Origin of the sequence: Streptomyces luteogriseus, assembly GCF_014205055.1 — a bacterium.
Classification (GTDB): domain Bacteria; phylum Actinomycetota; class Actinomycetes; order Streptomycetales; family Streptomycetaceae; genus Streptomyces; species Streptomyces luteogriseus.
Genome location: NZ_JACHMS010000001.1, coordinates 1,128,349 through 1,243,691, shown reverse-complemented (window position 1 = coordinate 1,243,691; position 115,343 = coordinate 1,128,349). Strand labels below are relative to the sequence as shown.

The window sequence follows — 115,343 nt, the reverse complement described above, 5'->3', positions numbered from 1 at the left end:
GCGAGACCGCGGCATCACCATCTTCGCCGCCGCGGTGAGCTGCGCCTGGGACGGGCACCGGATCAACCTCATCGACACCCCCGGGCACATCGACTTCGCCGACGAGGTGGAGCGTGCGCTGCGGGTGCTCGACGGCGCGGTGGCCGTGTTCGACGCGGTGGCCGGCGTCGAGCCGCAGAGCGAGTCGGTGTGGCGGCAGGCCGACCGGCACGGCGTGCCGAGGATCGCCTTCGTCAACAAGATGGACCGCGCCGGGGCCGATCTCGACGCGGCCGTGGCGTCGATCCGGGAGCGACTGCACCCGGCGCCCCTGGTCGTGCAGGTGCCGATCGGCACGGAGGACACCTTCACCGGCGTCGTCGACCTGGTGCGTATGCGCGCACTGCTGTGGGACGACGGCGGCTCCGTCGAGGAGACGCCGGTGCCGGACGGCCTGCGGAGCGAAGCCGTCGCCCGCCGCCGGGCGCTGGACGAGGCCGTGGCGGAGCTGCACCCGGGCGCACTGGAGGAGTTCTGCGACACGGGCACCCTCTCCGAGGGGACCCTGTCCTCGGCGTTGCGCGAGGTGACCCGGGACGGTGTCGGCGTGGTCGTGCTGTGCGGCTCCGCCTACCGCAACCGCGGTGTCGAGCCGCTGCTCGACGCGGTCGTGGCCTATTTGCCGTCGCCCCTGGACGTGCCGCCGGTCCCCGGCACGCACGAGGGTGAGGAGCAGACACGCCCCGCCGACCCGGAGGCCCCGGCCGCCGCCCTGGCGTTCAAGGTGCACGCCACCCCGACGGGACGGCTGACCTATCTGCGGATCTACTCGGGCACGATCGAGAAGGGAGACACCCTGTGGGACGCGACCGCGCGGCGCACCGAGCGGATCGGGCGGATCCTGCGCGTCCGGGCCGACCGGCACGCCCCGCTGGACCGGGCCGTCGCCGGGGACATCGTCGCCGTGGTCGGGCTGAAGTCCGCCCGCGCCGGCTCGACCCTGTGCGCACCGGGCGCGCCGCTCGTCCTGGAGCCGCCCGGCGTGCCCGAGCCGGTGGTGTCGGTCGCGGTGGAGTCCCGCCGCGCAGGTGACACGGACCGGCTGGCGTCGGGGCTGTCCCGGCTGACCGAGGAGGACCCCTCGCTGGTCGTGCGGACCGACCCGGAGACCGGGCAGACGGTGCTGTCCGGCATGGGCGAACTGCACCTGGAGGTGGCGGTGGAGAAGCTCCGGCGCGAGCTGGCGCTGGAAGTCAACGTCGGCCGTCCCCGGGTCAGTTATCGCGAGACCGTCGGCCGGGGCGTGTCCGGACTGGTGTTCCGGCACGTCAAGCAGGACGGCGGGGCGGGGCAGTTCGCCCATGTCGTCCTCGACGTGGAGCCGCATGAGGAGGGAGGGTTCGAGTTCCGCTCGGCGGTCGTCGGCGGGCGGGTGCCGCAGGAGTACGTCCGGGCGGTCGAGGCGGGGTGCCGGGACGCCCTCGCCGAGGGGCCGCTCGGCGGGCACCCGGTGACGGGCCTGCGCGTCACGCTCACCGACGGGGCGACCCATGTGAAGGACTCCTCGGACACGGCGTTCCGCACGGCCGGCCGCCTCGGTCTCCGTGAGGCCCTGCGCGCCTGCGCGATGGTCCTGCTGGAGCCGGTCGTCGAGGTCACGGTCACCGTGCCCGAGGACGCGGTCGGCGGTGTGCTCGGCGATCTCGCCGCCCGGCGCGGCCGGGTGACCGGCTCGGTCACCCGCGCGGGTGCGGCGATCGTCACCGCGACCGTGCCGCTGGCCGAACTGTTCGGCTACGCGACCCGGTTGCGCAGCCGCACGCAGGGCCGTGGCACCTTCACGGCCCGTCCCACCGGCTACGCGCCGGCGCCGGTCGCGTCGCCGGAGCGGTAGCGCACGGGGCGGGCCCCTCCCTTCCTCACCCGAAGGGAGGGGCCCGCCGGTCCGCCCCGTCCTTCGAGCTACCGGTCCGCCCCGTCCCGCGGGCTACGGGTACGACACCACCGTCGACGGCACGGTCGACGTCCCCGACGTCGGCGACCCCGTGTCGTTGATGACCCGCTCATACTGCCCATTGCCCCCCAGCGAGACCACGAGCAGGTCGTGGAAGCGCACCCCGGGCCGGTTCGGCGCCGCGAAGCCGTGGTGCTGCACGATGCCCGGGTCGACGTTGTAGTAGCAGTAGCTGCCCAGGCCCCAGCCCTCGTGGCTGGTCACCGCGTCCCCGACCCGGTAGGCCGCGTAGCCCTTGACCGAACCGTTCTGGATCGCGGCCTGGTTCGGGGCGTCGTACGCCTTCTCGTTCTGGTAGAAGATCGTGCGGCCGCGCTCGCCGAACCACTGCACGTCGTACTTGTTGAAGTGCTCCACGAACAGCCCGGTCGCCAGCACGTCGTGGCCGTTGACGACGACGCCGTAGTCCGCCCGGTTGGTCTCCCAGCCGACGCCGTCGCCGTGGTCGGCGCGCCAGACCCAGGTGTGGTCGACGATGGTGTGCCGGCTGTTGACGACCATGCTGGTGGTGGCCTTGCCCGGGCCCGCCCCGCCGATGCGGACGAACACGTCCTGGACGGTCGTCGGGTTGGCGGAGTGGTCCCGCCAGGCGCCGCGCGGGCCGATCTCCAGCAGGGTGGCGGAGTTGACCGGCCCGGCGTCGACGAGGAACCCGGCCAGACGTACGCCGTCGACGTCGGCGACCTTCAGCGCGGTGACGCCGTTGTCGGGGATGAGCGTGGCGTAGCCGAGGCCGAGCACCACGGTGCCGGCCCTGTCCACACGCACCGGCTGGTCGAGGTGGTAGATCCCCGGCGTCAGCAGCAGGTGGAGTCCCTCGGCGAGGGCCTGGTTGAGCGTGGCCGCCGAGACGCCGGGCTTGGCGACGTAGAAGCGCGACAGGGGCAGCGAGGTGCCCCTCGGGGTGCCGTTGCCCCAGGTGACGCCTCGGGCGTTGGTCCGCTTCTCCGGCAGGAAGACCCGGTACTCGCTGCCGCTGAGGTACAGGAACGGCTTCTCGCGGGAGACCGGCGTCGTGGCCAGAGTGGTGTACGGCGGGTTCGGGAAGCCCTGCGCGGGGGCGCCCTCGACACCGGAGAACACCATGTTCCACACGCCGTTGAGCCAGCCGCCGATCGCGCTGTCCCGGGTGTACCACTGCTGCTGGGAGTACGGCTGCACCTGGCCGTCGATCCGGCTGTCTGCGATGTAGCCGCCGCTGGACCAGCCGTAGCCGGTCGGGGCGAGGTTGAGGTTGCCGCGGATGTGCATCCGGCGGAACGGGGCCGCCTGCGAGACCGCCCAGCGGTTGGTGCCGTTCACGGGCACGACCGCGAGGTTCTCGGCCGAACGCCAGAAGTTCTGCGTGGCGTTGCCGTTGAACCAGCCCGCGTCGACGGTGATGTCGCCGTTGATGGTGGTGTCGTCGGGGGAGAGGCCGAGACCGGAGATCGAGGTGTAGAAGCCGATCTGCGCGTTGAGGCCGTGATAGGTGCCGGGTTTGAACAGCAGCTGGTAGCGGCCGGTGCCGAACTGGGCCGACTCCTGCTGCCGGAAGATCTCGTCGAGTCTGCCCTGGATGTCCGGCGTCGCCGGGTCGAAGACCAGCACGTTCGGGCCGAGATCGCCACCGCCGGGCAGGGCGCGCGGCTTCCTGCGCACGGGGGTCTTCGGGGTGCCGGGGGCGGCCGAGGCCGTGCCGGGCAGTGCCGCGAGTACGGAGGCGGCCGCGGCGGCGCCGAGGACGGCCCGGCGGCCGGGTGCGGGCAGGCGGGATGACGGGGAGTCAGAGTGCATGGGGCGGCTCTCCTGGTTCAGGAAGTGAACGGAGTGGGGTGCGGGGAGCGCTCTCTCGCCGCTGAATGGTTCATCCGTGGAACAGATGCGTCAAGGGGTCCGGCGCGAGTTCCAAGAGTGTGTCCAAACCCTTGACGGGACTGCCTTACGCGGATTAACTCACGTCCTAAATTAAGCCATGACGGCTCCCCTCGCGTCGAGTGCGGAAGGGGGCCGTACTCCCGGAAGAGAGCCAGGAGCAGCCATGCGCAGCATCCGAGCCGCGGCGGCAGGCGCCGTCACACTGTCACTGGCCCTCGCGGCCACGGCCTGCGGAGGCGGCTCCGCCACCGGCGGCGGATCGAACGATTCGCCGAAGACGCTCACCTACTGGGCGTCCAACCAGGGCGCCGGCATCGAGGTCGACAAGAAGGTCCTCCAGCCCGAACTCGACAAGTTCGAGAAGCAGACCGGCATCAAGGTGAAGCTGGAGGTCGTCCCCTGGTCGGACCTGCTCAACCGCATCCTCACCGCCACCACCTCCGGCCAGGGCCCGGACGTGCTGAACATAGGCAACACCTGGAGCGCCTCGCTCCAGGCCACGGGCGCGCTGCTGCCCTGGGACGCCGAGAACTTCGGCAAGATCGGCGGCCGGGACCGGTTCGTCGACTCGGCACTCGGCTCCACCGGCGCGGAGGGCAAGGACCCGGCGGCGGTGCCGCTGTACTCGATGTCGTACGCGCTCTACTACAACAAGAAGCTGTTCGCCGACGCCGGCATCTCCAAGCCCCCGGCCACCTGGGACGAGCTCGTCGCCGACGGTAAGAAGCTGTCCAAGGACGGCAAGTGGGCCCTGGGCATGGAGGGTTCGAACCCGTCGGAGAACATCCACCACGCCTTCGTCTTCGCCAAGCAGCACGGCGCCGACTTCTTCACCGCCGACGGCAAGGCCGACTTCACCGGGGACGGGACGGTCGCCGCGGTCAAGCAGTACGTCGATCTGATGGCCAAGGACAAGGTCATCGCGCCCGGCAACGCCGAGTACGCTCAGAACCAGTCCGTCAGCGACTTCGCCAAGGGGAAGACGGCGATGCTGCTGTGGCAGTCGGCGTCCGCCAACCTCGAGTCGCAGGGCATGAGCAAGGACGACTACGGCATCGCCCCCGTGCCCGTCCGGTCCGGCACCCCCGGCACCGGCAAGCAGGTCAACTCGATGGTCGCCGGCATCAACCTGGCCGTCTTCAAGAACACCGACAACAGCGACGGCGCCGCCAAGTTCGTGAAGTTCATGACGAGCGACGCCGAGCAGAAGATCCTCAACAAGGCCTACAGCACGATCCCGCCCGTCAAGTCGGCCCAGACGGACGCCGCCTTCGCCACCCCGGCCAACACCGTCCTCAAGGACACCCTCGCGAAGAGCGCCGTGGCACTGCCGCAGGTCGCCGACGAGTCCCAGTTCGAGACGGCCGTCGGCACGGCCGTCAAGAGCCTGTTCGCCGACGCGGCCGCAGGGCGACCGGTCACCACCGGCTCGGTGAAGGCGGCCCTGGAGAAGGCCCAGCAGCAGATGCCGGCGGCCTGACCGACATGACCACCACTGCCCAGGCCGAGAGGCCGGCGGTCCGCAAGAGCACGCCCGGCGCGGCACGCGGCCCCCGCCGCCGCACCGGGCGCGTCCGCCGCGTCGGCCTGCCCTATCTGCTGCTCCTGCCCGCCCTGCTCCTCGAACTCCTCGTCCACCTGGTGCCGATGGTGATCGGCATCGTCATGAGCTTCAAGGAGCTCACGCAGTTCTACATCCGTGACTGGGGCGCCGCCCCCTGGTCCGCCCTCGACAACTACAGGGTGTCGGTGGACTTCGACGCCCCGGTCGGCGAGGCCCTGCTCCACTCGTTCCTCGTCACGATCGCCTTCACCCTGCTGTCGGTGGGCCTGTGCTGGCTGATCGGCACGGCCGCGGCGGTCTTCATGCAGGACACCTTCCGGGGCCGCGGCCTGCTCCGGGCCCTGTTCCTGGTGCCGTACGCGCTCCCGGTCTACGCGGCCGTCATCACCTGGGTCTTCATGTTCCAGCACGACAACGGCCTGGTGAACCACGTCCTGCACGACCAGCTGGGCCTCACCGACAAGCCGTCCTTCTGGCTCATCGGCGACAACAGCTTCATCGCGCTGCTGACGGTGTCGGTGTGGAAGGGCTGGCCGTTCGCCTTCCTCATCGTCATGGCGGGCCTGCAGAACATCCCCGGCGAGTTGTACGAGGCGGCCGCCCTGGACGGCGCCGGCGTCTGGCAGCGGATCCGACGCATCACCCTGCCGTCCCTGCGCCCGGTCAACCAGGTGCTGGTGCTCGTCCTCTTCCTCTGGACGTTCAACGACTTCAACACGCCGTTCGTCCTGTTCGGCAGGACCGCGCCGGAGGCCGCCGACCTCATCTCGGTGCACATCTACCAGGCGTCTTTCGTCACCTGGAACTTCGGCACCGGCTCCGCGATGTCCGTCCTGCTGCTGCTGTTCCTGCTGCTGGTCACGGGCGGCTACCTGGCGCTCACCTCGCGCGGACGGAGAAGGGCCTCATGACCACGTCCCCCATGGCCCCGCCCCGCTCCTTCCTGTGGTCCCGGCGGATCTTCCTGACGCTGCTGACGGGCTTCGTGCTCGTCCCGGTCTACGTCATGGTCTCCAGCTCGCTGAAGCCCCTGGCGGACGTGACGGGCAAGTTCCGCTGGCTGCCGAGCGAGCTGACGATCCGCCCGTACATCGACATCTGGTCGACGGTCCCGCTGGCCCGCTACTTCGTCAACTCCCTCGTGGTGGCCGGAGCGGCGACGGTCTGCTCGGTGGTGATCGCGGTCTTCTCCGCGTACGCGGTGAGCCGCTACGAGTTCCGCGGCAAACGCGTCTTCACCGTCACCGTCCTGTCCACGCAGATGTTCCCGGGCATCCTCTTCCTGCTGCCGCTGTTCCTGATCTACGTCAACATCGGCAACGCGACGGGCATCGCCCTGTTCGGCTCGCGCGGCGGCCTGATCCTCACCTATCTCACCTTCTCCCTGCCGTTCTCGATCTGGATGCTGATCGGATACTTCGACTCGGTGCCGCGCGACCTGGACGAGGCGGCCCTGGTCGACGGCTGCGGTCCGCTCGGCGCGCTGTTCCGGGTCGTCGTCCCGGCGGCCGTGCCCGGCATCGTCGCGGTCGCGGTCTACGCCTTCATGACCGCATGGGGCGAGGTGCTGTTCGCCTCGGTGATGACCAACGACACCACCCGCACCCTCGCCGTCGGCCTCCAGGGCTACTCCACCCTCAACGACGTGTACTGGAACCAGATCATGGCCGCCTCGCTGGTCGTCAGCGTGCCCGTGGTCGCGGGCTTCCTGCTGCTCCAGCGCTATCTGGTGGCCGGCCTGACGGCGGGAGCCGTGAAGTGACCGACTCGCCCGTTCCCGAAGGGACTTCCGTGACCATCGACCTCGCCGCACTCCCGCACGACTTCCTGTGGGGCACGGCCACCTCGGCGTACCAGATCGAGGGAGCCGTGGCGGAGGACGGCCGCTCGCCGTCGATCTGGGACACGTTCTCGCACACCCCCGGGAAGACCGCCGGCGGCGACCACGGCGATGTCGCCTGCGACCACTACCACCGCTGGCGCGAGGACATCGCCCTGATGAGCCGGCTGGGCGTGAACGCCTACCGCCTGTCGGTCGCCTGGCCGCGCGTCGTCCCGGGCGGCGACGGCCCCGTCAACGCCAAGGGCCTCGCCTTCTACGACGAGTTGACCGACGGTCTGCTGGAGGCGGGCATCACCCCGTCCGTCACCCTCTACCACTGGGACCTGCCGCAGGCGCTCCAGGACCGGGGTGGCTGGCCGGAGCGCGACACCGCGTCGGCGTTCGCGGAGTACGCCTCGGTCGTCGCAGGGCGCCTGGGCGACCGCGTCTCCCACTGGGCCACCCTCAACGAGCCCCTGTGCTCGGCGTGGATCGGCCACCTCGAGGGCACGATGGCCCCCGGCCTGACGGACCTCACGGCCGCCGTGCGCGCCTCCTACCACCTGCTGCTCGGTCACGGGCTCGCGGCCCGGGCGATCCGTGCGGCGGCCCCGGGAGCGCAGGTCGGCATCGTCAACAACCTCTCCACCATCCACCCCGCGACCGACCGCCCCGAGGATCTCGCCGCCGCCCGCCGCATGGACGGCCACACCAACCGCTGGTGGCTCGACCCGGTGCACGGCAGAGGCTTCCCGTCGGACATGCGCGAGCTCTACGGCGTCGAACTCCCGGAACACCCCGGCGACTCGGCGGCCATCGCCGCCCCCCTGGACTGGCTGGGCCTGAACTACTACTTCCCGCAGACCGTCGCCGACGATCCCGAAGGCCCCGCGCCGTACGCCCGGGCCGTACGCCGTGACGGCGTCCCGCGCACCGGCATGGACTGGGAGATCGACGCGAGCGGCATCGAGTCACTGCTCCTGCGGCTCACCGACGACTACGGGGCGCGCCGGCTGTACGTCACGGAGAACGGCTCGGCCTACCCTGACGTCGTCCGTCCCGACGGAAGGGTCGACGACCCCGAGCGGCAGGAGTACCTGCTGGGTCACCTCGCCGCCTGCGCCTCCGCGGCCCGCAAGGGCGCTCCGCTGGCGGGCTACTTCGCCTGGTCGCTCCTGGACAACTTCGAGTGGGCGTACGGCTACGAGAAGCGGTTCGGGCTCGTGCACGTCGACTACGCGACGCAGAAGCGCACGATCAAGGGCACGGGGCACCGGTACGCCGATGTCGTCCGGGCCCATCGGAGTCAGGCGCGCAAGGCGGCCTGACCCTGGAACACCGCGGTGGGCGGGGATACGGGAGTCCGCGCCCACCGCGTCCCAGGAACTGTTGATGTCAGGAGCATGACGCCATTCCGGTTGAACCGGAGGACAGCCCTGTCGTCCCTACGGGGCTTCCGTCTCCTTCCGCAGCAGCCGCGTGAGGCGTTCGCCGAGCGCCCGGTTGTCGAGCCCCTCCCACTCGACGCCCAGCGAGGCCGCCAGGTCACGCAGATGGAGGTCGGCCAGGGCCTCGGTGAGTTCGGCGAAGGCCCCCGCGGCCGCGCGCCCGCGCCGCACGCCCGAGGCGACGGCGACGCCCCCGACGAGTGCCGCCGGCCACCACCACAGCGCCAGCACCAGATACCCCACGCCCCAGGCACACAGGCGTGCCGCTGCCGTCAACCGGAGGCGCGCGGCCTGCAGTTCGGCACGCGTGCCGTCGGCGGCCAGGAGCCACAGATGGGGCCAGGCGGCCGCCAGTTCCAGCCGGTGGGCGCGCCAGAGCCGTTGCCCGGGCGCGGCGAGGCGGTCTCCCATCCCGAAGGGGTGGCGGGGCGGTGCCGGGGCGATGCGGCCGCGCTCGGCGTGACGACGCTCGGCGATGTCGGCGAGCCGGGCGGCGTCGTCCGCCCCCTCGATACGGGCTCGGCCCGCCGCCACCAGCGCGGTGCGGAAGACGGCGTCGGCCGCGCACCAGCGGCGCGACCGGCGGTCGGCGAGGTACCGCAGCACGGGACCGTGCGGCTCAGCGCACCACAGAAGCTCCACACCCGAGCCCAGGGACTGGGCGGCCGCGCCGGTCACCGCGGCACCGGCCAGCACGCCCGCGGCCGCCAGCGTGATGGTGCCGGCGCTGCGGGACGCGGGGGAGGCGGCGAGCGAGTCCAGCCAGGTCCCCAGCCGCTCCACGTCCGACCAGTGGTCGTGGCCGAGGACCATGGCCGTGGTGCAGGCGGTGAGGAAGAGCAGCCCCGGCAGGGCCAGCGCGGCCAGCCACCGTTCGGCGATCCGGCCGCCCAGCGCGCTCAGGAAGGCGCTGGTCACCGGAGGGGGACCGTGCGCAGCGGCTGCTCGAAGATCCGGCAGTCGGGGTGCGGGGCATCGTCGCCGGGTGCCTCCACGCGCCCGCAGTGGCCCCGTGGGCAGGCGAGCACGTGCAGCGCCGGATGATTCCGCCCGGCGACCGGGAGTTGCTGGTAGCCGGGCGTGAGCGGCGTCGGCGTGGTGCGGTAGGAGCCCAGGCCGGCACTGTGCCCGGCTGCCAGCAACTCCTCCTCCAACTCGTCGAAGGAGTCGTCGAGTTCCTCGGGAGTCCGCCCGGCACGCAGTTCCGAGGTGATGGACTCGATGAGCCGCAGCCCACGCTCACCGAGACCCAGCGATCCGGACACGTCCGTCAGCCGTCGGCAGAGCTCCCCCAACCGGGCGTGTCCGCCTCGTGGCCCGCTTCGCCCGCCGGTCTCGATCTCCACCGCTCTCCCTCGGACGCCGGATGTCGGTCGGCCGCGATTGTACGTCGGCCTCGTCCGGCTTCCGCCGGTCGTACGCCAAGGCCCCGCGGCCGGTTCGCTGTACGAGCGTGTCGCCTCAACACCGGTTCGTCGTACGACCGGTTCGCTGTACGACGGGGTTCGCTGTACGACTCGGTTCGCCGTACACCGTCCGTCCGGAGGCTCGTTCGCTATCGTGAGCATGGGCCGCGCAGCGCCGAGGGGCCGCGGTCACGGCCGTGTGACACCGGGGGTGGGCGTGTTCAACGCGAGTCGCGCGCGAGCGGCGGACGGACCGGAAGGGGAATCGCACGCCGACCGGCAGCTGCTCCACCATCTCCGGACGGGCGACCGGCAGGCCCTCGACCAGGCGATCGCGCTCTACCGGCAGTTGCTCGCCTCAGCGGCACCGGACCCTCGACGGACCGCCGTCCGGGCCGCCAACCTGATGGTCGCCCTCCAGGCCCGTTACCAACTGCTGCGGCTCCCGCACGACCTGGAGGCACTGGTCGACCTGGGCCGTGAACGAGCGGTGTGCGAACCGGTCCGCTCGCAGGACGTACGGCTCCTGGGCCTCGCCTACCAGCAACGGTTCGCGCTTCACGGGCGGCCCGACGACCTCGACCGAGCGGTGGAGACCTTCGACCGGGCGGCTCGCCTCCCCCAGGACGCCGAGACCGTGGCGCAGTCGCTCGGCGCACTCGGGGAGGTGCTGCACCTGCGGCACAAGATCGCCGCGGACCGCGGCGCCGCCGGTGCGGGGACCCGGGCCACCGGCTCCCGGGACGGGGACATCGCCGCCCCCGTCCCCACGGACCTCGTACGCGCGACGGACGCCCAACGGCGCGCGCTCCACGTGCTGCCGAGCGGATCGGACGACCGTCCCGGCTACCGGAGCAACCTGGCCGCGATGCGGTTCGACGCCTACCGGTGGGACGGGGATGTCAGCGCCCTGCGGGAGGCCCTCGACCTGTGGCGCGCCGCGCTGGCCGACATCCCCCAGGGTGAACCCGACCGCCTGCTCGTCCTGCGGAACCTCGCCCAGGCACTGCGCGAGTGGCACGAGCACGCCCCAGAGGAGACCCACCGGTCGGAGATGCTGCACGTGCACCGCACGGCCCTGGCCGCATGCCCGCACGGCCACCCGGACCGTGCCGAACTGCTCGCCTGCCTCGGCATCGCCCTGCGTCTGGCCGCGGAGGCCACCGACGAGCCGGCGTCGCTCGAGGAGTCCGCGGCGTTGCTGCGCGAGGCCTTGACACTGTCTCGCCTCGGCACCCCGGAACACGCCAGGAGACTGAACAGCCTCGGGAACACCCTGCACAGACGGGCGCAGCGCACCGGTGACGCGGCGCTGCTGGACGAGGCCGTCGCCACCCTGCGCAGGGCCCTCGCGGAGCAGGAACCGGGCACGGACATGCATGCCGGGACCCTGGCCAACCTCGCCGTCGCCCTGCGTGAACGCGCCCTCCAGACCGACGATCTGACCGCTCTGCGGGAAGCCTCCCGACTGGCCAGGGAAGCGCTCCACGCCTCACCGGCACCCCCCTCCTCCCAGGCCGCACGGCTCGGCAATCTGGGGGTGGTCCTGCAGAGCTGGCACGGCGTGACCGGAGACACCACGGCTGCCGACGAGGCGATCGACGTGGCCCGTCGGGCGCTCGACCTGGTGCCCGCGGCGGGGCAGCCGCGCGCCGACCGGCTGAACCACCTCGCCAACGCCCTGCGGGCCCGGTTCGCGTCCACCGCCGACGTCGCAGACCTCGACGAGGCCGTCGAACTCCTGGAGGAAGCAGCCCGGCAGGTGCCCTACGGCGATCCGGCCCTCGCGGTGGTCCTCTCCAACCTCGGCTCCGCCCGGCTCACCAAGCACCACGCCACCGGCGAGCCAGGAGAGTTGGAGCAGGCCCTCAGCGAACTGGGCCGCGCCGTATGGGCCGTCACCGAGCACACCTCGAACCACGCCACGTATACAAAGGCGTACGGCGACGCGCTGCGCGCCCTGCACCACCGGGACGGTGACCCCGGAGTGCTCCGTGCCGCCGAGGACGCCTACCGGCAGGCCGCCGAGACCAGGTCCCTGCCCGCCTACGAGCGGGTTCTCGCGGCCTGGGAATGGGGTGCCGCCGCCGCGGACGGCGACCGATGGGACGAGGCCCTCCCGGGCTACGAACTGGCCCTGGAACTCCTGCCCTTCGCCGCGTCCGGCCGACTGGAGCGCAGCGACCAGGAACGCGGTCTGTCCCGAGTGCGGGGCCTGGCCGCCGAAGCCGCCGCGTGCGCGGTCAACGCCGGGCGACCGGAACGCGCGGTGCTGCTGCTGGAACAGGGCCGGGGCGTCCTGCTGGGCCGGGCCATGGCCACCCGTGACGGGCTCGGACGGCTGCGCGGCGCCCACCCCGCTCTCGCCGAGCGCTTCACCCGCCTGCGACAACGGCTCGACGCGCTCGAGGCCGCCGCCGCGGACACCGCCCAGGGCCTGTTGCCGGCCGGCACCACCGACCTGCGCCACACCCTCGCGGCCGAGCTGGAGCACCTCGTCGCCGAGATCCGCGCGCGGCCGGGCTTCTCCGACTTCCTCGGCGCGCCGCCCATCGAGGCGCTGCTGGCCTGCGCCGATCAGGGCCCGGTGGTGCTCGCCTACTGCAGCGAATTCCGCAATGACGCCCTGGTGCTGCGGGACGGCGACGTCCTCCTCGTCCCGTTGCCGCACGCCACCCCGCAGGCCGTCGCCGAGCAGGCAGACCGCCTCGAGCAGGCGCTCGCCGACGCGGCCGACCCCGCCCGTGACCGGGCGGCCCAGCAGACGGTCAGCGAAGTCCTGGCCTGGACCTGGGACCATGTCACCGGCCCGGTGCTCGGCCGGCTCGGGTTGGACGGGCCCACACCCGACGGCGAGTGGCACCGCTTGTGGTGGTCGCCGGGAGGTGCGCTGGCCTCGCTGCCGCTGCACGCGGCCGGTCACCACGGCACGGCCCCGGGCGCCGTGCCGGACGGCGGATCCGTCCCCGCCCCGGTTACGGCCGGGCCGGGACCACGGACGGTACTGGACCGGGTGGTCTCCTCCTACACGCCGACGGTCGGAGCCCTCCGGTACGCCAGGGCCCGGGCCGCCGCCCCCCGTCCGCACGGCCCGCTGCTCGCCGTGGCGCTCCCCGAGACTCCCGGCGCCCGGCCGCTCGGCGGCGCGCGGCGCGAGGTGGAGGTACTGCGCGGGCTCCTGCCGACCACGGTGCTGTCCGAGGAGCGGGCCACCTTCGCACAGGTGATGGAGGCCCTGCCTCGTCATCCCTGCGTGCACTTCGCCTGCCACGGGGTCAGCGAGCCCGCCGATCCCTCGAACGGCCGGCTCCTGGTGTACGACCACGCGACCCGCCCGCTGACGGTCCGGGAGATCTCCCGCCTGGAACTGCCTGCGGCACGGCTCGCGGTGATGTCCGCGTGCGAGACGGCGCGGGGCGGCGGGGAGCTGGCCGACGAGGCGATCCACATCACCTCCGCCTTCCAGCTCGCGGGATATCCCCACGCCGTCGGAACGCTGTGGCCGGTGCACGACGCGGTGGCCGTCCGCGTCACCCGCCTCCTCTACCGGGAGCTGTGCACCGAAGGAGCCGACGACGGACCGGAACTGGACGACACGAGGACGGCCCACGCACTGCACCAGGCGGTTCTGCGGTGCCGCGTCGCCTACGCGGCCAGTCCCAGCCTGTGGGCGGCACACGTGCACGCGGGCGCCTGACGACACCGGCAGCAACGAGGAGGCGGTCACGATGACCCGATGGTGGCGGCGACGAGCCGAGGGAGAAGGCCAGGGCGCCGGCGCGCAGCCGCCGCGGCCCCGACAGGAGCAAGGGGGCAAGCGGGAACACCGGGAACGCAGGGACGGGCAACCGCCTCAGGGCCCGGACGCGCAGGAGCCCGCAGGGGGATCCGGGAACGCGCGACGGCTGGTCGGGGGACACCTCACCATCACGGAGGTGACGGAGGGCCGGCCGGAACAGGAGATCGCCCGCGTGGAGCTCTCCGCCGAACAGATCCACACCATGCGAGCCCGGTCCGCCATCGACACCCTGGGCCCCGAGCACCCGGACGCCCTCACCGCCATGCGCGAACTCGCCCAGGTCCTGGGATCGATCCCGGGGCGGGGCGAGGAAGCCGTCGAGCTCTACCAACACGTGGTACGCACCCAGTGGACCACGCTCGGCGACCGCCACGAGGACACCCTGCGCACCTCCGTCGAGCTGGCCGGACTCCTCCACACCACCGGACAACTGCGGCTCTCCGAGACAGCGTGGCGTGACACCTTCCGCGCCCAGGCGGAGACGCTCGGCCGTGATCACCCGGACACGTTGCGCAGCGCCACCGGACTCGCCGCGGTCCTGGAGGACCTCGGCCGCGCCGCCGAAGCCGAGCCGCTCATCCGGGACGTCCTGGAGCGCCGTGCCCGGCAGCTCGGCCGCGACCACCCCGACGTCCTGTCCGCCACCAACGCCCACGCCGCCTCGCTGCTCAAGTGCGGCCGCCACGAGGAGGCCGAGCGCGCCTTACGCGCCCTCGTGCCCCGACTGGAGGACCTGTACGGGCGCGATCACGAGAGAACGATCGCCGCCCGGAGCAACCTCGGCGCCGTCCTGGTCCGACTGGACCGCCACGCCGAGGCGGAAGAGCACATCCGTGCCGTCGTACGGTCGATGGAGGCGACGTCGGGGCCGCACCACGAGTCCACCTTCACCGCGCGCAACAACCTCGCCGCCGTCCTGCACGCCCAGCAGCGCTACGAGGAAGCCGTGCCCATCCTGCGGGCGATCCTGGGCGGGCGCAGCGCACTCCACGGTGATGATCACCCGATCACGGTCGAAACCCGGGACAACCTCGCCAACGTGCTGATCGATGTGGGGCACCACACGGAGGCCGCCGAGCTGCTCGACCGATGCGTACGCGACTACCGGCGTACCTACGGCCCCGGGCACCCCCGTCCGCGGGCCGCCGAGGAGAGGCTGGCCTGGCTGCGCTCCCCTTGAGAGTGCCGGCACGGGACGCCGGAAAGGAGCCGGCGGGACGCCGTCGAAGCGGCGGACCAGGTGATCCCCGGCTTCTACGCCTGAGCGGCGGCCACCGTGGCGCCGCCCTGTGCCCCGAAGCCCGGTACGGGCCTTGCGAGGTCCGGGTCGCCGAACTCCGCGCGCAGTGCCTCGAACGCGGTCACCTTGTCCGTGCCGAAGCGGCGGATGTGGGCGGCGTACTCGTCGGGGGAGAGGAACGCCGAGGGCCGGGACTTGGTGTGGAACTTGTCCGCGTACATCACCAGCCGCTCCTCCTCCGTCACCGCCAGGTAGTCGGCGGGAGGCAGGGGCAGTCCCTGGCTCACGATGTCGTGCCGGGTGAGTCCGACGCCGGTGTGGTGGGAGCAGAAGCGGCGGAGAGCCTCGGGGAAGCCCTCCGCTTCGAGGATCTCGTGGCCGAGCAGGCCGTGCCGGACGTAGTTCGGGTGGTCCAGGCGTCCCTCGGCGTCGTAGAGGCGGTAGACGCCGATGTCATGGAGGAGGCAGCCGGCACGCACCAGACCGGCGTCGAGGTGAGCGAGGTGGGGCGCCGAAAGGAGTTGCTCGGCGATTGCCCAGACGACCTCGCAGTGCGTGTGGACGAGGACGAACGCCTCGGCGGTGGGCGCGTACTTCTCGTGCAGTGCCTTGATCTCTGCGGGTCCCGGAATGCTCACCGGGGGAGCGTAACAACCGCTGATCCTGCTCAAGTCGGCAAGTTCCCACCGCGCCTGAAATCACGCGATCGGGTGGGGCTGCGGAGAATGGGCACGGGCCTTCTTCGCGGGCCGTTCGAGCTGGTGACGGGGATTTCTCGTCCATCGACATCACGGCATCGGGAGCACACCATGGGCCTGCACTTCCACCGCAACCCCGACGGCACGACGACCGGGCGCAACGAGGCCAACGGCTTCGCCGTGACGCATGCCGACGAAGAAGAGGTCGAACGGCAGTTGTACGAGGACGCCGGGTGGGAGTACACGCCTCCTCCGCCTCCGGTCCCGTCCGGGTTCCACCGGTTCTCCCTGGTGCACGACGAGTTCCGGGCCTCCGGGTTCGGGGACGAGAGGTATGCGGGGCTGCGGGCGCGTCCGCCGGAGGGGTGTGTGCCGGTCGACTGGGGGTGCTTCGCCCTGGAGTGTGTGCGGCCGGGCAAGACGCTCATGGACGCGGTCGCCGGTACCGTCGCGGAGGTCCGCCAGGAGCACGGGCTGGTGATGAACAGTCTGGGGGTCGAGAAACCCCAGGAATGGTTCGACGCGGACAACAAGGACGGGCACGCGGCGAAGATCGTCGCGCACCTGGTGCTCACGGCCGCTGCCCGCGCCCGGCTGCTCGGGTACGGGCGCAAGGACCTGGTCCGGCTGCTCGACGCCACGGGCATCGAGTAGCCGGAGGGGGAGGCGCGGTGGGTGTGGAGCGCCTCAGGACCGGGCGAGCGGCCCCGGCACGTAGTCCGGATCCACCTGCGCCGCCAAGTCCTCGCCCGTGCGCGCGTCGGCCCAGGCCCGGACGTTGCGCAGATGGAACTCGACCGCGTGGCGGTGGAGGCGGTCCCAGTCGCGGGGACGGGAGTCGACCGCCTCGCGCAGGACGTCGAGGGCGTGGCGGTTGTGCGGCTCCAGCGACGCCAGCTCATCGGGGCCGGAGCCGGCCCGGCCCTGTTCCGCCGCGCGGACCCAGGGGGAGTGGACCAGGTGGGTCAGGAGGTCGTCGCCCACCTGCTCCTTGAGGAAGAGCAGGTCGTCCTCGCAGGTCACCTTGTTGCCGACGACCGCGATGCGGATCCCGAACTGTTCGGCGTGGTCGCGGTACTGGCGATAGACCGAGACACCCTTGCGGGTGGGTTCCGCCACCAGGAACGTGAGGTCGAAGCGGGTGAACAGGCCCGAGGCGAAGGCGTCGGCGCCCGCCGTCATGTCGACCACGACGTACTCGCCGGGGCCGTCCAGCAGGTGGCTCAGATACAGCTCCACCGCCCCCAGCTTGGAGTGGTAGCAGGCCACGCCCAGGTCCGACTCGTCGAACTCACCCGTCACCATGAGGGGCACGCCGCCCGCCCGTCCGACGTGCCGGGCATGCAGTTCGTCGTCGCCGAGCGGGCGCAACAGGCGGGAGCCGCGGCCCGGCGGAGTCGTCTTGATCATCGCCTCGGGGGAGGGGATGCGGCGATTGTCGCCCCGTAGGAACCTCTTGATCTCGGGCACGTGGGTGCCCAGGGGAGGGGCGGACTCCTCCTCGCCGCCGAGCGCCTCGGCCAGGTGCTGGTTGATGTCGCCGTCGATGGCGAGGACCGGTGCGCCGGAGCGCGCCAGGTGGCGGGAGAAGAGCGCGGACAGGGTGGTCTTGCCGCTGCCGCCCTTGCCGACGAACGCGATCCTCACGGCCGCCCCACCGTTTTGAAAATGGATGTCATGTGACTAGGTTTAGGGAGTGCTCCTTGTCGGTGTCAAATCGCCTACTCCGTATGGGATTTGGTGGTGGTCGCGGGGTGGATCACCCGGTTGAGCGGCGTGTTCCGCTTGATGCATATGCTGTGCAAGTGCGTCATCAGAGCATCAAGAGCCGCCTCCATTTCCTCACCGCCCTTGCCCTCGTACCGTGTCTGACCGGCTGCTTCGCCTCCCCCGCCGGGGAGTCGTCGTCGGGCGGCGGGCCGTCGGGGCCGCGGCTGCGCGTCGCCCTCGCCTTCCCGCCCGCCGAGAACTTCTCACCGTACGGAGCCGATGCCACGCTGCTCAGCCGGCTCGGCGTCACCGAAGGGCTGACCGCCCTGGACGCCAACGGCGCCGCGGCCCCCGCGCTCGCCCGCTCCTGGCGCCGGGAGGATGACCGCACCTGGCGCTTCACCCTGCGCGAGGCGACTTTCCAGGACGGCACCGACGTCACCCCCGCCGCCGTGGCCGCCGCGCTCACCCACGCCACGAAGGCCCGGCCCGCACCCACCGCCCTCGCCGGAGTCACCCTCACCGCCGAGCCCGACGGCGAGAACGGCCTCCGCGCCACCACCACCGCGCCCGACCCCGTCCTCCCCATGCGCCTGGCCGGTCCGAGCCTGGCGATCCTCTCCCCGAAGGCGTACGGCAAGAAGGGCGAGGGCCCGGGCGCCCCCACCCCCGTCGGCACCGCCACCGGACCCTTCGAGATCACCAAGGCAGACGGCGGCGGCTCCGCCACGCTCGACCGCTTCGACGACTACTGGGGCGGCCTCGCCCACGCCTCCGGCATCGACGCGCGCTTCGTCAAGGACGGCACCGCACGCGCCAACGCCGTCCGCACCGGCGATGTCGACATAGCCGAGGCGATCCCCGTCGCCCAGGCCGGCACGCTGGACAAGCCCACCCTCCAGGAAGCCGGCACCACCCGGACCACCAGCCTGCAGCTCAACACCCGGTCCGGACCCTTGGGGGACCCGGCGCTGCGCGCCGCCGCCCGCACGGCGATCGACTCCACCGCCCTCGTCAAGGGCGTCTTCGAGGGGTACGCCGACCCGGGCACCGGCGTCTTCGGGCCCGCCGTCACCTGGGTCGAGAGCAAGCGTGTGAAGCCGGCCGGGCGCGCGAAGGCCGCCCGGCCCGACGGTGCGTCGATCACCCTCGCCACCTACGGCAACCGGCCCGAACTCCCCGAGGTCGCCCAGGTCGTGCAACAGCAGCTCCAGAAGGCGGGCTTCACGGTGAAGCTGGAGGTGCGCGAGTACTCACGGCTGGAGCGCGACGCGCTCGCCGGGAAGTTCGACGCGTTCATCGGCGCCCGCAACAGCCTCCTGGACACCGGCGACCCCGTCGGCGTCCTCGGCAGCGACTACACCTGCGACGGCGGCTACAACCTGGCCCGACTGTGCGACAAGAAGGTCGACCGGGCCGTCGCCGAAGCGGTCGGGACCGACGGCACCGGTGAGCGGCAGGATGCCGCCATGGCCGCCGAGGCCGCCATCCTCGGAACGGACGCGGTCGTGCCGCTGGCCCACCAGCGGATCATCGCCGGCGTCTCCACCGACGTCCGGGGCGTTCTGCTCGACCCGTACGAGAGGGCCCTGGTGGGCACCGGAACGCGTCGCTGACAGCCGCTTCAGGCGGGCAGCCTCGTGTCGATCACGCAGCTGATCTCGACGAGCTGTCCGGGGAAGGTCAGTTCGGTGACGCCGAGGGCCGTGCTGACCGGACGGTGGGTGCCGAAGTACGCCCGGTTGCCCTTCGCGACCACCTCGGCGTTCCGCACGAGGTCGACCGCGTACAGCGTCTGGGAGACGATCTGGTTGCGGGTGGCGCCGTAATGGGCCAGGACCTTGTCGAGGTTGACGTAGGTCCGGTCGAGCTGGGCGGCGACGTCGTCCTGGGGGTCGAAGGCGCCCGCCTCGTCGAACGCGAGCTGCCCGGAGACGTGGACCAGGTCACCGGACCTGATCGCCTGGGCGTAGCCGAAGTGGCTCTCGGCCGGAATGCCGTGGTCGTAGACGTCGAGCATGGTCATGGTGCGCGTTCCTTCCGTCGGGCACGGACCGCGGGCAACGGGCCTGTGCTCTCTTGCGGTTACTCGGAAACCGTAGGAGAGTGACCGCCGACCTGGAAGAACGCACTTTTCGGTGACTGGGGAACCAGATGGTGACCAAGCAGTTGAGAGACCTGCCCGAGAACGCGGACCTGCGGCGGGCGGACTCCCTGGCCCGGGAGATCTTCTCCGACGTGGCCAACAAGTGGGCGCTCTTGATCATCGAGGCACTCGGGGAACGCACCCTGCGCTTCAGCGAGTTGCGCGACGAGGTCGAGGGCGTCAGCCACAAGATGCTCACGCAGAACCTGCGGATGCTGGAGCGCAACGGCCTGGTCCACCGGAAGGTGCACCCCACCGTGCCGCCCAAGGTCGAGTACACGCTCACCGAGCCGGGCCGCGCCCTGCGCGCCACCGTCGACGCGATCTGCGGCTGGACCCACCAGTACCTCGGGCACATCGAGGCGGCCCGAGGGCGCTTCGGCACCTGACCGGCGAAGCCGGCCGGACGTCAGCTCGCGACCAGTTCCCGCACCGGACGGGGAGCCGCCTGCTCCGCGACGCGCGAGGTCCGGTACAGCCACAGCACGTCCCGGCCGAACGACCAGACCAGCAGGCCCAGTGCCAGAGCCGCGACCCCGAAGTTGGCCGCGTACGGCAGCAGATCGGCGCCCGCCAGGAGCAGCAGCACACCCTGGAGGGCGGCGACGGTCTTGCGGGCGGTGCTCGCGGGGAGCGCGGCGGTCAGCCAGGGCCACACCTTGGCCGCGGCGACGAAGACGTAGCGCATGCCGCCGATCAGCAGTACCCACGGGCCCAGCTGCATCGACACGTACACGCTCAGCACCAGGATCAGGAACGCGTCGACCTCCATGTCGAAGCGTGCCCCCAGCGGCGTCGCGGTGCCGGTGCGGCGGGCGACCTTGCCGTCGACGCCGTCGAGGATCAGCGCGACCGCCGTCAGCCCGACGAACAGCGACACCGGCGGGGAGCTCTGGAAGGAGTCGGCGACCAGGGCCGTGACCCCGCCGACGAGGGTGGCCCGGCCGAGGGTGACCCGGTTGGCCGCGCCGAACGAGCGCAGCCGCGAGCGGTGCAGGGCCCGGGAGAGCACCGCCCAGGTGGCGATCGCGAACGCGAGGCCGCTCAGCCAGCCCGCCGGCCCCATCCCGATCGCCGTGCCGATCAGGGCCAGCAGCAGGACCTGCACACCCGCCCCCAGGGCGGTCTCCTGCTGTACGAGCCTCGCGTCGTAAGTGTTGTTCAGGGCCACCGAACGTCCTCCGGCCGTGTGACAGAGTCGATCAACGCCGCTACGTTGTGCGCGGCCTGTGCACCCCTCGGTACGCAAGCAGCTTCCCGATCGTTCAGGAGGACTTCGATGAAGCACACCGGACGGGCGTTCTGGATCGACTCGCCTGGGCGAGGCGGCATCCGGGACGTCACCCTGCCGGCACCCGGCGAGGACGAGGTGCTGGTCCGCACGCTGTTCTCCGGCGTGAGCCGCGGCACCGAGACGCTCGTCTTCCGCGGCGGCGTGCCCGTCAGCCAGCACACGGCCATGCGCGCGCCGTTCCAGGAAGGCGACTTCCCCGGCCCCGTGAAGTACGGCTACCTCAACGTCGGCGTGGTGGAGGAGGGGCCCGAGGCGCTGAAGGGCCGCACCGTGTTCTGCCTCTACCCGCACCAGACGCGCTACGTCGTCCCGGCCACCGCGGTCACCCCCGTCCCCGACACCGTGCCCGCCGAACGGGCCGTGCTCGCCGGGACCGTGGAGACCGCCGTCAACGCCCTGTGGGACGCCGCGCCCCTGGTCGGCGACCGGATCGCCGTGGTCGGCGGCGGCATGGTCGGCTGCTCGGTCGCCGCCCTCCTCGCCCGGTTCCCCGGTGTCCGCGTCCAGCTGGTCGACGCCGACCCGTCCCGCGCGAAGATCGCCGAGGCGCTCGGCGTGGGCTTCGCCACCCCCGAGGACGCCGACGGCGACCGCGACCTGGTCGTGCACGCCAGCGCCACGGAACAGGGCCTCGCCCGCTCCCTGGAACTCCTCACCGCCGAGGGAACCGTCCTCGAACTCAGCTGGTACGGCGACCGGCAGGTCAGCCTCCCGCTCGGCGAGGCCTTCCACTCCCGGCGCCTCGTCATCCGCAGCAGCCAGGTCGGCACCGTCTCCCCGGCCCGCCCGAACCGCACCTACGCCGACCGGCTCGCCGTCGCCCTGGACCTGCTCGCCGATCCCGCGCTCGACGCCCTCATCACCGGCGAATCCCCCTTCGAGGACCTGCCGGACGTGCTGCCCCGGCTCGTCTCCGGCGAGGTCCCCGCGCTGTGCCACCGGGTCCGTTACGACGAGAGCGATTGACGCATCGACCGGCGATTCGTTCCATCCGTGACGACTTCGCCACGGCAAGAGCGCCTGACCTGAGAAAAGACGTACGGAAGGCTGAACAGGGGAAGGCAACCAGCCGTACTACCCGGCATCCCCGGCACCCGAGAGCGGGGAGCAGACGCGCCGCACCTGGAGGGTCGTCCGTTGTTCAGCATCACCGTCCGCGATCACATCATGATCGCCCACAGCTTCCGTGGCGACGTCTTCGGACCCGCGCAGCGCTTGCACGGGGCCACGTTCCTCGTGGACGCCACGTTCCGGCGCGAGCAGCTGGACGAGGACAACATCGTCGTCGACATCGGGCTGGCCACCCAGGAACTCGGCGCGGTCGTCAGCGAGCTGAACTACCGCAATCTCGACAACGAGCCCGACTTCGCGGGGGTCAACACCTCCACCGAGTTCCTCGCCAAGGTCATCGCCGACCGGCTTGCCGAGCGCATCCACAAGGGGGCGCTGGGCGAGGGCGCCAAGGGCATCGCGGGTCTCACCGTCACGCTGCACGAGTCGCACATCGCCTGGGCGAGTTACGAGCGTGCGCTGTGACCGACACGACGATCGAACGGCCCGGGCAGCCCGGACCGGCGCCGGCGCGGCTGAATTATGTTCCCGTGCAGCATGCTTCCCTGAAGAACGCCGAGATCATCCCCATGTCCCTGCGCACCGTGCACTTCGTGCTGCCGGGCGGCGTCGACGACCCGACGGCACCGAGCGGCGGCAACGCCTACGACCGGCGCGTATGCCTGGATCTGCCCGGCTTCGGCTGGCAGGCGACCAAGCACGCCGTGGCCGGCGACTGGCCCCGGCCGGGAGCCGACGCCCGCGCGGAACTGGCCGGCGCCCTGGCCGCGTTGCCCGACGGGGCCGTCGTACTCCTCGACGGGCTGGTGGCCTGCGGTGTGCCGGAGATCGTGGTGCCCGAGGCGGAACGGCTGCGCATGGCCGTCCTCGTCCATCTCCCACTCGGCGACGAGACGGGGCTCGACCCGGCGGTGGCAGCCGAGCTGGACGCCAAGGAGCGGGCGGTGCTGCGGGCGGTGCCGGCGGTGATCGCCACCAGCGACTGGGCCGTCCGCCGCCTGGTCGCCCACCACGGCCTTCCCCCCGAGCGCGTCCATGTCGCCGCCCCCGGCGCCGACATCGCGCCGCTCGCGCCCGGCACCGACGGGGTGTCCCGCCTGCTGTGTGTGGCCGCCGTGACCCCTCGCAAGGGCCAGCACCGGCTGGTGGAGGCGCTGGCCGCGGTGAGCGACCTGCCGTGGAGCTGCGTGTGCGTCGGGAGTCTGACCCAGGACCCGGAGTACGTGGCCCATCTGCGGTCACTCATCGAGCAGCACGGTCTTCAGGACCGGCTGGAGCTGGCCGGGCCGAAGTCCGGCCCCGCCCTGGACGCGGCCTACGCCACCGCCGACCTGATGGTCCTCACCTCCTACGCCGAGACGTACGGCATGGCCGTGACCGAGGCCCTGGCCCGGGGCGTCCCGGTGATGGCCACGGACGTCGGCGGACTCCCCGAGGCGGTCGGACGCGCACCCGACGGCGGGGTGCCCGGCATCCTCGTCCCGCCGGAGAACCCCGCCGCCATCGCCGCCGAACTGCGCGGCTGGTTCGGCGAGGCGGACGTACGACGCCGCCTGAAGGCCGCCGCCCGCAGCCGCCGCGCCGCCCTCGGCGGCTGGGCGACGACCGCACAGAGCCTGGCGGCGGTGCTGCGCCGGCTTCCGACCGAACCCCGGAGGGCCGCATGACGAACCCGGCGACGACGACCCAGCAGGGCGGGGCGATTCCGGCACAGCCCGGCCCCAGGGAGGCCACGGGCGTGACGGACGGCGCGATGCCGGGCACGAAGCCCGCGGCGGGTGTTCACGGAGTGGTTTCCGGCGGACAGCCCGGGCGCATCGGCGGCGAGTCCGGGGCGCTGCCGACCGAGAACGCCGCGATCCCCGGTCTCGGCTCCAGCGTGGCGTTCGGTCCGGGGCACGTCCCCGGAGCCGTCATCCCCGGTGCCGGCCCCAGTGGCAAGCCCGGCTCGCGGCCGACCGTCAAGCTGCGTGAGGCCGGCCCGGACGATCCGCCCCGATACGCGCCGGAGTGGCTGGAGCTGCGGGAGCCGGCCGATGCGTCCGCGCGGGCGCACGACCTGCTCGACCCGCTGCGGATCCGGCTCGCCAACCTGCCCGGCAAGTCGGGCGTCGTCATCCACGACCTGGGCTGCGGCACCGGCTCGATGGGCCGCTGGCTCGCGCCCCGCCTGGACGGCGCCCAGCACTGGATCCTGCACGACCGCGACCCCTACCTGCTGCACTTCGCCGCGGTGTCCTCGCCGCGCTCGGCCGCCGACGGCAGCCGGGTCTCGGTGGAGACGCGCCGCGGTGACGTCGCCCGCCTCACCCCGGACGCCTTGCAGGGCGCGTCGCTGGTGACCGCGTCCGCGCTGCTGGACGTCCTCACCCGCGAGGAGATCGACACCTTCGCCGCCGCGTGCGCCGGGGCCGGCTGCCCCGCCCTGCTGACGCTGTCCGTCGCCGGGCGGGTCGAACTGACCCCGTCCCACCCGCTGGACGCGGAACTCGTCCAGGCGTTCAACGACCACCAGCGCCGCGACGGCCTGCTCGGCCCGGACGCGGTCACGGCGGCGGCCGAGGCCTTCTCCGAGCACGGCGCGACCGTACGACTGCACCCGAGCCCCTGGCGGCTGGGCCCCGAGCAGGCCGCGCTCACCGAGCAGTGGCTGCGCGGCTGGGTCGGCGCCGCCGTCGAGGAGCGCCCCGAGCTGCGGGCCGAGGCCGACGTCTACCTGACCAACCGGGTGGCGGCCCTCGCCGCGGGCGAGTTGCGCGTCACCGTCCACCACGTCGACCTCCTGGCCCTGTCCCGCCCGGCGGGCGGAGCGTCATGAGCCCCCAGGCGACGGGTACGCGCCCGCGCACCACGCTCGCGGAGATCCCCCGGGTGCCCGCCGCAGGCGGTGCCCGGGTGCCCGCGGCATCCGGTGCGGCGGTCACGGCCGGGGCCGACGCGGTCGAGCCGCGCCCGGCCGCGGGCGACAGGAGCGAGCCCGCCGCCCCCGGCCCGGCCGGCCCCGGCCGGACCGCCGAAGCCCCGTCACCGGGCACCGGCACGGCCGGCACCGGTCTGGAGGACGCGCGTCTGGAGGGCGTCGCCCCCAACGGCACGGGTCTGGAGGGCCTTTCCCTCACCGGCACGGGTCTGGAGGGGGTCGCCCCGACCGGCACGGGTCTGGAGGGCACCGCCCCCCACGTCACCGATCCCGCCGGCACTCGCCCCGACCGCGCACGCACGCCATCGCCCGGCCCGATCCGTTCGGCCCTGGCCCGCCTCGGCTCCCCGAAGGTCCGTACCCACCTCGGCACCGTCGCCGGAATCGTCATCCTGGGCGTGCTGTTCTGGCGGCTCGGCACCGGCGTCTTCGTGGACGGGCTGCGGCGGATCGACGGGATGTCGCTGCTGCTCGCCCTCGGCATCGGCCTCGTCACCACCGTGTGCAGCGCGTGGCGGTGGGCGATCGTGGCCCGGGGGCTCAGGATCCGGCTGCCGTTCGGGCCCGCCGTCGCGGACTACTACCGCGCGCTGTTCCTGAACGCGGCCCTCCCCGGCGGCGTCCTCGGTGATGTGCACCGGGCCGTGCGGCACGGGCAGAGCGAGGGGGACGTGCGGCGGGGCGTGAAGGCCGTCGTCCTCGAACGGGCCGCCGGGCAGATCGCGTTGTTCGCCGTGGGGGCCGTCGTCCTGCTGACCATGCCGTCCCCGGTGCTGGCCGAGTCCCGGCACGTCGCCCTGCTCGCGGCCCTGGCCGTCCTCGGGGCGCTCGCCGTCGTCCTCGCCCTGCGCATGAACCGCACGGCGCCCTCCCGGCGTGGCCGCAAGCTGCGCGCGCTCCTCGCCGAAACCCGCCACGGGCTGCTGTCGCGAGAGAACGGGCCCGGAGTGGTTGTCTCCTCCGTGGTGGTGCTGGCAGGTTACGTCGCGATGTTCGTACTCGCCGCCCGTGTCGCCGGGACCGCCGCCTCCGTGGCCGTCCTGCTGCCCCTCGCCGTACTCGCCCTGCTGGCGATGGGCCTGCCGCTCAACGTCGGCGGCTGGGGACCGCGGGAGGGCGTCACCGCCTGGGCGTTCGGCGCCGCGGGCCTGGGCGCCGGCCGGGGGCTGGCCGTCGCGGTCGTCTACGGGGTGCTCAGCCTCGTGGCCAGCCTGCCCGGCCTGATCGTGCTCGTCGCCCGCTGGTACGCGGGCCTGCGGGCCGGGACCGGGGCCACCGCTCAGGCCCCGGCACCCGCCCCCGCGCCGCGAGGTGACTACGCGTCGGAGGTCAGCATCGAGAAATACGCCCCGAAGGAATCCGCGAGGCTCGCCAGGAGTTCCTTCCCTTTTTCCGCCGAACCCAGCGAAGGACGGCCGATGACACCGGAATCGGTATAGCCGGACATGCCGAGGGTGAGCAGATGACGCCGGTCGTCAGCGACGAAATCGGAAGTCTCATAACCGGGACGGAGCATTTCGGGATGAGCGTGCAGAAGGATGGAGGTCTCAATTTCCCCCGCATGCATGTCGGTGAGCAGCGAGGTGACCACACCCGCCCGCCCGCGCGCCGCCTCCCAGTCCTCCGCGGCCGGGAAGAGCGCCATCCGCTCACCGCGGGCGGAGGACTCCTGAACCACGTTGCCCAGTACGTAGTTGCCGCCGTGCCCGTTGACCACCACCAGGGCGTCGATGCCGGACCGGCGCAGCGAAGCAGCAATGTCCCGTACCACCGCATGAAGGGTCACCGAGGAGATGCTTACGGTCCCCGGCCAGGCCGCGTGCTCGTGCGAGCACGAGATCGTCACCGGAGGAAGGAGGTGCACCGGGTACGCGCCGGCTATCTCCCGCGCGACGGCACAGGCGACGAGCGTGTCGGTCGCCAGCGGGAGGTACGCGCCGTGCTGCTCGAAGCTCCCCACGGGAAGCACCGCGACCTGCCGTGAGACACCGGCGCCCCGCGTCCGTACGTCTTCCGTGGTGTCCGCCGGCACCAGATCACTCATAACGTCACGGCCTTTCGTCTCTGCTTAGGAACTCGAGAATCATGACAGAAAAAGTTGGCGTACTCGGCAAGAAGTCGACGCAGCGGACCGGCGTGGAACGCGTCGTGAATGCCCCCCTGCCCACCGTGTACGGGAAATTCCAGGCGGTCGGTTACCTGGACCATGACCGCGGTGACGAACAGGTGGCCCTGGTCTACGGGGAGATCGGCACGGACGACGTCCTCATCCGGCTGCACTCGGAGTGCCTGACCGGCGACGCCTTCGGCTCCCAGCACTGTGAGTGCGGTGACCAGCTCGACGCCGCCCTGCGTGCGGTCGTCGCCGAGGGCGCAGGTGTCGTGGTCTATCTCAGAGGGCATGAAGGCCGCGGCATCGGCCTGCTCGCCAAGCTGCGTGCGATGGCCCTGCAGGCGGAGGGCCTGGACACCGTCGAGGCCAACCTCGCCCTCGGTCTGCCGGTCGACGCCCGCGACTACGGCGTGGCGGCCCGGATACTCGACGACCTGGGCGTGCGTTCCGTACGGCTGATGTCCAACAACCCGCGCAAGCGCGAGGCGCTGGTGGACCACGGCATCACCGTCGCCGAGACGGTGCCGCTGCTGATCCCGCCGTGCGAGAACAACATCACCTATCTGCGCACCAAGCGGGAACGCCTCGACCACCACCTGCCCCACCTGGACGCGGTGGTCAGCTCCTCCTGACCGCTCGGCCGGTTCCGGTTCCGGTTCCCGACGTGACCTGGGCGAATCCGTACGCGACCCGAAGGCGGGCCGCGTACGCTTCGTGGACGTCCGCACCTTGAGCGCCGGCCCTCGGCGGTCGGCGCCTCACGCCGGAGGCCCACCAGGTATGACCGAGCTCCATCTGTGGCTGCGCCACGAGGCCCGCACGACCGAGCGACGCACTCCGATCGTTCCCGACGACGCCCGGCGGCTCGTCGGGAACGGAGTGGAACTGACCGTCGAGGAGTCCCCGCAGCGGGTCTTCCCGATCGAGGAGTACCAGGCGGCCGGCTGCCGCGTCGCCCCCGCCGGCTCCTGGGTGACGGCGCCCCGCGACGCCGTCGTGCTCGGCCTGAAGGAACTGCCCGCAGAACCCGCCGAGCTGACGCACCGGCACATCTCCTTCGGCCACGCCTACAAGGGCCAGGCGGGAGCGGCGGAGCTGCTGGGCCGGTTCGCCGCCGGGGGCGGGGCGCTGTTCGACCTGGAGTACCTGGTGGACGACACCGGACGGCGCCTGGCCGCCTTCGGTTTCTGGGCCGGTTACCTGGGCGCGGCCCTTGCCGTGCTCCGGCACCGGGGCCGGCTGCGGGCGCCCCTGACGCCGACCACCAAGGAAGACCTGGACGAGACGCTGAAGCCCGCCTCCGACGACGACGCCGGGTTCACCGGCCTCGTCGTCGGCGCCCTGGGCCGAAGCGGCCGCGGCGCCCGCGCGGCCTTCGCCACCGCCGGTGTCGACCCCACCTGCTGGGACCTCGCCGAGACACGGGACCTGGACCGCCCCGCCCTGCTGCGCCACGACGTGATGGTGAACGCGGTGCTCGCCACCACCCCCGTCCCGCCCTTCCTGCGCGAGCAGGACCTCGACACCCCGGACCGCCGGCTGCGCACCCTGTGCGACGTGACCTGCGACGTCGGTTCCCCGCTCAACGTGCTTCCGGTGTACGACGACACCACCTCGTGGGACGAGCCCGTACGGCGGCTGCGCGAGGAACCCCCGCTCGACCTCATCGCCATCGACAACCTGCCCTCCCTGCTGCCGCTGGAGTCCAGCGCCGACTTCTCGGCCGCCCTCCTGCCCCAGCTGCTCGACTTCGGCGTCTCCGGACCCTGGGGGCGCTGCCTGGACCGGTTCCGTGACGCCTCCCGCGCCCACGGCCTCGACAAGGGGGAGTCCCTTTGAGCACGGAACCGGTGGCGGCGAGCGGCACCGTCCACTGGATCGGCGCCGGCCTGTCCACGGGCAGCGGTCTCGCTGCGCTGTGCGACACGGCCGAGCGGGTCCGGCTCTGGCACCGCACCGAGAGCCGGGCCGCCGACGCCCTCGGCCGGCTGGGCCTCACCGGGCGGGCCGAGCCCCGCGCGTACACGCTGCCCGCGCTCGTCGCCGAACTCGCGCCGGGCGATGTCGTCGTGTCGATGCTGCCCGCCCCCGAGCATGCCCCGCTCCTCGCGGAGTGCGTACAGCGTGGGGCGCACTTCGCGTGCTCCAGCTATGTGTCGGACGCGGTGCTGGAGCAGGTGCCCGCGGCCGGGAAGGCCGGGCTCGTCGTCCTCACCGAGGCCGGGCTCGATCCGGGCATCGACCACCTCTTCGCCCACGCCCTGGTCGCCCGGGCCCGGGAGGCCATCGGCGACGAGACTCCCGCCTCGTACACCCTCACCTCGTACTGCGGCGGAGTCCCCGCCGTCCCGAACGACTTCACGTACCGCTTCAGCTGGGCACCCGCGGGAGTCCTCAACGCCCTGCGCTCCCCGGCCCGTTACATCGAGGACGGTGCGCCGACGGTCGCCGAGCGGCCCTGGGAGGCGACCCGGCGGCACGTCGTCGACGGGGAGACCTTCGAGGTCTACCCCAACCGCGACAGCGTTCCGTTCGTCGAGCAGTACGGGCTGCCGGGCGCCTGGACACCGCGGACGTTCGTGCGCGGCACCCTGCGGCTGGAGGGCTGGCTGCGCGCCTGGGACGGGGTCTTCGAAGAGCTCAGGACCGGCGACGACGACCGTATCGCCGCCCTGGCCCGGGAACTGGCCGCCGCCCACCCGACCACGGACGACGACCACGACCGGGTCGTCCTCGCCGTGTCGCTGGAAGTGCGGGCCGAGTCCGGGCGGACCTGGGCGGGCGGCTACCTGCTGGACCTGGTGGGCGACGCGGAGGAGAGCGCGATGGCCCGCTGCGTCTCGCGGACCCTCGCCCTCGGGGTCCGTCACATCCTGGACGGTTCCCTGCCGCCGGGCCTGAACCGCGCCGCCGGGACGGCCGCCCGGTCCGAGCACTGGCTGCGGGAACTCGCCCGGGACGGAGTGGAGTTCACACTCCGCGTCGACCGGTAGCGGGCGTCAGTCCGACAGGGCCTCGTGGACCATCCGCTTGAGGTCCTTGAAGACCGAGTGGGAGGTTCTGGGCCGTACCTGTGTCATGAACTGCACCGTCAGATCGCGGCCAGGGTCGACCCAGAACGTCGTCGTGGCCACCCCGCTCCAGCCGAAGGCGCCGAGCCCGGACGGCACCAGGGTGCGAGCCGGATCGATCACCACGGAGCAGTTGAAGCCGAAGCCGAGCCCCTCGTTGCCGGGCTCGTCGTGGGCGGGGCGGCTGCCGAAGGCCCGCAGGTCGGCTCCGCCGGGCAGGTGGTTACGGGTCATCAGGTCCACGGTCGCCGGGGCGAGCAGCCGCACGCCGTCGAGTTCGCCCCGGCGGCGCAGCATCTCCATGAAGCGGTGGTAGTCGTGGGCCGAGCACACCATGCCGCCGCTGCCCGACAGGAACCGTGGCCGGCCGCGCAGCGGCAGCCCCGGGATCGGTTCGATGCCGCCGCCCTCCTTCTCCCCGTACATCTCGGAGAGCCGCGGCGCCTGCGCGTCCGTGACGTGGAAGCCCGCGTCCGTCATGCCGAGCGGCCCGAAGATCCGCTCGGCGCAGAACACGTCGAGCGGCTGCCCGGACACGACCTCGATGATCCGGCCCAGGACGTTGGCGGCCACCGAGTAGTTCCACTCGGTGCCCGGTTCGAACTGCAGCGGCAGGCTCGCGTACACCTCGACGGTCTCGGCCAGGTCCGCACCCGGCGGCACCGATGACTCCAGGCCGGCCTCGCGGTACAGGGCGTCGACCGGGTGGGCGTGGTAGAAGCCGAAGGTCAGGCCCGAGGTGTGGGTCATCAGGTGCCGGACACGTATGGGGCCGTCGGCCGGGCGGGTCTCGAGGTCCGCCCCGGAGCCGCCGACGTAGACCCGGGGTTCGGCGAACGCGGGCAGGTGTCCGGCGACCGGGTCGTCCAGGGACAGCAGGCCCTCCTCCACGAGCAGCAGCGCGGCGACCGCGGTGACCGGCTTCGTCATGGAGTAGACCCGCCACAGGGTGTCGGGCTCGACCGGGAGCCCGGCCGCGATGTCGCGCCGGCCGTGTGTCGCGAGGTGGGCGACGCGCCCGGCCCGGGCGACGGAGACCAGGAAGCCGGGCAGACGCCCCTCGTCCACCAGCCGGGCGAAGTGCCGGTCCAGACGGGCCAGCACCTGCGGATCCAGCCCGGCCTCACCCGGATCGACCTCTTGTCGCAGCTGTGCCATGGCTCGTCTCCCGTCGCGCTCGTCGAGGTGAGATCCGGCATACCCCGCCCGGGCCGCCTCAGACCCCATCGGGGTGCAGGAACGGTTCATGATCGCGCAGGAACCGGTGAGAGAGAGCCCTGGGGCCCGGGACGCAGGGCCGATGGCCGATGGTCCGGTGGGAGCCGGTTCCCTAGGCTCGGGTCGTCGCCCAGGCCGGGACGCCAGGAGAAGAGGTCACGATGCCCGTGAACGGTCGCAGTCACATCCGTATCGCCCGTCCGTCGAAGGACCTGGCGGCGGCCGAGCGGTTCTGGGTGACAGGACTCGGGCTCGGAGTGCTGTGGCGGGCCGAGGGCGGGGACGAACCGGGGGAGCACGACCTGCTGATGCTCGGCTGGCCCGACGCCGACTGGCACCTGGAGTTCGTGCACGAGCCCGCCCGGCCGGTCGAGCCCCGCCCCACGAAGGAGGACCTGCTGGTCGTCTACGTCGACGGCCCCGTCCCCGGCGACCTGGTCGCCCGCCTGGAGGAGCACGGCGGCAAGAGGGTCACGTCCCCCAACCCGTACTGGAACGAGTGGGGGGTCACCGTGGAGGACCCGGACGGCTACCGCCTGGTCCTGTGCCGCCGGGCCTGGTCCAACAGCTGACGGCGGCGCACGACGAGCGTCAGGCCGTCACCTTCTCCGGCCGCACGGCCCCGGGCCCGGTGCGTTCGCCCAGCATCTCCGTCGGAACCCGGTGGGTCTCCCGGGCCGACACCGCCGCGATCACCGGCGGCACGCACAACGCCGCCGTGAACAGCGCCACCGCCGACCAGTCGTCACCCCCCGGTCCCGCGATCTGCGCCGCGAACGTCACCGCGAACCCGGCCGCCGCGAAACCGATCTGCGTGCCGATGGCCACGCCGGACAACCGGACCCGGGTCGCGAACATCTCGCCGTAGAACGCGGGCCACACACCGTTCGCCGCGCTGTAGACGACGCCGAAGCAGAAGATGCCCGTCAGGAACGTCAGCGGGTAGGAGCCGGTGGAGACCGCCCACAGGTAGAGGAACATCGTCACCGCGCTGCCGGCCGCGCCGATCAGGAACACCGGGCGGCGCCCGATCCGGTCGGACAGCGTCGCCCACAGCGGGATCGCTGCGAGCGCGACGACATTGGCCAGGGCGCCCACCCACAGCACGGCCGTACGCGACATGCCGACCGCGTCGCTCGTGGCGTACGCCAGCGCCCACACCGTGAAGATCGTGCTGACCGAGGCGATCAGCGCGCCCGCGATCACCCGCAGCACATCCGCCCAGTGCTCGCGGAGCAGGATCACCAGGGGCAGCTTGACCACACCCTCCTCGGCGGCCTGCTGGGCGAAGGCAGGCGTCTCGTCCAGCTTGCGGCGGATGACCCAGCCGACGACGGCGACCCCGACGCTCAGCCAGAACGGCAGTCGCCAGCCCCACGACAGCAACTGGTCCTCGGGCAGCGCGGCGACCGGGATGAAGACCAGCGTGGCCAGCAGCTGACCGCCCTGGGTGCCGCTGAGGGTGAAGCTGGTGAAGAAGCCGCGCCGGTCCGGCGGCGCGTGCTCCAGCGTCATGGAGTTGGCGCTGGCCTGCTCGCCCGCAGCCGAGATGCCCTGCAGCACCCGGCACAGCACCAGCAGGACCGGGGCGAGAGAGCCGACCTGGTCCCGGGTCGGCAGACAGCCGATGAGGAACGTCGACAGGCCCATCAGCATCAGCGTGAAGACCATGATCTTCTTACGGCCGAGCTTGTCCCCGAAGTGCCCGAGCACCAGCGCGCCGACCGGGCGCGCGGCGTACGCGACGCCGAACGTGGCCAGCGACAGCAGGGTCGCGGTCGCCGGGTCGGAATCGTCGAAGAACACCTCGGGGAAGATCAGCGCGGCGGCGCTGCCGTAGATGAAGAAGTCGTAGTACTCCAGGGCGCTGCCGATCCAGGCGGCGGTGGCGGCCTTCCTGGGCTGACCGGGCGGGGCGGCGGATCCTGAGGGCACGGCGGGGACGGACACGGCGGCTCCTTCGGGGGGCTCCACACCAAAGCGGAGCGGGGCGACGGACGAGCAGAGGGGACGTGCCGGATCGCGGCTAATTAACGCACTGGGTAGTTAGTAGGGGATGGCCAGAGATGCTGCGCCCGCGTGCCACCCATGTCAAGAGGTGGTGCGTGGGGGGTTCAGTGCGCCGAGCGCTCCGCCGTCAGGTACGCGATCACCATGTCGCCCAGCATCGCCCGGTAGTGCGCGCGCTGCGCGCCGTCGAGCAGGTCGCGTCCGAACAGCGCGCCGAAGGTGTGCCGGTTGGAGACCCGGAAGAAGCAGAAGGAGGAAATCATCGCGTGCAGGTCGACGGCGTCGACGTCGGCCGTGAACAGGCCGGAGTCCTGGCCCGACGCCAGGATCCGGCGGATCACGTCCAGGGCGGGGGAGCCGATCTTCCCGAGCTTCTCGGAGCCGGCGATGTGCTGCGCCTCGTGGATGTTCTCGATGCTGACCAGCCGGATGAAGTCCGGGTGCTGCTCGTGGTGGTCGAAGGTGAGCTCGGCCAGGCGCCGGATCGCCGCCACCGGGTCCAGGTGGTCGACGTCGAGTTCCTGCTCGGCCTCCCGGATCACGCCGTACGCGCGCTCCAGGACGGCCGTGAACAGCTGTTCCTTGCCGCCGAAGTAGTAGTAGATCATCCGCTTGGTGGTGCGGGTGCGGGCGGCGATCTCGTCCACCCGGGCGCCGTCGTAGCCGGCCCGGGCGAACTCCTGGGTGGCGACGTCGAGGATCTCGGCCTGGGTACGGGCGGCGTCACGGATGCGCTCGCCGGATCGTGCCGGTTCTTCGACGCTGGTCATCAGGTTCCTTCGGGCGGAGGGTCCGGTGCCGGTGATTCTAGAAGCAGGGGCCCGTCCGCCCGTGGGGTCTTCCCGAGCCCGCGCTCGGCTGATATAGCTAACGTACTAGTTCGTACATTAGTGAGCCGCTCGGGAGGCGCGCGTGCCCAAGGAGTCGTATCTCGTCGGACTGATCGGTTCCGGCATCGGTCCGTCACTCAGCCCGGCGCTGCACGAGCGGGAGGCCGGCCGGCAGGGCCTGCGCCTGGTGTACCGGCTGATCGACATCGACACCCTCGGGGTGCCGCCCGAGGCGGTCGGGGACCTGGTGCGGGCCGCCCGCGACCTGGGCTTCGACGGGCTCAACATCACGCACCCCTGCAAGCAACTCGTCATGGAGCACCTGGACGCGCTCGCCCCGCAGGCCGAGGCGCTGGGCGCGGTCAACACCGTCGTCTTCGAGGACGGACGCGCGGTCGGCCACAACACGGACGTCACCGGATTCGTCGCCTCGTTCGCGCGCGGGTTGCCCGACGTGCCGCTGGAGCGGGTCGTGCAGCTGGGCGCCGGCGGCGCGGGGGCCGCCGTCGCCCACGCCGCGCTCACCCTCGGCGCCGGGCGGGTCACCGTCGTCGACGCCCTGCCCGAGCGGGCCGAGGCACTGGCCGGCTCCCTGAACCGGACCTTCGGAGAGGGCCGGGCCACCGCCGCCGCCCCGGACCGGCAGGCCGGGCTGCTCGCCCGGGCCGACGGCATCGTGCACGCCACCCCCACCGGCATGGCCGCCCACCCCGGCCTGCCGCTGCCCGCCGAGCTGCTCCACTCCGGGCTGTGGGTGGCCGAGGTGGTCTACCGCCCGCTGGAGACCGAGCTGCTGCGGACCGCCCGCGCCCTGGGCTGCGCCACTCTCGACGGCGGCGGCATGGCCGCCTTCCAGGCCGCCGACGCGTTCCGCCTGTTCACCGGCCGGGAACCCGACGCGGCGCGGATGCTCGCGGACCTGACCGAACTGGCCGGGGCCGTCGGAGCTCCGAACTAGAGAGAGGTACCGACGTGCGTACGTCCATCGCCACCGTCTCCCTCAGCGGCTCCCTCACCGGGAAACTCGACGCCGCCGCCCGGGCCGGCTTCGACGGGGTGGAGATCTTCGAGAACGACCTGCTGGCCTGCCCCCTCACCCCCGAGGACATCCGTGCCCGGTGCGCCGACCTGGGCCTGCGCATCGACCTCTACCAGCCGATGCGGGACATCGAGGCCGTTCCCGAGGCGGAGTTCGCCCGGAACCTGCGGCGGGCCCGGCACAAGTTCGAGCTGATGCGCCGGCTCGGCGCCGACACGGTTCTCGTCTGCTCCAGCGTCTCCCCGCAGGCGGTGGACGACGACGCCCTCGCCGCCGAGCAGCTGAGCCGGCTCGCCGACCTGGCGGCGGAGTCCGGTGTCCGGGTCGCCTACGAGGCGCTCGCATGGGGCCGGCACGTCAGTACGTACGACCATGCCTGGCGCATCGTCGAGACGGCCGGTCATCCGGCGCTCGGCACCTGTCTGGACAGCTTCCACATCCTCTCGCGCGGCACGGACCCCAAGTGGATCGAGGACATCCCCGGCGAGAAGATCTTCTTCCTCCAGCTCGCCGACGCCCCGCTGCTGGCCATGGACGTCCTGCAGTGGAGCCGCCACTACCGCTGCTTCCCCGGCCAGGGCGGCTTCGACGTCGCCGGACTGGTGCGTCACGTGCTGGCCGCCGGCTACGACGGCCCGCTCTCCCTGGAGGTCTTCAACGACGTCTTCCGGCAGGCCGACGCCGGTCCGACCGCCGTCGACGCCCGGCGCTCCCTGCTCGTCCTCCAGGAGACGGTGGGCAAGGCACCCCTGCCCGACCCCGTCGTCCCCACCGGCGTCGCCTTCGCCGAGCTGGTCACACCCGACACCGAACCCCTCGCCGCGCTGCTCGGCGCCCTGGGCTTCACCCGCACCGCCCGCCATCGCGGCAAGCCCGTCGCCCTGTGGGAGCAGGGCGAGGCCCGGATCCTGGTCAACACCGGGACGGCCGTCCGCCGCGACGGCACCCGGCTCGCCGCGATCGGGCTGGAGTCACCGGATCCGGCCGGAGCCGCCCGGCGGGCCGAGGCCCTGCTCGCGCCCGTGCTGCCGCGCCGCCGCGCACCGCAGGACGTCCCGCTGGACGCGGTCGCCGCCCCCGACGGCACGGAGCTGTTCTTCTGCGCCACCGGCCGCCCGGAACTGCCCGACTGGCGGGCCGACTTCGAGAACACGGGCGTGGCCCCGGCGCAGGCCGGCATCCGGGGCATCGACCACCTCGCCCTCACCCAGCCCTGGCACCACTTCGACGAGGCGGCCCTCTTCCACCGGGGCGTGCTCGGCCTGCACGCCCAGGAGAGCGTGGACGTGGCCGACCCCTACGGTCTGATGCGCAGCCGCGCCGTGACGAACGCCGACGGCAGCGTCCGGATCGCCCTCACCGTCGGCGCCGCGCCCACGGACGACACCGTCCACGCCCAGCACATCGCCCTGGCCGCCGACGACGTGGTCGCCGCGGCCCGCAGGTTCCGCGAGGCGGGCGGCAGCCTGCTGCCGGTGCCCGCGAACTACTTCGACGACCTCGCGGCCCGCTTCGATTTCGCGGACGGCGAGCTGGAGACCTACCGCGACCTCGGCATCCTCTACGACCGCGACGACCACGGTGTCTTCCGCCACTGCTACACCCGCACCGTCGGCCGGGTCTTCTTCGAACTGGTCCAGCGCGACGGCGGCTACCGGGGCTACGGCGCGGCCAACACCCCGGTGCGGCTGGCCGCGCAGCACACGGCACGGGCGCTCACTGGCGGCTGACGGTCCGGGTGATGCCGGTGACGACGGTGGTGGCGAGGATCCAGCCCGTGAGCACCAGGGCGTAGGAGAGCCACTGGTAGCCGTCGGTGGGGGCGAACGCCGCCTCCTGCCCGAAGGAGATCACCGGCAGCAGCAGGTCGAGGGTGTAGAACACCGGGTTGAACTGCGGTGCCTCGTCCGCCTTCAGCGGCGCGGGGTGGTGCAGCGTGTAGGCGAGGGAGCCGATCACCAGCAGTGACGCCAGCCAGCCCGCGGCCCGCAGGGGGCGGAAGCCGTAGCCGACGGTGGCGTCCTGCACATGGCCCCAGAGCCGGCCGTACCAGGGCAGGGTGCCGCGGCGGCGGCGCTGCTTGGCGAGCTGGACGAGGCGGGCCGCGGGGTCGTCGCCGATCCTGCGGTAGGCGGCGGTCAACTGCTCGTAGGCGTGCGGGACATAGCCCTCGCCGTCGCGCTCCAGCATCGCCAGGCGTCGCTCGGCGGGCTCGTGCGGGGTGAGGGAGGTGTAGACGAGGCTGTTGAGCAGGACCTCGCCCGGGACCGTCTCCGGCTCCAGGAAGAGCACGTCCACCTGGGCGCGCCGCAGATTGAGGGTGCCCTCCATGGGAGGGCCCTTGCGCACCCAGAGTTCTCCGATGGTGCAGCTGCTGGCCCGCAGCGCCGCGTCACCCGGGTTCGCCAGCCGCGCGTGCGACAGGTCGAGCCGGCCGGCGATCCGGGCGCCGCGCAGGCCGATCCAGCCCAGCACGTCCGCTTCGCGCAGCAGGGCGTCGCCCTGCACCGTCAGCGTCTCCGCGTCCAGGGCGACCTCGCCCGTACCGGCGTGCAACCGCGCCCCGTTGAGGTCGATCGAGCCGGCGACCGAGGCGCCCGTCAGCCGCACCTCGCCGCGCGTGCGCAGGCCCGGCGCCGACAGGCCGTCCCCGACGGTCACATGGTTGAGCTGGAGTGCCGGCTGACCGGTCGGCGGCTCGTCGATCTCGGCCCCGTCCATGAACAGCGCGCCGGAGATCTGCGCCCCGCCGAGCCGCACGGGCCCGTCGAAGAGACAGTCCGACATGCGCAGGACGCCGTCCACACGCAGGGTGGCCGCGTCCACACCGAGCAGGGCCGAGCCGCGCAGATTCAGCTGGCGCAGCCGCGCCGCGTACAGCACGGGCACGTTCTCGAAGAAGCAGTCGCTGAGGCGCACGGCGTGGTCGATGTCGGCGTACTGGAGGTTCAGCACCCCGGTGATGCGCGCGCCGGCCAGTCGGAGGGCGGCGGTCTCCCCGTCCTCCTGTGGTGCGCTCAGCAGCAGGGCCCGCACCACGGCCGCCCGCACCGTCCGCTCGGGCCCCCAGTGCGCGCCCCGTGCCGGGTCCTCGTCGGCCGGACCCCGGAAGTCCACGTCCTGCCCGCGCGGGAAGGCGCGCCACACCCGCTCCTCGGCGGGTGTCATGTCGTCGATCTCCATCAGCGGGGACTCTGACGCGCCCGGCCGGAGGCTGTCAACTCACCTCCGGCCGGGGCTCGTTACGCCCTGGAGTTCCACTCCGCGATCACGGGCCGGCCGTGCTCGGTCGACAGTCGGCTGACCGTGCCGGTCTCCAGCCGGAACAACTGCCCCCGCGCCGGGGGCAGCCCCAGCCGGCGGGCCGTCAGGACGCGGAGGAAGTGGCCGTGCGCCACCAGCATCACATCGCCCTCGGGCAGCGACTTCTCCGCCCGGGCCAGCACCCGGTCGGCGCGTTCTCCGACCTCCTCGGGGGACTCGCCGGGCTCGCCGTCGGGGCCGGGCGGCCCGCCGTCGGTCCACAGGTCCCAGTCGGGGCGGGTGCGGTGTATCTCCTCGGTGGTGACGCCCTCGTAGGCGCCGTAGCGCCATTCGTGCAGGTCCGCGTCCCGCACTGCCCCCGTCAGGCCCGCGAGTTCGGCGGTGCGCACCGCGCGGCCGAGCGGGCTGGTGAGGACCAGTGCGAAGGAGCGGCCCGCGAGGAGCGGGGCGAGCGAGGCGGCCTGCTCCTCACCGTGCGCGGTGAGGGGCAGGTCGGTGAAGCTGGTGTGCTGTCCGCTCCGGCTCCACTCCGTCTCGCCGTGGCGGACCAGCAGCAGATCACCCACGTCCTACGCCTTCTTCGCGGACTCGACGGCGTGGCCGCCGAACTGGTTGCGCAGCGCCGCGATCATCTTCATCTGCGGCGAGTCGTCCTGCCGGGAGGCGAACCGGGAGTAGAGGGAGGCGGTGATCGCGGGCAGCGGTACGGAGTTGTCGATCGCGGCCTCCACCGTCCAGCGTCCCTCACCGGAGTCCTGGGCGTAGCCCCGGAGCTCCTCCAGGTGCTCGTCCTCGTCCAGGGCGTCCACCGCCAGGTCGAGCAGCCAGGAGCGGATGACGGTGCCGTCCTGCCAGGAGCGGAACACCTCGCGGACGTTGTCCACCGAGTCCACGGCCTCCAGCAGCTCCCAGCCCTCGGCGTAGGCCTGCATCATCGCGTACTCGATGCCGTTGTGGACCATCTTCGCGAAGTGCCCGGCGCCCACCTTGCCCGCGTGGACGAAGCCGTACGGGCCCTCCGGCTTGAGCGCCTCGAAGATCGGCCGCAGCCGGTCGACGTACTCCTTCTCGCCGCCGACCATCAGGGCGTAGCCGTTCTTCAGGCCCCACACGCCGCCGGAGACGCCGGCGTCGACGAAGCCGATGCCGCGCTTGCTCAGCTCCTCGGCGTGCTTCTCGTCGTCCGTCCAGCGCGAGTTGCCGCCGTCGACCACCGTGTCGTACGGCTTGAGGAGGTCCGCCAGACGGTCGATGACGTGCTGGGTGGGGTCGCCGGCCGGGACCATGACCCAGACCGTGCGCGGCGCCTCCAACTGGTTGACGAGGTCGGCCAGGCTGGCGACGTCGGACTTCTCGGGGTCGGTGTCGTAGCCGATGACGGTGTGGCCGGCGTTGCGCAGGCGCTCGCGCATGTTGCCGCCCATCTTGCCGAGACCCACAAGACCGATCTGCATGTCAGTTCACTTCCCGAAGTGTGCGGTAGGCGGCCACCAGCGCGGCCGTGGACGGGTCGAGACCGGGGACGTCCGCGCCCTCGGTCAGGGCGGGCTCGACGCGCTTGGCGAGGACCTTGCCGAGCTCGACGCCCCACTGGTCGAAGGAGTCGATGTTCCAGACGGCGCCCTGCACGAACACCTTGTGCTCGTAGAGGGCGATCAGCTGGCCGAGGACCGACGGGCTCAGTTCGGTGGCCAGGATCGTCGTGGTCGGGTGGTTGCCCCGGAATGTGCGGTGCGGAACCTGCTCTTCGGGCACGCCCTCCGCGCGTACCTCCTCGGCGGTCTTGCCGAAGGCGAGCGCCTGCCCCTGCGCGAACAGGTTGGCCATCAGCAGGTCGTGCTGGGCCTTCAGTTCGCCGCTCAGCTCGGCGACGGGCCGGGCGAAGCCGATCAGGTCGGCCGGGATGAGCTTGGTGCCCTGGTGGATCAACTGGTAGTAGGCGTGCTGCCCGTTGGTGCCGGGCGTGCCCCACACCACCGGCCCGGTCTGCCACTCCACCGGCTTTCCGTCGCGGTCCACCGACTTGCCGTTGGACTCCATGTCGAGCTGCTGGAGGTAGGCGGTGAACTTGGACAGGTAGTGGCTGTAGGGCAGGACGGCGTGCGACTGGGCGTCGTGGAAGTTGCCGTACCAGATGCCCAGCAGGCCCAGCAGCAGGGGGGCGTTGGCCTCGGCCGGGGCGTTGCGGAAGTGCTCGTCGACGATGCGGAAGCCGTCGAGCATCTCCCGGAAGCGGTCCGGGCCGATCGCGATCATCAGGGACAGGCCGATCGCGGAGTCGTACGAGTAGCGGCCGCCGACCCAGTCCCAGAACTCGAACATGTTGTCGACGTCGATACCGAAGCCGGCGACCTTCTCCGCGTTGGTCGACAGCGCGACGAAGTGCTTCGCCACCGCCTTCTCGTCGCCGCCCAGCCCCTTGAGCAGCCAGGAGCGCGCCGAGGTGGCGTTCGTGATCGTCTCGATCGTGGTGAAGGTCTTGGACGCGACGATGAACAGGGTCTCCGCCGGGTCCAGGTCGCGCACCGCCTCGTGCAGGTCGGCGCCGTCCACGTTCGACACGAAACGGAACGTCAGATCCCGGTCGGTGAAGGGCCGCAGTGCCTCGTAGGCCATCGCCGGGCCGAGGTCCGAGCCGCCGATGCCGATGTTGACGACGTTGCGGATGCGCCTGCCGGTGTGGCCGGTCCACTCGCCGGAGCGCACCCGGTCGGCGAATGCGGCCATCTTGTCGAGCACGGCGTGCACACCCGGGACGACGTTCTCGCCGTCGACCTCGATGACGGCGTCCCGCGGGGCGCGCAGCGCGGTGTGCAGCACGGCCCGGTCCTCGGTGGTGTTGATCCTCTCGCCGCGGAACATCGCGTCCCGGAGCCCGAAGACATCGGTGGCCGTGGCCAGCTCCTGGAGCAGGGCCAGCGTCTCGTCGGTGACCAGGTGCTTGGAGTAGTCGATGCGCAGGTCGCCCACGCGCACGACGTAACGTTCGGCGCGTCCCGGGTCCGCCGCGAACAGCTCCCGCAGATCGGGCTGCGGCAGGGCGTCCGTGCGGTGGTCCTCCAGGGCGGTCCACTCGGGACGCCGGTCGAGCCTCGGGGAACCGGAGGGGGAGTCAGACATGAGCGGGGGTCTCCTCGGTTGCCTCGCCGTTCAGGGCGATGGCGTACATCTCGTCCGCGTCGAGGCGCCGCAGCTCCTCGGCGATGAGTTCGGAGGTGGCACGGACCTTCAGGGCGAGGGTGCGCGACGGCTGGCCCGGCAGGCTCAGCGTGGCCAGCGGCCCCTCGGGGCGGTCGATGACGATCTCGCCGTTCTCGGTGCCCAGGCGTACGGCCGTGACGACCGGCCCGGCGGTGACCACCCGGTCGACCCGGACGTGCAGCCGCGCCTCCAGCCAGCGGGCCAGCAGCTCGGCGGCCGGGTTCTCGGCCTCGGCCTCCACCGCCGCCGAGACGATCCGCACCCGGGCCTGGTCCAGCGCCGCGGCCAGCATCGAACGCCAGGGCGTCAGCCGGGTCCAGGCGAGGTCGGTGTCACCGGGCGCGTAGGCACGGACCCGGGCCTGGAGCGTCTCCAGCGGGTTCTCCACGGCGTACAGGTCGGTGATCCGCCGTTGGGCCAGCGCCCCGAGCGGGTCCTTGGAGGGCACCTCGGGGGCGTCCACCGGCCACCACACCACCACCGGCGCGTCCGGCAGCAGCAACGGCAGCACCACCGAGTCGGCGTGGTCGGACACCTCGCCGTAGGTCCTGAGGATCACGGTCTCGCCGGTGCCCGCGTCGGCGCCCACGCGGACCTCGGCGTCCAGCCGGGAGGACTGGCGGTCGCGCGGGGTGCGGGCATGGCGCTTGATGACGACCAGGGTGCGCGAGGGGTGCTCGTGCGAGGCCTCCTCGGCCGCCTTGATCGCGTCGTAGGCGTTCTCCTCGTCCGTGACGATCACCATCGTCAGGACCATGCCCACCGCGGGGGTGCCGATGGCGCGGCGCCCCTGTACCAGCGCCTTGTTGATCTTGCTTGCCGTGGTGTCGGTCAGGTCGATCTTCATGGCCTGCGCCAGCTCCGTCCGTCTCGTGCGAGCATCTCGTCTGCCTCCTCGGGTCCCCAGCTGCCCGAGGCGTACTGCGCGGGCCGGCCGTGCGTGGCCCAGTACTGCTCGATCGGGTCGAGGATCTTCCAGGACTCTTCCACTTCCTGGGGACGGGGGAACAGGTTGGCGTCGCCCAGGAGGACGTCAAGGATCAGCCGTTCGTACGCCTCGGGGCTCGATTCGGTGAACGACTCGCCGTAGGCGAAGTCCATCGTGACGTCCCGGATCTCCATCGACGTGCCCGGCACCTTCGAGCCGAAGCGGACGGTCATGCCCTCGTCCGGCTGGACGCGGATGACGATCGCGTTGGAGCCCAGCTCCTCGGTCGCGGTCGAGTCGAACGGGGAGTGCGGCGCCCGCTGGAACACCACGGCGATCTCCGTCACCCGGCGGCCCAGCCGCTTGCCGGTGCGCAGGTAGAACGGGACGCCCGCCCAGCGGCGGTTGTCCACCTGAAGCCGGACCGCGGCGTACGTGTCGGTCGTGGAGGACTGGTCGATGCCGTCCTCCTCCAGGTACCCGCGCACCTTCGTGCCGCCCTGCCAGGCCGCCGCGTACTGGCCGCGCACGGTGCCCTGCCCCAGGTCCTGCGGCAGCCGCACCGCCTTGAGGACCTTCAGCTTCTCGGTGAGCAGCGAGGAGGCGTCGAAGGCGGCCGGTTCCTCCATCGCGGTGAGCGCCATGAGCTGGAGCAGATGGTTCTGGATGACGTCACGGGCGGCGCCGATGCCGTCGTAGTAGCCGGCCCGGCCGCCGATGCCGATGTCCTCGGCCATGGTGATCTGCACGTGGTCGACGTACGACCGGTTCCAGATCGGCTCGAACATCTGGTTGGCGAAGCGCAGGGCCAGGAGGTTCTGGACGGTCTCCTTGCCGAGGTAGTGGTCGATCCGGAAGACCTGGTCCGGGTCGAACACGTCGTGCACGATCCGGTTGAGCTCCTCGGCCGACCCCAGGTCGTGCCCGAACGGCTTCTCGATGACCGCCCGGCGCCAGGAGCCCTCGGGGGCGTCGGCCAGCTTGTGCTTCTTCAGCTGCTGGACGACCTTCGGGAAGAACTTCGGCGGCACCGACAGGTAGAAGGCGTAGTTGCCGCTGGTGCCCCGGGAGGCGTCCAGCTCCTCCACGGCGGAGCGCAGCTGCTTGAACGCCGTGTCGTCGTCGAAGTCGCCGGGGATGAACCGCATGCCCTCGGCGAGCTGCTGCCAGACCTCCTCCCGGAACGGCGTCCGGGCGTGCTCGCGGACCGCGTCGTGCACCACCTGCGCGAAGTCCTGGTCCTCCCAGTCCCGGCGGGCGAACCCCACCAGGGAGAAGCCCGGCGGCAGCAGCCCGCGGTTGGCCAGGTCGTACACGGCCGGCATCAGCTTCTTGCGGGACAGGTCGCCGGTGACGCCGAAGATGACGAGCCCGGAGGGACCCGCGATCATGGGCAGGCGGCGATCGCGCGGGTCGCGCAGCGGGTTACTGAAGTCGGTGTCGGTGTCGGCGCGGTACGGGGCCGGGGCGGCCTCCGCCGTGCCGCTCACCCCGGTCTGCTCGACCCCGGCCGCCTCCTGTGCGGCCCGGGCCTCCTTCTCCTCCTTGGTGCCCTTGGTCTCCTGTTCGGCCGTCTGGGGGATGCCCTCGCTCATTCCGCGTCAACTCCCTCGCTGTTCAAGGACTTGGTGACCGCGTCCAGCAGGTCCTGCCAGGCCACCGCGAACTTGGCCACGCCCTCGTCCTCCAGTTGCCGCACCACCTCGTCGTATGCAATGCCGAGCCGTTCGACGGCCGCCAGGTCGGCGCGGGCCTGGGCATAACCGCCGGTGACCGTGTCGCCCTGGACGTCACCGTGGTCGGCGACGGCCTTCAGCGTGGCCTCCGGCATGGTGTTGACCGTGCCGGGGGCGACCAGTTCGTCCACGTACAGGGTGTCCTTGTATGCGGGGTCCTTCACACCGGTGGAGGCCCAAAGGGGGCGCTGCCGGTTCGCACGGGCCCCGCCCAGGGCCTGCCAGCGCGCCCCGGAGAAGACGTGCTCGTACGCCTCGTAGGCGAGCCGCGCGTTGGCGAGGGCCGCCCGGCCCTTCAGGGCGAGGGCCTCGTCGGTGCCCAGCAGCGTCAGCCGCTTGTCGATCTCGGAGTCCACACGGGAGACGAAGAACGACGCGACCGAGTGAATGCCCGACAGGTCGAGACCGGCCGCCCGGGCCTTCTCCAGGCCGGCGACATAGGCGTCCATCACCTCGCGGTAGCGCTCCAGGGAGAAGATCAGCGTCACGTTCACGCTGATGCCCGCGCCGATCACCTCGGTGATCGCCGGCAGGCCCGCCTTCGTCGCCGGGATCTTGATCATCACGTTGGGACGGTCCACCAGCCAGGCCAGCTGGCGGGCCTCGGCGACGGTCGCCGTCGTGTCGTAGGCCAGGCGCGGGTCGACCTCGATGGAGACCCGGCCGTCCCGGCCGCCGGTCGCCTCGTACACCGGCCGCAGGACGTCGGCGGCGGCGCGGACGTCGGCGGTCGTCATCATCCGCACGGCCTCGTCCACGGTCACCCCGCGCACCGCCAGGTCGGCGAGCTGCTCCTCGTAGCCCGCGCCCGAGCCGATGGCGGCCTGGAAGATGGACGGGTTGGTGGTGACGCCGACGACGTTCCTCGTGGCGACGAGCTCGGCCAGGTCGCCGGACTCGATCCGCCGGCGCGACAGGTCGTCGAGCCAGATCGACACGCCCTCGTCGGACAGGCGCTTCAGTGCTCCCGCGCTCGCGGTCGCTTCGGTCACAGTGATCATCTTCTTTCGGGCGGTCGGATCAGCCACGGGCGGCGGTGAGGGATTCCCGCGCGGCGGCGACGACGTTCTCGGGGGTGAAGCCGTACTCGGCGAACAGGGTCTCGGCGTCGGCGGAGGCACCGAAGTGCTCCAGGGAGACGATGCGTCCGGCGTCCCCGACGAACCGGTGCCAGGTCAGCCCGATCCCCGCCTCCACGGCGACCCGGGCCTTCACGGACGGCGGCAGCACGCTGTCGCGGTAGGAGCGCGGCTGCTCCTCGAACCACTCCACGGACGGCATCGACACCACGCGGGTGGGCACACCGGCGCCCTGGAGCAGCTCGCGTGCCGCGGCGGCGACGTGCACCTCGGAGCCGGTGGCGATCAGGACCACCTGCGGTGCGCCGCCCTCCGCCTCGAACCTCACGTAGCCGCCGCGCGCCGCGTCCGGGTCCGGCTCGTACGTGGGCACGCCCTGGCGGGTGAGCGCGAGGCCGTGCGGGGCCGGTGCGGTGCCGTGCCGCTTCAGGATCTCGGCCCAGACGACCGCGGTCTCGTTGGCGTCGGCGGGGCGTACGACGTTCAGGCCGGGGATCGCCCGCAGCGCCGCCAGGTGCTCGACCGGCTGGTGTGTCGGGCCGTCCTCGCCGAGGCCGATGGAGTCGTGCGTCCACACGTACGTCACCGGCAGCTGCATCAGGGCCGACATCCGCACCGCGTTGCGCATGTAGTCGGAGAACACCAGGAACGTGCCCCCGTAGACGCGGGTGTTGCCGTGCAGCGCGATGCCGTTCATCTCCGCGGCCATGGAGAACTCGCGGATGCCGAAGTGCACGGTGCGGCCGTACGGGTCGGCCTCCGGCAGCGGGTTGTCCGCCGGGAGGAAGGAGCTGGTCTTGTCGATGGTGGTGTTGTTGGAACCGGCGAGGTCGGCCGAACCGCCCCACAGCTCGGGGACCACCGGGCCGAGCGCCTGGAGGACCTTCCCGGACGCGGCCCGGGTGGCGACCGCCTTGCCCGGCTCGAACACCGGCAGGGCGTCCTCCCAGCCCTCGGGCAGCTCGCCCTTGCTGACCCGGTCGAACGTGGCGGCCCGCTCCGGGTTGTCGGACCGCCAGGCGGCGATCCGCTTGTCCCAGGCGGTGCGCGCCTCGGCGCCCCGGTCCAGGGCCCGGCGGGTGTGGGCCAGCACCTCGTCGGCGACCTCGAAGGTCTGCCCGGGGTCGAAGCCGAGGAGGCGCTTGGTGGCCGCGACCTCGTCCTCGCCGAGCGCCGAGCCGTGGGAGGCCTCGGTGTCGCGCGCGTTCGGGGCGGGCCAGGCGATGATGGTGCGCATGGCGATGAGGGACGGCCGTGCGGTCTCGTCCCGAGCCGCCTCCAGTGCCGTGTACAGCGCCCGCGGATCGATGTCGCCGTCCTCCTGCGGCTCGATCCGCTGCACGTGCCAGCCGTAGGCCTCGTAGCGCTTCAGCACGTCCTCGGAGAAGGCGGTCGCGGTGTCGCCCTCGATGGAGATGTGGTTGTCGTCGTAGAGGAAGACCAGGTTGCCGAGCTTCTGGTGGCCGGCGAGCGAGGACGCCTCGGCGGAGACGCCCTCCTGGAGGTCGCCGTCGGAGACGATCGCCCAGATCGTGTGGTCGAAGGGGGAGTCGCCCTCCCGGGCGTCCGGGTCGAACAGACCGCGCTCGTACCGGGCGGCCATCGCCATGCCGACGGCGTTCGCGACGCCCTGGCCCAGCGGGCCGGTGGTGGTCTCCACACCGGCGGTGTGCCCGTACTCGGGGTGGCCGGGCGTCTTGGAGCCGTGCGTGCGGAACGCCTTGAGGTCGTCCAGCTCCAGCTCGTAGCCCGCGAGGTAGAGCTGCGTGTAGAGGGTCAGCGAGGTGTGGCCGGGGGACAGGACGAAGCGGTCACGACCGGTCCACTCGGGATCGGCCGGGTCGTGCCGCATCACCTTCTGAAAGATCGTGTAGGCGGCCGGAGCCAGGCTCATCGCGGTACCGGGGTGGCCGTTGCCGACCCGCTGGACGGCATCCGCCGCCAGAAGACGGGCGGTGTCGACGGCACGCCGGTCGAGTTCGGTCCATTCGAAGCGGTCCGCTGTCTGCGTGCTCATCTTCAAGAAGTCCTCGGTGGGAGCGAAGTTGCTGGTCTGACGTGTTCAAAATTAAAAGTCTGACTTTTATGGCGGAAGGTCGGCGTGTGCCAGCCTGTGGTGAAAGTGGGACACCCGCCGGCAGCAGGGCACGCGAGCGGGGCGGGACGAGGGGTACTTGGTGGACATCGTGGACAGAAGCATCCAAGGCGGCGACGGGATCGATACCTTCCCCTTCCCGGTCGAGCTCAGCGTCGGTGGCGTCGGCATGCAGATCGGCCCGATGGGGACCGGCCGCACCTGGCACGCCGACGCGCCCCTGGAGCGTGTGCACCGCATCGACTTCCACGTCGTGATGCTGTTCGGCGCGGGCCCGGTCCGGCACATGGTCGACTTCACCGAGTACGAGGCCATGGCCGGGGACCTGCTGTGGATCCGCCCGGGGCAGGTCCACCGCTTCTCGCGCAGCAGCGAGTACCGCGGAACCGTGCTGACCATGCAGCCCGGCTTCCTGCCCCGCTCGACCGTGGAGGCCACCGGCCTCTACCGCTACGACCTGCCGCCCCTGCTGCGCCCCGACGCGCCCCAACTCGCCGGTCTCCGGGCCGCGCTGGCCCAGCTGCTGCGCGAGTACGAGGACAACTCCACGCTCCCGCTGAGCCTGCACACCGCCGTCCTGCGCCACACGCTGACGGCGTTCCTGCTGCGGCTCGCCCACCTCGCGGCGAGTTCGGCGCAGGCCCTGCGGCAGCGGTCCGACTCCACCTTCACCCTCTTCCGGGACGCGGTGGAGCGGGACTTCGCCACCAACCACAGCGTCAGCGCCTACGCCGACGCGCTCGGCTACTCCCGCCGCACCCTGGTCCGGGCGGTGCGCGCCGCGACCGGTGAGACCCCCAAGGCCTTCATCGACAAGCGCGTGGTCCTCGAGGCCAAACGGCTCCTCGCCCACACCGAACTGCCCATCGGCCGGGTCGGCGTGGCGGTCGGCTTCCCCGACGCCGCGAACTTCTCCAAGTTCTTCCACCAGCACACCGACCAGACACCGGCGGCGTTCCGGGCGGAACTGCGCTGACGGCGGCGGGCAGCGGCGAAAGGGGCTCCCCTCGCGCGCGGAAAGCGTAAAAGGGGCCCCACGCACGCGTGGAGCCCCTCGCGAGAGCCGTCAGTGCCCGAAGGTGAACCAGTTGACGTTCACGAAGTCCGCCGGCTGACCGCTGGTGAAGGTCAGATACACGTCGTGCGTGCCCGTCACGGCGCTGATGTTCGCCGGGACGGTCTTCCATGACTGCCAGCCCCCGGTGTTGCCGACCGCGAAGCTCCCGACGGGCGCGTTGCCGCGGCTGTCCAGCCGCACCTCGACCAGCCCGCTGACGCCGCCGGCCGCTCCGCTCGCGACCCGGGCGCTGAACTGCCGGGCCGCCGAGGAGCCGAAGTTCACGCCCTTGAAGTGCAGCCAGTCGCCGTTTGCGAGCGCGCCGACGTTCTGCCCGCCGCCGGAGTCGGCCGTCGTCTCGGTGATCACGCCGGACTGGCCGTCGAAGGACTCGGCCTGGACGGCGGAGTAGGCGTCGCGGTTCCCGGTCGGCGGGGGTGTGGTGCCGCCGCCGGACGACAGCACCTGCACGTAGTCGACGACCATGGCGTGGCCCGGCTGCGTCCCGGCGTCCGGGCCGCCGCCGAACGCGTCGGGGAAGCCGCCGCCCATCGCGACGTTCAGGATGACGAAGAAGCCGTGGTCGGTGGCGTTCTTCCAGGTCGTCGCGTCGACCTGATCGGCGCGCACGGTGTGGTAATTGACGCCGTCGAGGTAGAAGCGGATCTCCTCGACGCTCGTGGAGCGGTCCCACTCCATCCGGTACGTGTGGAAGCCGGCCTGGCAGGAGGTGCCCTGACAGGTGGTCGAACCGCCGATGCCGCTGGTCTCGTTGCAGGGGCCGCCCGGGGAAGTGCCGCAGTGCATCGTCGCGAACACCGTGTTCATGCCCTGGGTGTTCTCCATGATGTCCAGCTCGCCGACCGCCGGCCAGTTCCAGTAGTTGCCGCGGTACGGGGCGCCCAGCATCCAGAACGCCGGCCAGTAGCCCTTGGCGGCGGCGCCGGTGACGTTCGGCACCTGGATGCGCGACTCGACGCGGAGCTTGCCGCCGGCCGGGGGCCGGAAGTCGGTGCGGTTGGTCTCGATCCGGCCGGAGGTCCAGTTGCCGGCGGCGTCCCGCCGGGGCGTGATGCGCAGGTTGCCGTTGCCGTCGAGCGCGACGTTGTCCGTGCTGTTCGTCATCGTCTCGATCTCGCCGGTGCCCCAGCCCGTGGGGCCGCCCGGATAACCCCTGCCGGTCGCGTACTGCCAGTCGGAGGTGTTGACGCCGGTGCCGGCGGCGCCGTTGAAGTCGTCCACGAACAGCTGCGTCCAGCCCGATGGGGGCGTCGGCGCGGAGGCGGTCGCGGACGGGGTGGCGACCGCGGAGGCGGCGGCCGCTAGGCCGAGCGTGCTGACGACGGCGACGAACGCCCGCCGCAGCGGGCGCCGTCTGCGCCAGGTGCCGGTGGTGTCGCTCATGTGGGGATGCCTCTCGGATCGGATGCGGGAGGATGAGAGCGCTCTCAAAGTGCCGCCAATGTGCTCCTGGCGGTTCCGGCCGTCAAGAGGTAAAGCCGGGATTGATGCGGAGGCGGGGGGTGAGTGCACAGCTTGAACAGCCTCTTCCGAAGGGGAAGTCCCGAGCATGAGGCGAGCCGGGGCCGGTCAGCCTGCTGCGGCACTTCGAGAGCGCTCTCAGAGCATCTGGCCTCCCGGTTCCCGTCCTCCCGTGCGCCGCACTGTTGAACCGCGGGTTCCGGGGGCACTCGGGGTGCACGCAACCGCCGGTCGAGGCAGCAGGAGGCATCCGTGGCCGTACGCCATCACGTGATCCGAGTCGGTCCGGGCGCCGTGTGGGACGTCCTCGCCGACGGCCACCGCTACGCGGAGTGGGTGGTGGGAACCTCCGAGTCCCACCCGGTGCGCGGACAGTGGCCGCGCACCGGCGCGGCGATCGGCTACGAGGTCCGGCTCGGCCCGGTGCGGCTCGACAACGAGACGGTCGTCCGCCACTGCGAGGAAGGCAGGCTGCTGGAGCTGGAGGCCCACGCCGGAGTGCTCGGCACGGCACGCATCGCGATCGAGCTGCGGCCCTGGGGCGAGCACTGCCTGGTGATCGTGGACGAGCATCCCCTGCGGGGCGCGGGCGGCCGGCTGCACAACGTCGGCTTCGAGGCACTGATACAGCTCCGCCACCGCGCCATGCTGGCCCGGCTGGCCAGACTGTGCGAGGCCGAGGCGAAGGTCCCGGGAGGCACCCGCCGCGGCCTGGGCCAGGTGACCGCGGGGTCCGACGCGGACGGAGCCGGCCATGCCTGACGCCGTGGTGATCGGCGCGGGCCCCAACGGCCTGGTGGCCGCCAACGTCCTCGCCGACGCCGGGTGGAGCGTCGAAGTGCTGGAGGAACAGCCCGAACCGGGCGGCGCCGTACGCCACGACCGGGGCGTCGACCCCGCCTTCGTCAACGACCTGTTCAGCTCCTTCTACCCCCTCGCCGCCGCCTCGCCCGTCCTGGCCGCGCTGCGCCTGGAGGACCACGGACTGCGCTGGAGCCATGCGCCGAGCGTGCTGGCCCACCCCCTCACCGACGGCGGCTGCGCCGTCCTGGACCGGAACCTCGACATCACCGCCACGTCCCTCGACACCTTCGAGCCGGGCGACGGAGCCGCCTGGCAGCGGTTGCACCAGGTGTGGCAGGGCTTGCGCCCCGGTCTCCTGGACGCCCTGTTCACCCCGTTCCCGCCCGTCCGCGCCACTGCACGGCTCGCGCTGAGGCTGCGGGCCGCGGGCGGGCTGCGCATGGCCCGCTCCCTGGTGCTGCCGGTGCGGCGCCTGGGTGAGGAGGAGTTCCGCGGCCAGGGCGGCCGGCTGCTGCTGGCCGGCAACGCCCTGCACGCCGACCTCGCCCCCGAGTCGGCCGGCAGCGGCGGCTTCGGCTGGCTGATGGCCATGCTGGGCCAGACCTATGGCTTCCCGGTCCCGGCCGGCGGCTCCGGCGCGCTGACCTCGGCCCTGGTCCGGCGTCTGGAGACCCGGGGCGGACGGGTCCGCTGCGGGCAGCGCGTCGAGCACGTCGTGGTCCGCAGCGGGCGGGCCGTCGGCGTGCGCACGGCGGGCGGTGACGCGGTGCAGGCCCGCCGGGCGGTGCTCGCGGACGTGTCGGTGCCCGCCCTGTACGGCGGGCTGGTCGACCCCGCGCACCTGCCCGCGCAACTCCTCGACGACCTGCGGCGCTTCCAGTGGGACTTCGCCACCTTCAAGGTCGACTGGGCGCTCGACGGGCCGGTGCCCTGGCAGGCCGAGCAGGCGTCCCGGGCCGGCACCGTGCACCTCGCCGACGGCATGGACGAGCTGACCCGCTTCACCGCGCAGATCGCCATGCGGCAGGTCCCGGACCGGCCGTTCACGATCTTCGGCCAGATGACCACCTCCGACGCCACCCGCTCCCCCCAGGGCACCGAATCGGCCTGGGCCTACACCCACATCCCCCACGAGATCCGCGCCGACGCCGCCGACGAGGGCATCACCGGCCGCTGGGACACCAAGGACCAGGAACTCATGGCCGACCGCGTCGAACGCCAGGTGGAGCGCTTCGCACCCGGCTTCCGCTCCCTGATCCGGGGCCGCCGCATCCTGGCGCCCCCGACCCTGGAGGCGCTCGACGGCAATCTCGCGGGCGGCGCCATCAACGGCGGCACCACCGCGCTGCACCAGCAACTCGTCTTCCGCCCCCTGCCCGGCACCGGCCGCCCGGAGACCCCGGTACCGGGCCTGTACCTCGCCTCCGCCGGAGCCCATCCCGGCGGCGGCGTGCACGGCGCGCCCGGAGCCAACGCCGCCCGGGCCGCCCTGCGCCGCAACCGGCCTCCCGGCCTCGCCGGTGCCCAGCGGCTCCTCGCCCACCGCGACCGCACCGGAGCCAGGCGCTGACCCTGCCCCCAGGGCATGGCCGGCGCCGGAAAGAAGGGCCGCCCATGGCAAGCAGTCCGCTCGCCGAGCGCACGATCGTCGTCACCGGAGCCGCCCGCGGCGTGGGCGCGGCCCTGGCCCGCGAGGTCGCCCGGCGCGGCGCCCGGGTGGCGCTCGTCGGCCACGAGAAGACCGCCCTGGACGCGGTCGCCGCCGCCCTGCCGGGCCCGGCCCTCGCCCTGGAGGCCGACGTCACCGACCTCCCCGCGCTGGAAGCTGCGGCGGACACCGTGCGGGACCGTCTCGGCCGTCCCTCGGCCGTGGTGGCGAACGCCGGCATCGCCGAGGGCGGCGCACTCCTCGCCTCCGACCCGGCCGCCTGGCGCCGTGTGATCGACGTCAACCTCACCGGCAGCGCCCAGACGGCCCGGGCGTTTCTGCCGGACCTGCTCGCCACGGCCGGCTACTTCCTCCAGGTCGCCTCCCTGGCCTCGATCGGTGCCGCCCCGCTGATGAGCGCCTACTGCGCCTCCAAGGCGGGGGTCGAGGCCTTCGCGCACTCCCTGCGCGCGGAGGTGGCGCACCGCGGGGTCGGGGTGGGCATCGCCTACCTCAACTGGACGGACACCGACATGATCCGCGACGCCGACCGGTACGACGTCCTGCGCGAACTGCGCCTGCACATGCCCCCGCCGGCCCGCCGCGTGTACTCCGCGGAGAGCGTCGCCACCCGCCTGGTCGACGGCATGGAGCGCCGCCGTACGGCCGTCTACGCACCGGCGTGGCTGCGTCTCGCCCAGCCCATCCGCCCGGCCATGCCCCCGGTGGTCCTGCGCGTCGCCCGCCGCGCACTGCCCCGCCTGGAGGCCTCGGGCCCGGTCCGCTACACCGGGCCGCTCGGCGCCGGGGGCCGGGCCGACCGCGCGGCGGCCGGACCGGGTTCCTGAAGCACTCCGGCCCGGAACGCCCGCACGGGCGGGGCATGCCGGACACTGGTCAGCAGGAGAAGGGAGGCCGGCCGTGCCGACCGGAGTCCGTGAACAGCTGGGCCAGGCCCTGTTCCGCCGCGTCGCGGGACCCGGCGGGCCCGCGACCCGTGCCCGTATCCACCACACGCCCGGCCCGCGCTGGTTCGGGCCGGACCGGCCCATCCGCACGGTCCACGGCGACGCCTCGATGTTCATCGGCGGGCTGACCGCCCTGCTCCTGCAATCGCTGCATCCGCTCGCGATGGCGGCGGTCGCCGGGCACTCCGGCTTCCGCGGCGACCCGTGGGGCCGCTTGCAGCGCACCAGCACCTTCCTGGCCGTGACGACGTACGGCACCGCCGCGGACGCCCAGGAGGCGGTCGACCACGTGCGCGGCATCCACCGACGGATCCGCGGCACGACCGCCGAGGGAGTGCCGTACCACGCGGCCGACCCGCATCTGCTCGGCTGGGTGCACGCCGCCGAGACGGACAGCTTCCTGCGCGCCCACGAACGCTACGGGGCCCGGCCCCTGGACGCCGCGGGCTACGACGCCTACGTCGCCGACACCGCACGCGTCGCCGAGGCACTGGGAGCGGTCGACCCGCCGCGCAGCCGCAGCGAACTGGCCGAGCGCCTGACCGCCTACCGTCCCGAACTGCGGGCCACTCCCGAGGCCCGGTCAGCCGCCCGCTTCCTGCTGTTCCGGCCTCCCCTGCCCCTCCCCGTACGGCCCTTCTACGGCGGGCTGGCCGCGAACGCCGTGACCTTGCTCCCGCCCTGGGCACGCGGCATGCTCCGGCTGCCCCGGGTCCCGGTCGTCGAGGACCTCGCCGTACACCCCACCGGCCGCGCCCTGACCCGGACCATCCGCTGGGCCATGGCCCCGGCTCGCGAGACCTGACGGCGGCGACCGGGAGGGCTCAGGGCTGCCACCCCAGTGCCCGCGAGATCCCACGCGCCGCCACCCGCACCGCCGGTCCGAGGACCGGCACCTGGGCGTCCGCATGGGGCACCACGATCGACACGGCGGCGGTCACCGTGCCGTCCGCGCCGCGCACGGGCGCGGCCACCGACAGGGCGTCCTCGGTGACCTGACGGTCGCTCACCGCCACGCCCGACCTGCGCACGTCGGCCAGCACCCGCCGCAGCCGCTCCGGTTCGGTGATCGTGTACGGGGTGAAGGACGTGAGGTCGCCCTCGCAGTACTCCTTCCGGAACACCGGTTCGCCGTGGGCGAGCAGGGCGAGTCCGACCCCGGTGGCGTGCAGCGGCCAGCGGGCGCCGACGCGGATGTGCACACCGACCGCCGACCGCCCCGACAGCCACTCGATGTAGACGACGTCCCGGCCGTCCCGCACGGCCAGCTGCACGTTCTCGTGCGTCGCCTCGTACAGGTCCTCCAGATACGGCAGCGCGATCTGCCGCAGGGCGAGGCCGCGCGGGGCCAGGGCGGCGAGCTCCCACAGCCGCAGCCCGACGTGGTAGACGCCGGACTCGTCCCGCTCCAGGGCGCCCCACTCGGTGAGCGCGCCCACCAGCCGGTGCGCGGTGGTCAGGCTCAGCCCGGCCCGCCGGCTGATGTCCGTCAGGCACAGTGCCGGATGCTCGTGGTCGAAGGCGGCGAGCACGGACAGCAGTCGGTCGGGCGCGGTGGGGGCGGTCATGGCCGGGCGTCTCCCGGGTGGGCGAGATCGTAGGGACGGGGGTAGGTGCTCGGGCGGTAGGGGAGGTAGCGGGGTTCGGCCCTCGGGTCCTCGGCCCTCGCGCGGGAGTTGAGGGCGCCGGGCGAGGCGTCCCAGCGGCCGGTGTCCAGGCGGTGCTCCAGGGTGTGCAGGGCGGCCAGTGTCTCGCCCTGGGTGAAGGTGCAGTGGCCCGGGGCGTCGACGTACGCCTGGCGCAGGAGCCCGGCGGAGCCCGCAGCCGTCGCGGCCCGCCGGTAGGCGCTCTCCGCCTGCACCGGGATGAGGGCGTCGCCGGTGGTGTGGATGTTCAGCTGGGGGTCGGTGAGGCGGCCGGAGAGCACGCTGGTGCCGCGCATCCACCGCACCGCCGTCGGGTCGGCGGAGATCCGGGGTGCTCGGCCCAGTGCCGAGAGGTCGGTGCGCAAGGACAGTCCCGCCTCCTTGTAGAGCTCCGTCACCTCTTTGTACAGCGGGGACCGGACAAGCATCGAGCGGTAGTCGACGCCCGTGTTCGAGGACGGGTTGCCTCCGGCCCGGCTCTCGGCCTCCTGCCGCCAGCTGAACGCGGGCAGTTGGAGCAGGCCCCGGACCGCGGAGTACTGGTTGGACTGCGCGGTCCGCCAGTCGGCGGGGCCCGGCTCGGTCTGCGACGGGTCGTTGTATCCGGGGATGTTGTGCAGGGCCGCGGCGAGGGCGATCCGGGCCCTGCCTCCGGGGGTCTGCTGGGCCGCGTCGACCTTCGAGGTGAGGGCCTTGGAGGCGGCGACCGCCTCGGCCTGGTCCGCGAACCCCGTGAGCCGGACACCGGAGTCCGGGGCGAGCAGGGTGCGCAGCGCGAACACCGGGTCCAGGGTGCTGTTCCAGTTGGCGACACCGCCCTGCACCAGCCCGCACATCGACAGCGAACCGTCGAACCGGTCGGCGTGCCGCTCGGCGAGCATGCTCGTGACGAAGCCGCCGTAGGAGGTTCCCCAGGCCAGCGTCCGCCCGGACGGGCCGAACTTGTCCGTGAACAGGTCCAGGGTGGCGAGTTGGTCGGGCACCGCCTCGCCGACCGCCCAGCCGTTCGTGGCGTACGAGGAGCCGATCAGGGCGTAGCCCTCGGCCAGCAGCTTGTCGCGGGCGTCCGGACCGGGCGTGTTCTGGGCCGGGTTGGGGGCCCCGGCGGGGGTGTAGCCGTGGCTGTAGAGCAGGACCGTGCCGTTCCAGGACGCGGGGACGTCCATCACGTACGCGGCGCCGGAGGGGAGCCGGCCCTCCAGGTGGGTGCCGGGGGCGGCGGCCTGCGCGGGCAGGGCGGTGGCGGCCAGGGACAGGCAGGCGGTCACCAGGGCGAGGCGGATCCTCAACGCGGGGTTCCTTCCAGGGCGGCGGGGGTCGCGGCGGGGGAGTCGAGGGCGTCCGTGTGGGTCTCGCGCAGCCGCCACACGGTGATCGCGGTGATCGCGGCGCCCGCGCACAGCAGGAGGGACACCGGGGTGCTGCCGCCGCCGTAGGAGGCCAGCAGGCTGCCGGCGATCAGCGGGGAGAAGCCGGCGCCGATGAGGGTCGCGCCCTGGTAGCCGAGGGAGGCGCCGGTGTAGCGGACGCGGGTGCCGAACATCTCGGTGAGGAGGGCGCCCAGCGGCCCGTACATCGTGGACTGGGCGACGCCGTGGCCGAGCGCCAGGGCGAGGATCAGCAGGCCGGGGGAGCCGGAGTCGACCAGGGCCAGCACCGGGAAGGCGAGCGCCGCCGAGGCGACGGCCCCGGCCAGGACGACGGGCCTGCGGCCGACGCGGTCCGACAGCGCCGACGCCGTGGGCAGGACGACGAGGGCCACGCAGGAGGCGACGGTGACGGCGGTCAGCACCTGCGGGCGGGTGTACCCCTCGTCGACGGCGTAGGAGATCATGAAACTGGTCAGCAGGGACTGGGCGGTGAAGGCGCCGATGCCGACGCAGGCGGCCAGCAGCACGGGCTTCGGGCGGCGCAGCACCTCCACGATCGGCGGCCGGTCCACCGGCTCCCGCTTCACCTGTGCGAACAGCGGGCTCTCGGCGACCTTCAGACGCACGAACAGGCCGACGCCGAGCAGCACGATGCTGAGCAGGAACGGCACCCGCCAGCCCCAGGAGCGGAACTCGTCGTCCGGCAGGGTGGCGACGACGGTGACCACACCGGCCGACAGCACGGAACCGAGCGGGGCGCCGAGCTGGGTGAAGCTGGACCACAGGCCGCGCCGGGACCCCCGCGCGTGCTCGGCGTGCTCGACGACCATCAGCATCGCGCCGCCCCACTCACCGCCGATGGCGATGCCCTGCACCACGCGCAGGGCGACCAGCAGCACCGGCGCCCAGACGCCGATCGTGTCGTACGTGGGCAGCAGGCCGATGAGGAAGCTGCCGGATCCCATCAGGACCATGGTCAGCAGCAGCATCGACTTGCGGCCGAGCCGGTCGCCGAAGTGGCCGAAGAGGATGCCGCCGAGCGGCCGGGCGAGATAGCCCGCGGCGAAGGTGCCGAACGCGGCGATGGTGCCGACCGCCGGGTCGGCCCGGGGGAAGAACAGTTCGCCGAAGACGAGCGCGGCGACGGTGCCGTAGACGAGGAAGTCGTAGAACTCGACGGTCGTGCCGAGCAGGCCGGACATGGCGACGCGGCGCAACTGCCTTGAATCGGGGGTGGGTTGGAGGGAAGGCGGGGATGGCTGCACGGTGGGCTCCCTGGGGACGGGGCGCGGATGGTCCGTGAAGTTATGCATCCATCGTGCAGCCGTCAATCATTTGCACAACATCAGTTCAGGCCGTCCTCCGCGATCCGCAGCAGCAGCGCGTGCAGGGACTCCCGCTCGGCCGGGTCCAGCGGGCCCAGCAGCTCGCCGGTCACCCGCAGGCCGGCCTCGTCGGTGTCCCGGAGGAAGTCGCGGCCGCTGCCGGTCAGGACGACGATCCGGCTGCGGCGGTCGTCCGGGGAGGGGCGGCGCTCGGCGAAGCCCAGCTTCTCCAGGTCGTCGACCAGTCCGACGATCGCGCTCGGGTCGTAGCCGAGCCGCGTGCTCAGTTCGCGCTGCAGGGCGCCGTCGGTGCCGGCGAGGAAGCGCAGTACCGCGTAGTGGCGCAGGCGCAGCCCCGACTCCTGGAGGCAGGCGTTGAAGAGCTGCCCCGAGCGCAGGCCCAGGCGGTACAGCAGGTAGCCCGTGTCGGCGTGCAGGCCGCGCATCCACGGCTCGTGGGCGTCGATGGGCTTCGCGGTGACGTTCTCGCGTGTGATGGCGGGCTCCCTGTGCTCGGTCCTGCTTCCTGCTGATTCCAGCATCCCGCACCCATGGGTTGGCAACAACTATTGACGTCAACAATTATTGCTCTTAGCTTCGATCTCGCAGTCGAACCCGTGCGACATGCAGTCGAACCCCAGCGACTCGCAGTCGACTCCGTGTGAAGGGACCCGCTCGTGCCCAGCATCGATCTCTCCGGCAAGGCCGCCGTCGTCACCGGCAGCGGTCGCGGCCTCGGCCTCGCCTACGCCCACGCCCTGGCCGCCCACGGCGCGTCCGTGGTCGTCAACGACGTCGACGAGGCGGTGGCCGAGGCGGCCGTGAAGTCCATCGCGGAAGCGGGCGGCAAGGCCGTCGCCGAGGTCGTTCCGGTCGGCACCTCCGAGGCCGCCGAGCGGCTGGTGAACCGCGCGGTCGAGGAGTTCGGCCGGCTCGACGTCCTCGTCACCAACGCGGGCATTCTGCGGGACAAGGTCCTGTGGAAGATGACCGACGAGGACTTCGACGCGGTCCTCACCACCCACCTCAAGGGCACCTTCACCTGCGCCCGAGCCGCCGCCGTCCGGATGCGCGAGCAGGGTGAGGGCGGCTCGCTGATCCTGGTCGGCTCCCCGGCCGGCCAGCGCGGCAACTTCGGCCAGACGAACTACGCCGCGGCCAAGGCCGGCATCGCGGCGATGGCCCGCACCTGGTCGATGGAGCTGGGCCGGGCGGGCATCACGGTCAACGCGATCGTGCCGGTCGCCGCCACCGCGATGACCGAGACCATCCCGGCCTTCGCGCCGTACATCGAGGCCATGAGGAACGGCGAGCCGCTCCCGGACTTCCTGCGCAAGGGCGAGGGCTTCGGCACCCCCGAGGACTGCGCGGCCCTCGTCCCGTTCCTCGCCTCCGAGGCCGCCCGGGGCGTCACCGGTCAGTGCGTCGGCATCGGCGGCGACAAGGTGGCACTCTGGTCGCATCCGCAGGAGATCAGGGCGGCCTACGCCGACGGCGGCTGGACCCCGGAGACGCTGGCCGACGCCTGGCCCACCTCGGTCGGTGCCGAGCCGCAGTCGGTCGGCATCCCGGCGCCGAAGTTCCCGGAGGCGTGATGGACCCCTCGATGAACGTCGACGACCTGGTCGCGATCGACGTCCACACGCACGCCGAGGTGTCCTCCAAGGGACACTCCTCCCTCGACGACGACCTGCACGACGCCTCCTCGGCCTACTTCAAGGTCGAGGGCAAGCGGAAGCCGACCTTGGAGGAGACCGCCGCGTACTACCGCGAGCGGAACATGGCCGCCGTGATCTTCACGGTCGACGCCGAGTCCGCCACCGGCACCCCGCCCGTCCCCAACGAGGAGGTCGCCGAGGCGGCCGCCGCCAACGCCGACGTCCTCATCCCCTTCGCCTCCATCGACCCCTTCCGGGGGAAGGCGGGCGTCAAGCAGGCCCGGCGGCTGGTCGAGGAGTACGGGGTGAAGGGGTTCAAGTTCCACCCCAGCATCCAGGGCTTCTTCCCCAACGACCGCGCGGTGGCGTACGAGCTGTACGAGGTGATCGAGGAGACGGGCGCGATCGCCCTCTTCCACACCGGCCAGACGGGCATCGGCGCCGGAGTCCCCGGCGGGGGCGGGATCCGGCTGAAATATTCCAACCCGCTCCACGTGGACGACGTGGCGGCCGACTTCCCGCACCTGAAGATCATCCTGGCGCACCCGTCCTTCCCCTGGCAGGACGAGGCCCTGGCCGTCGCCACCCACAAGCCGGGCGTGCACATCGACCTTTCCGGCTGGTCGCCGAAGTACTTCCCGCCGCAGCTCGTGCAGTACGCGAACACGCTGCTGAAGGACAAGGTCCTCTTCGGCTCGGACTTCCCCGTCCTCACCCCGGACCGCTGGCTCGCCGACTTCGGCAAGCTGACGATCAAGGACGAGGTACGGCCGAAGATCCTCAAGGAGAACGCGGCCCGCCTGCTCGGGCTGACGAAACCGTAAGGGGCGTGACATGCGCAACGAGGGACTGGGGTCATGGCCCGCACGCCGGGCCCGCAAGACCCCGCACCGCACCGCCCTGATCCACGGCGACACGTCCGCCGACTACGCCACGCTGTACGACCGGACCACCCGCCTCGCCCACGCCCTGCGCGCCCGGGGCGTGCGTCGCGGCGACCGCATCGCCTACCTCGGCCCGAACCACCCCTCCTACCTGGAGACCCTGTTCGCGGCCGGCACGCTCGGCGCGGTCTTCGTCCCGCTCAACATCCGCCTCGCCGGCCCCGAGATCGCCTACCAGCTCGCCGACTCCGGCGCCCGGGCCCTCGTCTACGGCCCGTCCTACGCCGGTCTGGTCGCCGGCCTGCCCGGCAGCACGGACGTCCGCGTCTACCTGGAGGCCGGCCCCGAGTACGAGGCGGCCGTCGCCGAGGCGCCCGCGGAGCCGATCGACGAGCCGGTCGGCGCCGACGACACCTGCATCATCATGTACACCTCGGGCACGACCGGCCGCCCCAAGGGCGCCATGCTCACCCACGGCAATCTCACCTGGAACGCGGTCAACGTCCTCGTCGACACCGACCTGATCGCCGACGAACGCGCCCTGGTCTCCGCCCCGCTGTTCCACACGGCGGGTCTGAACATGCTGACCCTGCCGGTCCTGCTCAAGGGCGGCACCTGCGTCCTGGTCGACGCCTTCGACGCGGACGCCACCTTCGACCTCGTCGAACGCCACCGCATCACCTTCATGTTCGGCGTGCCGACGATGTTCGACCAGGTGGCCCGCCACCCGCGCTGGCCGGAGGCGGACCTGTCCTCGCTGCGCATCCTCACCTGCGGCGGCTCCCCGGTCCCCACCCCGCTGATCGCCGCGTACCAGGAGCGCGGCCTGACCTTCCTCCAGGGCTACGGCATGACGGAGGCCGCCCCCGGCACTCTCTTCCTCGACGCCGAACACGCCGTGAGCAAGGCCGGATCGGCGGGCGTGCCGCACTTCTTCAGCGACGTCCGCGTCGTGCGGCCGGACCTGTCGCCGGTCGACGCCGGCGAGGTGGGCGAGGTCGTGGTGCGCGGCCCGCACGTCATGCCCGGCTATTGGGGTCTGCCCGAGGAGACGGCCGCGTCCTTCGCGGACGGCTGGTTCCGCAGCGGCGACGCCGCCCAGATCGACGAGGACGGCTACGTCCACATCGTCGACCGCATCAAGGACATGATCATCTCGGGCGGCGAGAACATTTACCCCGCCGAGATCGAGGACCGCCTCCTCACCCACCCGGACATCGTCGAGTGCGCGGTGATCGGGGTGCCGGACGACAAGTGGGGCGAGGTGCCCCGCGCGGTCGTCGTGCCCCGCGAGGGCGCCGCCCTCGACCCCGACGAGGTGCTCGCCTCCCTCGCGGGCCACCTCGCCAAGTACAAGATCCCCAAGTCGGTGGTCCTCGCGGACGAACTCCCGCGCACCGCCTCCGGAAAGCTCCTCAAATCCCGCGTCCGTACCCGCTACGGCAACCAGTAAGGATCCGCATGAGCATCACCGTCAACGGCCTCGACGAACTCAAGAAGCTCGCCGGCAGCGACCTCGGCACCAGTGAGTGGATCGAGGTGACGCAGGAGCGCATCGACACCTTCGCCGACGCCACGGGCGACCACCAGTGGATCCACGTGGACCCCGAGCGCGCCAAGGAGGGCCCCTTCGGCGGCCCCATCGCGCACGGCTACCTCACCCTCTCCCTCTTCATCCCCCTCTTCACCGAGCTGCTGGACGTCCAGGGCGTGACGACGAAGGTCAACTACGGCCTCAACAAGGTGCGTTTCCCGTCCCCCGTGAAGGTGGGCTCCCGCATCCGCCTGACGGCGAACCTCGCCGAGGTCGAGGAGGTGCCGGGCGGCGTGCAGATCACCGTCGAGGGCGCCATCGAGATCGAGGGCGCCTCCAAGCCGGCCGCGGTGCTGCAGAGCCTGTCGCGGTTCTACGCCTGAGGCCGCGCGGGCACCAGGTCCAGAAGGCGGGCCGAGGCCTCGTGGGCGAGTGGTGAGAGCCGTTCGTGCACGGTCCGGAACGTCTTCTCGGCCTGTTCGGCCGGCCAGTCGTCCGGCAGGTGTCCGACGGGCAGCCGTGGGTCGCGGCGGACGATCTGCAGCCACTCCGTCTGCAGGCGCAGGCGCAGCACGAGGGCGTCAGCGGGGTCGGGCAGGTCGTCCTCCCAGTGCTGCCAGCGCCCCACGAACCCCTCGTAGCGGCCGGCGAGGTCGGACAGCTCCCAGGTCTCCTCGATCATCCGGCCGATGTCCGTGCCGGTGTCCGCGTGCGCCCGGAAGACTTTGACGTGGGCGGACAGGCCGAGTTCGGCCACCAGGGCCGACACGTCGACCTCGCCGGGGGCGATCCACAGGCCGTTGAACAGCGGGCCGAAACCGCTCCAGGCCAGCCGGGAGCGCAGGTCGTGGCGCCGGCGCTGCCAGGACTCCGGCAGGGAGAAGCCGAGCAGCGTCCAGGTGCCGTCCCAGTGCCGGTTGACGGCGCCCGTCTGCCAGATGCGCTGCTCGCCGTCGCGCAGCACCGCCTCCGAGCGTTCGGTCAGCCCGAAGTACATGCGGCGGCCCTCGCGCTGCCGGCGCAGCAGGTCACGGCCCACCATGCGGCTCAGTGTGGAGCGCGTGGCCTGCTCGCCGATCCCGGCGCGGGCGAACACGTCGATGACGCTGCCCGAGTACACGCACACGTCGCGGCCGAGCACCTGGTCGCCCAGGAACGTCAGCATGAGGGACTGGGGCCGCAGCGACTCTTCACCGGTCACGCGGCCCACCGTACCTCCGCTCGCCCCGTCCGCTCGATCGGTCCGTGACCTGCTGGTACCCGGGGCTCAGGACCCTTCGACGTCGACGAAGACGGGGTTCGAGTAGAACCACGTGTCCGCCCACGGGTCACCGTCCCCGGGCGCGTGCGGCACCGGACCGTGCGGGTCGACCGACGCGCCGAGGTAGCCGGGGCCGTTGCGGTTGCCGTCGCTGCCGCGCAACCGGACGTAGAAGGACTCCTCGCCCGCGGTCAGCGGGATCCGCAGGGTGTAGGTGCCCTTGCGGCCCGAGACGTCCTTCGACGCGGCGACCCGGGTGTCCGGTGCCTTCCAGGTGTCGCGGTCGGCGACCGGGCCGCGCACCGCGCCGCGGACGACGTCCACGTGCGCCAACTCGGGCAGGATCCCCTGCGGGTTGGGCCGCGAGGCGGTCGTCACCGTGACGTTCAGAGTGAGCTTCTCGCCCTTGCGCACCCGCAGCCGGCCGCCGAGCGTCACGCCCAGGCCCCGGTCGCGGTCCCGGGTCAGGCGGACGTCGAGCCCGTCGAGCAGATGCCCGTGGTCCAGCCAGACCCGGCCGGCGCGCATCCCCGCCATCACCGCGCGGTAGCCGTAGCGGGTCACGCCCACGTGGGTGCGGCTGAACTGACCTGGCCAGAAGTCGCTGCCCGGCTGTGGGGTGTCCGTGTTCACCGGGTCGGGCAGCCTGCCGGTGGTGTCGAAGCTCCGGCCGGGCTGCCAGTCGCCGTTCTTCCAGGTGTCGAAGACGATGCGGTGGGCGTCGGAGTTGGTGGTGACGGAGAACATCCGGCCCTCGGCCAGCATCGAGTCCCACAGGCCGCCGACGGTCGCCGTCGCCCAGTCGAAGCCGCCGTACGTGAGGTAGGCGTCCGCCGGGTAGCCGGGCCAGGACTGCGCGGACGGCTTGTTCTCGTACTCACCCCGGATCGATGTGGCACCCCTCCAGCCGGGGATGGCCGCGCCCTGGGCACCGGGCGCGCCCTCCATGCCGATCATGATCTCGGGCGCCGCGTCCCGCCAGGCGCGCATCTCGTGCGGCGAGTCGATGCCCAGGCGCATGGGGTGGTTGGCGAGCACCAGCACGTCGTCGACGTAGCCCGAACGGCGCTGCGCGGCCAGCCACTTGATCGCCTTGACCGCGTGGGCCTCGTTGCGGGCGGTGTCCGCGTCGGCCGGTCCGCCCTTGTCGTAGGCGAGGAGCTTGCCGTCGTAGGCGCTCTCGAAGCGGGTGAGCAGGTCGACCTCGTGCCGGCCGGGCGCGGTGAACACCGTGCAGTGCTCGGCGGCCGGTATGTACCACTCCAGGCCTTGGAAGATCAGCTGACGCGGGTTCTCGGCACGCGCCTTCAGGATCTCCTTGTGCTCCAGCGCGGCCCCGAAGTCGGCGTGCCCGATGTTGGAGTGCTCGGTGAACACCATCCAGTCCAGGCCGTACTCGGCGCCCGCGGCGGCCAGTTGGGAGAACGTGTACTTGGCGTCGTGGCTGTACACGGAGTGGATGTGGTGGTCGCCGACGAGGTAGGCGAGGCGCGGGTCCTCGCCGCCCGGCCGTCTGTCACCGGCGGCCAGGGCGGGAGTCCGGTTGGTCGCCGCCGAGCCCAGGGCGAACGCGGCGCCGAACAGGCCCGCGCGGCGCAGGAGGCCGCGGCGGGACACGCCCTGCGGGTCGAGGGCGGCGGGGGAGACGGACGGATCGGCCCAGGTGGGCAGTTGCTGCTCGGTCATGATCGGGGGCCCTTCGGGATCTCAGTGGTTCATGAAGGAGGTGACGGGCAGCGCCCGGGCGACGAACCGGACGTCGCCGAGCCGGCCGTGGAAGATCTGGTCGATCTTGCCGCCGTACTCGTAGCCGCCCAGCAGCCACGGCAGTCCCACGGAGGTGATGCCGACGGAGGGCGCCTTGGGGTTGCGGAGCACCGGACAGCCCTCGACGTACAGCGTGGTGTACCTGCCGTCGTTGACGACCGCGAGGTGCCACCAGGTCTCCAGGGGCGTCTCCTGGCCCCAGTTGGTGGCGATGCCCTGCTGGTTGAGCGGCCGCATCGCCCACTGCGGTTCACGGTCGTTGGACAGGGACAGCGTGGCCAGCGGCTCGTCCGGGTCGTCGCCGGTCTTCCCGGCGGCGCCGCCGGTGCCCGTACGGGAGACCAGACCCGACCAGGCGTTGTGGTCCGGGTCCCAGTCCGCGGGCAGCCGGTAGAACGCCTCGACGGTGTAACCGTCCTTGAACGTCGCCGCGTTGAGCGGGGCGCCGTCGACCGTCCTCAGATACGCGCCCTTCAGCGGCGACTTGAAGCCCTCGAACTCCAGGCTGCCGTGGCCCGGCTGGTCGGGGTGGTGGTCCGCGGACCAGCTCAGCGCGCCGCCGCCGACCGTGACGAGGGAGAGGTCGTTGCCCCGCCCGGACAGGTCACGGACCGTGCCGTCGACCGGCTTCTCGAAACGCCAGTACGCCACCGTGCCGGGGACGAGCAATTTCGCGGCGGGCCGTGCCGGACGGGCGGGCACGGGCACGAAACCGGAGAAGCGCCGCTCGAAGTCGATCTCGACGGAGAACCGGTCGGCGTCGCCGCTCAGCTCCATCTCCTGCCGCTCCAGCTCGTTGAGCCCCTTCCCGGCCCGGCCGAGGATCCAGGGCGAGACCGTCTCCACGTCGATGACGCCCCGGTCCAGGTCGAAGCGGTAGAGGCGGATCATCGCCGCGCCGCCGAAATAGCGGTTCTGGTAGTTCGTCAGATGCAGATGGACGTCGTGCCCGGCCGCGTTCTTCCGGGTCGCGCGGGCGGCGGGCCAGTAGTGCCCGCCCAGGGCCAGGAAGATCTGGTCGTGGTCCTCGACGAGCTGGTCCCACAGCTGCTGCCCGTAGTCCGACAACGTGTCGTCCTCGACGACCAGTTCGTGCGTCGTGAGGATCACCGGCGTCTTCGGGTGCTTCGCCAGTACGCCCTTGGCCCACGCGTAACCCTGCGGCGACAGCCGCCAGTCCAGGGCAAGCACCAGCCACTCCCGGCCGCCCGCCTGGAACCGGTGGAAGGAGTTGTAGCCGTCCGGGGAGGCCCCGCCGAACGTCCGCTGCTTCTCGAACCGCCGAGGCCCGAAGGCGTCCAGGTACGGGGTGCTGCCGCGCTGGTCGGTCGTCGACGATTTCACGTCGTGGTTGCCGGCCAGGACGCTGTAGCCGACGCCCCGCCGGTCCAGCAGCCGGAACGCCGCCCCGATCGCGGCGAACTCCTCCTGCGCGCCGTTCTGCGTGAGGTCACCGAGGTGGGACAGGAAGACGATGTTCTCCTCCCGGCCGTGCTCCAGCAGATAGCGCAGCGAAGCCTCGACCGGCGCCTTGTCGATGCTCGGCCCGTCGAACAGGTACTGCGTGTCCGGCATCACCGCGAGCGTGAAGCGGCGGCTGTGCGGGTCGGGGCGCCACGTCGAGGCCGCCGCCTGGGCGGTGACGGCCGGCACCGCGGTCACCGCCGCGGCGGTCGCGCCGAGCAGCGCCGTCGCACGAAGGAAACCGCGTCGTCCGGCACCGGCCTGGGGCGCCTCGCCCGGGTCGTGGTCATGCGAAGTGCACACAGGTGCTCCATGGGGTGACTGAGAGGGGGAGGAAGTCAGAGAACGCGCAGTGTCCAGCTCCAGCGGTGGACGCCCGCCGCGACGAGGTAGGAGGCGAAGGTGTCGGGGCCGCACGAGGCCGTGCCCAGTCCCCGGTGCGCCGCGTCGATGTGCACCACGCACCCGGCCCGCGGCACCAGTTCGTCATGGTGCGCGACGTCGGCGAGATCGGCTGCGCGATGCCGGGTCACGGAGACCTGGCGGGCCCGGTCCAGCCGCACCGCGAGGCCGGTGGTGTCGGGCGCGGACAGCGTGAACCGCCGTACGCCGTGCCGCCCGCCGCTCTCCTGCGGCCGCAGATAGGGCGTGAACAGCTCGTCCACCGGGAGGCGGTGGTGGCCGACGGGCGCGCCCGCGGCCCGGTCCGGATACGACTCCCAGGGGCCCTGCCCGAACCACTCCAGCAGGTTCAGCCCGGCGACCGTCTCGAACACGGTTCCGACCCGGGCCACGTCGTGCAGCGCCTCGGGCAGTTCGGCGCTCTCGTCGACGATCAGCCCGCCGTCCACGGCCGTCAGCACCTGCTCGTGCCGGACGGTCCCGCCCGCGCAGAGGTAGTCGGACACCACGGCGACCCGGCCGGGGGACCGCCGTACGGAGACGACCTCGCGGGTGGGCGCCTCCAGACCCCAGTCCCGCCAGCGGTCCGCCATGCCGCCCAGTACGTCGTTGTCGGTCGGCGCCCGCCACAGCGACAGGGTGGGCGCGGACGTCAGCAGCGGATGGACCAGCAGCCCGTCCTCGTCGACCTCGACCGTGCCGTCCGGCACCCGGGTGTGCGCCGGCGGGCACGCCGCCCGCAGCCGGACCTGCGGCAGGCACACCACCGTGCCGCGCGGTGCCCACGGCTCGTCCCCGGCCGTCGTGACCCGCAGGGTCAGCCACGCCTCGCCGCCGTCCTCCGGCACCACGAACGGCAGCGGCACCGCGGCCGTCTCACCGGGCCGCAGAACGGGCAGTTCGGCGGGCGCCGTCAGGGTGGTGCCCTCGGCGAGGGACAGCTCCCACTCGCCGGACAGCCACTCCAGGCCCCGGAAGTGCTGGTGGTTGCCCAGGACGACGCCCTCGTGCCGGAAGGCCTCGATCCGCACCGGCGCGGCGATCTCTCGGTGCTCGAACATCACCGGCTTGGGGGTGCGGTCGGGGAAGACGACCCCGTCGGCGATGAAGGCGCCGTCGTGGTCCGTCTCGCCGAAGTCGCCGCCGTACGCCCAGCGGTGCCCGGGCGCGGCGACACCGTTGTCATGGAGGCCGGCGCCCCCACGCCCGGCCGGTCTGCCGTCGTTCACACGCTGGAGGATGCCGTGGTCCCAGAACTCCCAGATGAACCCGCCCTGAAGACCCGGGGTGGCCTCGATGGCCGCCCAATGGTCCGCCAGCGTGCCGTTGCTGTTGCCCATGGCGTGCGAGTACTCGCACTGGACGAGCGGCTTGGTCTGCGTGCCGGACAGGGCGTGTGCAAGACACTCCTCCAGCGGGGCGTACATCGGGCAGGCGATGTCGGAGGCCAGGCCCGGATCCGCCCAGCCGCGCTTGGCCGCGCCCTCGTACTGCACCGGCCGGGTCGGGTCGTGCCTGCGGACCCAGCCCGCCGCCGCGTCGTGGTTCGCCCCGTAGTCGGACTCGTTGCCCAGCGACCAGATGATGACGGACGGGTGGTTCTTGTCCCGCAGCACCATCCGCGCGACCCGGTCCACGAACGCGCCCAGGTAGCGCGGGTCGTCGGCGATCTCGTGCGCGTGGTCGTGGGACTCGATGTCGGCCTCGTCGACGACGTAGAAGCCGAGCTCGTCCGCCAGGTCGTACAGGGCCGGGTCGTTCGGGTAGTGCGCGGTGCGGATCGCGTTGAAGCCGAACCGCTTCAGCAGGACCAGGTCCGCGCGCATGTCGTCGTACGTCACCGTCCGCCCGGTGAGCGGATGGAAGTCGTGCCGGTTGACGCCCCGGATGAACACCCGCTCGCCGTTCACCAGCAGGTCCCGGCCGACGATCTCGACGTCGCGGAAGCCGACGCGGTGCCGGGAAGTGTCGGCGACCGTGCCGTCGGCGCGGTGGAGGCGGACGGTCAGGTCGTACAGCTCGGGCGTCTCGGCGTTCCAGGTGCGCACGTCCGCTACGGCGGCACGCAGCCGCGCCTCCCCGAGGAAGTCCGAGACGCGCTCGTCCTCGGCGTTGGCCCGGTCGAACTCCGCGTCCTGCGTGAGCGGCTGCCCGTCCAGCTCCCCGCTGACGTACCAGCCCTCGGGCAGCGGCCCGCCCGCGTCCCGCACCCGGCACTCCACCAGCAGATCGCCGTCCCGCCGGGCCCGCACGGTCACGTCCGCGAGATGCAGGGGGTCGACGGCGTACAGCAGCACCGAGCGGGTGATCCCGCCGTGCCACCACTGGTCCTGGTCCTCGATGTGCGAGGCGTCCGACCACTTCACCACGGTCAGGCGCACGGTGGCCCGCTCGCCGGGGCGCACCAGGCCCGTCAGATCGAACTCGGCGGCCAGGTGCGAGTCCTTGGAGATCCCGACAGGCCGCCCGTCCACGTGCACCAGCAGCACGCTCTCGGCGGCGCCGACCTGGAGCACGATCCGCCGCCCGGCCCACTCGGCGGGCACGTCCACCCCACGCTCGTACACCCCGGTCGGGTTGGCGGCGGGCACGTCGGGCGGGAACTCGGCGAACGGCATGCGGATGTTCAGGTACCGCGGGAGGTCGTCGGTGCCCTGCATGGTCCACGCGCCGGGCACGTACGACGACGACCAGACCTCCCCGAGCGGGGCGTCCGGTGCGGGCAGCAGCTGAAAGTGCCAGTCGCCGTCGAGCGGGACGGCTCCGGGGCGCCGGTCGACGGCGTTCATCGGCAGCCGGCGCCAGGAGGTCACCTCGGGGGCCGCCCAGGGGCGCAGGGCTGTCAGGGGATCGAGGGGTGCGTCGTTCATGACCATTCCGAAGTCGGTGCGGTGGTCCCGGGCAGGACCCGGCCTTGCAGGCCCCAGGCGGGGTTCACGGGGATGCCGAGACGGTCCAGGACGGTGGAGGCGATGTCGATGAGGCGGGGTGTGTCGAGCCGGGTGCCTCCGGGCCGGGCGGGTCCACCCGGTTCGGCGAGGACGACGAACACCTCGCGCTCGGCACGCGAGTCGCCGCCGTGGCCACCGGAGTCGAGGTGCCCGTGGTCCGTGGTGATCAGCACGGTCCAGTGCTCCTCGGCGCGCCGGGGGGCCGATGCCCGGGCGTCGATGGCCTCCAGGAGCCGCCCGAGATGGGCGTCCTGGGTGAGGAGGGCCCGGTCGTAGGCGGAGGAGAGGGGGCCCGTTCGGTGGCCCGCCTCGTCGGTGGCACCGAAGTACACGAACAGCACGTCCGGGTCGGACGTGGTGAGCCAGCGCAGGGCGGTGCGGGCGACGCGGCGGTCCGCGGTCTCGTAGCCCCTGGATTCGCCGTTGTGGCGCACCCGCCGGCCGATGGCCCGGCCGAGGGTGCCGCGGCGGACCAGGGCGGGCCAGGACACCGCGGCCGCCGTGCGCAGACCGGGCCGGGCGCGGGCGGCGCGGGTCAGGAAGTCGGGGTAGCGGGCGTAGTCGGCGCCTTTGAAGTCGTTGCCGGTGACCCCGTGGCGGTCGGGCCACACCCCGGTGAGGATGCTCGACCAGCCGGGTCCGGAGTCGGTGTAGGCCGTGCCGGGCGAGGGCTCGTCGTCCGCTCGGCCGTAGGGCAGCAGGCTCGTGCCGACGGCGCCTGTGGCCATCAGGGCGTGCAGCACGGGTGCGGTGGCGGGGGACCGGGTCAGGCGGTCGTAGCGCAGGCCGTCCATGCCGACGACGAGGACCTTGGGGCGTCGGGCCTCGGTGTTGACGTCCGTCACAGGGTGCCTCTCTCGTGTGGCTGCCGAGAGCTCGGGGAGGACTGCTGCCCGTTCCCGGCCGCGCGCCCGTCGTGGCTGATCGCGCAGTTCCCCGCGCCCCTTTGGGGGCGCGTCAACTCCCCTGCACCGCCCCCTCCGTGGCCCCCGCGATGAACCCGCGGGCGAAGAGCGTGAAGACCAGGACCAGTGGCACGGACGCCATGAGCACGCCGGCCATGACCATGCTGTAGTCGGTGGTGTGGCCGACGTGGAGCTGGGCCAGCGCCACCTGGAGCGTGAGGTGGGTGGGGTCGTTGAGTACGACGAGCGGCCAGATGTAGTCGTTCCAGGCCCCGACGAAGGCGTAGATGGCGAGGAAGGACAGCGCCGGCTTGATCATCGGCAGCACGATGTTCCAGTACTGGCGGAAGAATCCCGCGCCGTCGATGCGCGCGGCGTCGAGCAGCTCGTCCGGGACGCCGTTCTCGATGTACTGGCGCAGCCAGAAGATGCCGAAGGCGTTGGCGAGGGCGGGCAGGATCAGCGCCTTGAGCGTGCCGACCCAGCCGATGTCGGACATGAGGATGAACTGCGGGAGGACGGCCAGCTGGAGCGGCAGCATCATGAACCCCACCAGCATCGCGAACAGCACCTTGCGCCCGGGGAAGTCGAACTTGGCGAAGACGAACGCCGCCAGGGAGTCGACGAACAGGACCAGGACGGTGGTGACGGTCGCGACGACGAGCGTGTTCAGCATCGATCCGAAGAAGTCGATGGTGTCGAGCACGTGCCGGATGTTCTCCAGCAGATGGGAGCCGAAGGTCAGCTTCGGCGGGCTCTTGTAGATGTCCTCGGTGGTGTTCGTCGCCATGACGATCGTCCACACGAACGGGAAGACCGAGATCAGGACGGCCAGGACGAGGACGATGTGCGCGGTCAGGCCCTTGGGACGCCGTGCCCGGCCGCCACCACCGCCTTGCCTGCTGGACCGCCTGGGGACCACTGCGGTCATGACTTCCTCCCGCGCTGGACCAGCCGCCAGTTGACGACGACCAGCACCATGATCAGTACGAAGAAGGCCCACACGATGGCGGCGCCGTAGCCGTAGTCGTTGTTGACGAAGGCCGACTGGTAGAAGTAGAGGAGCGTGGTCAGGCCCGCCTGGCCGGGGCCGCCGAGGTTCGGGTTGGCGGCGTTGCTGCCGAACAGGACCTGGGGTTCGCTGAAGCTCTGCAGGCCGTTGATCGTCGAGATGATGACGGTGAACAGGATGATGGGCCGCATGATCGGCATGGTGATCTGGAAGAACGTGCGGATGGGCCCGGCGCCGTCCAGCCTGGCCGCCTCGTAGATCTGGGCGGGGATGGCCTGGAGACCGGCAAGATAGATGATCATGTTGTAGCCGGTCCACATCCAGGTCATCAGCAGCGCGATGACCAGTTTGATCAGCCACGGATTGCTCAGCCACGGGACGGGCGAGATCCCGACCGTGCCCAGGATCGCGTTCACCAGACCGAAGTTGTTGCTGAACACCGCGCCGAAGAAGATCGACACGGCGACGATCGAGGTGACGTTCGGTACGTACAGGGCGATGCGGTAGAAGCCCTTGAAGCGGCGCACCGAGTGCAGCAGCGTCGCCAGCACCAGCGCGCCGAACAGCGTGGGGACGGTGGACAGCACCCAGATCACCAGGGTGTTGCGGATCGACAGCCAGAAGACGGGGTCGTCCCACAGGAACCGGAACTGCTGCAGTCCCACGAACTGCACGGTGCCCAGGCCGTCCCAGCGCTGGAAGGCGAGGTACAGCGAGTAGAAGACCGGGAAGAACGAGAAGACGCCGAAGATCAGGAAGAACGGCGAGATCGCGAGGTACTGCCGCCAGTGGGACAGCACACCGCGACGCTCCGGCCGCACGGCGCCCGCGGGCACCGTGCGGCGCGGGCGGAAGCGGGCCGGGCCGGGGCGGCCGTGGTGCCGTGGCACCGTGGCGGACCCGGTGACCGGAGGCGACGACACCTCAGTTCACCCCCTGTCGCCGGGCGATCTGCCTGGCCTGGGCGACCGCGTCCTTCCAGGCGTCCTCGGGCTTCTTGCCCTTGGCCTCGATGCTGGACAGCTCGGTCATGAACGGAGCCATGACGGCGGCGTCGGCCGGTGCCTCGTAGGCGGCCGGTATGGCCTTGGCGGCCGGGCCGAACACGTCGATGACCTTCTGCCCGCCGAAGAAGGGGTCGCCGCCCGTCATGGCCGGCATGGCGTACGCCGCCGGCGCTGCGGGAAAGATCGCGGCGTCGGTGAAGCCGCGGGCGTCGTTCTCGGGGCTGAGGATCCAGCTGATGATCTTGAACGCCTCTTCGGGATTGCGGCACTGCTTGGGCAGGGCCAGGTAGGAACCGCCCTGGTTGGCCGGTCCGCCGGGCATCGCGCAGACCCGCCACTTGCCCTTGGTCTTCGGGGCCGCCTGCTCGATGTCCAGGGCGTGCCAGGCGGCTCCGAGTTCGGTGCTCAGGGTCTTGCCGACGGCGGCGTTCCAGGTGTTGTCGTTGATCTTGGCGTCGAGGCCGAGGGTGTAGGGGCGCACCGCCGTGGTCCACGCCTTGCGGATGTGGCCCTGGTCGCCGATGAAGTGGTTGTCCTTGTCGATGAACCGCTCGGTGCCCTGCCCGACCGCCATGGTGAAGACCGAGCCGATGTTGTTGACCAGGTAGGTGCCGGGCACCTTCTCGCGCAGCTCGGTGCCGAGCGCGAAGTACTCCTCCCAGGTTCCGGCCCGGGCGGCGACCTTGTCGGGGTCGGTGGGCAGTCCGGCCTTGTCGAAGAGGTCCGCGCGGTAGAAGAGGGCGGTCGGGCCGATGTCGATCGGGAAGCCGATCTGCTTGCCGTCCTCGGTCTGCGCCAGCTTGGTCTTCCAGTCGAGGTACTGGGACGCGATCTTCTTGAAGCCCAGGTCGTTCAGGTCCAGGAAGCGGCCCGCGTTGGGCAGGAAGGACGCCATGTCCTCGCCCTTGATGCCGGTGATGTCGGGCACGGAGGCGCCCGCGGCGAGGGTGGTGGTGAGCTTCTGCTTGAAGTCGCCGCCGATGGAGGCGGCGGTGAGCTTCACCTGGCCGCTGAAGTGCGTCCTCGCCTCGGCGACCACCTTGTCGCTGAGTGCGCCTCCCCAGTACCACAGGGTGAGGTTCTTGCCGTTCTTGCTGCCGGCCGATCCCGAGCCGCCGCCACAGGCGACGGTCAGACCGGAGGCGGCCGCGGTCAGTGCGGCGGCCTGGAGGAAGCCTCTTCGGGAAAGGTCCACGGGGTGCTCCTGTTGTTCCTGTTCGACGTGCGGAGGAATGCGGAGGGGGAGAGCGTCAGTGCGGCCCGGTTCCGGAGCCGCACCGACCGGCGGGGGTGTGCGGGCTCGGCGGGGTGACGGGCGCGTGATGCGGGGGCGGGCCGGGGTCGGCCGGGATGCGCTCGGCGAGGAACCCGTAGGCGCGCCGCAGGGCGGGGTCGGTCAGGGAGTGCCACCAGCGTGCGACGCCGTGCCAGCCGGGAGCCGCGAGGGCGCCGCCGTGGTGGCGGACGGACAGCCCGGCCGCGAGTACCGCGAACCGCAGCCGCTCCGCCAGCGGCCAGCCGCCGAGGGAGGCCGCGACGAAGCTCGCGCCGAAGACGTCCCCGGCGCCCGTCGCGTCCAGGACGTCGGTGTCCAGGGCCGGGACCTCGGCGTACTCGCCGGTGATCTGGTCGACGGCGAGGGCGCCGTCCCCGCCCCGCGTCACCACGGCGACGGGCACCAGCTCGGAGAGCGCGCCGAGCGCGGCCACCGCGCTGTCGGTGCGGGTGTAGGCCATCGCCTCGGTCTCGTTGGGGAGGAAGGCGTGGCACAGGGCCAGTTGCTCCAGCAGGGCCGCGGACCACTCCTGGGTGGGATCCCAGCCGACGTCGGCGTAGATCCGCGTGCCGTTCGCGGCGGCCTTGGCGAGCCACTCGCGCGGCTCGGCCTCGAGGTGCACCAGGGCGGTCCGCGCGTCGGGCGGGTCGCCCATCAGCGCGTCCTGCGAGTACGGCGGTTCCTGTCCGTGGGTGAGCAGGGCCCGGTCGTGGCCGTACGCGACGGAGACGGTGACCGGGGTCGGCCAGCCGTCCGCCGTACGGGAGAGCGAGAGGTCGACGCCTTCCTGGCCGCGCAGGACGTCCCGGCAGTACGCGCCGTAGAAGTCGTCGCCGAAGACCGTGGCCAGGGAGGTGCCGAGGCCGAAGCGGGAGGCGGCCACGGCGAGGTTCGCGATGCCGCCCGGGCCGCAGCCCATGCCCCCGGTCCAGATCTCCTCGCCCGGGGTGGGCGGCTTGCCGAGACCCGTGAGGACGAGGTCGTAGAAGAGCAGCCCCGTCAGCAGCACATCGGGCCGGTCAGCGTCCACGGACGTGTCCTCTCGGTCGCGGCTTCGACGGAGATCGTCAAAACGCGTCATTTCTCTGGCCGGAATCGTGCGCTGCCCAGAGAGATTGGTCAATACCCGAGCAGAACTGAGCATGGATTTGATTGAAGATGACGAGTAGTGTTCCGGCCGTGCTGGCAGAACGACGACACCAACTCATCCTGCGGGCCCTGCGCGCCGGCGGGCCCGCGGCCGTGACCGACCTCTCGGAGCAACTGGGGGTGAGTCCCGCCACCATCCGGCGTGACCTGGTCAAACTGGAAGAAGACGGACTGCTCACGCGTGTGCACGGCGGCGCCGTCGTGGAGGAGGGCGACCAGCCCTTCGCCGAGGTCGCCGAGGTGCGCGTCAACGAGAAGGACGCCATAGCCGAACGCGCCGCCGCGATGATCGAGGACGGCCAGTCGGTGCTGCTGGACATCGGGACGACGGCCTACCGGCTCGCCCGGCAGCTGCACGGACGCCGGCTCACCGTGATCACCAGCAACCTGGTGGTCTACGAGGAACTCGCCGACGACGAGGGCATCGAGCTGGTCCTGCTCGGCGGCATGGTCCGCCGCGAATACCGCTCCCTGGTCGGCTTCCTCACCGAGGACAACCTGCGCCAGCTGCACGCCGACTGGCTCTTCCTGGGCACCAGCGGCGTGCGGCCCGGCGGGCAGGTCATGGACACGACGGTCGTGGAAGTGCCGGTCAAACGCGCCATGATCAAGGCCGGCGAGAAGGTGGTGCTGCTCGCCGACGCCGCGAAGTTCCCCGGGCACGGGATGGCGAAGGTCTGCGGGCCCGAGGACCTGGACGCGGTCGTGACCGACGAGCCGGTCGACGCGGCGACGCGGGCCTCCTTCCAGGAGGCGGGCGTCGAGGTCGTCGTCACGGGAAAGGTGCAGACATGAGCGCGAACCCGGCCGAGGCGGGCGGACTCCCGGCCCAGGCGGCCCCGCCCTTCGGTGAACACCGAGGTCACACACCCACGACACCGGCCGCGCCGGAACCGGCCCGAGGTCGTGAAGCGAGGTCAAGGAGGTGGCGCGTGCCCGGTTCTCACGACGTGCCGCGCACAGCCCGCCGAATCGGAGGAACCCGGTGAAGCTGACGATTCTGGGCGGCGGAGGATTCCGCGTGCCGCTGGTGTACGGAGCACTCCTCCAGGACCACGCCGAGGGCCGGGTGACCCGTGTCGTCCTGCACGACCTGGACGCCGGACGGCTGTCGGCGGTGACACGGGTCCTCGCCGAGCAGGCGGCCGACGTCCCGGACGCGCCCGAGGTGAGCGCCACGACCGACCTCGACGAGGCCCTGCGCGGCGCCGACTTCGTGTTCTCCGCGATCCGCGTCGGCGGTCTGGAGGGACGCGCGAACGACGAACGCGTGGCCCTGGCCGAGGGCGTGCTGGGCCAGGAGACGGTGGGCGCGGGCGGCATCGCCTACGGCCTGCGCACGGTCCCGGTCGCCGTCGACATCGCCCGGCGGGTGGCCCGCCTCGCGCCCGGCGCCTGGGTCATCAACTTCACCAACCCGGCCGGCCTGGTCACCGAGGCCATGTCCCGCCACCTCGGCGACCGCGTCATCGGCATCTGCGACTCCCCGGTCGGCCTCGGCCGCCGCATCGCCCGGGTGCTCGGCGTGAAGAACCCGGCCGAGGCGTGGATCGACTACGTCGGCCTCAACCACCTCGGCTGGGTGCGCGGCCTGCGCGTCGCCGGCCGCGACGAGCTGCCGCGCCTGCTGGCCGACCCCGACCTGCTCGGCTCGTTCGAGGAGGGCAAGCTCTTCGGTCCGGACTGGCTCCGGTCGCTCGGCGCCATCCCCAACGAATACCTGCACTACTACTACTTCAACCGGGAAGCCGTACGCGCCTACCAGCAGGCCGAGAAGACCCGCGGCGCGTTCCTGCACGACCAGCAGGCCCGCTTCTACGCCGAGATGAAGAACCCGCACGCCCCCGCCCTCACGGTCTGGGACCGCACCCGCGCCGAGCGCGAGGCCACATACATGGCCGAGAACCGCGAGACCGCGGGCGCCGGCGAACGCGACGAGGACGATCTGTCCGGCGGTTACGAGAAGGTGGCCCTCGCCCTGATGCGGGCGATCGCCCGGGACGAACGCACCACCCTGATCCTCAACGTCCGCAACCGGCGCACCCTGTCCGTCCTGGACGCGGAGGCCGTCATCGAGGTCCCCTGCCTCGTCGACGCCAACGGCGCCCACCCCGTCACCGTCGACCCGCTGCCCGGCCACGCCACCGGCCTGGTCTGCGCGGTCAAGGCGGTCGAGCGCGAGGTGCTGGCCGCCGCCGGCTCCGGCTCCCGCGCGACGGCCGTGAAGGCCTTCGCCCTGCACCCGCTCGTGGACTCCGTCAACGTGGCCCGCAGGCTCCTCGAGGGCTACACCGACGTCCACCCGGGGTTGGCGTACCTTAGGTGAACGCCGTCCGGTAAGCGCTTTCCCCCACCGCTTCCCGCCTGCTCGCTCTTCCCGCTTCCTGGAGACATCCCATGCACGACGAAAGCCGCCGCATCGAGGAGCGCGTGCAGCGCCTTCACGACCAGCGCATCAAGACCGCGGTCTACGCGGCCACGGTCCCCTTCGAGGTGGAGGCCTGGCAGGCCCCGGGGGAGCCGGTCCCGTTCGAGGAGGCCGCCGCCGCTTCCTACGAGCCGTTCGCGATGGGCACCCCGTGGGGCCCGCCCTGGGGCACCACCTGGTTCCGCATGCGCGGACAGGTGCCCTCGGAGTGGGCCGGCAGGCGCGTCGAGGCCGTCATCGACCTCGGCTTCACCGGCGACTGGCCCGGCAACCAGGCCGAGGCCCTCGTCCATCTCACGGACGGCACCCCGCTGAAGGCCGTCAACCCGCTCAACCAGTACGTGGCGATCGCCAACCCCGCACAGGGCGGCGAGACGGTCGACTACCTGGTCGAGGCCGCCTCCAACCCGGACATCCTGGCGGACAACTTCTCGAAGCCCACCCCGCTCGGCGACAAGCTGACCGCGGGCGACAAGCCCCTCTACACCTTCCGCGCCGCCGACATCGCCATCCTCGACGAGGAGGTCTGGCACCTCGACCTCGATGTGCAGGTGCTGCGCGAGCTGATGCTGGAGCTCGGCGAGCACGACCCGCGCCGGCACGAGATCGCGCACGCCCTCGACCGGGCGATGGACCTGCTCGACCTGGACGACGTCTCCGGCTCGGCCACCGCGGTCCGCGAGGCGCTGAAGCCGGTGCTGTCCAAGCCCGCGCACGCCAGCGCGCACACGATCTCCGGCGTGGGCCACGCCCACATCGACTCCGCCTGGCTCTGGCCGATCCGCGAGACCAAGCGCAAGACGTCCCGCACCTTCTCCAACGTCACCTCGCTCGCCGACGAGTACGACGACTTCATCTTCGCCTGTTCCCAGGCCCAGCAGTACGAGTGGGTGCGCGACAACCATCCGAAGGTCTGGGCCCGCATCCAGGAGTCGGTCAAGAACGGCCAGTGGGCGCCGGTCGGCGGCATGTGGGTCGAGTCCGACGGCAACCTGCCCGGCGGCGAGGCCGTCGCCCGCCAGTTCATCCACGGCAAGCGGTTCTTCATGGACCACTTCGGCATCGAGACCAAGGGCGTGTGGCTGCCGGACTCCTTCGGCTACAACGCGGCCTATCCGCAGATCGCCAAGCTCGCCGGGAACGAATGGTTCCTCACCCAGAAGATCTCCTGGAACCAGACCAACAAGTTCCCCCACCACACCTTCTGGTGGGAGGGCATCGACGGCACCCGCATCTTCACCCACTTCCCGCCGGTCGACACCTACAACGCCCGTTTCAGCGGCGAGGAGATGTCCCGCGCGGTCCGGAACTACTCCGAGAAAGGCGGCGCCTCCCGCTCCCTGGCCCCCTTCGGCTGGGGCGACGGCGGCGGCGGCCCCACCCGCGAGATCATGGAACGGGCCCGTCGGCTGGCCGACCTGGAGGGCTCCGCGAAGGTCGTCGTCGAACACCCCGACGAGTTCTTCGCCAAGGCCCGCGAGGAGTACCCGGACGCGCCGGTGTGGGTCGGTGAGCTCTACCTGGAGCTGCACCGCGCCACCTACACCTCCCAGGCCCGCACCAAGCAGGGCAACCGCCGCTCCGAGCACCTCCTGCGCGAGGCGGAACTCTGGGCCACCACGGCCGCGCTGCACGCGCCGGGCTACACCTACCCGCACGAGAAGCTGGACCGGCTCTGGAAGACGGTGCTGCTGCACCAGTTCCACGACATCCTGCCCGGCTCCTCCATCGCCTGGGTGCACCGCGAGGCCGAGGCCGAGTACGCCCGCGTCGCACAGGAACTGCACGCGCTGACCGCCGAGGCGGTGGCCGCGCTGGGCGCCGGCGGCACCCGTGTCTTCAACGCCGGCCCCTACGACCGCGCCGAAGTGGTCCGCACCGCCGACGGCACACCGGTGTACGTGCGGGTGCCCGCGAGCGGCTCCGCGCCCGTGGCCGACACCGCGCCCCCGCAGCCGGTCACGGTCGACGGCCGGGTCCTCGACAACGGACTGGTCCGCGTGGAGGTGGCCGAGGACGGCACCCTGTCCTCCGTCCGCGACCTGCGCGCCGCCCGCGAGGTGCTCGCCGAGCCGGGCAACCTGCTCCGCCTGCACACGGACCTGCCCAACTACTGGGACGCCTGGGACATCGACAAGCACTACAAGAACCGCTACACGGACCTCCTGGACGCGTCGTCCGTCACGGTCGTCGAGCAGGACCCGCTGATCGGCGCGATCCGCGTCGAGCGGTCCTTCGGCAAGGGCTCCACGATCACCCAGACGATCACCGTCCGCGCCGGCAGCCCCCGCATCGACATCGAGACGGACATCGACTGGCACGAGACGGAGAAGATCCTCAAGGCGGCCTTCCCGGTCGACATCCGCGCCCCGCACTCCTCCGCCGAGATCCAGTTCGGCCACATCCAGCGCCCCACCCACACCAACACCAGCTGGGAGGCGGCCCGCTTCGAGGTCTCCGGCCACCGCTGGGTGCACCTCGCCGAGCCCGGCTACGGCGTCGCCGTCATCAACGACTCGACGTACGGCCACGACGTCTCCCGCACCGTCCGCGAGGACGGTGGCACCACGACCACCGTCCGCCTCAGTCTGGTCCGCGCCCCGCGCATCCCGGACCCCGAGGCCGACCAGGGCCGCCACCGCTTCACCTACGCGCTGCTGCCCGGCGCGACCATCGAGGACGCCGTGGCCGAGGGCTACGCCCTCAACCTCCCCCTCCGGGTGGCCGACGCGGCCGGCGCCCCCGAGCCGGTCGTCTCGGCCGAGGGCGAGGGCGTGACCGTGGAGGCGGTCAAGCTCGCCGACGACGCCTCCGGCGACGTCGTCGTACGGCTCTACGAGTCCCGCGGCGGCCGGGCCACCGGCACCCTGCGCACCGGGTTCCCGCTCGCCGGCGCCCAGATCACCGACCTGCTGGAGCGCCCGCTCCAGGACGCGGAGATCACCGACGGAGCCGTCGCCCTCGCGCTGCGCCCCTTCCAGATCCTCACCCTGCGCCTGCGGAGGGGCTGACGCCATTGCCGTGCAGCCGTGGTTCGAGGACGCCGAGCTCGGCGTCCTCGTCCACTGGGCCTGTACCGGGGCGGGGCGTTTCCGACCGGCGAATTGACCCACGATCGCGGCACCGGAATGCCCCCTGTCATGGGTCGCCCGGCTACCTAGAGTCGATGTCATGACGACGACACAGAACGAAACGGGAAACAGCAGCGGCTTCGCACCGGTCCTCACCCGCGCCACCGAGGCCGAGACGACACGCGACCCCAGCAGCGTGATGACCCTCCTCGCCGACTCCGCGAACACCGGCGGACGGCTCACCAGCTACCGCTCGACGTTCGCCGAGGGCGCGGTCGGCGCGCCCGCCCACCTGCACACCGAGGCGTCCGAGATGTTCTACGTCATCGACGGCGCGCTCCAGGTACTGGTCGGTGAGGAGGTCACCGTGCTGCTAGCCGGCGACTTCCTTCTCGTACCGCCGAACACCCCGCACGCCTTCGCCGCCGCGCCCGGTGCGACAGCCGACGTGCTGTTCGTCTTCACCCCGGGCGCGGGGCGCTTCGACTACCTCCGGCTGCTGGGCCGGGTGATGCGCGGCGAGGCCGACCCGCGGGAGATCAAGGACTCCTCGGAACGCTTCGACAACCACTATGTCGACAGCCCCGTGTGGCGCGAGGCCCTCGCAGCCAGGCCGTGAGGACCACCTAGAGGGGCAGCACCTGGGCCGCCGCCCCGACGGAGTCGACCGGTTGGGCCGACGGGGGCGCCGGTACCGCCGGCAGCGGGTCCGTCGTCTCCGGCTGCCGCTGCGGCAGCGACACCGGCCGCAGCGGACGCAGCCCCGACACCACCGTGTAGTCCTGGCCCAGGAACGGCGGAACCACCTCGCCCGGATCCTCACCGAGGGCCAACTGCACAGCGGCCCAAGGGGCGTTGACCCCGCACAGCGACAGCTGGTGCAGCCCGCCGGCCGGGCGGGTGTTGACGTCCATGAGGACGGGCCGGTCGCCGAACATCCGGAACTGGATGTTGGACAGGTAGTGCAGACCGAAGCCCTCCGCGATCCGCCGGGCCGGGTCCAGCCACTGCTCGTGCAGGGTGAAGCCCCGGCGGCGGCCGTTCTTGGTGCGGCCCACCGCCAGCCGGACCCGGTTGTCCGGACCGGTCAGGCAGTCCACCGACACCTCGGGCTGCTCCAGACGCGGCATCACCAGCCAGTCGACCGGCTCCTCGGCCTGCCGCAGCGCCTCCAGCACCAGGTCCAGCGGCACATACGGGCTCGGGAACCCGCTCAGCTGCGTCAGGGAGAAGGGCGTACGCGTGATGATCCGGAAGCCCACCCCGCCGGCCCCGGACGCCGGCTTGAAGCAGGCCTTGTGCCCTCCGGCCTCCAACTCCTCTACCGCTGCGACGAGTTCGTCCTCCGAGCGGACCCGGTACCACGGAGGAACGGGCACGCCGATCGCCTGGACGGCCTCGTAGGCGATCACCTTGTCGTGGAAGACGGCCACGGCCTCCGGCGGTGGCGCCAGCACCGCGGTGCCGGCCGCCTCGAACTCGGCGCGGTGTGCCACGATCGCCGACTGGTGCAGCCGGGGCACGAACACGTCGATGCCGCGCCGCCCGCACTGGTCCAGTGCGTACTCGACGTACCCGGCGGGGGACAGGTTCTCGGGCTCCAGCTCGGCGGTGTCGGCGGCGGCCAGCACCGGCGAGTCGGGGTCGCCGTGGGTGGCGTGGATCGCGACGGCCCGGTCGCTGGGATTTCTCCGCAGCTGATCCATGAAGAACACGTTCTCCGCGTACGTGCGGTTGAGCCAGACGCGTACGCGAGAGACCATGCAGGCCGCCTTTCACGGTTCGCGGGCAGGGCTGAGCAGCCCGTGCCCGGGCAGAAAAATGGAGGGACACCAAACCGCCCCTGTGAAAGGGAAGTTCGTAGCGGTGGTGTTGGGCCAGATCATACGGCTTCCGCGAGCCCTGTCGTGCAACGCGCGTGTGAAGGAATTCTCCCGCCACGGCCCCCGGGCCGCTCTTGCTCCCCGCCGCGCGGATGTGATCTCTTGGTCACGTCCGGGTGCGCGCGGAGGGGGCGAGAGGTGACGTCGACGGCCGGTGGCGCCGCACAACTGCTGGCCATCAGCGATCTGCACATCGGGTACCCGGAGAACCGCGCCCTGGTCGAGGGCATGCGGCCCGGGACGGACGACGACTGGCTGCTCGTCGCCGGTGACGTCGCGGAGACCGTCGCGGACATCCGCTGGGCCCTGGAGACGCTCGCGGGCCGCTTCCGGAAGGTCGTCTGGGTGCCCGGCAACCACGAGCTGTGGACCCATCCGAGCGATGCCGTCACCCTGCGCGGCGTCGCGCGCTACACGTACCTGGTCGAGCTGTGCCGCGAACTCGGCGTGACGACCCCCGAGGACCCCTACCCCGTCTGGGACGGCCCCGGCGGCCCGGTGGCCGTCGCCCCGTTGTTCCTCCTGTACGACTACTCCTTCCTGCCGCCCGGCTGCACGACCAAGGCGCAGGGCATGGAGTACGCGCGGGGCACCGGGATCGTGTGCACCGACGAGCACCTGCTGCACCCCGACCCCTACCCGAGCCGGGAGGCCTGGTGCCGGGCCCGGGTCGCCGAGACCGAACGCAGACTCGCCGGACTGCCCGAGGGCCTGCCGGTGATCCCCGTCAACCACTACCCACTGCACCGGCATCCGATGGACGTGCTGTGGCACCCCGAGTTCGCCATGTGGTGCGGCACGGACCTGACCGCCGACTGGCACCGCAGGTTCCCCGTGCACACCATGGTCTACGGCCATCTGCACATCCCCCGCACCACCTTCCACGAGGGCGTGCCCTTCGAAGAGGTGTCGGTGGGCTATCCGCGCGAGTGGAGCAAGCGGGCCCGGCCGCCGGGACGGCTGCGGCGCATCCTGCCGAGGGAGGGCGAGAAGCGGTGATCGAGGAACTCCTGCCGGACGCCGTGGTCACCGTGGAGGCCTACGGCCACGAGGACGCGGACACCCCGCTCTACCCCGAGGAGGCGGCGCTCGTGGCACGGGCCGTCGCCAAGCGACGCAGGGAGTTCGCCGTCGTGCGCTCCTGCGCCCGCCGCGCCATGGAGAAGCTCGGTGTGCCGCCGCAGCCGGTCCTGAGCGGCGAGCGCGGCGCCCCCCGCTGGCCGGCCGGGCTGGCCGGCAGCATGACCCACTGCGACGGCTTTGGCGCCGCGGCCCTGGTCCGGGCCACCGATCTCGCCTCCCTCGGCATCGACGCCGAGGTCCACGGACCGTTGCCCGACGGGGTCCTGGCGTCCGTGGCCCTGCCGGCCGAGGAGGTCCGGCTGCGCAGGCTCGCGGCCGAACGCCCCGACATCCACTGGGACCGGCTGCTGTTCAGTGCGAAGGAATCCGTCTACAAAACGTGGTTCCCCCTCACCGGGAAGTGGCTGGACTTCATGGAGGCCGACATCGAGCTCAACCCCGGCGGCACCTTCCGTGCGGCGCTGCTCGTCCCCGGCCCCTGGGTGGGCGGCCGCCGGGTCGGCCACTTCGACGGCCGCTGGACGGCGGGGCGGGGCCTGGTCGCGACGGCGATCGCGCTGCCGCACACCTGACCCCTCCCCGCCCGATCCGACCGGGGCCGCTCCGGGTCAGGGACCCGGCTCAGGGCACCAGTTCTCCAGGAGGCGGAAGAACGCCTCCTCGTTGCCCGTCAGTCCGGCGCGCTCCAGGGCCTGCTCCGCCTCGGCGAGCACCGCGGGCGGGACGAGCGGCGGGCCGCCCTCCAGGTCGAAAGCGGCGCGGACCGTGTGCAGCAGCCGCAGATAGGCCTGGACGGCGGTGCGTTCACGATCGGTCAGGACGGCGGTGGGCATCGGTCGTTTCTCCCCGTGTCGGCGTCGTCGGTCCCGCGCCCTCGCGGCGCGCACGCCCCGCACAGCGGTGGCGCCCCTCCAGCTTGCCGTCCACCACTGACAATCCGGTTCCGTCGCCCTCCGGTTCGCCCGCTCGGCGGAGGCGGACCGCACCCCGTTGCCGTGCCACGCGGCCGTTCAGCCCTGCGGGCCGCGATACCCCAGCGACGCCTCGATCCGCCCCGCCAGGTGGTCCCGCTGCACCGGCCCCCGCGACGACGAACCCGCGAGCCAGGCCCGGCACTTGCTCGCCAGCAGCAGGCCGAAGCTCTCGGCTTCCTTCTCGTCGTCGAGGTCGAAACGGGTGCGCGCGGCCACCTTCAGCACCGTCGCCTGGAGGTCGGCGCCGTCGTCGAGCAGCCGGGCCGCCACGGCCGCGCCCTCGACGTGGTGGGAGCAGTGCCCGGCCTTCATGTGCCACAGCTCGTGGCCCAGGATCACCAACTGGTGATCGGGAGCGGTGCGTTCCTCGATCACGACGAGGTCCTGCTCGGCCATGTCGAGCCAGAGCCCGCTGGCGGTCCCGGGCGGGAACGCGGCCGTGCGGAAGAGGACGGGGCGGCCACGGCGTCTGCTCATGCCGTCGCACAGGGCGGCGTACAGCTCCTCGGGCCGGGCCGGCGCGGGGAGGGTCAGCTCCGCGACCAGCTCGCCGCACAGACGGCGCATTTCCTTACCGATGCCCACAGTTCTCCCCACGGTCACGACTCGGGCCGCTTGACGCTCTCCAGGAGCATGTCCAGCCACTCGGCGACCTTGTCGCGGTGCTGGTCGGTGGGCAGTTGCGCGGCCCGCCAGGCGATGCCGCGCACGCCGTGGTCCTGCAGCAGCCGCTCCAGCGGGTCGTCCGTCGCCGCGGCCGCCTCCCGCTCCCGGTCGGCGAGCTTCTGCAGCAGCTCCTGCTCGGTGTGCTGGAGGGCGCTCACGAGCGCCTCGGGGTCCTCGGCCGTCAGGAAGCCGGCGTGCACCCGGAAGAACCTCTGGAGGGCGTCGCAGTGCTCCATGGTCGGCCGCCGGTCGCCGTTGATGAGGGCGCCGGCCTGCTGGCGGGACATGCCCGCGCCGTCGGCGATCTCCTGCTGGGTGTACTTGCGGCCGTTGGGCTTGAGCCGGGTCCGGCGCAGCAGGTCCAGGCGCTGCAGGAACCGGGCCTGGACATCGGGCTCGCCCGCCGGCCGGCCGCAGAGCAGGGCCTTGACCACGGGATCCGGGACCCCGGAGGCGACGGACAGCCGGCCGATGTCGAAGACCTCGGCGTGCGGCACGCCGAGCCGGTCGGCGAGCGCGCCGACACGGGAGACGACAGCCGGTAGCACGGCCGTCGGCATGACGCCCGGACCCTCGACGAAGCCACCCGTCACCGACAGATCTCCTACGTATCTCACAGGCTTCTCACACGTGGATGCCGTGACCTACCCCGGCGTGAACTTCCCGGAGCGTAGCCGGTGCTTCGAACTCACATCCAGGTCTCGCCACAACTGTGGCCAATTTCAGCCGTCAACAGGCACGGAATGCCACGATAGTTGACACGCCTCAGCTCCGGGCAGCAGGATCGGGGCGCCGCGTCAAGGCCGCACAGGCAAGAGGGGTGACCTCCCGATGGCATATCAGGCAGGAGGGCAGCGGCCGGCACCGCGGCCCGTCCCCGAGACTCCCGAGGCCCAGGCCTACCTGGAGGACTACGCCGGGCTCCTGGAGGGTGTCTCCTTCCCCTCCCTCGTAGTCGACCACTGCTGGGACGTGGTGCTGACCAACAGCGCCTTCCGGTCACTTTTCCGTGAGGTCGGCCCGCACCCGACGGCGATGCCGGGCGACAACTTCCTCAGGTTCGTGCTGTTCCACCCCGACGCTCCCGGCGTGCTCGGCGACCACGAGGCGAGCTGGTGCCTGCCGATGCTCGCGCACTTCGCGCGGACCGTGGAGGGCCACGGCCCCGACCACGGTCTGCACGCCATCCGCCGCGACATCGCCCAGGACCCGATCATGGAGGCCGCCTACCGGCACGGCCTGCCGCACTGGATCCGCGCCGTCGGCGAGGACGCCGTCGAGCAGGACGGCGCCGTACGGCCGCTGCTGCACCCGGATCCGCGCCGGGGCGCCACCGAGTGCCGGGTCGTCGTCGAGACGTCCAGGACGCTCGAGGAACTGGGCTGCGCCCGGGTCACGTTCGTCCTGCGCGAGGCCCGCCGCTCCGCGACCCGGGAACGCCGCACGCGCCGCACCGCGACCGTGTCCCACCTGAGGGTCGTCCCCGCGGCCGACTGACCGCTCCCGCCCGTTCACCCGCCCTGTCCGTACTCTTCTCAGAGCATGTGGTGTGTGACATAGTACAGACGTGAGCGAGTCGCTGACCTGCGATGTCGTGGTGGTGGGAGCCGGAGTGGTCGGCGCCGCCACCGCCCTGTACGCGGCCCGCGCCGGGCTGGACACCGTCGTGGTGGACCGGGGCCCGGTGGCCGGCGGCACGACCGGAGCGGGGGAGGGGAACCTCCTCGTCTCCGACAAGGAACCCGGACCGGAGCTCGAACTGGCCCTGCTGTCCGCCCGGCTCTGGGCCGGACTGGCCCGGGAGGGACTGGGCCGGGCCGTCGAGTACGAGGCCAAGGGCGGTGTCGTCGTCGCCGGTACGGACCGGGCCCTGACCGGGCTGGAGAAGCTCGCCGCCGAGCAGCGCGCCGCCGGGGTCGAGGCCGTCCCGGTGCCGCCCGACCGGCTCACCGACCTGGAGCCGTACCTGGCCCCGGGCCTCGCGGGCGGCATGCTCTACCCGCAGGACGCCCAGGTGATGCCCGCCCTCGCCGCGGCCCATCTGCTGCGCGCCTCCAAGGCCCGGGTGCGCACCGGCCGGGAGGTGACCGGGGTCCTGTGCGGCCCGGACGGCGCGGTGCGCGGCGTGCGCACCGACCGGGGCGACCTGCACGCGCCCGCGGTCGTCAACGCGGCCGGCACCTGGGGCGGCGAGGTGGCGGCCCGCGCCGGAGTCCGTCTGCCGGTGCGGCCCCGGCGCGGTTTCGTGATCGTCACCGAACCGCTGCCGCCCCGCATCCGGCACAAGGTGTACGCCGCCGACTACGTGGCCGACGTCGCCAGCGACTCGGCGGCGCTGCAGACCTCCCCCGTGGTGGAGGGCACCCCGGCCGGGCCGGTCCTCATCGGCGCCAGCCGTGAACGGGTCGGCTTCGACCGGTCCCTGTCGCTCCCGGCGCTGCGCGCGCTGGCGGCCGGCGCGACCGGGCTCTTCCCGTTCCTCGCCGGAGTCCGGGCCATGCGGACGTACGCCGGCTTCCGGCCGTATCTGCCGGACCATCTGCCCGCGATCGGCCCCGATCCGCGGGCGCCCGGGCTCTTCCACGCCTGCGGGCACGAGGGCGCGGGCATCGGACTCGCCACCGGCACCGGGCATCTGATCGCCCAGGCGCTGACCGGGCGGACACCCGACCTCGACCTCGGCCCGTTCCGGCCCGACCGCTTCACCGAGGAGGCCGAGTGAACCCGCTGGAGCTGGCGGGGGCCAGGCCCGGCCCCGCCTTCACGGTCATGTTCGACGGGCGGCCGGTCGAGGCACTGCCCGGGCAGACGGTCGCCGCCGTGCTGTGGTCGGCAGGGGTGACGTCGTGGCGCTCCACTCGTGGCGAGGGCCGTCCGCGCGGGGTGTTCTGCGGGATCGGCGTCTGCTTCGACTGCCTGGTGACCGTCAACGGCCGCCCCAACCAACGCGCCTGTCTGATGCCGGTGCGACCGGGCGACGAGATCGGCACCCAGGAGGGCACGGGCCATGGGGACACCGGCATCCGGGAGGGCACGGGCCATGGGGAGTCCGGCACCCGGGAGGGCACGGGCCATGAGGAGTCCGGCACCCGGGAGGGCACGGGCCATGGGGAGTCCGGCACCCGGGAGGGCACGGGCCATGGGGAGTCCGGCACCCGGGAGGGCACGGGCCATGAGGAGTCCGGCACCCGGGAGGGCACGGGCCATGAGGAGTCCGGCACCCGGGAGGGCATCGGCCACGAGGAGTCCGGCACCCGGGAGGGCATCGGCCACGAGGAAGACAGCGCACAGGACGGCACCGGCCACGAGGAGGCGCGTCGTGCGGACTGACCTCGCCGTGATCGGCGCCGGACCGGCCGGGCTCGCTGCCGCCCTGGCGGCCTCCGCACGCGGCGTCCGGGTCACGCTCGTCGATGCCGCCGCGCAGCCCGGCGGGCAGTTCTACCGGCAGCCCGCCGCCGGGCTCGGCGCCGGGCGGCCCGAGGCGCTGCACCACCGGTGGCGGACCTGGGAACGGCTGCGGGACGGGCTCGCCGCCAGTGCCGTAGGCGTCCTGACGGAACATCACGTGTGGTGCGTGGAGCGCGCACCGGACGGCTTCACCGTGCACGCCCTGCTCGGCCCGGAGCAGGAGGAGCCCGTCGAGGTGCACGCGCGCGCCGTGCTCCTGGCGACCGGCGGCTACGAGCACGTGCTGCCCTTCCCCGGATGGACCCTCCCGGGTGTGGTGACGGCCGGGGGAGCCCAGGCCATGCTCAAGGGCGGGCTCGTGGTGCCGGGGCACCGAGCCGTGGTGGCCGGGACCGGGCCGCTGCTGCTGCCCGTGGCGACCGGGCTCGCGGCGGCCGGCGTCGAGGTCGCCGCACTCGTCGAGTCCACCGACCCCGGGCGCCTCGCCCGGCACACCCCCGCCCTGGCGGACAAGCTCCCGGAGGGCGCCGGATACGCCGCCGGGTTGTTGCGCCACCGCGTCCCGGTCCTCGCCCGGCACACCGTCGTCCGCGCCCACGGCGACGACCGGCTGACCGGCGTCACCGTCGCCGCGCTCGACGCAGACGGGCGCGTGCGGCCCGGCACCGCACGGCACCTGCTCTGTGACACCCTCGCCGTCGGCCACGGCATGCTCCCGCACACCGACCTCGCCGAGAGCCTCGGCTGCCGGCTCGACGGCGTCACCGTGGCCGTCGACACCGAGCAGCGCACCGACGTGCCCGGCGTGTGGGCGGCCGGCGAGGCCACCGGCATCGGCGGCGCCGCCCTCGCCCTCGCCGAGGGGCACATCGCCGGCCGCTCCGCCGCCGCCCGTCTGCTCGGCACCGCCCCAGCGCCGGCCCCCGCCGCCCTCAAGGCCCGTGCGAGGCTCAGGCGATCCGCCGCCGCCCTCGACTCCGCCTGCGCGCCGCCCGCCCACTGGCCCGAGCACCTCACCGACGACACCGTGGTCTGCCGCTGCGAAGAAGTCACCGCAGGGGCCGTGCGTGAGGCCCTGGACCTCGGAGCGGGCGACGAACGCACCGTGAAGCTGCTCACCCGGGCCGGGATGGGCTGGTGCCAGGGCCGGATGTGCGGCACCGCGATCGCCGGTCTCGCCGGCCGCGCCCCCACCCCGGCCAAGCGCCCCTTCGCCCGGCCCGTACCGCTCGGCGTCCTCGCCCGGCAACACCCCCAGGAGGGACTGTCATGACCGAACACCGCCCCTGGCGCGGCGTCCTCGTCGCCACCGCGCTCCCGCTGAACGACGACCTCTCGGTGAACTACGACCGCTACGCCGAGCACTGCGCCTGGCTGGTCGAGAACGGCTGCGACGGTGTCGTGCCCAACGGATCCCTCGGCGAGTACCAGGTGCTCACGCCCGAGGAGCGGGCCCGGGTCGTCGAGACGGCCGTCACCGCGATCGGCGGCGAGCGTGTGATGCCCGGCGTCGCCGCGTACGGATCCGCCGAGTCCCGTCGCTGGGCGGAACAGGCCGGCGAGGCCGGGTGCGGGGCGGTGATGCTGCTGCCGCCCAACGCCTACCGCGCCGACGAGCGTGCCGTCCTCGCCCACTACGCCGAGGTCGCCCGGTCGGGCCTGCCGGTCGTCGCGTACAACAACCCGATCGACACCAAGGTCGACCTCGTGCCCGAGCTGCTCGCCCGGCTGCACGGCGAAGGGCACATCCAGGCGGTGAAGGAGTTCTCGGGCGATGTCCGCCGGGCCTACCGGATCGCCGAACTCGCCCCGGAACTGGACCTGCTGATCGGCGCGGACGACGTCCTGCTGGAGCTGGGCGTCGCGGGCGCCAAGGGCTGGGTCGCGGGATACCCGAACGCGCTGCCCCGGGCGTCGGTGGAGCTGTACCGCGCGGCGGCCGACGGCGACCTCGACACCGCGCTGCCCCTGTACCGGCAGCTGCATCCGTTGCTGCGCTGGGACTCCCAGGTGGAGTTCGTCCAGGCCATCAAGCTGTCCATGGACATCGTCGGCCGTCACGGCGGGCCCTGCCGTCCGCCCCGCGCGACGCTGCTGCCCGGGCAGGAGGCGGCGGTCCGCGCCGCCACGGAGAAGGCCGTCGCGGCCGGACTCGTCTAGCCCGCACGAGAGTCTGGGGACCGACATGCGCAGCAAACTCGTCCTGCACGCCGTCGACTCGCACACCGAGGGCATGCCGACCCGCGTGATCACCGGCGGCATCGGCACCATCCCCGGCGCCACCATGAACGAACGGCGGCTGTGGTTCCGTGAACACCGCGACGACGTCAAGCAGTTGCTCATGAACGAGCCGCGTGGCCACTCCGCCATGAGCGGCGCGATCCTCCAGCCGCCGACCCGCCCCGACTGCGACTGGGGTGTCGTCTACATCGAGGTCTCCGGCTACCTGCCGATGTGCGGGCACGGCACCATCGGCGTGGCGACCGTGCTCGTCGAGACCGGCATGGTCGAGGTCGTCGAGCCGGTCACCACCATCCGGCTCGACACCCCGGCCGGACCGGTCGTCGCCGAGGTGGCCGTCGAGGGCGGGGCGGCCAAGGCGGTCACGTTGCGGAACGTGCCCTCCTTCGCCGTCGGCCTCGACCGCAAGGCCACTCTGGCCGACGGCCGGACGGTGACGTACGACCTCGCCTTCGGCGGCAACTTCTACGCGATCCTGCCGCTGGAGCAGTTCGGCCTGCCCTTCGACCGGGAACGCAAGGACGAGATCCTCGCGGCCGGCCTGTCCCTGATGGCGGCCGTCAACGCCGAGGACCCGCCCGTCCACCCGGAGGACCCGTCCATCCACGGTCTCCACCACGTCTACCTGGCCGCCCCCGGTTCGACCGCCCACCGCTCCCGGCATGCGATGGCCATCCACCCCGGCTGGTTCGACCGCTCGCCCTGCGGCACCGGCACCAGCGCCCGCATGGCGCAGCTGCACGCACGCGGCGAACTCCCGCTGCACACCGAGTTCGTGAACGAGTCCTTCATCGGCACCCGCTTCACCGGCAGACTGCTCGGCACGACCGAGGTCGCCGGACGCCCCGCCGTGCTGCCCAGCTTCACCGGACGAGCCTGGATCACCGGCACCGCCCAGTACCTGCTGGACCCCGAGGACCCGTTCCCGGCCGGGTTCGTCCTGTAAGCCGGCCCGAGTAAGACCACGAGAGGAAACCCGACCGCCATGGCCCCGCAGCACACCCCCGCCCTGCCCGTGCTGGGCAGCAGGAAGCCCAGCCACCGGGAGCGGGTCGCGGACGCGCTGCGGGCCGCCCTGATCGCCGGCGAACTGCGGCCCGGCGAGGTCTACTCGGCCCCGGGCCTGGCCGCCCGCTTCGGCGTCTCCGCCACGCCCGTGCGCGAGGCCATGCTCGACCTCGCCAAGGAAGGCCTGGTCGACACCGTGCCCAACAAGGGCTTCCGGGTCACCGCCGTCTCCGAGCGACAGCTCGACGAGTACACGCACATCCGGGCGCTGATCGAGATCCCCACCACGGCGGAGCTGGCCCGCACCGCCGACCCGGTCGCCCTGGAGGCGCTCCGCCCGGTCGCCCGGGAGATCGTCAGCTCCGCCGCGGCCGGCGACCTCATCGCCTACGTCGAGGCCGATCTGCGCTTCCACCTCGGCCTGCTGGCCCTCGCGGGCAACGGCCATCTCGTCGACGTCGTACGCGACCTCAGACGCCGCTCCCGGCTCTACGGCCTGACGGCGCTGGTGGAACAGGGACGGCTGGAGGCGTCGGCCGAGGAGCACCTGGAGATCCTGGACGCACTGCTCACCCGGGACGAGGAGGCCGTACGGGCCGTGATGGCCCGGCACCTCGGGCATGTCCGGGGCATGTGGGCCGCGCCCTGACCTCCACGAGGTGAGCGCCTGACCGTGCGAGGCCGGTCGCCGTCCCGGCAGCCGGCGGTCCGGGCCCGGGACGGCGGATCGGGCGGCCGGGTCACAGATCCAGCACGAGCCGCTTCCCGCGGCAGCGGGACACGCAGATCAGCATGGTCTCGCCGGCCGCGCGCTCGTCCTCCGTCAGCACCGAGTCACGGTGGTCGGGCTCACCGTCGAGGACGTCGGTCTCACACGTGCCGCAGGTGCCCTCGGTGCAGGAGTACAGCACCTCGATCCCGGCCTCGCGCACGGCGTCGAGCACGGACACGTCCGGCGCGACGGTGAGCGTCCTGCCGCTGCGCGCCAGCTCCACCTCGAACTCGGTGTCGCCGCCGGTCTCCTGCTCCTTCGGCCGGAACCGTTCGACGCGCAGGATCCCGGACGGGCACCGGGCCTCGACCGCGTCCAGCAGCGGCCCCGGGCCACAGCAGTAGACGAGCGTGCCCTCGGGAACGTCGTCCAGCACCGAGGGCAGGTCCAGCAGGCCCGTCTCGTCCTCGGGCGCGACGGTCACACGGTCCCCGTAGCGGCCCAGTTCCTCACCGAACGCCATGGAGTCGCGGGTGCGCCCGCCGTACAGCAGCGTCCACTCGGCGCCCGCCGCCTCGGCCGCCGCCAGCATCGGCAGGATCGGCGTGATGCCGATGCCGCCCGCGACGAAGCGGTACCGGGGAGCGGGCTCCAGGCCGAAGTTGTTCCGGGGACCGCGCACCCGCACCGTGGCCCCCTCGCCCAATCGCTCGTGCACATGGGCCGAACCGCCCCGCCCGGCGCTCTCACGCAGCACCGCGATCCGCCAGGCCGACCGGTCCGCCGGATCGCCGCACAGCGAGTACTGCCGCTCCAGACCGGGCTCCAGCAGGACGTCCACGTGGGCGCCCGGCTCCCAGGCCGGAAGCGGCTCGCCCAGCGGATGGCGCAGGGTCAGGGCGAGCACGCCCTCGGCCACCAACTCCTTCCGCCCGACGACGAGTTCGGTCTCGTACGCACTCATGAGCTGTTTCCTCGCGGCTCGTCGACACAGTGCCCCTGCGGATGGGCGAGCATCCACTCCCACATCTCGACCGGGTCCTGCGCGGTGTGCTCACGGCCGCAGTGGCAGGTGCCGTGCAGGGTGTCGGTGCCGGGCAGCCAGGCGATGCGGTAGATCTCGCCGGTCGGGGCGGTCACCGGACCTTCTCCACGGGCTTCTCGCCCTGCTCCACCAGCCGGGCGAGGATACGGCGGGCGGCCAGACCACCGGTGTCGATGTTGATGCTCAGCTCCTGGTAGCCGGTGCGTTCCGTGCCGAGCGTCTTCTGCAGCAGGTTGAGCGCGGTGACGTCCTGCATCACGACCGTGTGGTTGTTGCCCCGCAGGAACTCGGTGACCTCGGCGTCGTCCGTCGCCCAGTCCCGGGACACGGCCCAGAAGTCGTACACCGTGCCGTCGCCGGACGGCGTGATCGCGTACGTGATCTCGGTGTGGAAGCCGTTCGGGTCGCTGCCGTCCGCCTCGGGCAGCACCCCGGCCGGGGCGATGCGGCTGTGCAGCAGATACAGACAGGGGGCGTGGTACTCGATGTCCTGCCAGCGGGTGATCCGGCCCTCGATGCCGGTCGACCTGGCGTAGAACGGCGGGCACTCGGCGTCGTCCATGTGCCGGCTCACCCGGACGATCCCGGCGCCCTCGTCGACCTCGGTGGTGATCGGCGTCTCGGCGACCTCGGGGGTGCCGATGTAACCGCCGTGCAGATACGTCTCGTGGGACAGGTCCAGGAGGTTGTCGACGAGCAACCCGTAGTCGCAGGCGATGGGTTCCATACCGCGCACGGTGACCCAGCCGGGGGAGTCGAGGTGCCGCGCCCGGGGAATGACCTGCGGGTCGGCGAGGGCCGGATCGCCGATCCACACCCAGATCAGCGAGTCCTGCTCGACGACCGGGTAGGAGGCGACCCGGGCCGTGCGCGGCACGCGCTTCTGCCCGGGCACATACACGCACGTACCGGACGTGTCGTACGTGAACCCGTGGTACCCGCACACGATCCGGTCCCCGTCCAGCCGCGTCGGCGCCTCCGACAGCGGGTAACGGCGGTGCACGCACCGGTCGTGCAGGACGACCGGCGTCCCGTCCTCCTCGGTCCGGTACAGCACGAGCGTCTCACCGAGGATCGTCCGGCCGAGCAGTTCCCGACCGACCTCGTGACTGTAGGCGGCGACGTACCACTGGTTCCTGGCGAAGGCGGTCATGTGAGGCATGGGCGCTGGCTCCCGTCTCTGGTCGTGCCGTCATCGTCGGGGCGGCTCTCCCGGACCCGCAACGGCCCTTCCGTCAGGCGGAAGCGGTTGCCGCATCAAAAAGTGAAAGCGCAACGGAATTCCCGACTTTTTCATCATGGAGAATCCGCCTAATCTGGACATATGGAAAACGCACAGTTCTATGTGGTCAAGCACGGTGACACCCTCAACAAGATCGCGTCCATGCATCATGTGACGCTCCACCAGATTCTCGAGTGGAATCCCGAGATCGAGAATCCGGACATCATCCATCCCGGTCAGCGGATCCGTGTGGCCGCACCCGCGACGCACGGGGAGTTCGAACCGTTCCCGGGCTCCGATTTCTTCCAGTCCTCCGTGACGAGCCCGGTCATCGAGGCCATGGGATTCCGCCTCATCGAGGAGGAGTGCTCGGCGTACGCCGCCGGACCCGACTCCCAGTGGAGCGAGGCGGACCGGAAGTCGTACGCCATGTGGCAGCGCAAGCTCGGATTCACAGGCCACGACGCCGACGGCACGCCGGGCCGGAAGTCCTGGGAGAGGCTTCACGTACCCGCCGTCTTCGAGTGATCGGCATCGCGTCGGGCCGGCCTCCGCGGACGGCCTGGCGCGCACGGGCCCGGGCTCGTATCACCTATCTCGAAACGGAGCTGCGACACGAGAGCGCCAGACGGGTTCGCGGAGACCGGTCGGCGCTCATCGAGGGAATGCGGGGGCATCTCGAAAAGGCCCGTGCGGCCGCCGACGAGGATTTCGGATGGCGGAAGCTGTGGTCGGGATCGGCCGCCCGCGAAGGTGTGTGCTCGAATATCCGCAGTGCCGAGGTATTGCTCATTCAACTGGTCTCGGACGAAGAAGTGGCGGGCCGCGCCAGTGAGGTCATGGCGCTGGTCAAGGATCATCTGGACGCCGACGACCCACGCCGGGTCCGGCTCGCCCTGCGGATCCGTCCCATCATCTCCGGGGACCTCGAGCCGGGCGACCGGGACCTCATGGCCCGGGCGCTCGACGCCGCCTACAGCACCCTGGACGACGAACTGGCGCGGGTACGCAGCCTGCGCAACATCCTGTGGGCCGCGACGGTCCTGGTGCTCATCGGCGTGATCAACCTGGCGCTCTACGGATGGCTCTCGCCCAGCTCGCTGAGCCTGTGCTTCTCACCGCAGGGCGGCTCGGGCCGCACGGTCACCGTCGTGTGCCCCACCGCCGAGCATCACAACCAGCCCGCCGACACCGACCCGAGCAGACTGGCCGGCGCGACGGACATCCTGACCGTCGAGATCGCCGGGCTCGCCGGTGCCGCCCTCACCGTCATCGCCTCGCTGCGCCGCATCCGCGGCACCGATGCCCCCTACATGCTGCCCCTGGCGTCGGCGGTGCTGAAGCTCCCGACCGGGGCCCTGTCGGCCTTCCTCGGACTGCTGCTGATCCGGGGCGCGTTCGTCCCCGGGCTCAGTGACCTCGACAGCAGGGCACAGGTCCTCGCCTGGGCCGCCGCCTTCGGCGCCGCACAGCACCTGGTGACCCGGCTCGTCGACGACCGCGCCCAGATGACGCTGTCGGAGGTGGGCAGGACCACCGACGCCGCGATCGACCCCGAGCGGGTCGCCGTCAGGGAAGGGCCACCGGCACCTGCCGCCGCCGGGTCGCCCAACGGGGCGGGACCGCACGACGAACCGGACGGGGGAGCGCGCGGGAGCGGCGAAGACGGCGAGCAGACCCCCGACGGCGCCCCCGCTCACCGCCGCAGCGGTGCGTGAGCCGTCTCCGGAAGCCGCAGGTACACCACCGACGACACCAGGCAGAGCACCGCCACGTACCAGGGGAACAGCCCCGCGTGCCCCAACTCCTTGAACAGGGTGCCGACGTAGGGGGCCGTGCCGCCGAAGAGCGCCACCGTCAGGGAGTAGGGGAAGCCGATGCCCGCCGCGCGGACCCGGGGCGGGAAGATCTCCGCGTTCACGGCCGCGCTGATCGAGGTGAACCCGGTCAGCAGCACCATGCCCGCGCACTGCACGAGCAGCAGCACGGCGAACGAGTCGCTCAGGGTGTGCAGCAGGGGCACCGCGAGCAGCGCGAAGCCCAGACCGAAGAAGAGCAGCAGGGGGCGGCGCCCGAAGCGGTCCGAGAGCAGGCCGCCGAGCGGTTGCAGCAGCGCGAAGAAGGCCAGTGAGATCGTGCCCGCGAGCAGCGCGTCCGACTTCTCGATGCCCGCGTTGAGTTCGGCGTACGTCGGCAGGTACGACGTCCACGTGTAGTAGGCGATGGTGCCGCCCGCCGTGATGCCGCCGATGAGGAGCGACTCGCGCGGGTGCCGGCGCAGCGCCTCGAACAGGCCCGGCCGCGGTCCCTCCTGCTGCTCGGCGCTGCGGGTCTCCTGCGCGCCCTGCCGGATCCAGAAGCCGACCAGGCTCAGTACGGCCCCGAGCACGAACGGCACCCGCCAGCCCCAGCCGTTCATCTGCCCGTCGTTCAGCGTGTCCACCAGCAGCGTCGCGATGCCGGAGGCGACCAGCTGTCCCACGGTCGTGGACACGTACTGGAAGCTGGAGAACAGCCCGCGCCGGCCCGGGCCCGCCGACTCCACCAGGAACGTCGTCGAGGCCGCGAACTCGCCGCCCACGGACAGGCCCTGGAGCAGCCGTGCGAGCACCAGGATCACCGGCGCGAGCACGCCCACCGCTGCGTACGTCGGGGTCAGTCCGACCAGCAGACTGCTGCCGCCCATGAGCAGGATCGTGACCGTGAGGGCGGCCCGCCGCCCGTGCCGGTCCGCGACGGCGCCCATCAGCAGCCCGCCCACCGGCCGCATGAAGAAGCCGACCGCGAACACCGCGAACGTGGACAGCAGCGGCACCAGCGAGTTGTCCGCGCTCTTCGGGAAGACCTGGGCGGCTATGTAGGTGGCCAGAAACGTGTAGGCGTACCAGTCGTACCACTCCACCGCGTTGCCCACGGAGGCGGCGAGGAGCTGGCGAACGGGCCGTTTCGTCGGCGGGGAAACCGTCTTCGTCGCTGTCACGCCCCTCACCCTCCCCTGACAACGCCACGGCACACCTTCCGTACCGGCGACTTTCACACGAGTGTCACGCGCCCCTTCCTTGGCGTTTGGTGTCCCTGAAACACTCCTTCCGCGCAGATTCCGTCACGCTCCGGCCATCCAGCACATCAGGATGAGAGGTCTGTCCTTCATGTCCGAAGTCAACCGGCGCCGCTTCCTCCAACTCGCGGGTGCCACCACGGCCTTCAGTGCGCTGTCGGCCAGCATCCAGCGCGCCGCCGCCCTTCCGGCGAACCACCGCACCGGGTCGATCGAGGACGTCGAGCACATCGTCGTCCTCATGCAGGAGAACCGTTCCTTCGACCACTACTTCGGCACCCTGAGAGGCGTCCGCGGCTTCGGCGACCCCCGCCCGGTCACCCTCGACAACGGCAAACCGGTCTGGCACCAGGAGAAGGACGGCAAGGAGATCCTGCCGTTCCACCCGGACGCCGACGACCTCGGCATGCAGTTCCTGGAGGGCCTGCCGCACTCCTGGCCGGACGGCCATCAGGCCTACGACGGCGGCAAGTACGACCGGTGGGTGCCCGCGAAGGGCACCACGACCATGGCGTACCTGACCCGCGAGGACATCCCGTTCCACTACGCCCTCGCCGACTCCTTCACCGTCTGCGACGCCTACCACTGCTCGTTCATCGGCTCGACCGACCCGAACCGCTACTACATGTGGTCCGGGTACACCGGCAACGACGGCACCGGCGGCGGTCCGGTCCTCGGCAACGACGAACTCGGCTACGGCTGGACGACCTACCCCGAGCGCCTGGAGCAGGCCGGCATCTCCTGGAAGATCTACCAGGACATCGGCGACGGCCTCGACGCCCAGGGCTCCTGGGGCTGGATCCAGGACGCCTACCGCGGCAACTACGGTGACAACTCGCTGCTCTACTTCGACAAGTACCGCGACGCCAAGCCCGGCGACCCCTGGTACGACAAGGCCCGCACCGGCACGAACGCCAAGGCGGGCGAGGGCTACTTCGACCGGCTGAAGGCGGACGTCAAGGCCGGCAAGCTGCCGCAGATCTCCTGGATCGCCGCCCCCGAGGCCTTCTCTGAGCACTCCAACTGGCCGTCGAACTACGGCGCCTGGTACATCGCCCAGGTCCTGGACGCCCTCACCTCCAACCCGGAGGTCTGGTCCAAGACGGCCCTGTTCATCACCTACGACGAGAACGACGGCTTCTTCGACCACGTGGTCCCGCCGCTGCCGCCGAAGGACGCCTCCCGCGGCCTGTCCACCGTCGACGTCTCCCTCGACCTCTTCCCGGGGGACGGCAAGAACACGGCCGGCCCCTACGGACTCGGCCCCCGGGTCCCGATGCTGGTCGTCTCCCCGTGGAGCAAGGGCGGCTACGTCTGCTCCGAGACCCTCGACCACACCTCGATCCTGCGGTTCATGGAGCGCCGCTTCGGTGTGCGCGAGACCAACATCTCGCCGTGGCGCCGGGCCATCTGCGGTGACCTGACCGCCGCGTTCGACTTCTCCCGCAAGGACGCCCGCCCGGCCCCGCTGCCCGGCACCGACGGGTACGAGCCCCAGGACCGCGAGCGTCACCCGGACTACAAGCCGGTCCCGCCCGCCGACCCGCGTATGCCCCGGCAGGAACGCGGCCTGCGCCGCTCCCGGCCGCTGAAGTACGCCCCGCGCGTGGACGCCTCGGTCGACGCGGCGGCCGGGAAGCTCACTCTCACCTTCGCCTCGGGCGCGAAGGCCGGCGCCGCCTTCCACATCACCTCCGGCAACCGCGCCGACGGCCCCTGGATGTACACCACCGAGGCCGGCAAGACGCTCTCCGACACCTGGAACTCGGCGTACTCCGGGGGCTCCTACGACCTGACCGTGCACGGCCCCAACGGCTTCGTGCGTGTCTTCAAGGGCGCGAACAAGACGGCCGGCTGCGAGGTCACCGCCCGCCACACCGGTGACGACCTCGAGCTGACCTTCACCAACAAGGGCTCCGGCACGGCCCGCCTCAAGCTCACCGACGGCTACGGCGGACGGCCCGCCACCGTCACGGTCCGTCCGGGCGCCACGGTGTGCCGGACCGTGGATCTCACCGCCGGCCGCCGCTGGTACGACCTGACCGTCACCGCCGAGGGCGACAAGGCGTTCCTGCGGCGGTTCGCGGGGCACGTGGAGAACGGCAGGCCGGGGGTCAGCGACCCGGCGATCATCACCGCGTAGCGGGAGTGAGGTGCCCCGGATCGTGCGGACGGGGCACCAGCGCCGGTTCGGCCGTCGCCGTACCGGGTTCCAGCGCCAGGACGGCGGCCACCGGGTGGTCGTCGTCCACCGGGGCTGCCGCGGGCGCCGCCCGGCTGAGCAGCACCACGCCCCAGGACGCCAGACCCGCCCCGGCGAGCGCGAGCAGCACACCCGCCGCGCCGCCCTGGAGGCGTTCGCCCAGCAGCGACAGGCCGATCACCGCGGCGGCCAGCGGATTGGCCAGCGTCACCATCGCGAGCGGCCCGCCCAGACCGCCCCGGTACGCCGTCTGCGACAGCAGCAGTCCGCCGGCCGCGAAGGCCGCCACGAGCAGGGCCACGCCGACCACCTGGACGCTCAGCACCGGACCGGACCGGTCCGTCGCGGCCACCGTCACCGTCTGCGTGAGGGCCGAGGCGACGCCGGAGGCGAGGCCCGACGCGGAGGCGTGCCGCAGCCCGGGGCGGGCGCCCGGCCGGGACAGCACTCCGATGAGGGTCGCGGTGGCGCCGGCCACCGCCAGTGCCTCGGGAACGCTCAGCACGTCGTCCGGCGCCGGACCCGACGCCGTGACGAGGATCGCGCCCAGGCCCAGCAGCGTCAGGGCGGTGCCCTTCCACTCGGCCGCGCTCACCCGCCGTCCCGCGATCCGCGCCCCCATGGGCACCGCCGCGACCAGGGTGAGCGCGCCGAGCGGCTGGACGACGGTCAGCGGACCGTAGCGCAGGGCCACGACGTGCAGCAGCGCGGCGGACGTGTTCAGCCCGACCGACCACCACCAGGCGCCGCTGCCGAGCAGCCGCAGCGTGCCGGCGCCGGGGAAGCGGGACGCGAGCCGCTCCTGGGCGACGGCGGCGCCTGCGTAGGCGACGGCGGAGACGAGGGACAGGGCGACCGCGATCAGGACGGCGTTCATCGGCCCGCTCCCACGAGTGTCCGCTCGTCCTGCTGAGCCGGTACGAGGCTGCCCCGCACCCGGCCGGCCGTCGTCGCCGTGCGGTGGGGCACGGGGATCGCCGCCAGGGCGAGACCGAGCAAAGCCGCCGCGACGATCGCGTCGAGCCAGTAGTGGTTCGCCGTACCGACGATCACCAGCAGCGTCAGCAGCGGATGCGCCGGCCAGAGCCACCGCCACCGGGAGCGGGTCGCGGCGATCAGGCCGATCGCCACCATCAGCGCCCAGCCGAAGTGCAGCGACGGCATCGCCGCGAACTGGTTCGACAGGGAGTCGGTCGCGGGATCGCCGTACACCGACGGCCCGTACACCCGTGCCGTGTCGACCAGACCGGTCGCCGCCGGCATGCGCGGCGGGGCGAGCGGGAACAGCAGGTGCAGCGCCAGCGCGGCGGCCGTGACCGCGGCCAGGACCCGGCGGGCCCAGACGTAGTGGACCGGTCGGCGCAGGTAGAGCCAGATCAGGAAGGCGGCGGTGGCGGGGAAGTGGACGGCCGCGTAGTAGGTGTTCGCGAGCTGCACCAGGCCGTCGCCGTGCAGCAGCAGGGACTGCACCGCCCCCTCGCCGGGCAGATGGACCGCTCGCTCGAAGTCCCACACGCGGTGTGCGTGGTGGAAGGCCTCGCCGGTGTGGCCCGTGGCCAGCTGACGGCCGAACTTGTAGACGAGGAAGAGCCCTGCGACGAGCAGGAGCTCCCGGACGAGCGGCGGTCGCGCTATCGCGTCGGACCCCGCCGGTGCAGGCTCGGTGCGGGCATTCATCCCCCGGCCCCTTCGGTGACGGTGGTGCTGTTATCGGTACGAGAGCGTACCGATACGCCAGTGTACCGATACGGCTGCGTACCGGTACACTGGCGTATCGATAGACGAGGAACACATCGCGAGCCGGGAATTTTCCGGCCGCCCGACGGAAGCCAGGAGCACCGCCCATGACGTCGCAGGCTGCGGACCGGCCCGAGCCGGTCGGTGTCACGCGCCGCTCCAAGATCACGCCCGAGCGTGAGCAGGAGTTCTACGACGCCGTGCTGGAGCAGCTCCGGGAGTGCGGCTACGACTCCGTCACCATGGAGGGGATCGCCGCCAGCACCCGGTGCAGCAAGTCCACGCTCTACCGCCAGTGGAAGACCAAGCCCCAGCTCGTGGCGGCGGCGCTGCGCTCGCACCGGCGGACCCGCTGTATCGACACCGGCTCGCTCGCGGACGACCTGCGGGAGGCGGCCCGGGCGGCGGGAGAGCTGTCGGGCCGGGACACCAAGCTCCTCCAGGCGCTCGTGCACGCGGCCCCTCAGGACCCGGAGTTGCAGCGCGCCTTGCGCGAGGCGCTGGTCGAGCCGGAGATCGCCGCGCTGAAGGAGATCATCCGGCGCGGGGTCGAGCGGGGAGAAGTGCCCGCCGACCACCCGGCGCTGGAGTACGTCCCCGCGCAGATGTTCGGCGTTCTGCGCATCCGGCCCGTCCTGGAGGGCAAGTACGCCGACCCGGACTACCTGGTCCGCTTCGTGGAGGCCGCCGTGCTGCCGGCACTGGGCCTGACCTGAGACCCGGGCCGCCGTCCGCCGGATGACCGGACGGTGACCCGACCGCGCCGACCCGTGGGGACGGGGGCGGCGCGCACCCCCCGGCCGGGTGGGGTTCCCCTGTGAGCGGCAGGGGCGCCCCACCCGGCCGACCGGTGTGTGCGGGGCGCCCGCCCGCCGTCAGACGTCCTGACCGTTGCCGCTGCCCGTCGACACCCTGATGCCCTTGGTGATCTCGTCGAGCACGGTCTCCTTCTGGTCCGCGTCGACACCGAACCGCACGACCACCATCTGCTTGGCGTTCGCGGGGGAGGGGAACGCGAGCGACTCCACGATGCCGTCGGCGCCCTTGCTCGTGACGGCCTTCCAGCGGACCAGGTAGCCCTTCTGCCCGGCGACGGTCACGGCCTTGGAGTCCAGCACGTCGTGAGAGGTGATGCCGCCATAGGACTTGCCGCCGTAGGACTCCTTGGCATTCGCCGCGATGTCCGCCTTCGCGATCTCCTCGGCGGTGGCGCCCTTGGCGCCGAGGAGCAGGGCCGGGGCCGAGTAGGCGCCGCCCTTCGTACAGGTCGAGGAGGTGTCGCCGGGGCACTTGTAGGAGTCGTCGGACGTCACCTGGGCGCCGACCTTGGCCTGCTGGCCGTACCAGCCCTTCGGGATCGGCAGGCTGATCCCGCTGACCGGATCGGTCACCGACCCGCTCCTGATCTTCGGCGGCTCGGACTGCTCGGGCCGCGGACTCTGCCCGCCCGAACCGCCGGATCCCCCCGACCCGCCGTCGCCGCCGTCGCCGCCGGATCCCCCCGACCCTCCGGACCCGCCCGGTCCGCCGAACGGACCGCCCTGGCCGCCGGGCGCACCCGGCCCGCCGGGGCCCTGCGAGGTGGGAGAGCCGCCGCCGTCGTCCGTCAGCGCGTACACGCCCACTCCGATGCAGGTGAGGACGACCACGGCCGCGGCGACGGCGGCGCCGGTCCGAAGCCGCCGCCCCTTGCCGCCACCGGACGCGGCGGGATGGGCGGGGTAGGCGGGATACCCGGCAGCCCCCGGGTACGCACCGCTGCCGGGCTGCCCGCCGACTCCCGGTTGCCCGGCGGCTGCTGGAAACGCCGCGGCTCCTGAATACGCGGCGGCACCGGAGCCCCAGGCGCCCGGGGGTTGCCCGGCCCCGAAGGGCTGCCCGGCGGATCCCGGGCCAGCGGTGGGTCCCGGGACCCCGGCGGATCCCGGGCCAGCGGTGGGTCCCGGGGCCCCGGCGGATCCCGGGCCAGCGGTGGGTCCCGGGGCCCCGGCGGATCCCGGACCCCCGGACTCGGCAGACGGCCCGATTCCCGCCGCCTCGGCGGCACTCGGCCGCCCCGCTCCCGGTATCTCGCTCCCGGCCTGCTCACCGGCTCCCGGCGTTTCGGCCCCGGCCTGCTCACCGGCTCCCGGCAATCCGCTCCCGGCCGGTTCCCCGGCCCCGGCCGGTGGGCCCGCCGGTGCCGTCGGAGCCCCGGCCGGGGGTGCCTGATCCGCCGCTGGGGGGCCGGCCGGCGCCTGGCCCGTCGGGGGACCCCAGGTCGCGGGCGGCTGCGCCGGGCGGATGCGGTCCGTCCAGGCCTTGCCGTCCCACCAGCGCTCGGTGGCGGGCCCGTCACTTGTCTGTCCGGGATCGGCGTACCACCCGGGAGGAGTCTCCTGCGTCATGCCCCCACCGTATGAGGCGTCGGTGAAAGAGGCATGAGAGGAGTCGGAACCGGCTATTCCAGGAGCAGCCGCACCGGCTGCCGAGCCGCCCGCGGGGGAAGCCGCAGCCCGTCCCGGCCCGGGGTCACCGACCCCAGCACGCTGGGATGCCGGGCCCCCGTGCTCGCCGGGTCCGTGCCCGGCAGCCCGTGCAGGGTCAGGAACCCCAGCACCGCGAAGGCGTACGCCTCCTTGGCGTCCGACGGCAGACCCAGGTCGTCCGAGGTGCGCAGGGCCACCCCCCGCAACAGGTCCGCGAGCATCGCCATCAGCACCGGGTTGCGCGTCCCGCCGCCCGAGGCGACCACCTCCGTCGCACCCACCGTCCCCACGGCGTCGGCCACGGTCCGGGCCGTGAGCATCGTGAGCGTCGCGACGACGTCCTCGGCCGGCAGCGTCCCGAACCCGGCCAGCGCGTCCCGCAGATGACCGAGGTGGAACAGCTCCTTGCCCGTCGTCTTCGGCGCGGGCAGCGCGTAGTACGGCTCCCGGAGCAGCCGGTCCAGCAACGGCCCGTGCACCCGGCCCCGCGCGGCCAGCATCCCGTCCGTGTCGTAGGCCAGTGCTCCGCCGCTGAACCCCCGGGCCGCCGCGTCGATCAGCGCGCAGCCCGGCCCGGTGTCGAAGGCCGTCCCGCCGGGCGCGGTGAGGTTGGCGATCCCGCCGATGTTGAGCGCGACGGGCCTGCCCGGCCGGCCGCGCAGCCACATCAGGTCGACCAGGCTGACCAGTGGCGCGCCCTGCCCACCGGCGGCGATGTCGCGCGGCCGGAAGTCGGCGACCACGGGCAGCCCGGTCGCCTCGGCGATCCACGCCGGCTGCCCCAGCTGGAGCGTGCCGTGGACCTCGGCGCCGACCACCCAGTGGTAGACGGTCTGCCCGTGCGAGGCGACCAACTCCGCTCGGCCCTCGCACAGTTCGCGGTCGGCCCGGACCGCCGTCGCCGCGAGGGCCTGCCCGATCCGGGTGTCCAGCCGGCACACCTCGCCCAGGGTGGTGGTCCCCGGCGGCAACGCGGCGGCCAGGGCCTCGCGCAGTTCTCCGTCGTACGGTTCGCTCACGTTGCCGAGCGGCTTCAGCACCAGGCTGTCGCCGACGAGGTCCAGCTCGGCCGCCGCCGCGTCGATCGCGTCGTACGACGTGCCCGACATGAGACCGATCACCCGCATCCGATCACCCGCATTCGCTCAACCAGCCCTCTCCACCCCCGGTTTCGACACCACGGCCCGCCGCGCGGACGGCAGCGTGAGAAGCGCCGGCACGCTCACCGCGCACGCGACGGCCGCATAGTACGCGGGGATGTCCACGCTGCCCGTCCGCTCGATCGTCTCCGTGATGATGAGCCCGGCACACCCCGAGAACACCGCATTGGACAGCGCGTAGGCGAGCCCCAGGCCCGTGTAGCGCACCCGGGTGGGGAACATCTCCGACAGCATCGCGGGCCCCGGCCCCGCCATCAGCCCCACCACGGCACCCGCACCGCACACCGCCACACCCTTTACGGTGTTCGAAACGCCGGAATCCTGCAGAAGGTTGAGCAGCGGCACCGCCAGGACCACCACCAGCACCGCTCCCGTCACCATCACCGCCCGCCGCCCGAGCCGGTCGCTGAGCAGCCCCGCGGGCACGATCGTCGCCGCGAAACCGAGATTGGCCAGCACGGTCGCCACCAGTGCCTGCTGGAACGTCGCGCCCAGCGAGCTCTGCAGATACGACGGCAGTACGACGAGGAACGTGTATCCCGCCGCGGCCCAGCCCATGATCCGCCCCGCGCCCAGCGCGACGGCCCGGACCACCTCGCGCGGGGGCGGCGTCTCCTCGGTCCGCTCCGCCACGAACACCGGCGTCTCGTCCAGCCGCAGCCGCAGCCACAACGCGCCCAGCCCCAAGGGCAACGTCAGCAGGAACGGCAGCCGCCAGCCCCACGCGCCGAGCTGCTCCTCCGTCAGCACGGTGGCGAGCAGCGCCGCCGCACCCGCTCCGGCCAGCAGCCCCAGCGCCACCGTGAACGACTGCCACGACCCGTACAGCCCACGCCGGCCCGGCGGCGCGAACTCCGTCATCACCGACACCGCACCGCCGAACTCCCCACCTGCCGAAAGCCCTTGGAGCGCCCGCAGGAACGTCAGCAGCCAGGGCGCCAGGGCACCCGCCTGCGCGTACGTCGGCAACACGCCGATCAGCGCCGTCGCCACCGTCATCAGCGTGATCACCAGGACCAGCACCGGACGCCGCCCGACCCGGTCGCCGAGTCGGCCGAAAAGCGCCGCTCCGACGGGGCGGAAGAAGAACGCGAGCGCGAAGGACGCGTACGTCCTCACCAGGGCCTCGGCCTCGCTGCCGCCCTCCGGTGTGAAGAACCGCGCCGCGATGATCGTCGCGAAGTAGCCGTAGACGCCGAACTCGTACCACTCGATGAGATTGCCCACCGACCCCGCGACCAGCGCCCGGCGGCCGCGTCGTGTGTCCCCTTGCTGCTGAATGAACGTCACCTCCCGTTATTTTGCGGGCCGTTGACCCGAAGGCGGCTGGTGGCGGGCCAGGTGCGTCGCCCCGCCGCACTCGGTGTCACCCATCACGGGCAAGAGGTGCCCCGACCATCCTCCACTCAGGCAATCGGACGGCTACGCTCGACGTCTGTACGTCGTTCGGGCGACTTGGGGAGGTAGCGGGATGACGGAGGTACGGCCCACGGCCGCCGCCTCGGCTTCCCTGTGGGAGCGCGAAGAGGAGGTCGCCGCCGTCGTGCGAGCGGTCGACAGCCTGTGCACGGACCGTTCCTCGTCCGGCGGGCTGCTGGTCTTCCGCGGCGAGGCCGGACTCGGCAAGACCGCGCTGCTGGCCGAAACCCGCCGCATCGCGGAGGCCCGCGGCTGCACGGTCTGGTCCGCGCGCGGCGGCGAGACCCTCAGGTCGGTCCCCTTCAACGTGGTACGGCAGTTGGTGCAGCCGGCCCTGGTGTCGATGCTGCCGGAGGAGGCCCGCGAGTACCTCGGCGACTGGTACGACATCGCCGGCCCCGCCCTCGGCATAGTGGAGCCCGGCGACCGGAGGGCCGACCCGCAGGGCGTGTGCGACGGCCTGGTGGCGGCCGTACGGCGGCTCGCCCGCCGGGACTGGCCGCTGGTGCTGCTGATCGACGACGCCCACTGGGCGGACCAGGAGACCCTGCACTGGCTCGCGGGACTCGCCGAGCGCATCGAGGAGATGTCCGTCCTGGTCGTCGTCACCCGCCGCTCCGAGGAGGTCTCCGGCCCGAGCGCCCGCCACCTCGACACCGTCGCCGCCGCCGCGGACGGCCCCGTCACGACCCTGAGCGCCCTCACCCCGGACGCCACGGCCGGGCTCACCCGCGCCACCCTGGGCCGGCACGCCGACGCCGCGTTCTGCCGCGAGGTCTGGGCCGTCACCGCCGGCAATCCCTACGAGACCGTCGAACTCCTCGCCAAGGTGCAGGACAGCGAGCTCGAACCGGTCGAGGCCCGGGCCGGTGAACTGCGCGAGCTGAACCGCTCGGCCCGCGGCGGCGGCCTCGTCGCCCGCCTGGAGGAACTGGGCATCGACGCCACCCGGTTCGCCTGGGCCGCCGCCATCCTCGGCACCGGCATCTCCGTCGGCCTGGTCGCCAAACTCGCCACCCTGCGGCCGGACGACGCCCGCCGCTGCGCCGAACTGCTGCGCACCGCCCGCATCCTCACCGCACCCGACCCCGCGACCGGCCGCAGCGCCGACGGCGACCTGGAGTTCGTCCACCCGCTGATCGCGACCGCCGTGTACAACTCCATCCCCGACGCCCTGCGCACCGCCATGCACGGCATCGCCGCCCGGATCGTCGCCGATGAGGGACACGGCGCCGCGGCCGCCGCCCGCCACCTCCTGGAAGTGCACCCGGACGACGACGAGGAGCTCGTCGGACAGCTCCGCGAGGCCGCCCGCGAACACCTCGCCGTCGGCGCCCCCGACGCCGCCCGCCGCTGCCTGGAGCGCGCCCTGAGGGAACCGCCCCGGCCCGACTCCCACCCGCACGTGCTCTACGAACTCGCCGGGGCCACCTTCCTCACCGCCCCGGCCCGCACCATCAACCATCTGCGGACCGCGCTCGGCATGCCCGGTCTCGACGGCGACCAGCGGGTGGACGCCGTCTTCCGGCTCTCCCAGGCGCTCCTGCACAACGACCAGCTGGAGGAGGCCGTCCGCACGGTCGAGGCGGAGGCCGCCCGGCTCCGGCCCGGGCCCGCCCGGATGCGGCTCCAGGCCGTGCACTTCATGTGGGAGGGCCTGCACGCCGGCGAGGCCACCTCACCCGACCGCTCCCAGCGGCTCGCCGAACTCGCGAGCACCTGCACCGGCCGGAACAACTCCGAACGCGCCCTGCTCATCCTGCGCGGCTTCGACGCCCTCATGCACGGCGAGAACGCCGAGGAGGTCGCCGAACTGTGCGACCGCGCCCTCGTCAACGGCCGGCTCGCCCCCGGACTCGGCTGGACCGACACCGAGTGGGGCATCGAACTGCTGCTGATGCTGGCCAACGCCTACGGCTTCACCGACCGCCTCGACCGCGCCGAGACCCTCTACAACGAAGCGCTGCGCGCCTACGAGACGGCCGGCTGGAGCGGCGGCCACCTCGCCCTGGCCCACGCCTACGTGGGGATCGGCCACCGCAGGCGGGGCCGGCTGAAGGAGGCCGAGGCGTCCCTGCGCGAGGCGCTGCGCCTTGCCGAGCGCGTCGGCCGGGGCCTGCCCCTGTACTGGTCCGCGACCTGCAGCCTGGTCGACACCCTGCTGGCCCGCGGCCATGTCGAGCAGGCCTGGGAGGTCGCCGAACGGCACGGCTTCGCCCCGCCCTACCCGTCCACCATCGTCCTGCCGGACCCCCGCTCGGTGCGGGGCCGGCTGCTGCTGGCCGTCGGCCGCACCAAGGACGGCATCAACGAACTCGAGGCGGCGGAGAAGGCCGCGGCGGCCCGCGGTCACCACAACCCCGTGCTCGTCCCCTGGGCGGCCGACCTGGCCCGTGCCCTCAGCGCCGAGGACCCGGCCCGGGCCGCCCGGCTCGCCGTCGACGTCCGCCGCCAGGCGGAGCGCTTCGGGACGGACACGGCGATAGGGGAGGCCCTGCGCTGCGCCGCCGACCTGGAGACCGGTCAGCGCGCGGTCCGGCTGTACGCCCAGGCCGTCACCTACCTGGAGGCCTCGCCCTGCCAGTACGAGTACGCGGCGGCCCGCATCGAGTTCGGCATCGCCGCCCGCTCGGTGAGCGACCTCGAGCGCGGCCTGGACCTGGCGATCTCGTGCGGGGCCGACGGACTGGCGGACCGGGCGCGGGCGGCGCTCACGTCCGGCGTCGGACCGGTGTAGCCCGGGCGAGGAGTCAGACGGTGTCCTCCTCCTCGGCCAGCACCCGCTGGGCCGTCGCGAACGCCGAGTTCGCCGCCGGCACCCCGCAGTACACCGCCGTCTGGAGCAGCACCGCGCCGATCTCCTCCGGGGTGAGGCCGCCCCGGCGGGCCGCGCGGACGTGCATGGCCAGCTCGTCGTAGTGGCCGTGCGCGACCAGCGCGGTGAGTGTGATCATGCTGCGCTCGCGGCGGGACAGAGTCGGGTCGGTCCAGATCTCGCCCCAGGCGTAGCGCGAGATGAAGTCCTGGAAGCGGGCCGTGAACGGTGTCTGCCGGGCCTGCGCCCGGTCGACGTGCGCGTCGCCGAGCACCTCCCGCCGTACGGCCATGCCCCGTGGGGCCCCTGGGCCGAGGTGGGCGCGCAGAGCGGTCAGCACCGCCTCCGGGCACTGCGCGGGCGCCAGGTGGGAGGCGCCCGGCAGCTCCACGAGCGTCGCGCGCGGCACGGCGTCGGCGATCTCCCGCAGATGCGCGGGGGGCGTCGCCGCATCCTCGCGGCCCGCGACCAGCAGGGTCGGTACGGCGATCTCCGCGAGCCGGTCCCGCAGATCGAACGCGGCGAGCGCGTCACAGCAGGCGGCGTACGCCTCCGGGTCGGCGTCCCGGTGGTCCCGGACCAGGCGCGGCACGGTGAAGTCACCGGCGAACCAGCGCGCGTCGGCGTTCTCCGCCAGCCCGGCGAGCCCCTCGCGCCGCACCAGCGCGGCCCGCTCCTCCCAGGGCGTGGATCCGTTGAAGTGCGCCGACGAGCAGATCACGGCGAGCGACGACAGCCGCTCGGGGCGGTGCACCGCGAGATGCAGCCCGACGGCCCCGCCCAGCGACACACCGGCGTACGCGAACCGCTCGATGCCGAGCGAGTCGGCGAGCGCCAACACCAGGGCGGCGAGGTCGGCGACCGTCGCGCCCGCCTCGATGAGACCGGCCGCCGAACCGCCGTGCCCCGGCAGGTCCCAGCGCACCACCCGGTGGCTGATCGACAACTCGGGCGCCACGGCGTCCCACAGCGCGTACGACGTGCCGAGCGAGGGGCCGAGCAGCAGCGGGGGAGCGGAGGCGGACCCTTCGGCGTGGTGGTTCAGGAGTGTCAACGTCGCTCCAGAGCACGGTCGGTGAGGGCCCCGGCGGAGCCCGTGTAGTGGGTGGGATCAAGGTCGGCGTCCGCCAACTCCGGTGCCTGCGCGAGCGGTTGTCCCGAGGAGGCCAGCCGGGTTAGGAGCTCCTTGGCGCGGGCGCGGCCCAGCACCGGGGCCAGCTCGGCGGACAGCCGCTCGGAAACGATCAACCCGTGCGTGAGATCCAGGTGTGCGCGCATGGCCTCGGGCCTGACCCGCAGTCCCTCCGCCAGTTCGGCGGCGTCCCGGGCGGCCCCGCCGACCAGTCGCAGGAGGTCCCGCAGCGGCTCCCATTCGGCGTGCCAGGCCCCGGCCGGGCGTTCGTCCTCGGCGGCCATGGACCCGTACAGCGTGGCCGCGAGCTGCGGTGCCCGCCGTGCGGCGGAGGCGATCAGGGTGGACCGTACGGGATTGGACTTGTGCGGCATGGCGGACGATCCACCGCCACTGCCCTCCGCGACCTCGGCGATCTCGGTGCGCGACAGGGTCAGGACGTCCACGCCGAGCTTGCCGAGCGCGCCCGCCGCGAAGGCCAGGCACCCGGCGAGATCGCCGATCGGCGTCCTCAGGGTGTGCCAGGGCAGATCGGGTGCCCGCAGCCCGAGTTCGCGGGCGTACGCCTCCGGCAGCCCGGCCGGATCACTCGCGCCGTACGCCCCGAAGGCCGCCAACGTGCCCGCCGCACCCCCGAGTTGCGCGGGCAGTGACTCCCGTACGGCCCGCATCCGCTCCCGCGCGTCCAGCACCAGCGACCGCCATCCGGCCGCCTTCAGCCCGAACGTGGTCGGTACGGCGTGCTGGGTGAGCGTCCGCCCGGGCATCGCGGTGTCGCGGTGCTCGGCGGCCAGCCGGGACAGGGCCCGTTCGGTACGGCCGAGGTCGGCGAGGACCGGGTCGAGGGTCCGCGCGGCCACCAGCATCATCGCCGTGTCCATGATGTCCTGGCTGGTCGCGCCCCGGTGGACGTAGGGACCGTGGGTGTCGCCCACGGCCTTCGTCAGATCGGCGACCAGGGGGATGACGGGGTTGCCGCCCGTGCGTGCCCGCTCGGCGAGGGACCGCACGTCGAAGGCGCCGGCGCCGGCCGCCGCGGTCACCGCTGTCGCCGCTTCGGCCGGGGCGATCCCCGTGGCCGCCTGGGCCCGGGTCAGCGCGGCCTCCGCGTCGAGCAGGGCCCGCAGGAACGCGTGGTCACCGGTGGCGGAGGCGGCCGCGGAGCCGGCCCACCCGGGCGCGAGCAGGCCGGTGTCGCCGGGGTGAGCTGTCACTGGAACTCCAGGAAGACCGTTTCGCCTTCGCCCTGAAGGCGGATGTCGAAACGGTACGTGCCGTCGCCGTCCTCGGCGGCGATCAGCGTGTCGCGGCGAGCGTCCTCCAGCCCGGACAGCAGCGGATCGGCGGCGAGCGCCGCCGTGTCCTCCGGCAGGTAGATCCGGGTGTACAGGTGCACGAGTAGCCCGCGCGCGAAGACGCACACGCTGAGATACGGGGCGCTGCGCCCCCGGGCACCGGGCCGTAGCGTCCGCGCGTACCAGTGGCCGTTCGCGTCGGTCTGGATGCGTCCCCAGCCGGTGAACTCCACGCCGCTGCGCCCGAGGAAGCCGCCGGAGGCCGGGTCGCGCCGCATCGAGCCGTCGACGGTCGGCAGATTGCCCTCGGGGTCGGGGCCCCACAGTTCGATCAGGGCGTCCGGCAGCGGGTCGCCCTCGCCGTCGGTGACGTAGCCGTGCACGGTGACGGTGTCCGGGTGCCCGAGGGGGGCGATGTCCTCGCCGCCGCGGAAGGGCAGGGCGTGGCCGTAGAACGGGCCGACGGTGTGCGAGGGGGTGGGCAGCACGCTGTCCGGACGGCTGGTGTCGATCTTCGTCATGGCTGTCAGCGCCCTTCTTCGATCCAGGTGGCCCGCGGGCCGTCCAGCACGATGTCCCAGTGGTAGCCCATCGAGAACTCGGGCACCGACAGGCTGTGGTCGTACGTCGCGACCAGCCGCTGCCGGGCCGCGTCGTCCGTCACGGACTGGATGATCGGGTCGTAGGGGAACAGCGGGTCGCTCGGGAAGTACATCTGCGTCACGAGCCGCTGGGTGAACGCCGAGCCGAAGAGCGAGAAGTGGATGTGCGCCGGCCGCCAGGCGTTGACGTGCTGGCGCCACGGGTACGGGCCCGGCTGGACGGTGGTGAAGCGGTAGCGGCCGTCGGCGTCGGTGAGGGTGCGGCCCACGCCGGTGAAGTTGGGGTCGAGGGGTGCGTCGTGCTGCTCGCGCTGGTGGGCGTAGCGGCCCGCCGAGTTGGCCTGCCAGATCTCCACGAGCTGGCCGCGCACCGGCCGTCCGTCTCGGTCGAGCAGCCGCCCGGAGACGGTGATGCGCTCACCGATCGGCTCGCCGGCGTGCTGCCGGGTGAGGTCGTTGTCGATCTCGGTGATGTCCCGCTCCCCGAAGGCGGGGGAGGACAGCTCCACCATCTCCGGGTCCTTGCCGACGTCGATGGTGACCGGTGGCTGCTTGGGGTGCCGCAGCAGCGAGGACCGGTACGGAGCGTAGTCACGGCGCGGCTGGTGCTCGACGGGCCCGCCGTCGGCGAGGTGCTTCTCGTAGGCGGCGCGCTTGGCCGCGATCTCCTGGTCGATGTCGTGCTGGGTGAGAGTCATGAGGGGTCCCTGAAGGTTCTTACGGTTGTCGTCAACGGGGCGAGGAACGCGCCCTGAAGGGGCGCGGGGCTGGAACGATGTGCGGCTCCGCCGCGCGGGCGCGACCGCACAGGCGGCCCGCAGCCGGAGGAAGGGCTACCGTTCGAGGACGAGTGCGAGCCCTTGCCCCACCCCGATGCACAACGTGGCCACTCCGACGCCGCTGCCACGCCGGGCCAGTTGATGGGCCACCGTCCCGGCCAGACGCGCCCCGGACGCCCCCAGCGGATGCCCCAGCGCGATCGCGCCGCCCTGCGGATTGAGGATCGCGGGATCGAACTCGGGCCACTCGGCCACACACCCCAGCACCTGCGCGGCGAACGCCTCGTTCAGCTCCAGCACGGACAGGTCGTCGAACCCCCTGCCCGCCCTGGCCAGCGCCCGATTGACCGCTTCCACGGGCGCCAGCCCGAAGTAGTGCGGGTCGGTCGCCGAGACACCCGTCGCACGGACGCGGGCGAGCGGCTCCCGGCCCGTCGCCCTGAGCCCCTCCTCGTCGACGAGCAGCAGCGCCGCCGCACCGTCGTTCAGCGGGGAGGCGTTGCCCGCCGTCACCGTGCCGCCCTCCGTGCGGAAGGACGGCTTCAGCCTGGCCATCGCCGCCAGCGAGGCGTCCGGGCGGACGCACTCGTCGGCGGCGAAGACCACCGGCTCACCCTTGCGCTGAGGAATCGCCACGGACGCCAGCTCGCCGTCGAACAAACCCTCGGACTGCGCCCCGGCCGCCTTCTCGTGGCTGCGCAGGGCGAACTCGTCCTGCTGCTCCCGGCCGATCTTGTGCTTGTCCGCGATGAGTTCGGCCGACTCGCCCAGCGGGATCGTCCACTGCGGTTCCATACGCGGGTTGACCATCCGCCAGCCGAGGGTCGTCGAGTACAGCTCGGTGTGCCCGGCCGGGAAGGGCTTGTCGCTCTTCGGCAGCACGTACGGCGCCCGGGTCATGGACTCGACGCCACCGGCCAGCACGACGGAGGCGTCGCCGAGCGCGATGGCCCGGGCCGCCTGGATCACGGCCTCCAGGCCGGACGCGCACAGCCGGTTGACCGTCACGCCCGGCACGGACGTGGGCAGACCGGCGAGCAGCGCGGCCATCCGGCCGACGTTGCGGTTCTCCTCACCGGCCCCGTTCGCGTTGCCGAAGTACACGTCCTCGACCCGGGCCGGGTCCAGCTCCGGCGTACGGCCGAGGAGTTCGCGGACGGCGTGCGCGGCCAGGTCGTCGGGGCGCACGCTCGCGAGGCCGCCGTTGTAGCGGCCGATCGGCGTGCGGACCGCGTCGACGATGTAGACGTCCTTCACTTCAGTCCCTCCGGCACGGTCAGTTCGGCGTCCGTCCTGGCGACGATCTCGGCGGCGGTCACACCCGGCGCGGTCTCGACCAGGACCAGTCCGTCGTCGGTGACGTCGAGGACGCCGAGGTCGGTGATGATCCGGTTCACGCACTCCTTGCCGGTCAGCGGCAGGGCGCACTCGGCGAGGATCTTCGGCGAGCCGTCCTTGGCGGTGTGCGTCATGACGACGACGACCGTGCGGGCCCCGTGCACCAGGTCCATCGCCCCGCCGATGCCGGTGATCAGCTTGCCGGGGACGGCCCAGTTGGCCAGGTCGCCCCGCTCGGACACCTGCATGGCGCCGAGCACGGCGACATCGATGTGCCCGCCCCGGATCATCGAGAACGACAGAGCCGAGTCGAAGAAGGAGGCGCCCGGCAGGACCGTCACCGTCTCTTTCCCGGCGTTGATCAGATCCGGGTCGACGGCGTCCTCGGTGGGGTAGGGGCCGGTGCCCAGGATGCCGTTCTCGGATTCGAGGACGACCTCGACGCCCTCGGGGAGGTAGTTGGGGATGAGC

At 72.4% G+C, this 115,343-nt stretch carries 98 protein-coding genes and 3 pseudogenes (2 of these 101 only partly in view); 48 read left to right on the top strand and 53 right to left on the bottom strand.

Features of this window, described 5'->3' with window-relative positions; translation table 11 throughout:
* A protein-coding gene (gene fusA, locus BJ965_RS05750) for an elongation factor G (RefSeq protein WP_184907676.1) crosses the window boundary here: on the top strand, window positions 1-1,873 show its 3' portion. It extends 170 nt beyond the left edge of the window; 1,873 of the gene's 2,043 nt are visible here — the last part of the coding sequence; its start codon lies beyond the left edge, outside the window; it ends in the stop codon at window positions 1,871-1,873.
* A gap of 93 nt (window positions 1,874-1,966) precedes the next feature.
* Here the strand turns inward: fusA and BJ965_RS05745 are convergent, their stop codons facing one another.
* Window positions 1,967-3,769, bottom strand: a complete 1,803-nt coding sequence (locus BJ965_RS05745) for a coagulation factor 5/8 type domain-containing protein (RefSeq protein WP_184907675.1) — start codon at window positions 3,767-3,769, stop codon at window positions 1,967-1,969.
* Between the two features lie 244 nt (window positions 3,770-4,013).
* Between BJ965_RS05745 and BJ965_RS05740 the strand changes: the two genes are divergently transcribed.
* Genes BJ965_RS05740 through BJ965_RS05725 form a run of 4 tightly spaced genes read left to right on the top strand, consistent with a single transcriptional unit; the run spans window position 4,014 to window position 8,564 of the window.
* Entirely contained in the window at window positions 4,014-5,330 is a 1,317-nt protein-coding gene (locus BJ965_RS05740) for an ABC transporter substrate-binding protein (RefSeq protein ID WP_184907674.1), read from the top strand.
* Between the two features lie 5 nt (window positions 5,331-5,335).
* Entirely contained in the window at window positions 5,336-6,325 is a 990-nt protein-coding gene (locus BJ965_RS05735) for a carbohydrate ABC transporter permease (protein ID WP_184907673.1), read from the top strand.
* A gap of 11 nt (window positions 6,326-6,336) precedes the next feature.
* On the top strand, window positions 6,337-7,176 hold the full coding sequence (locus BJ965_RS05730; RefSeq protein ID WP_184916811.1) for a carbohydrate ABC transporter permease: 840 nt from the start codon (window positions 6,337-6,339) through the stop codon (window positions 7,174-7,176).
* Between the two features lie 29 nt (window positions 7,177-7,205).
* Window positions 7,206-8,564, top strand: coding sequence for a GH1 family beta-glucosidase (locus BJ965_RS05725; protein ID WP_184907672.1), 1,359 nt, complete (start codon window positions 7,206-7,208; stop codon window positions 8,562-8,564).
* Window positions 8,565-8,681: 117 nt separating this feature from the next.
* Here BJ965_RS05725 and BJ965_RS05720 read toward each other — a convergent pair whose 3' ends face one another.
* Together BJ965_RS05720 and BJ965_RS05715 are read right to left on the bottom strand one after the other, a co-directional pair.
* Window positions 8,682-9,602 (bottom strand): hypothetical protein, encoded by a 921-nt coding sequence (locus BJ965_RS05720; RefSeq protein WP_184907671.1) that lies wholly within the window; start codon window positions 9,600-9,602, stop codon window positions 8,682-8,684.
* Window positions 9,599-10,030 (bottom strand): hypothetical protein, encoded by a 432-nt coding sequence (locus BJ965_RS05715; RefSeq protein ID WP_313666729.1) that lies wholly within the window; start codon window positions 10,028-10,030, stop codon window positions 9,599-9,601. The genes BJ965_RS05720 and BJ965_RS05715 overlap by 4 nt, the downstream gene beginning before the upstream one ends.
* Before the next feature lie 277 nt (window positions 10,031-10,307).
* Between BJ965_RS05715 and BJ965_RS05710 the strand changes: the two genes are divergently transcribed.
* Entirely contained in the window at window positions 10,308-13,787 is a 3,480-nt protein-coding gene (locus BJ965_RS05710; protein WP_313666728.1) for a CHAT domain-containing protein, read from the top strand.
* Window positions 13,788-14,025: 238 nt separating this feature from the next.
* Window positions 14,026-15,069 (top strand): tetratricopeptide repeat protein, encoded by a 1,044-nt coding sequence (locus BJ965_RS05705; RefSeq protein WP_313666727.1) that lies wholly within the window; start codon window positions 14,026-14,028, stop codon window positions 15,067-15,069.
* 74 nt (window positions 15,070-15,143) lie between these two features.
* On the opposite strand, the gene BJ965_RS05700 is transcribed toward BJ965_RS05705, so the two are convergent.
* A complete protein-coding gene (locus tag BJ965_RS05700) occupies window positions 15,144-15,767 on the bottom strand; it encodes an HD domain-containing protein (protein WP_184907668.1) in 624 nt (207 codons plus the stop codon).
* Between the two features lie 171 nt (window positions 15,768-15,938).
* On the opposite strand from BJ965_RS05700, the gene BJ965_RS05695 reads away from it, so the two are divergent.
* Window positions 15,939-16,481 carry a hypothetical protein gene (locus BJ965_RS05695; protein ID WP_184907667.1) on the top strand — a complete coding sequence of 181 codons (543 nt, stop codon included), beginning with the start codon at window positions 15,939-15,941 and terminating at the stop codon, window positions 16,479-16,481.
* Window positions 16,482-16,514: 33 nt separating this feature from the next.
* On the opposite strand, the gene BJ965_RS05690 is transcribed toward BJ965_RS05695, so the two are convergent.
* Window positions 16,515-17,474, bottom strand: coding sequence for an ATP-binding protein (locus BJ965_RS05690; RefSeq protein WP_184907666.1), 960 nt, complete (start codon window positions 17,472-17,474; stop codon window positions 16,515-16,517).
* 152 nt (window positions 17,475-17,626) lie between these two features.
* Between BJ965_RS05690 and BJ965_RS05685 the strand changes: the two genes are divergently transcribed.
* Window positions 17,627-19,153 (top strand): ABC transporter substrate-binding protein, encoded by a 1,527-nt coding sequence (locus BJ965_RS05685; RefSeq protein WP_313666726.1) that lies wholly within the window; start codon window positions 17,627-17,629, stop codon window positions 19,151-19,153.
* A gap of 8 nt (window positions 19,154-19,161) precedes the next feature.
* On the opposite strand, the gene BJ965_RS05680 is transcribed toward BJ965_RS05685, so the two are convergent.
* The gene (locus BJ965_RS05680) at window positions 19,162-19,563 is read right to left on the bottom strand and encodes a Rid family hydrolase (RefSeq protein WP_184907664.1); all 402 of its coding nucleotides are present in this window, start codon (window positions 19,561-19,563) and stop codon (window positions 19,162-19,164) included.
* A gap of 128 nt (window positions 19,564-19,691) precedes the next feature.
* Between BJ965_RS05680 and BJ965_RS05675 the strand changes: the two genes are divergently transcribed.
* Window positions 19,692-20,072, top strand: coding sequence for a winged helix-turn-helix transcriptional regulator (locus tag BJ965_RS05675; protein WP_030843509.1), 381 nt, complete (start codon window positions 19,692-19,694; stop codon window positions 20,070-20,072).
* A 20-nt stretch (window positions 20,073-20,092) separates the two neighbouring features.
* Here the strand turns inward: BJ965_RS05675 and BJ965_RS05670 are convergent, their stop codons facing one another.
* Window positions 20,093-20,854 carry a CDP-alcohol phosphatidyltransferase family protein gene (locus BJ965_RS05670; RefSeq protein ID WP_184907663.1) on the bottom strand — a complete coding sequence of 254 codons (762 nt, stop codon included), beginning with the start codon at window positions 20,852-20,854 and terminating at the stop codon, window positions 20,093-20,095.
* Window positions 20,855-20,962: 108 nt separating this feature from the next.
* On the opposite strand from BJ965_RS05670, the gene BJ965_RS05665 reads away from it, so the two are divergent.
* The 5 genes and pseudogenes from BJ965_RS05665 to BJ965_RS39145 all read left to right on the top strand — a co-directional run.
* Window positions 20,963-21,943 carry a zinc-dependent alcohol dehydrogenase gene (locus tag BJ965_RS05665; protein ID WP_184907662.1) on the top strand — a complete coding sequence of 327 codons (981 nt, stop codon included), beginning with the start codon at window positions 20,963-20,965 and terminating at the stop codon, window positions 21,941-21,943.
* A 171-nt stretch (window positions 21,944-22,114) separates the two neighbouring features.
* Window positions 22,115-22,513, top strand: coding sequence for a 6-pyruvoyl trahydropterin synthase family protein (locus tag BJ965_RS05660; protein WP_030843501.1), 399 nt, complete (start codon window positions 22,115-22,117; stop codon window positions 22,511-22,513).
* Window positions 22,510-23,715, top strand: a complete 1,206-nt coding sequence (locus tag BJ965_RS05655) for a glycosyltransferase family 4 protein (RefSeq protein ID WP_184907661.1) — start codon at window positions 22,510-22,512, stop codon at window positions 23,713-23,715. Before BJ965_RS05660 ends, BJ965_RS05655 begins: the two co-directional genes overlap by 4 nt.
* The gene (locus BJ965_RS05650; RefSeq protein ID WP_184907660.1) at window positions 23,712-24,866 is read left to right on the top strand and encodes a class I SAM-dependent methyltransferase; all 1,155 of its coding nucleotides are present in this window, start codon (window positions 23,712-23,714) and stop codon (window positions 24,864-24,866) included. The genes BJ965_RS05655 and BJ965_RS05650 overlap by 4 nt, the downstream gene beginning before the upstream one ends.
* Window positions 24,863-26,128 (top strand): annotated as a pseudogene (locus BJ965_RS39145) (lysylphosphatidylglycerol synthase domain-containing protein); the annotation flags it as partial. The gene BJ965_RS05650 and the pseudogene BJ965_RS39145, both read left to right, overlap by 4 nt.
* Before the next feature lie 155 nt (window positions 26,129-26,283).
* On the opposite strand, the gene BJ965_RS05645 reads toward BJ965_RS39145, so the two are convergent.
* Window positions 26,284-27,012, bottom strand: a complete 729-nt coding sequence (locus BJ965_RS05645; protein WP_184907659.1) for a creatininase family protein — start codon at window positions 27,010-27,012, stop codon at window positions 26,284-26,286.
* Window positions 27,013-27,053: 41 nt separating this feature from the next.
* On the opposite strand from BJ965_RS05645, the gene ribA reads away from it, so the two are divergent.
* From ribA to BJ965_RS05630, 3 genes are all read left to right on the top strand, one after another.
* Window positions 27,054-27,713 carry a GTP cyclohydrolase II gene (gene ribA / locus BJ965_RS05640; protein ID WP_184907658.1) on the top strand — a complete coding sequence of 220 codons (660 nt, stop codon included), beginning with the start codon at window positions 27,054-27,056 and terminating at the stop codon, window positions 27,711-27,713.
* A gap of 148 nt (window positions 27,714-27,861) precedes the next feature.
* On the top strand, window positions 27,862-28,920 hold the full coding sequence (locus BJ965_RS05635) for a saccharopine dehydrogenase (protein ID WP_184907656.1): 1,059 nt from the start codon (window positions 27,862-27,864) through the stop codon (window positions 28,918-28,920).
* Complete coding sequence (locus BJ965_RS05630; RefSeq protein WP_184907655.1) at window positions 28,917-30,074, top strand: saccharopine dehydrogenase family protein; 1,158 nt, start codon at window positions 28,917-28,919, stop codon at window positions 30,072-30,074. The genes BJ965_RS05635 and BJ965_RS05630 overlap by 4 nt, the downstream gene beginning before the upstream one ends.
* Before the next feature lie 6 nt (window positions 30,075-30,080).
* Here BJ965_RS05630 and BJ965_RS05625 read toward each other — a convergent pair whose 3' ends face one another.
* Window positions 30,081-31,310 carry a serine hydrolase domain-containing protein gene (locus tag BJ965_RS05625; protein WP_184907654.1) on the bottom strand — a complete coding sequence of 410 codons (1,230 nt, stop codon included), beginning with the start codon at window positions 31,308-31,310 and terminating at the stop codon, window positions 30,081-30,083.
* A gap of 221 nt (window positions 31,311-31,531) precedes the next feature.
* On the opposite strand from BJ965_RS05625, the gene BJ965_RS05620 reads away from it, so the two are divergent.
* Complete coding sequence (locus tag BJ965_RS05620; protein WP_184907653.1) at window positions 31,532-31,942, top strand: VOC family protein; 411 nt, start codon at window positions 31,532-31,534, stop codon at window positions 31,940-31,942.
* A gap of 19 nt (window positions 31,943-31,961) precedes the next feature.
* On the opposite strand, the gene BJ965_RS05615 is transcribed toward BJ965_RS05620, so the two are convergent.
* Complete coding sequence (locus BJ965_RS05615) at window positions 31,962-33,320, bottom strand: MFS transporter (RefSeq protein WP_184907652.1); 1,359 nt, start codon at window positions 33,318-33,320, stop codon at window positions 31,962-31,964.
* 164 nt (window positions 33,321-33,484) lie between these two features.
* On the bottom strand, window positions 33,485-34,150 hold the full coding sequence (locus tag BJ965_RS05610; RefSeq protein ID WP_184907651.1) for a TetR/AcrR family transcriptional regulator: 666 nt from the start codon (window positions 34,148-34,150) through the stop codon (window positions 33,485-33,487).
* A 142-nt stretch (window positions 34,151-34,292) separates the two neighbouring features.
* Between BJ965_RS05610 and BJ965_RS05605 the strand changes: the two genes are divergently transcribed.
* On the top strand, window positions 34,293-35,168 hold the full coding sequence (locus BJ965_RS05605; protein ID WP_184907650.1) for a shikimate dehydrogenase: 876 nt from the start codon (window positions 34,293-34,295) through the stop codon (window positions 35,166-35,168).
* 14 nt (window positions 35,169-35,182) lie between these two features.
* Window positions 35,183-36,979, top strand: coding sequence for a bifunctional sugar phosphate isomerase/epimerase/4-hydroxyphenylpyruvate dioxygenase family protein (locus BJ965_RS05600; protein ID WP_184907649.1), 1,797 nt, complete (start codon window positions 35,183-35,185; stop codon window positions 36,977-36,979).
* Here the strand turns inward: BJ965_RS05600 and BJ965_RS05595 are convergent.
* The 8 genes from BJ965_RS05595 to tkt are packed head-to-tail and all read right to left on the bottom strand — an operon-like array spanning window position 36,966 to window position 47,474.
* Window positions 36,966-38,432, bottom strand: coding sequence for a membrane-associated oxidoreductase (locus BJ965_RS05595; protein ID WP_184907648.1), 1,467 nt, complete (start codon window positions 38,430-38,432; stop codon window positions 36,966-36,968). The genes BJ965_RS05600 and BJ965_RS05595 overlap by 14 nt on opposite strands.
* 59 nt (window positions 38,433-38,491) lie before the next feature.
* The gene (locus tag BJ965_RS05590) at window positions 38,492-39,079 is read right to left on the bottom strand and encodes a histidine phosphatase family protein (RefSeq protein WP_184907647.1); all 588 of its coding nucleotides are present in this window, start codon (window positions 39,077-39,079) and stop codon (window positions 38,492-38,494) included.
* 3 nt (window positions 39,080-39,082) lie between these two features.
* Window positions 39,083-39,967 carry a phosphogluconate dehydrogenase (NAD(+)-dependent, decarboxylating) gene (gnd, locus tag BJ965_RS05585; RefSeq protein ID WP_184907646.1) on the bottom strand — a complete coding sequence of 295 codons (885 nt, stop codon included), beginning with the start codon at window positions 39,965-39,967 and terminating at the stop codon, window positions 39,083-39,085.
* 1 nt (window position 39,968) lies between these two features.
* Window positions 39,969-41,633, bottom strand: a complete 1,665-nt coding sequence (pgi, locus tag BJ965_RS05580; RefSeq protein ID WP_184907645.1) for a glucose-6-phosphate isomerase — start codon at window positions 41,631-41,633, stop codon at window positions 39,969-39,971.
* Window positions 41,626-42,561, bottom strand: a complete 936-nt coding sequence (gene opcA / locus BJ965_RS05575; RefSeq protein ID WP_184907644.1) for a glucose-6-phosphate dehydrogenase assembly protein OpcA — start codon at window positions 42,559-42,561, stop codon at window positions 41,626-41,628. Before opcA ends, pgi begins: the two co-directional genes overlap by 8 nt.
* Entirely contained in the window at window positions 42,558-44,237 is a 1,680-nt protein-coding gene (gene zwf / locus BJ965_RS05570; protein WP_184907643.1) for a glucose-6-phosphate dehydrogenase, read from the bottom strand. Before zwf ends, opcA begins: the two co-directional genes overlap by 4 nt.
* The gene (gene tal, locus BJ965_RS05565) at window positions 44,234-45,379 is read right to left on the bottom strand and encodes a transaldolase (protein ID WP_184907642.1); all 1,146 of its coding nucleotides are present in this window, start codon (window positions 45,377-45,379) and stop codon (window positions 44,234-44,236) included. The genes zwf and tal overlap by 4 nt, the downstream gene beginning before the upstream one ends.
* A gap of 19 nt (window positions 45,380-45,398) precedes the next feature.
* Window positions 45,399-47,474: a transketolase gene (tkt, locus tag BJ965_RS05560; protein ID WP_184907641.1), complete on the bottom strand. Its 2,076-nt coding sequence runs from the start codon at window positions 47,472-47,474 to the stop codon at window positions 45,399-45,401.
* 166 nt (window positions 47,475-47,640) lie between these two features.
* On the opposite strand from tkt, the gene BJ965_RS05555 reads away from it, so the two are divergent.
* Entirely contained in the window at window positions 47,641-48,528 is an 888-nt protein-coding gene (locus BJ965_RS05555) for a helix-turn-helix domain-containing protein (RefSeq protein ID WP_184916806.1), read from the top strand.
* Between the two features lie 90 nt (window positions 48,529-48,618).
* On the opposite strand, the gene BJ965_RS05550 is transcribed toward BJ965_RS05555, so the two are convergent.
* Entirely contained in the window at window positions 48,619-50,013 is a 1,395-nt protein-coding gene (locus BJ965_RS05550; protein WP_184907640.1) for a glycoside hydrolase family 16 protein, read from the bottom strand.
* Between the two features lie 330 nt (window positions 50,014-50,343).
* Between BJ965_RS05550 and BJ965_RS05545 the strand changes: the two genes are divergently transcribed.
* The 4 genes from BJ965_RS05545 (at window position 50,344) to BJ965_RS05530 (ending at window position 54,316) form a co-directional block, all read left to right on the top strand.
* Window positions 50,344-50,853, top strand: coding sequence for an SRPBCC family protein (locus BJ965_RS05545; RefSeq protein WP_184907639.1), 510 nt, complete (start codon window positions 50,344-50,346; stop codon window positions 50,851-50,853).
* A complete protein-coding gene (locus BJ965_RS05540; protein WP_184907638.1) occupies window positions 50,846-52,465 on the top strand; it encodes a phytoene desaturase family protein in 1,620 nt (539 codons plus the stop codon). The genes BJ965_RS05545 and BJ965_RS05540 overlap by 8 nt, the downstream gene beginning before the upstream one ends.
* A 44-nt stretch (window positions 52,466-52,509) precedes the next feature.
* Window positions 52,510-53,391: an SDR family oxidoreductase gene (locus BJ965_RS05535; RefSeq protein WP_184907637.1), complete on the top strand. Its 882-nt coding sequence runs from the start codon at window positions 52,510-52,512 to the stop codon at window positions 53,389-53,391.
* 73 nt (window positions 53,392-53,464) lie between these two features.
* The gene (locus BJ965_RS05530) at window positions 53,465-54,316 is read left to right on the top strand and encodes an oxygenase MpaB family protein (RefSeq protein ID WP_184907636.1); all 852 of its coding nucleotides are present in this window, start codon (window positions 53,465-53,467) and stop codon (window positions 54,314-54,316) included.
* 19 nt (window positions 54,317-54,335) lie between these two features.
* On the opposite strand, the gene BJ965_RS05525 is transcribed toward BJ965_RS05530, so the two are convergent.
* The 4 genes from BJ965_RS05525 to BJ965_RS05510 all read right to left on the bottom strand — a co-directional run bounded on the left by BJ965_RS05525 (window position 54,336) and on the right by BJ965_RS05510 (window position 58,298).
* Window positions 54,336-55,079 (bottom strand): IclR family transcriptional regulator, encoded by a 744-nt coding sequence (locus BJ965_RS05525; protein WP_184907635.1) that lies wholly within the window; start codon window positions 55,077-55,079, stop codon window positions 54,336-54,338.
* Window positions 55,076-56,446, bottom strand: coding sequence for an alpha/beta hydrolase family protein (locus BJ965_RS05520; RefSeq protein ID WP_221513054.1), 1,371 nt, complete (start codon window positions 56,444-56,446; stop codon window positions 55,076-55,078). Before BJ965_RS05520 ends, BJ965_RS05525 begins: the two co-directional genes overlap by 4 nt.
* Window positions 56,443-57,729: an MFS transporter gene (locus BJ965_RS05515; protein WP_221513491.1), complete on the bottom strand. Its 1,287-nt coding sequence runs from the start codon at window positions 57,727-57,729 to the stop codon at window positions 56,443-56,445. Before BJ965_RS05515 ends, BJ965_RS05520 begins: the two co-directional genes overlap by 4 nt.
* A gap of 143 nt (window positions 57,730-57,872) precedes the next feature.
* On the bottom strand, window positions 57,873-58,298 hold the full coding sequence (locus BJ965_RS05510) for a MarR family winged helix-turn-helix transcriptional regulator (RefSeq protein WP_313667719.1): 426 nt from the start codon (window positions 58,296-58,298) through the stop codon (window positions 57,873-57,875).
* A gap of 231 nt (window positions 58,299-58,529) precedes the next feature.
* Here BJ965_RS05510 and BJ965_RS05505 point away from each other — a divergent pair, with 231 nt between their 5' ends.
* Genes BJ965_RS05505 through BJ965_RS05490 form a run of 4 tightly spaced genes read left to right on the top strand, consistent with a single transcriptional unit; the run spans window position 58,530 to window position 62,311 of the window.
* Window positions 58,530-59,447 carry an SDR family NAD(P)-dependent oxidoreductase gene (locus BJ965_RS05505; protein ID WP_184907631.1) on the top strand — a complete coding sequence of 306 codons (918 nt, stop codon included), beginning with the start codon at window positions 58,530-58,532 and terminating at the stop codon, window positions 59,445-59,447.
* Between the two features lie 11 nt (window positions 59,448-59,458).
* Window positions 59,459-60,334 carry an amidohydrolase family protein gene (locus BJ965_RS05500; protein WP_184907630.1) on the top strand — a complete coding sequence of 292 codons (876 nt, stop codon included), beginning with the start codon at window positions 59,459-59,461 and terminating at the stop codon, window positions 60,332-60,334.
* 10 nt (window positions 60,335-60,344) lie between these two features.
* On the top strand, window positions 60,345-61,847 hold the full coding sequence (locus tag BJ965_RS05495) for an acyl-CoA synthetase (protein ID WP_184907629.1): 1,503 nt from the start codon (window positions 60,345-60,347) through the stop codon (window positions 61,845-61,847).
* A gap of 8 nt (window positions 61,848-61,855) precedes the next feature.
* A complete protein-coding gene (locus BJ965_RS05490; RefSeq protein ID WP_184907628.1) occupies window positions 61,856-62,311 on the top strand; it encodes a MaoC family dehydratase in 456 nt (151 codons plus the stop codon).
* On the opposite strand, the gene BJ965_RS05485 is transcribed toward BJ965_RS05490, so the two are convergent.
* From BJ965_RS05485 to BJ965_RS05445, 9 genes are all read right to left on the bottom strand, one after another.
* Window positions 62,302-63,129 (bottom strand): PaaX family transcriptional regulator, encoded by an 828-nt coding sequence (locus BJ965_RS05485; RefSeq protein ID WP_184907627.1) that lies wholly within the window; start codon window positions 63,127-63,129, stop codon window positions 62,302-62,304. The two genes, BJ965_RS05490 and BJ965_RS05485, sit on opposite strands and share 10 nt — an antisense overlap.
* A 66-nt stretch (window positions 63,130-63,195) precedes the next feature.
* Window positions 63,196-64,875, bottom strand: a complete 1,680-nt coding sequence (locus tag BJ965_RS05480; protein ID WP_184907626.1) for a PHP domain-containing protein — start codon at window positions 64,873-64,875, stop codon at window positions 63,196-63,198.
* A 21-nt stretch (window positions 64,876-64,896) separates the two neighbouring features.
* Window positions 64,897-66,723, bottom strand: coding sequence for a LamG-like jellyroll fold domain-containing protein (locus tag BJ965_RS05475; RefSeq protein ID WP_184907625.1), 1,827 nt, complete (start codon window positions 66,721-66,723; stop codon window positions 64,897-64,899).
* Between the two features lie 35 nt (window positions 66,724-66,758).
* Entirely contained in the window at window positions 66,759-69,692 is a 2,934-nt protein-coding gene (locus BJ965_RS05470) for a glycoside hydrolase family 2 TIM barrel-domain containing protein (RefSeq protein WP_184907624.1), read from the bottom strand.
* Complete coding sequence (locus BJ965_RS05465; RefSeq protein ID WP_184916803.1) at window positions 69,689-70,567, bottom strand: alkaline phosphatase family protein; 879 nt, start codon at window positions 70,565-70,567, stop codon at window positions 69,689-69,691. The genes BJ965_RS05470 and BJ965_RS05465 overlap by 4 nt, the downstream gene beginning before the upstream one ends.
* 163 nt (window positions 70,568-70,730) lie before the next feature.
* Window positions 70,731-71,609 carry a carbohydrate ABC transporter permease gene (locus tag BJ965_RS05460; RefSeq protein WP_184907623.1) on the bottom strand — a complete coding sequence of 293 codons (879 nt, stop codon included), beginning with the start codon at window positions 71,607-71,609 and terminating at the stop codon, window positions 70,731-70,733.
* On the bottom strand, window positions 71,606-72,490 hold the full coding sequence (locus BJ965_RS05455) for a carbohydrate ABC transporter permease (RefSeq protein ID WP_184916800.1): 885 nt from the start codon (window positions 72,488-72,490) through the stop codon (window positions 71,606-71,608). The genes BJ965_RS05460 and BJ965_RS05455 overlap by 4 nt, the downstream gene beginning before the upstream one ends.
* Before the next feature lie 124 nt (window positions 72,491-72,614).
* Window positions 72,615-73,892 (bottom strand): ABC transporter substrate-binding protein, encoded by a 1,278-nt coding sequence (locus BJ965_RS05450; RefSeq protein WP_184907622.1) that lies wholly within the window; start codon window positions 73,890-73,892, stop codon window positions 72,615-72,617.
* A 55-nt stretch (window positions 73,893-73,947) separates the two neighbouring features.
* Window positions 73,948-75,003, bottom strand: coding sequence for a carbohydrate kinase family protein (locus BJ965_RS05445; protein WP_184907621.1), 1,056 nt, complete (start codon window positions 75,001-75,003; stop codon window positions 73,948-73,950).
* Between the two features lie 149 nt (window positions 75,004-75,152).
* On the opposite strand from BJ965_RS05445, the gene BJ965_RS05440 reads away from it, so the two are divergent.
* The 4 genes from BJ965_RS05440 (at window position 75,153) to BJ965_RS05425 (ending at window position 81,240) form a co-directional block, all read left to right on the top strand.
* On the top strand, window positions 75,153-75,917 hold the full coding sequence (locus BJ965_RS05440) for a DeoR/GlpR family DNA-binding transcription regulator (protein WP_184916797.1): 765 nt from the start codon (window positions 75,153-75,155) through the stop codon (window positions 75,915-75,917).
* A 190-nt stretch (window positions 75,918-76,107) separates the two neighbouring features.
* Window positions 76,108-77,448, top strand: coding sequence for a 6-phospho-beta-glucosidase (locus tag BJ965_RS05435; protein ID WP_184907620.1), 1,341 nt, complete (start codon window positions 76,108-76,110; stop codon window positions 77,446-77,448).
* 71 nt (window positions 77,449-77,519) lie between these two features.
* Window positions 77,520-80,561, top strand: a complete 3,042-nt coding sequence (locus tag BJ965_RS05430; protein ID WP_184907619.1) for an alpha-mannosidase — start codon at window positions 77,520-77,522, stop codon at window positions 80,559-80,561.
* Between the two features lie 160 nt (window positions 80,562-80,721).
* The gene (locus BJ965_RS05425; protein WP_184907618.1) at window positions 80,722-81,240 is read left to right on the top strand and encodes a cupin domain-containing protein; all 519 of its coding nucleotides are present in this window, start codon (window positions 80,722-80,724) and stop codon (window positions 81,238-81,240) included.
* Between the two features lie 7 nt (window positions 81,241-81,247).
* Here the strand turns inward: BJ965_RS05425 and BJ965_RS05420 are convergent, their stop codons facing one another.
* The gene (locus tag BJ965_RS05420) at window positions 81,248-82,384 is read right to left on the bottom strand and encodes an ATP-grasp domain-containing protein (protein ID WP_184907617.1); all 1,137 of its coding nucleotides are present in this window, start codon (window positions 82,382-82,384) and stop codon (window positions 81,248-81,250) included.
* A gap of 258 nt (window positions 82,385-82,642) precedes the next feature.
* Here BJ965_RS05420 and BJ965_RS05415 point away from each other — a divergent pair, with 258 nt between their 5' ends.
* Window positions 82,643-83,503 carry a metallophosphoesterase family protein gene (locus tag BJ965_RS05415; protein WP_184907616.1) on the top strand — a complete coding sequence of 287 codons (861 nt, stop codon included), beginning with the start codon at window positions 82,643-82,645 and terminating at the stop codon, window positions 83,501-83,503.
* Window positions 83,500-84,159 carry a 4'-phosphopantetheinyl transferase family protein gene (locus BJ965_RS05410; protein ID WP_184907615.1) on the top strand — a complete coding sequence of 220 codons (660 nt, stop codon included), beginning with the start codon at window positions 83,500-83,502 and terminating at the stop codon, window positions 84,157-84,159. Before BJ965_RS05415 ends, BJ965_RS05410 begins: the two co-directional genes overlap by 4 nt.
* 36 nt (window positions 84,160-84,195) lie before the next feature.
* On the opposite strand, the gene BJ965_RS05405 is transcribed toward BJ965_RS05410, so the two are convergent.
* The 3 genes from BJ965_RS05405 to BJ965_RS05395 form a co-directional block, all read right to left on the bottom strand.
* On the bottom strand, window positions 84,196-84,420 hold the full coding sequence (locus tag BJ965_RS05405) for a hypothetical protein (RefSeq protein ID WP_030841139.1): 225 nt from the start codon (window positions 84,418-84,420) through the stop codon (window positions 84,196-84,198).
* Window positions 84,421-84,597: 177 nt separating this feature from the next.
* Entirely contained in the window at window positions 84,598-85,128 is a 531-nt protein-coding gene (locus BJ965_RS05400; protein ID WP_030841136.1) for a hypothetical protein, read from the bottom strand.
* A gap of 32 nt (window positions 85,129-85,160) precedes the next feature.
* Complete coding sequence (locus BJ965_RS05395; RefSeq protein ID WP_184907614.1) at window positions 85,161-85,820, bottom strand: helix-turn-helix domain-containing protein; 660 nt, start codon at window positions 85,818-85,820, stop codon at window positions 85,161-85,163.
* Between the two features lie 238 nt (window positions 85,821-86,058).
* On the opposite strand from BJ965_RS05395, the gene BJ965_RS05390 reads away from it, so the two are divergent.
* The 7 genes and pseudogenes from BJ965_RS05390 (at window position 86,059) to BJ965_RS05360 (ending at window position 92,536) form a co-directional block, all read left to right on the top strand.
* Complete coding sequence (locus BJ965_RS05390; RefSeq protein ID WP_184907613.1) at window positions 86,059-86,724, top strand: MmyB family transcriptional regulator; 666 nt, start codon at window positions 86,059-86,061, stop codon at window positions 86,722-86,724.
* Between the two features lie 70 nt (window positions 86,725-86,794).
* Window positions 86,795-87,949, top strand: a complete 1,155-nt coding sequence (locus BJ965_RS05385; RefSeq protein WP_184907612.1) for an NAD(P)/FAD-dependent oxidoreductase — start codon at window positions 86,795-86,797, stop codon at window positions 87,947-87,949.
* Window positions 87,946-88,242: pseudogene (locus tag BJ965_RS05380) on the top strand ((2Fe-2S)-binding protein); the annotation flags it as partial. The gene BJ965_RS05385 and the pseudogene BJ965_RS05380, both read left to right, overlap by 4 nt.
* Before the next feature lie 304 nt (window positions 88,243-88,546).
* Window positions 88,547-89,911: an FAD/NAD(P)-dependent oxidoreductase gene (locus BJ965_RS05375; RefSeq protein ID WP_313666724.1), complete on the top strand. Its 1,365-nt coding sequence runs from the start codon at window positions 88,547-88,549 to the stop codon at window positions 89,909-89,911.
* Complete coding sequence (locus BJ965_RS05370; protein WP_184907610.1) at window positions 89,908-90,798, top strand: dihydrodipicolinate synthase family protein; 891 nt, start codon at window positions 89,908-89,910, stop codon at window positions 90,796-90,798. Before BJ965_RS05375 ends, BJ965_RS05370 begins: the two co-directional genes overlap by 4 nt.
* A gap of 25 nt (window positions 90,799-90,823) precedes the next feature.
* A complete protein-coding gene (locus tag BJ965_RS05365) occupies window positions 90,824-91,825 on the top strand; it encodes a proline racemase family protein (RefSeq protein ID WP_184907609.1) in 1,002 nt (333 codons plus the stop codon).
* A 39-nt stretch (window positions 91,826-91,864) separates the two neighbouring features.
* Window positions 91,865-92,536: a GntR family transcriptional regulator gene (locus BJ965_RS05360; RefSeq protein ID WP_184907608.1), complete on the top strand. Its 672-nt coding sequence runs from the start codon at window positions 91,865-91,867 to the stop codon at window positions 92,534-92,536.
* A 91-nt stretch (window positions 92,537-92,627) separates the two neighbouring features.
* On the opposite strand, the gene BJ965_RS05355 is transcribed toward BJ965_RS05360, so the two are convergent.
* From BJ965_RS05355 to BJ965_RS05345, 3 genes are read right to left on the bottom strand one after another with little or no spacing between them, the layout of a single operon-like run.
* Entirely contained in the window at window positions 92,628-93,563 is a 936-nt protein-coding gene (locus BJ965_RS05355) for a PDR/VanB family oxidoreductase (protein ID WP_184907607.1), read from the bottom strand.
* A complete protein-coding gene (locus tag BJ965_RS05350) occupies window positions 93,560-93,739 on the bottom strand; it encodes a hypothetical protein (RefSeq protein WP_097221972.1) in 180 nt (59 codons plus the stop codon). The genes BJ965_RS05355 and BJ965_RS05350 overlap by 4 nt, the downstream gene beginning before the upstream one ends.
* A complete protein-coding gene (locus BJ965_RS05345; RefSeq protein ID WP_184907606.1) occupies window positions 93,736-94,806 on the bottom strand; it encodes an aromatic ring-hydroxylating dioxygenase subunit alpha in 1,071 nt (356 codons plus the stop codon). The genes BJ965_RS05350 and BJ965_RS05345 overlap by 4 nt, the downstream gene beginning before the upstream one ends.
* Before the next feature lie 162 nt (window positions 94,807-94,968).
* Between BJ965_RS05345 and BJ965_RS40370 the strand changes: the two genes are divergently transcribed.
* Window positions 94,969-95,394, top strand: a complete 426-nt coding sequence (locus tag BJ965_RS40370; RefSeq protein ID WP_184907605.1) for a peptidoglycan-binding protein — start codon at window positions 94,969-94,971, stop codon at window positions 95,392-95,394.
* A gap of 311 nt (window positions 95,395-95,705) precedes the next feature.
* Complete coding sequence (locus tag BJ965_RS05335; RefSeq protein ID WP_246545841.1) at window positions 95,706-96,584, top strand: hypothetical protein; 879 nt, start codon at window positions 95,706-95,708, stop codon at window positions 96,582-96,584.
* Here the strand turns inward: BJ965_RS05335 and BJ965_RS05330 are convergent.
* A complete protein-coding gene (locus tag BJ965_RS05330; protein ID WP_184907604.1) occupies window positions 96,563-97,846 on the bottom strand; it encodes an MFS transporter in 1,284 nt (427 codons plus the stop codon). The two genes, BJ965_RS05335 and BJ965_RS05330, sit on opposite strands and share 22 nt — an antisense overlap.
* Window positions 97,847-98,015: 169 nt before the next feature.
* Here BJ965_RS05330 and BJ965_RS05325 point away from each other — a divergent pair, with 169 nt between their 5' ends.
* Window positions 98,016-100,067, top strand: a complete 2,052-nt coding sequence (locus tag BJ965_RS05325) for a phosphocholine-specific phospholipase C (RefSeq protein WP_184907603.1) — start codon at window positions 98,016-98,018, stop codon at window positions 100,065-100,067.
* Here the strand turns inward: BJ965_RS05325 and BJ965_RS05320 are convergent.
* Window positions 100,057-101,004 carry a hypothetical protein gene (locus BJ965_RS05320; RefSeq protein ID WP_184907602.1) on the bottom strand — a complete coding sequence of 316 codons (948 nt, stop codon included), beginning with the start codon at window positions 101,002-101,004 and terminating at the stop codon, window positions 100,057-100,059. The two genes, BJ965_RS05325 and BJ965_RS05320, sit on opposite strands and share 11 nt — an antisense overlap.
* Window positions 101,001-101,804 (bottom strand): phosphatase PAP2 family protein, encoded by an 804-nt coding sequence (locus BJ965_RS05315; RefSeq protein ID WP_184907601.1) that lies wholly within the window; start codon window positions 101,802-101,804, stop codon window positions 101,001-101,003. The genes BJ965_RS05320 and BJ965_RS05315 overlap by 4 nt, the downstream gene beginning before the upstream one ends.
* A 167-nt stretch (window positions 101,805-101,971) precedes the next feature.
* On the opposite strand from BJ965_RS05315, the gene BJ965_RS05310 reads away from it, so the two are divergent.
* Complete coding sequence (locus tag BJ965_RS05310; RefSeq protein WP_184907600.1) at window positions 101,972-102,580, top strand: TetR/AcrR family transcriptional regulator; 609 nt, start codon at window positions 101,972-101,974, stop codon at window positions 102,578-102,580.
* A 159-nt stretch (window positions 102,581-102,739) separates the two neighbouring features.
* On the opposite strand, the gene BJ965_RS05305 is transcribed toward BJ965_RS05310, so the two are convergent.
* From BJ965_RS05305 to BJ965_RS05290, 4 genes and pseudogenes are all read right to left on the bottom strand, one after another.
* Window positions 102,740-103,891: a hypothetical protein gene (locus tag BJ965_RS05305; RefSeq protein WP_313667716.1), complete on the bottom strand. Its 1,152-nt coding sequence runs from the start codon at window positions 103,889-103,891 to the stop codon at window positions 102,740-102,742.
* A 279-nt stretch (window positions 103,892-104,170) separates the two neighbouring features.
* A pseudogene (locus tag BJ965_RS39125) lies at window positions 104,171-104,251 on the bottom strand (DUF2510 domain-containing protein); the annotation flags it as partial.
* Between the two features lie 53 nt (window positions 104,252-104,304).
* Window positions 104,305-105,459, bottom strand: coding sequence for an anhydro-N-acetylmuramic acid kinase (locus tag BJ965_RS05295; protein ID WP_184907599.1), 1,155 nt, complete (start codon window positions 105,457-105,459; stop codon window positions 104,305-104,307).
* A gap of 18 nt (window positions 105,460-105,477) precedes the next feature.
* On the bottom strand, window positions 105,478-106,782 hold the full coding sequence (locus BJ965_RS05290) for an MFS transporter (RefSeq protein ID WP_184907598.1): 1,305 nt from the start codon (window positions 106,780-106,782) through the stop codon (window positions 105,478-105,480).
* Between the two features lie 181 nt (window positions 106,783-106,963).
* Between BJ965_RS05290 and BJ965_RS05285 the strand changes: the two genes are divergently transcribed.
* The gene (locus tag BJ965_RS05285; protein WP_184907597.1) at window positions 106,964-109,648 is read left to right on the top strand and encodes an ATP-binding protein; all 2,685 of its coding nucleotides are present in this window, start codon (window positions 106,964-106,966) and stop codon (window positions 109,646-109,648) included.
* 13 nt (window positions 109,649-109,661) lie between these two features.
* On the opposite strand, the gene pcaDC is transcribed toward BJ965_RS05285, so the two are convergent.
* From pcaDC to BJ965_RS05255, 6 genes are all read right to left on the bottom strand, one after another.
* Complete coding sequence (pcaDC, locus tag BJ965_RS05280; RefSeq protein ID WP_184907596.1) at window positions 109,662-110,780, bottom strand: bifunctional 3-oxoadipate enol-lactonase/4-carboxymuconolactone decarboxylase PcaDC; 1,119 nt, start codon at window positions 110,778-110,780, stop codon at window positions 109,662-109,664.
* Complete coding sequence (gene pcaB, locus BJ965_RS05275; protein ID WP_184907595.1) at window positions 110,777-112,072, bottom strand: 3-carboxy-cis,cis-muconate cycloisomerase; 1,296 nt, start codon at window positions 112,070-112,072, stop codon at window positions 110,777-110,779. The genes pcaDC and pcaB overlap by 4 nt, the downstream gene beginning before the upstream one ends.
* Complete coding sequence (pcaG, locus tag BJ965_RS05270; protein ID WP_184907594.1) at window positions 112,069-112,674, bottom strand: protocatechuate 3,4-dioxygenase subunit alpha; 606 nt, start codon at window positions 112,672-112,674, stop codon at window positions 112,069-112,071. The genes pcaB and pcaG overlap by 4 nt, the downstream gene beginning before the upstream one ends.
* Before the next feature lie 5 nt (window positions 112,675-112,679).
* On the bottom strand, window positions 112,680-113,453 hold the full coding sequence (gene pcaH / locus BJ965_RS05265) for a protocatechuate 3,4-dioxygenase subunit beta (protein ID WP_184907593.1): 774 nt from the start codon (window positions 113,451-113,453) through the stop codon (window positions 112,680-112,682).
* Window positions 113,454-113,588: 135 nt separating this feature from the next.
* Complete coding sequence (locus BJ965_RS05260) at window positions 113,589-114,791, bottom strand: thiolase family protein (RefSeq protein ID WP_184907592.1); 1,203 nt, start codon at window positions 114,789-114,791, stop codon at window positions 113,589-113,591.
* Window positions 114,788-115,343 carry the 3' portion of a CoA transferase subunit B gene (locus tag BJ965_RS05255; RefSeq protein WP_184907591.1) on the bottom strand. It continues 89 nt past the right edge of the window, so only the last 556 of its 645 coding nucleotides appear in the window; its start codon lies beyond the right edge, outside the window — the gene reads right to left on this strand; its stop codon occupies window positions 114,788-114,790. The genes BJ965_RS05260 and BJ965_RS05255 overlap by 4 nt, the downstream gene beginning before the upstream one ends.

Bases quoted from the DNA above. Each gene is read 5' to 3' on its own strand.
- BJ965_RS05745 (WP_184907675.1), bottom strand. From the start codon at position 3,769: ATGCACTCTGACTCCCCGTCATCCCGCCTGCCCGCACCCGGCCGCCGG.
- BJ965_RS05740 (WP_184907674.1), top strand. From the start codon at position 4,014: ATGCGCAGCATCCGAGCCGCGGCGGCAGGCGCCGTCACACTGTCACTG.
- BJ965_RS05735 (WP_184907673.1), top strand. From the start codon at position 5,336: ATGACCACCACTGCCCAGGCCGAGAGGCCGGCGGTCCGCAAGAGCACG.
- BJ965_RS05730 (WP_184916811.1), top strand. From the start codon at position 6,337: ATGGCCCCGCCCCGCTCCTTCCTGTGGTCCCGGCGGATCTTCCTGACG.
- BJ965_RS05695 (WP_184907667.1), top strand. From the start codon at position 15,939: ATGGGCCTGCACTTCCACCGCAACCCCGACGGCACGACGACCGGGCGC.
- BJ965_RS05680 (WP_184907664.1), bottom strand. From the start codon at position 19,563: ATGACCATGCTCGACGTCTACGACCACGGCATTCCGGCCGAGAGCCAC.
- BJ965_RS05675 (WP_030843509.1), top strand. From the start codon at position 19,692: ATGGTGACCAAGCAGTTGAGAGACCTGCCCGAGAACGCGGACCTGCGG.
- BJ965_RS05665 (WP_184907662.1), top strand. From the start codon at position 20,963: ATGAAGCACACCGGACGGGCGTTCTGGATCGACTCGCCTGGGCGAGGC.
- BJ965_RS05650 (WP_184907660.1), top strand. From the start codon at position 23,712: ATGACGAACCCGGCGACGACGACCCAGCAGGGCGGGGCGATTCCGGCA.
- BJ965_RS05645 (WP_184907659.1), bottom strand. From the start codon at position 27,012: ATGAGTGATCTGGTGCCGGCGGACACCACGGAAGACGTACGGACGCGG.
- ribA (WP_184907658.1), top strand. From the start codon at position 27,054: ATGACAGAAAAAGTTGGCGTACTCGGCAAGAAGTCGACGCAGCGGACC.
- BJ965_RS05635 (WP_184907656.1), top strand. From the start codon at position 27,862: ATGACCGAGCTCCATCTGTGGCTGCGCCACGAGGCCCGCACGACCGAG.
- BJ965_RS05625 (WP_184907654.1), bottom strand. From the start codon at position 31,310: ATGGCACAGCTGCGACAAGAGGTCGATCCGGGTGAGGCCGGGCTGGAT.
- BJ965_RS05620 (WP_184907653.1), top strand. From the start codon at position 31,532: ATGCCCGTGAACGGTCGCAGTCACATCCGTATCGCCCGTCCGTCGAAG.
- BJ965_RS05610 (WP_184907651.1), bottom strand. From the start codon at position 34,150: ATGACCAGCGTCGAAGAACCGGCACGATCCGGCGAGCGCATCCGTGAC.
- BJ965_RS05595 (WP_184907648.1), bottom strand. From the start codon at position 38,432: ATGGAGATCGACGACATGACACCCGCCGAGGAGCGGGTGTGGCGCGCC.
- gnd (WP_184907646.1), bottom strand. From the start codon at position 39,967: ATGCAGATCGGTCTTGTGGGTCTCGGCAAGATGGGCGGCAACATGCGC.
- pgi (WP_184907645.1), bottom strand. From the start codon at position 41,633: ATGTCTGACTCCCCCTCCGGTTCCCCGAGGCTCGACCGGCGTCCCGAG.
- opcA (WP_184907644.1), bottom strand. From the start codon at position 42,561: ATGAAGATCGACCTGACCGACACCACGGCAAGCAAGATCAACAAGGCG.
- zwf (WP_184907643.1), bottom strand. From the start codon at position 44,237: ATGAGCGAGGGCATCCCCCAGACGGCCGAACAGGAGACCAAGGGCACC.
- tal (WP_184907642.1), bottom strand. From the start codon at position 45,379: ATGATCACTGTGACCGAAGCGACCGCGAGCGCGGGAGCACTGAAGCGC.
- tkt (WP_184907641.1), bottom strand. From the start codon at position 47,474: ATGAGCACGCAGACAGCGGACCGCTTCGAATGGACCGAACTCGACCGG.
- BJ965_RS05550 (WP_184907640.1), bottom strand. From the start codon at position 50,013: ATGAGCGACACCACCGGCACCTGGCGCAGACGGCGCCCGCTGCGGCGG.
- BJ965_RS05540 (WP_184907638.1), top strand. From the start codon at position 50,846: ATGCCTGACGCCGTGGTGATCGGCGCGGGCCCCAACGGCCTGGTGGCC.
- BJ965_RS05535 (WP_184907637.1), top strand. From the start codon at position 52,510: ATGGCAAGCAGTCCGCTCGCCGAGCGCACGATCGTCGTCACCGGAGCC.
- BJ965_RS05525 (WP_184907635.1), bottom strand. From the start codon at position 55,079: ATGACCGCCCCCACCGCGCCCGACCGACTGCTGTCCGTGCTCGCCGCC.
- BJ965_RS05515 (WP_221513491.1), bottom strand. From the start codon at position 57,729: ATGTCCGGCCTGCTCGGCACGACCGTCGAGTTCTACGACTTCCTCGTC.
- BJ965_RS05510 (WP_313667719.1), bottom strand. From the start codon at position 58,298: ATGCGCGGCCTGCACGCCGACACGGGCTACCTGCTGTACCGCCTGGGC.
- BJ965_RS05500 (WP_184907630.1), top strand. From the start codon at position 59,459: ATGAACGTCGACGACCTGGTCGCGATCGACGTCCACACGCACGCCGAG.
- BJ965_RS05495 (WP_184907629.1), top strand. From the start codon at position 60,345: ATGCGCAACGAGGGACTGGGGTCATGGCCCGCACGCCGGGCCCGCAAG.
- BJ965_RS05490 (WP_184907628.1), top strand. From the start codon at position 61,856: ATGAGCATCACCGTCAACGGCCTCGACGAACTCAAGAAGCTCGCCGGC.
- BJ965_RS05480 (WP_184907626.1), bottom strand. From the start codon at position 64,875: ATGACCGAGCAGCAACTGCCCACCTGGGCCGATCCGTCCGTCTCCCCC.
- BJ965_RS05470 (WP_184907624.1), bottom strand. From the start codon at position 69,692: ATGAACGACGCACCCCTCGATCCCCTGACAGCCCTGCGCCCCTGGGCG.
- BJ965_RS05465 (WP_184916803.1), bottom strand. From the start codon at position 70,567: ATGGACGGCCTGCGCTACGACCGCCTGACCCGGTCCCCCGCCACCGCA.
- BJ965_RS05460 (WP_184907623.1), bottom strand. From the start codon at position 71,609: ATGACCGCAGTGGTCCCCAGGCGGTCCAGCAGGCAAGGCGGTGGTGGC.
- BJ965_RS05430 (WP_184907619.1), top strand. From the start codon at position 77,520: ATGCACGACGAAAGCCGCCGCATCGAGGAGCGCGTGCAGCGCCTTCAC.
- BJ965_RS05425 (WP_184907618.1), top strand. From the start codon at position 80,722: ATGACGACGACACAGAACGAAACGGGAAACAGCAGCGGCTTCGCACCG.
- BJ965_RS05420 (WP_184907617.1), bottom strand. From the start codon at position 82,384: ATGGTCTCTCGCGTACGCGTCTGGCTCAACCGCACGTACGCGGAGAAC.
- BJ965_RS05405 (WP_030841139.1), bottom strand. From the start codon at position 84,420: ATGCCCACCGCCGTCCTGACCGATCGTGAACGCACCGCCGTCCAGGCC.
- BJ965_RS05400 (WP_030841136.1), bottom strand. From the start codon at position 85,128: ATGCGCCGTCTGTGCGGCGAGCTGGTCGCGGAGCTGACCCTCCCCGCG.
- BJ965_RS05390 (WP_184907613.1), top strand. From the start codon at position 86,059: ATGGCATATCAGGCAGGAGGGCAGCGGCCGGCACCGCGGCCCGTCCCC.
- BJ965_RS05370 (WP_184907610.1), top strand. From the start codon at position 89,908: ATGACCGAACACCGCCCCTGGCGCGGCGTCCTCGTCGCCACCGCGCTC.
- BJ965_RS05365 (WP_184907609.1), top strand. From the start codon at position 90,824: ATGCGCAGCAAACTCGTCCTGCACGCCGTCGACTCGCACACCGAGGGC.
- BJ965_RS05360 (WP_184907608.1), top strand. From the start codon at position 91,865: ATGGCCCCGCAGCACACCCCCGCCCTGCCCGTGCTGGGCAGCAGGAAG.
- BJ965_RS05355 (WP_184907607.1), bottom strand. From the start codon at position 93,563: ATGAGTGCGTACGAGACCGAACTCGTCGTCGGGCGGAAGGAGTTGGTG.
- BJ965_RS05345 (WP_184907606.1), bottom strand. From the start codon at position 94,806: ATGCCTCACATGACCGCCTTCGCCAGGAACCAGTGGTACGTCGCCGCC.
- BJ965_RS40370 (WP_184907605.1), top strand. From the start codon at position 94,969: ATGGAAAACGCACAGTTCTATGTGGTCAAGCACGGTGACACCCTCAAC.
- BJ965_RS05335 (WP_246545841.1), top strand. From the start codon at position 95,706: ATGGCGCTGGTCAAGGATCATCTGGACGCCGACGACCCACGCCGGGTC.
- BJ965_RS05325 (WP_184907603.1), top strand. From the start codon at position 98,016: ATGTCCGAAGTCAACCGGCGCCGCTTCCTCCAACTCGCGGGTGCCACC.
- BJ965_RS05320 (WP_184907602.1), bottom strand. From the start codon at position 101,004: ATGAACGCCGTCCTGATCGCGGTCGCCCTGTCCCTCGTCTCCGCCGTC.
- BJ965_RS05315 (WP_184907601.1), bottom strand. From the start codon at position 101,804: ATGAATGCCCGCACCGAGCCTGCACCGGCGGGGTCCGACGCGATAGCG.
- BJ965_RS05310 (WP_184907600.1), top strand. From the start codon at position 101,972: ATGACGTCGCAGGCTGCGGACCGGCCCGAGCCGGTCGGTGTCACGCGC.
- BJ965_RS05295 (WP_184907599.1), bottom strand. From the start codon at position 105,459: ATGCGGGTGATCGGTCTCATGTCGGGCACGTCGTACGACGCGATCGAC.
- BJ965_RS05285 (WP_184907597.1), top strand. From the start codon at position 106,964: ATGACGGAGGTACGGCCCACGGCCGCCGCCTCGGCTTCCCTGTGGGAG.
- pcaG (WP_184907594.1), bottom strand. From the start codon at position 112,674: ATGACGAAGATCGACACCAGCCGTCCGGACAGCGTGCTGCCCACCCCC.
- pcaH (WP_184907593.1), bottom strand. From the start codon at position 113,453: ATGACTCTCACCCAGCACGACATCGACCAGGAGATCGCGGCCAAGCGC.